This window comes from Roseomonas populi (genome assembly GCF_024594815.1).
GTDB lineage: Bacteria > Pseudomonadota > Alphaproteobacteria > Acetobacterales > Acetobacteraceae > Roseomonas > Roseomonas populi.
This window is the reverse complement of sequence record NZ_JANJOU010000010.1, coordinates 170,359-256,452: the sequence shown is the minus strand read 5'-3', so window position 1 is coordinate 256,452 and position 86,094 is coordinate 170,359. Positions and strand designations below refer to the sequence as shown.

The window sequence follows — 86,094 nt, the reverse complement described above, 5'->3', positions numbered from 1 at the left end:
GCAGTCGCTCAACGACTTCGCGGTGTTCGGGACCATGGCCTTCGGGTCCTTCCTCTCCGGCGGCCTGTTGACCGCCTACGGGTGGAACACAGTCCTCTGGCTCTCCTTCGCGCCACTGGCCCTGGCCAGCATCGCCCTCGCCAGCACCTCCGCCTCTCGCCAGGATCGCACGGCCGCCTAGCATCCCAGGTCCGGGCCGCCCGGCCCGGACCACGCCACGACGGGATTGGGGGAGGGGCGAGCGGGCGGGGATCTACGCCCCGGCCGGGAATTGCCGCCCCAGGCCCGCAGCGACGCGCCCATCCCGTGCGTTACAGGCCTGGGGATGGCCCGCGGGCCATGGAGGAAGTGATGGTGGACGGCGGAACGGATGTGCTGGAGAGGATGATCAGGCGGCTTCTTGAGGAGTGCCGGCGGTCCATGCGGGAGGGGCGTACCGGGCAAGCCAGGCGGGAGCTGGACGGGGTTGCGGCCCTCCGCCGGATCGTGGAGCGGGTGGGGATCCTAGGGGCACCCCGGTAGCCAGCGCCAAGCTGGTCTGGGCACGCCAGGAGACCTGCCAAAAAAAGAAGGCGGCGCCCGAGGGCACCGCCGAGTTTAGGGAGGAAACGTCCAAGAATGGCGGGCAAATCGTGCCCGCCGAGGACAAGCATACGCCCTTGAGCGTTGACTGCAAGTAAAATGGTGCAACGCAACATCACGAGGGATGGCCGGCCGCGCCTTCCTGCCCGAGGCAGCGGCGCCGGAGCCTGTCAGCGGCCCCGGAACCAGCCGAGCCCGTCCAGCGTCTTTCCGGCCGGGCGGTACTCGCATCCGACGAAGCCGCCGTAGCCCTGCCGGTCCAGCTCCGCGAAGAGGAAGGGGTAGTTGAGCTCCTCCCTGTCGGGCTCGTGGCGGGAGGGGACGGAGGCGACCTGCACGTGCCCGATGAGCGGCATCAGCGCGCGCAGCCGCGTCGTCACGTCGCCGTGGATGATCTGGCAATGGTACATGTCAAATTGCAGGCGCAGGTTCGGCAGCGCGAGATCCCGGATGAGGCGGGCCGCGGCATCCACGTCGTTCAGGAAGTAGCCGGGCATGTCGCGGCCGTTGATCGGCTCGATGACCAGTTCAACGCCGTGCGGGGCCAGGAAGGCAGCGGCCTGCCGGACGGCGGACCGGTATGCCTCGGCGCTCGCCGCGGCTGCCGGGTCCGCCAGCCCGGCCATGAGATGGACCCGGCGGAGGCCCGTGGCCTGGATGTAGGGCAGGGCCTTGTCGAGGGAGGCCTCGAACTCTCGGCGGCGCTCCGGAAGGGCGGCCAGGCCCCTGTCGCCCGCCGTCCAGTCTCCCGGCGGCAGGTTGAAGAGGGCGAGGTCGAGCAGGTTCCGGCGGAGGCGCTCCGCAACCGCCTCCGGCTCATGGTCGTAGGGGAACAGGAACTCGACCGCGGTGAAGCCTGCCTCCGCGGCCGCGTCGAAGCGGTCCAGGAAGGCCCACTCGTTGAACATCATGGTCAGGTTGGCGGCGAAGCGGGGCATGATGTCTCCTGGTAGCGTGTCGCGAGGCGGGCGGGGGCCTTCGGGCCTCCCGCCCGGGGCGATCAGTTCGGCTGGATCTTCCGCTCCTCGATGAGCCTACCCCAGCGGGCCGTCTCGTGGCGCACGAACTCGGTGAACTCGGCCGGGCTGGTGCTGACGGCCGTCGCGCCGAGCTCCTCGAAGCGGGACACCGTGCCGGGCTGCCTCATGAAGTCGATGATGGTGGCCGAGAGGCGGTTCGCGATCTCCGGCGAGGTGCCCTTCGGCAGGAAGAAGCCGTGCCAGGCGACCGCCTCGAAGCCCGGCAGGAACTCGGCGATGGCGGGCAGGTTGGCGTCGAAGGCCGGGCGGTCCTTCGTCGCGCTGCCGAGCAGGACGAGCTTCTTGTCCGCGACATAGGGAATGAGCAGCGGGATGTTGTCGAAGGACAGGTCCACGGCGCCGCTCAGCAGGTCCACCACCATCTGGCCGGAGCCGCGATAGGGGACATGCACCATGGAGGTGCCGGTCATGGCCTGGAACAGCTCGGCCGCGAGGTGCTGGCTCGTGCCGACGCCGGGCGTGCCGTAGGTCACCTTGCCCGGGTTCGCCTTCAGATGGGCGATGAGGTCCGGCACGCTGCGGGCCCTGATCGTGTTGGGGTTCACCGCCAGCACGTTGGGGATGGCCGTGACCTGACCGAGCAGCATCAGCTCATCGACCTTGTAGGTGATGGGGATGTTCCCGAAGGCGGGGATGATGGACAGGCCGGAGATGGAGCCGAAGCCGATGGTCTGGCCGTCCGGGTTGGCGCGGGCCGCCTGGCCGATGCCGAGCGTGCTGCCGGCGCCGCCGACATTCTCGCAGACGAAGGGCTTGCCGAAGGTCTTACCCAGGTGCTCGGCAATCAGGCGGCCGAAGACGTCGGCCGATCCGCCGGGCGAGAAGGGGATGACGATGCGGACGGGGCCGTTCGGATAGGATGCCTGGCCAAGGGCCGGCGTGGCGGCAAGGCCCAGGGCAGCGGCGGCCAGGCCGCGGCGCGATATCATCATCTTCTTGTCTTCCTTCCCCAAGTTGTGGCCCGCTCGGGCCGGGTACGCGTTCAGCCCGGGGGCTCGCCCGGCAGGATCTTCCGGGGCTCATCGGGCCGCGCGGATGCGGGGCCGCCTTGAGGCGGCGCGCGGGCTCCCCGCGCACCGGCCGGGCGCCCCGAACACCCCCGGCGCGGTGGCGGGCCTGGCTAGTAGCCGGAGGCGGGCTGCGGGGCGCCGGGCTTGCGCCCCATCGCCTCCATCAGCATCCCGGCGCCGAAGCCGAACAGGCGGTTGTCGTTCGGCGCGGTGACCATGTCGAAGCCGCGGTCCCACATGCGCACGCAGTAGTCGATGGCGGAGCTGTGCATCGCCGCGTACTTGCCGTGGCGGCGCGCGGCATCGCGGATCGCGTCGATCCGGGCCAGCATCTCCGGGTGATCAGGGCCCGTCACCGGGTCGTGCCCATGGGTGAAGCTGAGGTCGGACGGGCCGATGTAGACGCCGTCCAGGCCGGGGACCGCGAGGATCTCATCCAGGTTCCGCAGCCCGTCCGCCGTCTCGATCATGGCGAAGGCCAGGATCGTGTCGTTGGCCTCGGCCATGTAGCCTGCGCCGGCGTAGAGCTGCGCGCGGGTGGGGCCGAAGGAGCGCCCCCCGGCGGGCGGGTAGCGGCAGGCCGAGACGAGCGCGGCCGCCTGGGCGGCGTTGTCGATCAGCGGGCAGATGATACCCATCGCGCCGGCGTCGAGCACCTTCATGATGGCGGCCGGATCGAGCGACGCCGTGCGCACCAGCGGCGTGACATCCGTCGTGGAGATGGCCTGCAGCATGGCCAGCGCGCTGTCGTAGGAGATCAGCCCGTGCTGCATGTCCAGGGTGATGGCGTCGAAGCCCTGGTGGGCCATGGCCTCGGCCAGGAAAGGGCTCGGGATCGCCGACCAACCGTTCAGGGCGCGCTCCGACGCGCGCAGCATCCGACGCAGCCGAGTTCCACGCATTACCGTCACCTCCCGATCGGAATATGGTTATCATAAGAATTCTGAACCTGACAATCGGGAGCCGAGCGGGACGTGACGGGGCGGATATGCTAGGCTTGGGGCAGGTGGCCCATACCGAGGGAGGCGTAATCTGAATGGCTGAAACCATTACGAGGCCCAGCCTTACCGATCACGTGGTTGGGGCGCTCACGCGCAACATCACCGAGGGGCGGCTTGCCCCCGGCACCAGGCTGCCGACAGGCCAGCAGCTTGCAGAGCAATACGGGGTCAGCCTCGCCGTGATCCGGGAAGCCATCTCGAGCCTGCGGGCCGAGGGGCTGATCGAGACGCGCCAGGGCGCGGGTGCCTTCGTGGCGGCGCCGAGCGCAAACCAGCCGTTCAGGATCCAACCCGTCCTGAGCGCCGGACCGGATGCGGCGCGCAAGATCTTCGAGCTACGGATGGGCGCGGAGATCTCGGCGGCCGGGCTTGCCGCGGCACGTGGCACGCGTGGCCAGGTGGCGGAGCTGCGGCGGGCCCACCAGGCGATGGAGGCGGCCATCGCGGCGGGCGGCAATGGGGTGGAGGAGGACCTGCAGTTCCACCGCGGGATCGCCCAGGCGACGAACAACGAGCTGTTCGTGAAGTTCTTCGCCTTCCTCGGGCACCACATCCGGGACAGCGTCCTGTTGTCGCGCCCGGAGGGCAGCAAGTGGGAAGCGGAGCAGGTCCTGGCCGAGCACGCGGCGATCCTGAAGGCGATCCGCGACGGCGACCCGAATGCGGCGCGTGAGGCGGCCGAGGCGCATATGGATGCCTGCCTGGGCCGCTGCGCGGCGAAGTAGCGCCAGGAGACAGACTTCCGTCTCGGGTTTTTTATGCTTATCAGATGAATCCTCGCGGCACTTGGGGGCAGTTCGGCCCGTCCTGTGCTGCCCGGCGCTCAAGGAGTTCGCCCGTGCCATTGCTCGGTTGCATCGCCGACGACTTCACCGGCGCGACAGACCTCGCCAATACCCTCGTGAAGGGCGGCATGACGGCCGTGCAGGTGATCGGCGTTCCCCAGGGCGCCCTTCCGGAAGCCGATGCCGTCATCATCGCCCTGAAGTCCCGGACGGCGCCCGTTGCGGAGGCTGTCGCCGAGAGCATGGCGGCCTGCGAGGCCTTGCTGGCCGCCGGCTGCCGGCAGATCTTCTTCAAGTACTGCTCCACCTTCGACTCAACGCCGGAGGGCAATATCGGCCCCGTGGCGGACGCGCTCGTGCGGCGCCTGGACGCCGGCTTCGCGCTTGCCTGCCCGGCCTTTCCGACCAATGGCCGCACGGTCTTTCAGGGCCACCTTTTCGTGGGCGGGGCGCTCCTTAGCGAGAGCGGGATGGAGAACCATCCGCTGACGCCGATGCGTGACCCGAACCTGCTGCGTGTGCTGGGGGCCCAGACCGACGGCGCCGTGGGGCTGGTGCCCTTCGCGGTGGTGGAGCAGGGGCCGGCCGCCATTCGCCGCGCCATGACCGGGCTGAAGGAAAGCGGGCGCCGCTACGCTGTCGTGGATGCCGTCACCGATGCGCAGCTGATGGCCATCGGCGAGGCCGCGGCCGGGCATCCGCTGATCACGGGCGGCTCGGGGGTCGCGCTCGGCCTGCCCGCGAACTTCCGGGCCGCGGGGCTGCTGCCCGAACGCGCGGATGCGGCGGCCCTGCCGGAGGTGGATGGCCATGCCGCGGTGCTGGCCGGTTCCTGCTCGCGCGCCACGCTCGGCCAGATCGGCTTCGCGCGCGACCGGATGCCGACGCTGGAGCTGGATCCGCTGGGCACCCCGGACGCCGCGGCGCTGACGGCGCAGGCGCTGGACTGGGCGCAGGGCAGGCTCGGTGGGGAGCCGATCCTCATCGCCGCCTCCTCCACGCCCGAGCGCGTTTCCGCGCTGCAGGCGCGCATCGGGCGCGAGGCCGCGGGGGCCTTGGTGGAGACCGTGCTGGCGGAGGTTGCCTTCGCGCTGGTCGGCCTGGGCGCGAGGCGGCTGGTGGTGGCCGGCGGGGAGACCTCCGGCGCGGTGGTCTCCCGGCTCGGGGTGCGGCAGCTTCGCATCGGCGCCGAGATCGATCCCGGCGTTCCCTGGACCTACGCCGAAGGGGCGGGGCTGAGGCTGGCGCTGAAGTCCGGCAACTTCGGCGCGCGCGACTTCTTCCTGAAAGCCTTCGAAGCATGAACGAGAACGCGCTGCGCGAGGCCATCTGCGCCCATGGCCGCCTGCTCTTCGGGCGCGGCTACTCCGTTGGATCGGCCGGGAACATCTCGGTGCGCCTGCCCGACGGCTTCCTGATGACGCCCACCAATTCCTGCCTGGGCAGGCTGGAGCCGGACCGGATCAGCAAGCTCGATCGGGACTATCGCCATGTCTCCGGCGACAAGCCGTCCAAGGAGGTTTTCATGCACCGCGCCTTCCTGGAGGCGCGGCCCAAGGCCGGGGCGGTGGTCCACCTGCACTCCACCCATGCGACGGCCATCGCATGCCTCGCGGAGCCGGGCGACACGGCGCCCATCCCGCCGCTCACGCCCTACTTCGTCATGCGGATCGGCCGTAGCCTGCCGGTCGTGCCCTATTACCGGCCCGGGGATGCGGCGATGGAGCCCGCCATCGCCGAGGCGGCGCGGGGCAGCCGTGCGGCCCTGCTGGCCAACCATGGGCCGGTGGTCAGCGGCAAGTCGCTGGACGATGCCGTCTATGCCGCCGAGGAGTTGGAGGAGGCGGCGCGCCTGGCGCTGATGCTGCGCGGCCAGCAGGCTCGCCTGCTGACGCCCACTCAGATCGATGATCTGCTGGAGACCTTCGGGTAATCGGGCCGCGATGAGCGGGTGGGGGCGGCCGGGCGCCGCCCCGGTTCCTTCAGGCCATAGCGCCCTTCTCGGCCTGGATGTCCTCCGGCCGGATGTTGTCCACCTGGCCGTAGATGCAGGCGGCGTCGATGAAGCCGCCCTCTCCGTACTCGAAGACGTGCCACTCCAACTCGTCGAAGTGCAGGATGGTGCCCTTCTGGACCGGCACCTTCTCGTTGAGGTTGTCCTTGCTCGGGCCCTTGCGGATCCAGCCGTCCTTGGCATCGATGATGTAGACGGTTTCCTCCGCGTGGTGGTGCGGCTCCATCGGGCCGCTCTCCTGGGAGTAGTGGCAGAAGGACACGGTCATCTTGCCGCTGGCCGAGGCGGAGTTCTTGCCGATCGCCCGTTGCAGGACCCGGCCGGGCAGAGGCTCCTGCGGAAGCTCGTCCCGCTGCAGGACTCTCATGGATGGTCGCTCCTTCGCGTGCAGTGCGGTGGTGGGCCGGCGGCGAGAAGGGCGGGTCCGGGTTCGGACCGCAGGCCCCGGCCATTCGCGCGGCTGAAAGTTAGATGCTTATCATAAGACTTGCTGCCCGGAGCTGTCCAGCGCACGGCCCCTATTCGGGCTGATAGTTGGCGACCCGCAGCAGCTCGGCGCCTCGGCTGACCTCGGCGGCGATGGCCTGCCGTATCTCGTCGATCGACTCCTGCAAGGGCTCGAGCCCGGTGCTGTTCAGCCGCTGCCGCGTCGCCTCGTCGCCCATCGCCTCGTTCAGCGCGGCGTTCATCCGGGCCGCGATCTCCGGCGGTGTGCCCTTGGGCGCCATCACGGCGTACCAGGAGTAGAACTCGAAGCCGGGATGGCCGGCCTCCGCGACCGTGGGCAGTTCCGGGGCCAGCTGGCTTCGCTCGGCGGTGGCGATCGCCACGCCCTGGACTTGGTTCGCGCGGCTCTGCGGCAGCAGGGCGAAGGCCGAGTCGAACAGGAGCTGGACATTGCCCGCGGAGATGTCGGTCAGCGCCGGGGCGGTGCCGCGGTAGGGCACGATCTGGATCTCCGTACCCGCCCTGCGGCAGAGGTCGATCGTCGCCAGGTGCCCCGCGGAGCCGAAGGAGGAGGTCGCGAAGCTCCATGCCGCCGGCTTCGCGCGCGCCGCGGCCAGGATCTCCGCAACCGTCCTCTCGTGCCGCCCGGGGTTCGTGACCAGGACCATCGGGCCGCGCGCGGTCCGGGCCAGCGGGATGAAATCGGCCTGCGGATCGAAGGGGACGTTCCGCAGCACCTGCCGCATCAGCGCGTGGGTGGAGGCCGTGCCCATGATGGTGTAGCCGTCGGCCGGCGCCTGGAGCACGGCCTGGGTGCCGGGTATGCCGTTCCCGCCCGTCCGGTTCTCCACGACCACCGAGACGCCGAGCTTCTCGCCGAGCTTCTGGGCTCCGAGGCGCGCCATCGAGTCCGTTGCGGCCCCCGGGGCGAATGGCACGATCATGCGGATCGGCCGGTTGGGCCAGGGCTCCTGCGCCCGAACGGATGGCGCGCACAGCCCGCCCGCCGCTCCGGACAGCACCGCTGCTTTCAGAAACTGTCGCCTTTGCACGATCCCCTCCACAGTTTCGGCCTGACGATCCAGGCAAGCCGGATCACCGGGACTATTCTTCTGAAAAGCAGCTTAGGTGGAAAATCTCGGCAGTGTCGAGCGACCGATGGAAGGGGCGGCTGGTGCAAGCCGGACGGGAGGGCCCGCCAGCGGGAGGATTCTGCGGGATGTTCTGGCTAACGATGAGCCAGGAGGGCGCGAGCCCTCGCGGGCCCGTGCCCGTCGTGGGGTAAAGCGGCGAGGAGCGCTGGGGCCATGCGGGCGCCCACAGGCGGTGGAGGAGCGTGCAGCTCCTCCCCGCCTGGGCTGCCGGCCTATTCCGGCTGGATCCCTGCCACCTGAGCGATCCGGGAGTTGCGCTCGGATTCCGTGTCGATGAAGCGGGCGAAGGCGGCGCGGTCCTCGGCCACCGGCTCGGCGCCCTGGTCGGCGATGCGGGCGCGGATGTCCGGGTCGCGGGAGAGGGTCTGGATCGCGGCGTTGAGGCGGTCCGCCTCCGCGGCGGGCAGGCCCTTGGGGCCCCAGACGGCGTACCAGAGGGTGAAGTCCAGGCCGGGCATGCCCTGCTCGGCGGTGGTGGGGATGTTCGGGGCGCGGTCGGAGCGCTTCGCGCCCATGATGGCGAAGGCGCGCAGGCGGCCGGCCTCGATATGGGGCAGGGCGGAGCCGAGCGGGGCGACCATGAGCGCGGTGTTGCCCGAGAGGACATCGGTCAGGGCCGGGGCGGTGCCGCGGTAGGAGACGATGAGGGCTTCGGTGCCGGATTCCCGTTTGAAGCTCTCCGTCGCCAGGTGGCCCATGGAGCCGAGGGCGGAGTTGGCGAAGGGGAACTTGTCCGGCTGGGCCTTCATGGCGGCGACGAGGGCAGCCACGCCGCCTTCCGGCGTGGTGCGGGGATTGCCGACGAGCACCATGGGCGCGGTGGCCAGGCGGGCAACGGGGGTGAAGTCCGCAATGGGGTCGTAGGGCACGGCGCGCATGACGCGGCGGGCCATGATGTGGATGTCGGCGTTGACGAGAAGGGTGGTGCCGTCGGGCGCGGAGCGGGCGACCTCGGCGGCGCCGAGGGTGTTGTTGGCGCCCGAGCGGTTCTCCACCACCCAGGTCTGGTCCAGCACGTCGCCGAGGCGGGTGGCGTAGATGCGGCCGATCACGTCGATGGCGCCGCCTGGGGCGGCGGGGACGACGAGGCGTACGGTGCGGCGCTGCGCGCGCGCGACAACCGGGAGAAGCGGAAGGAGGGCGGCGGCGCCGAGAGCGCGGCGGGGTAGGCGCATGGACGTTCTCCGGTGAGGAGTTGGGCGCGGGGCCTTTCCGGCTTCTCGCGCCGGTGCGGTTAAATTCCGCCGAATCCGGCGCGGGCGCGGTAGTAGGACCAGGCGCGGTCCAGCGGGCGCTCGCCCATCAGCATCTCCGCCGTCAGCCTGATCTCGCCTTCCGTCAGGAAGCGCGGTGTTCCCATGGCGGTGGTGCGGGCCTGAAGCTCCGCATTGTCCTTCATGCGGACGCTGATGAAGACGACGGCGGGGAGGGAGTGCGCGGCGACGGCGGCGCCGTGGTTCTTCAGCAGCACGCAGGTGCCGCCGCCAAGGGCCTTGGCGAGGCTGTCGGCGCGGGGGACGTCGTCGATCAGCATGTTGGTGTCGCCGAACTCGTCGCGGCTGTCCCAGACCGGCACCTCGCCGCCGAGGACGGAGGCCATGTGCATGATCGGCTTCAACGGCACGTCCACGATCGTGTAGGGCATCACGGCCGGGGCGTGGTGGTGGACGGTGGCGTTCACGTCCGGGCGCGCGGCGAAGATGCGGGCGTGGAGGACGCTTTCCAGGTAGGGGCGCAGGCCCTTGGGATCGACCGGCACGCCGTCCAGCGTGAACTCCAGCAGGTCGTCGCGCGTGACGATCTCCGGCGAACGGGAGCGGGAGATGAAGAAGCGGTCGGGGCGGCCGGGGTGGCGGACGGCGACGTGGCCGAAATCGTCGAGGACACCCTCGTTCGCGAGGATGCGGTTGGCGACCACGAGATCACCGAGCAGCGCGTGCAGGTCCTGGCTCAAGCCGCAGACTCCCCCGGGGGAATGGTGGGCACGGCCCACTCCATCCCGCTCCCTTGGACTTGTTTCGTTGAAAGGCAGTATGCGTTCTTTCAGTATGCCGTCAATATAGCGCCGTGACCGCCAGGGAGGCCTGAGGCTTGAGGGACAGCGAGGATGACGGGCCGATGCAGGAGATCTACGGGATGCCCGGGCACCTGATCCGGCGCGCCCAGCAGATCTCGGGCGCCATCTTCGCGGAGGAGGTGGGGGAGTTCGACCTGACCTCCGTGCAGTTCAGCGCGCTCTTCGCCATCCGCGCCTATCCCGGGGTGGATGCGACGCGGCTCTCGGCGCTGATCGCCTTCGACCGCTCGACGCTGGGCGGGGTGCTGGAGCGGCTGGAGGCGAAGGGCTGGATCGCCCGGGAGCCCGCGCCGGAGGATCGGCGGGCGAAGCGGCTGCGGCTGACGCGGGCGGGCATGGATTTGCTGCGGAAGGTGGAGGCGCCGGTGCGGCGGGTGCAGGAGAGGCTGCTCGCCCCGCTCTCCCCGGCGGACCGGGCCACCTTCCTGCGGCTGGTCGCGCAACTGGCGGACCTGCACAACGAGGTGACGCCGGCGCCGATCCGGCGGGCAATGGCGGGTTAGCCGGCCTCCGCCGGATCGTGAGTTAGCCTGCCTCCGCCGGCAGGGGCGGGTTCCCCGTGCCCTCCGGCCCGCGCATGCCGATGCGGCCGAGGCCGGGCAGCTTGATCGCGGGGCGGCGCAGGTCCAGGCCCGCGACGCCGCCGAGGATGTTCACCTCAATTCCTTCCACCCAGGCGAGGGTCAGGCCGGCATAGCCGCCGAGCGAGAGGCGGAAGCCTGTGCGCGAGGGGGTAAGGCGCAGCCAGCGGCCATCATGGGGGTAGTCCTTGCCGATGGCATTGGGCGGCAGGGTGAGGCCGATGGAGGGCACAGCCTCCATGATCGCCGCGACGAAGGTGTTGGAGTTGGGGCCGGGCCAGGCGCGGTAGTCGCCGCGGTTGCTCCAGGCATAATCCGCGATGGCCTGCTGGATGGGCGGGATCAGGGCGGATGCGGCCGGGCCATCGGCGGCGAAGACGGTTTCCGGGGCCTGGCCGAACCAGCGGCCATCGGGCGCGAAGCCGTTCATGCGAATGGGGTCGCCCCAGGCGGTGTAGTCGTAGCGGGTGTAGGAGGCCGCGCCCTCCGGCTTGAAGACGATCCAGCAGTGTACGGCGAAGATGCCGCGCCAGCGCACCGTTGGGGCGGCATAGACGCGCACCACCGCGCCGGGATTGCGGGCGGCGGGCGGCAGGAGGCCGGCGCTGGAGCGGTCCGCCGCCCACCAGTCCGTGCCCGCCGCCCTGGCCTTGTAGAGGGCGGCGGAGACTCCGAGCGGGACGAGGTAGAGGAGGATGAAGAGAAAGAGCGCGGCTTTGAGGATGGTCATGATCCGTCCTCATGTTTGTTGCGGTGCAGCGAGGCGCAAGGTTCGTGCTGGTTCTGTGGGGGACGGTCTGTGGCCAGGGAGAGGAAGAAGGAATTCTTCCTCTCCCCGGACCCCTCTCCATCATCCTTTTCTAGGAGTTGGTCTGCGTTTCGCTGACGGTGCGCCTCGGCTCGTGGAGCCGAGGCGACTGCAAGGGCAGGATCGGGTCCTGATCGTCAGGCGCCGCGCTTCAAGTCAGTCCCCGCGGCAGCCCGATGCAGGTCCAGGAGGCTGAGCCTCCTGGCGGGGATCCAAGGGGCGGAGCCCCTTGGGGCCGGACAGGTCAGAAAAGGTCGTCCAGTTCCCGATATTCCGGAAGTTCGGCGGGGATGGGGCGGCCGTTGCGGAGGACGATGCGCGGGCCACGGCGGCGGGAGAGCAACTCGTCCATGCTGCGGCCGCGGAAGAGGACGAGGTCGGCGGCGGTGCCGGGGCGGATGCGGCCGTGGTCGGGCAGGCCCATCCAGCCGGCGGGGCGGGCGGTGACGGCGGCGGGCCAGTCGCCGATGGGCTTGTCCAGGTGGCCGATGCGGACGGAGTCCGTGAAGGTCTCGATCGGGTCGTGGTCGCCGTAGCCGTAGAAGGGGTCGCGGCAGTTGTCGCCGCCGATGAGCACGTTGATGCCGCGGGCGCGGAGCTCGTGGAGGAGCGTCACGCCGCGCCACCGCGGCGTGCGGCCGGGCACGCGGTCCTGCAGGTACTGGTTCACGGGCGGCAGGGAGATGATCGTGATGCCGGCCTCTGCCACCAGGTCCATCACGCGGTCGGCGACGTCGGGCGGCTGCACGGCGAGGCTGCAGCAGTGGCCGCAGGTGAGGCGGCCGGGGAAGCGGTGGCGGAGGGCGGCGCGGGCGATGGGGCCGAGGGTGGCGGCATTCGGGTCGCCGCTCTCGTCCACGTGGAGGTCGATGTCGAGGCCGTGCTTGATGGCCTGGCGGAAGAGGCCGTCGAGGGAGGCTTCCAGCTTCTCGCCGTTGTCGTCGGGGATGCGGGTATTGCCGCCAAGGAGGCCGCCGGTGGCGGCGATGCGGGCGGCGAGGGCCTCGCCCTCCTCTCCCGCGTAGTCGGTGATGGAGACGAGGCCGGCGGCCTGGAGGGTGATGCGGCCGCGCCATTCCTCACGCAGTTCGGCGAAGACGGGCCAGGTGAGGGCGGCCTGCGGGCCGTGGCTGTCCAGGTGGGTGCGGATGGCGACCACGCCGTTCGCCTCGGCGCAGCGCAGGGCGAAGGTGAAGCGGCGGCGGACGTCCTCGGCGCTCCAATGCGCCGCGCGGTCCTCGGCCACGGCCTTTACGGCGCCGGGGTGGGTGCCGTCCGGGTTCACCGCGCGGGGGAAAATGTGCGCCTTGTCGAGATGGGCGTGGGGATCGACGAGGCCGGGCCAGACCTGACCGCGGTCGAGGTCCAGCGCGCCTTCCGGCGCCGTGGCGGCGGCGGGGGTGAGGGCGGCGATGCGACCGGCCTCGATGCGGATGTCGGCGAGGACGAGGCCGTCCGCGTCGGCGGGGCCGAGATCGGCTTCCAGCATTGCTGCGGGGACGGAGGCGCGGTGGAGGAGCATCCCGCTGCCATCGGCGGGGATCGGGGGGAAGCCGGGCACGGTCAGTGGTCCTTTCTCAGCGCGCTCTCGTGCCAGCGGCGGAGCATCAGGTGCGAGACGAGGGAGAGGGCGAGGAAGATGAGGACGCCCGAGAAGGAGATCAGCGCCAGCGCCGCGAACATGCGGGGGATCTGGAGCTGGTAGCCGGATTCGAGGATGCGGTAGGCGAGGCCCGACGATGCGCCGCCCGCGCCGGCCACGAATTCCGCGACAATGGCGCCGATGAGGGAGAGGCCGCCGGAGATGCGCAGCCCGGCCAGGAAGAAGGGCATGGCGGCGGGCAGGCGGAGGTGGACCAGGGTTTGCCAGCGCGTGGCGCCGTAGAGGCGGAACAGGTCCAGCAGGTTCCGGTCCGTGCTGTTGAGCCCGATGGTGGTGTTCGAGACGACGGGGAAGAAGGCGACGATCCAGGCGCAGATGAGGAGCGAGGCCTGGATGTTGTCCACCCAGATGATGATGAGCGGCGCGATGGCGACGACCGGCGTGACCTGCAGCATCACCGCATAGGGCAGGAAGGTCATCTCCACCCATTTGGACTGGCTGAACAGGATCGAGAGGGCGAGGCCTGCGGCTGTGGCCACCAGCAGGGCCAGCACGGTGATGCGGAGCGTGACGGCGAGCGAGCCGGAGAGGGTGGGCCAGTCCGCCACCAGCGTTCGCGCGATCGCCACGGGGCCGGGGAGGATGTAGGCGGGCACGGCGAAGTGGCGCACGGCCCATTCCCAGCCGCCGAGGAGGAGCAGACCCACTACCAGCGGCGCCAGGATGCGCGGCCAGGTGCCGGGCGGCAGGCCGAGGATGCGGCGTTCCCGGCCGGGCGCGTCGTCGGGTGGGGTCATGCTTTCATGGCCCTTTCCAGCGCCTCGGAGACGGTGCGGCAGAGGGCGGCGTAGTCGGGGGAGGTGCGGAAGGCCTCGTCCCGCCGGGCGGGGGCGGCGATGGGGAGGTCGGCGTGCAGGCGGCCGGGGTTTGCTGCCATGACCACCACGCGCTGCGAGAGATAGACGGATTCGAAGACGGAGTGGGTGACGAAGACGGCGGTGAAGCGCCGGCTCTCCCAGAGCCGCAGGAGGTCGTTGTTCAGGCGGAAGCGGGTGATCTCGTCCAGGGCTGCGAAGGGCTCGTCCAGCAGCAGGACCTCCGGTTCCGTGACCAGGGCACGGGCGATGGAGACGCGCATCCTCATGCCGCCGGAGAGCTCGCGCGGGTAGCTGTTCGCGAAGTCGGAAAGGCCGACGAGATCGAGCATCTCCCGCGCGCGGCGGTGGCGTTCGGCCTTCGCCACGCCTTCCAGGCGCAGGGGCAGGGCGACGTTGTCGATTGCGGTCTTCCAGGGCATCAGCGTGGGCTCCTGGAAGACGAAGCCGAGCTTCGGCGGGCGCCCGGCGGCGCGCGGCCAGGCGATGCCCCCGGCGGTGAGGGGGGAGAGGCCCGCCACCATCCGCAGCACCGTGCTCTTGCCGCAGCCTGATGGGCCGAGAAGGGAGACAAAGCTCCCTGTCGTGATGTCCAGGTCCAGCCCCTGCACCGCCAGCGTGCCGTTGCCGTAGCGCTTGGTGACGCCGCGGAGCGCGACGACGGGGGCGGGCCCCGTGCTGTCCTCCCGCGATGGGGCGGTGTGGCCGCTGGCCGCGATGGTGCCGTCCTCCTGCACGCCGGCCGTTTCGGCCGAGCCGGGGCGCCCGGTCAAGATGGGGAATCGGGCGGGCGGTCCGGAGGGGAAGGGCGCGGCGCGGGTTTTGCTTCCGGTGCGGGGCGGCTGTGAGAGAGGATCGGCAGCATGAGCGCGACGGTGATGGCGGCCCCGAAGCCGCGGGAGATGATGCACCTCAACACCCGCTCCGACGCGCGGGGCTGGGCGAGGCTGGGGGTCCATCTGGCGCTGATCCTGGCCACGGGCTGGCTGGTGGCGGTCTCGCCCCCGCTTCTGGTGGTGCCGGCGATGCTGCTGGCGGGGGTGGTGCAGGCGGCCCTTTTCGCGCCGATCCACGAGACCTGCCACTACACGGCCTTCAAGTCCCGCCGGGTGAACGCGGTGGTGGGCTGGCTGGTGGCGCTGCCGGCGCTGCGGAACTGGCACTTCTACCAAGCCTTCCACCTGGCCCATCACAAGCACACCCAGGATCCCGAGCACGACCCGGAGCTGTCCCCGCCGCCGCCGGGGGACCTGCCGGCCTATGTGGCGCGGGTGGTCGGCCTGCCCTACTGGCGCGCGCAGCTGACGGTCTGGGCGCGGGGGTGGAAAGGCGATCTCTCGGCCTATCCCTTCATCCACCCGGCCTCCGCGCCGCGGGTGGTGCGCAGTATCCGGGCGGGCTCGGCGCTGACGGTGGTGCTGGCGGTGGCCGTAGGCCTGGCCTTCGGTTGGGGGGCGGTGCTGCTGTTCTGGGTGGGGCCGCAACTGCTCGGCCAGCCCGTGCTGCGGCTGTACCTGCTGACGGAGCACACGGGCTGCACGGAGGATTCCAACGGCCTGACGAACACGCGCACCATGATGACGGTGGCGCCGGTGCGGCTGCTGATGTGGGAGATGCCGTATCACGCGGAGCACCACCTTTACCCCTTCATTCCCTTCCATCGCCTGAAGGACGCGCACGCGCTGCTGCGGGACCGGCTGGCGCATGTCGGGACGGGCTATGCGGCCTGGCACCGGGATCATATCCGGGCGCTGCGGAAGGTGGGGTGAGGGGAGGGGGCTGCTGCGTCCTCTCCCCCTCGTATTCCCGGTCCTTCCGGGGCACATGGCGTGCCATGACCTCCAGCAACCTGCGGCGCCGGGCACCGGCCGCCGCCCGCAACCGCGATCCCATCCTGGCCGTGCTGCGGGGCGTGCTGCCGCCGCAAGGGGTGGTGCTGGAGGTCGCGAGCGGCACCGGCGAGCACGCGCTGCACTTCGCCCAGGCATTCCCGGACCTGGTCTTCCAGCCCAGCGACCCCGATCCGGGGGCGCGGGGCAGCATTGATGCCTGGGCGGCCGGGCAGGGGAACATCCGCCCGGCCCTGGCGCTGGACGCGGCGGGGGAATGGCCCGCCGTCGCGGCGGATGCCGTGCTCTGCATCAACATGATCCATATCGCGCCCTGGGCGGCGACGCTGGGCCTGATGCGCGGCGCGGCGGCCCTGCTGCGGCCGGGGGCGCCGCTGGTGCTCTACGGCCCCTATCGGCGGAACGGCGTGCATACAGCACCGAGCAACGCCGATTTCGATGCCGACCTGCGGCGCCGGAATCCCGAATGGGGCGTGCGCGACCTGGAGACAGTGGCAGCGGAGGCTGCGGCGAGGGGGTTCGGGGCGCCGGAAGTGCATGAGATGCCGGCCAACAACCTTCTGCTCGTTTTCCGGCGTTAGGGGCCTCGGCCGCCCTGAGAACCCGAGCGGCGGTGGGGCGTTCGGGGTGCATGGAACATCCCATCCACGCCTTCCTGCGCGGCGCTGGCCGCGACGGCCGGGGGCGCCGCTTGGCCGATGTGCTGGCCTTCGACGACGGCCGGCTGGAGGCCGTGCACGACTTCATCCAGTGGCTTTTTCCGTTGCGGGAGCCGAGCCGCGCCGTGCCGGGATCGCCGGTGCTGGGGGAGGATGAGGCGGCGGCGATCCGGGCGGATCCGGCGGCGCGGGAGGGGCTGCGCGCGGCACTGGACCGGATGGCGCGCTTCTACGCGGATACGGACGACTGGCTGGTGCGCTTCGACCACAACCACCTTCGCATCACCCGCATCATCACCGCCGTGCGGGACCTTCTGGGGCGTGAGGAGGCAGCGCGGTTCCACGCCGCGCTGCTGGCCCGCAACGCGGCGGCGGGTGGGCCGGTGAACGCCGAGAGCCTGCGGCACTGGGAACGCGCCCTGGGGGCGGCGTAGAAGGGGGCATGCCGCCCGAGCAGCGATCTCTTTTTCCCAATCCCGGCTCCATGCTGGCGCGGCTGATCGACGGGCCCGTGGCGCCCGGGCGCATCGGCTGGATCGGGCTGCGCGCGGTGCGGCGTGAGCCGGTGCGGGTGGTGGATTCCGCCCTGGCCGTGACGGGGCAGGGACTGGAGGGAGATCGCTACGCCAGCCGCAACAACGGGGGGCGGCAGGTGACACTGGTGGCGGCGGAAGGGCTGCGCGCCATTACCAGCTATCTCGGGCGCGACGCGGTGCCGCCGGAGCGGTTGCGGCGGAACCTGCTGACGGAAGGGATCAACCTGACGGCCCTGCGGAACCGTCGCTTCCGGGTGGGCGAGGTGCTGCTGGAATGGTCGGGCGATTGCCACCCCTGTTCCCGCATGGACGAGGAGCTGGGCGAGGGCGGCTACAACGCCGTGCGCGGCCATGGCGGCATCACGGCGCGGGTGCTGGAGGGCGGGGTGATCCGGCTGGGGGATGCGGTGGTGCGGGTGATCGAACCTAGCCAGCCCGGATGATCCGCGCTCCGTCCTCGGCATAGGGGGCGCAGGCGGCGGGGGGCGCGTCCGTCACCAGGGTCCAGCTACCGGCCGCGGCGGCGGGCAGGGGGGCCCAGAAGGGCTGGCCGTGGCGGCCTAGCTTCGAGGCGTCGGCCAGCACCACCACCTCGCGCGCCTGGCGCATCATCAGGGATTTGAGGGAGACCTGCTCCAGCGTCGCCTCGCAGACGCCGCGGCCGGGCATCACGCCGTCCGCGCTCATGAAGACGCGGTCGGCTGTGAGGTGGCGCAGGGCCTGCTCGGCCAGGGGTCCGACGGTGCTCATGCTGATCGGGCGCACCGTGCCGGCCAGGACCACCAGCTCCATGCCCGGCGCGTCGGCGAGGACGGGGATCAGGGGCAGGTTGTTTGTGACGACGCGCAGGCTGCGGCCGCGCAGGAGGCGGCCCAGCGCCTCCACGGTGGAGCCGCCGTCGAGGATGATCGTCTCGCCTTCCCCGATCAGGTCCAGCGCGGCCTCGGCGATGGCGGATTTGGCGGCGCGGTGCTGGCCGGTGCGGGCGCGCAGGCTGGATTCGAGGTGCGGCGCTGCGAGGATGGCGCCGCCATAGGTGCGCGCCACCGCCCGCTGCTCGGAGAGGGCGTTGAGGTCGCGGCGGATGGTGGAGGCGGAGACGCCGAAACGGGCGGCCAGGGCGTCCACATCCGTGTCGCCGGTGGCCAGGGCGGCCAGGATCTCGTCGTGGCGCGTTCGTCGGCGTCGCATGGCCGGATTCTAGGAGAGGTGCTGGCCGAGGGCGATCCCCCCGGCCGGCACGGTTGCCGTTCAGGCCGCCTGCATCACCCGCTTCGGCGCCAGGCCCACGGCCTGCTTCAGGGCCTCCACCAGGGAGCCCTCGTCGGCGATGCCCTTGCCGGCGATGTCGAAGGCGGTGCCGTGGTCCACGCTGGTGCGGACCACCGGCAGGCCGATGGTGATGTTCACGCCGGCCTCCAGGCCCATCACCTTCACCGGGCCGTGGCCCTGGTCGTGGTACATGGCGACCACCAGGTCGAAGTCGCCGCGGGCGGCGCGGAAGAACAGCGTGTCGGCGGGCAGCGGGCCGTCAACGCTCCAGCCGTTGGCGTGGCACTTCTCGATGGCGGGGATGATCTTCTCCTCCTCCTCGCCCTGGCCGAAGAGGCCGTTCTCGCCGGCATGCGGGTTGATGGCGCAGACGCCGATGCGGGGCTGCTCGATGCCGGCCTTCACCAGCGTCGCGCGGCCGCGCTCAATCACGCGGAACACCAGGCCCGGCTCGATCTTCCGGATGGCGTCCATCAGGCCGATATGGGTCGTGACGTGGATGACGCGCAGCTTCGGCGCCACCAGCATCATGGAGACCTCCGGCGTGCCGGTCAGGTGCGCCAGCATCTCCGTATGGCCGGGGTACTTGTGGCCGGCGGCGTGCAGCGCCTCCTTGCTCAGCGGCGCCGTGCAGATGGCGTCGGCCTCGCCGGCCTCCACCAGCCGCGTCGCGCGCTCGATATAGCGGAAGGCGCCCTCGCCCGAGAGGGCGGAGAGCTGGCCGAAGGGGTGGCCGGCGGGGATGATGCCGAGGTCGATCACGTCCACCGTGCCGCGCTGGTACTTGGCGCCGGCGGGGGACTGCAGGGCGTTCACCTGCAGGCCGGTCTTGGTGATGGCGTCGGCCTCGCGCAGGCGCGTCGCGTCGCCCACCACGAAGGGGCGGCACATCGCGTAGACGTCCTCCCGCGCCAGGGCCTTCATGATGATCTCCGGGCCGATGCCGGAGGCGTCGCCCATGGTGATGGCGATGATCGGGCGGGTGTCAGACATCACGCGTTCTCCCGGGAGAGATTGTGCAGCCGGGACAGGCTGCGGAGGATCGTTCCGTCGTCGCCGAAGGCGCCGGCCTTCGTCATGACGGGGACTTGGATGGCACCCTGGGTGACGCCGAGGGGCACGCCGGCCTCGACCTCCTCCACCAGGCGGATGCCGTGGACTCCGAGATGGCTCAGCAGCGCGCAGGCCGTTTCCCCGCCCGTGGCGAAGAGGCCGCCCATGCTGCGGCCTGCGGGCTCCAGCAGGGTGCCGAGCGCCGTGGCGAGGGCGGCGCCCTGGGAGAGGTCGGCGGGGGAGGCGTCCGTGATCAGCACGAGCGTGTCGCGGCCGGCGGCGAGGGAAGCGGCGATCGCCTCAGCCATGGGTGCCCAGCCCGGGTCGGCGGGGCCGGCGCGGAGCAGGCCGACCGGCACCTCGATGAGGGCGGCCGCGCTCTCGGCGACAAGGCGGGCGGCGGCGCTGCGGGAAGCCTCGGCGATGCTCCCGACGACGACAAGGACGCCGCCGCGCGCGGCGGGCGGCGCGGCGGGCAGGGCGCCCATGAGCGGCAGGGCGGCAGCGAGGGCGGCGGCGATGCCGCCGGAGCCGACCCAGAAGACGTCACCGACGAGCGGCAGGCTGGCGCGGGCCAGGGCGTCCAGGTCGGTGGGAGCGGTGGCGTCGCAGACCACGGCCTCCACGCCCGCGGCCAGGGCATCGCGCAGGGCGGCTTCCAGCGCCGCGTCGCCGGCGCGGATCGTCTCCAGCGGCAGGTGGCGGGCCTTGAGGCCGACAGCTTCCAGCACCGTCGGCAGGTGCGCGCTCTCGTAGCTGTGGTCGCGCGCCCAGAGGGGGGTGGATTCCAGCGGCGCGCCGTTCAGGTGGACGCGCCCGCCCTCCGTGGTGCGGCCGGTGGCAGGGAAGGCGGGGGCGACGATCGCCATCGCCGGGCGGCCGGCCTCATGCAGGGCGCCAATGGTGGCGGCCAGCTCGGCGGCGGGCTGGCCGCGCAGGGTGGAGTCGATCTTCTTGATCAGGCCGGTGCCCGGAGCGTGGCGGGCGCGCAGCAGCGCGGCGTGGCGCCCGGCCGCATCCCCGGGGCTCAGGCGGCGGCTGTCGGCGTCGATCGCCAGCACCTCGGCGGCGGCGCCCTCCGCGCTGTGCCAGCCGACCGCCGCCTCCAGCCCGCGGCGGGCAAAGGCGATGCCGCAATCGGCGGCGCCGGTCAGGTCATCGGCGAGGATGAGCCAGCGGCGGGTCATGCGCCCCGTCCCTCAGCCACGGCGTCCCGGCCCGGGCCGACGCGGCGGGCAACCCAGGCGGTGACCGGCGGCACGAGGATGGCGGTGACGATGACGCAGGCGGAAACGAGGATGGTGGCCGCCGGCGCCGCATCCGCGTAGGCCGGGTTGTTGGCCGCCACGATCGCCGGCACAGCGGCCGCGTTGCCCGCGGTGGAGGCCGCCGCGACGCCCGCCACGCCCGAGCCGCCGATGGCGCGATCCGCGAGGAAGAGCGCGGTGCCGGTGATCACCACCACCGCGACGCCGAGGCCGAGGCCCAGCAGACCGGCCTGCCAGACCTTCGTCAGGTCCAGGCCGGCGCCGAGGGCGAAGGCGAAGAAGGGGATCATCACGGGAATGGCGCGGCTGAGGAAGTCGCGCATCTCGCGGTCCAGGTTGCCGATGATCATGCCGACGAGGAGCGGCAGGATGGCGCCCACCAGCACCGGCCACTCGAAGGCCGAGAGCCCGGCGACGCCGAGGGTGATCATGGTGAGGAAGGGGCCGGATTCCAGCGTCATCACCGTGTAGGCGCCGACATCGCGCGGCGCGCCGTACTGGCCCATCAGCGCCATGTAGAGGCCGCCATTGGTGTCGTTCATCGCGGCGACGATGGCGAGGGTGGAGAGGCCGGCGAAGATGCCGCTGGCCACCGGGGCCTCGCCCAGGAACTGGCCGACGATGATGCCCAGCAGCGCGGCGATGCCGACCTTCGTGGCCAGCAGCGTGCCGCCCTTCTTCAGGATGTAGGGGGTGGCCTTGAAGTCGATGCTGGCGCCCATGCAGACGTAGAACACCGCCAGGATCGGCAGGGATCCCGTGAAGAGCGCGCCGGTGAAGGAGCCGAAGAACTTCGGCGTGGCTGGGAAGAGGGTGGCGATGATCGCGCCGAGGGCGAGGGGCACGACCATCATGCCGCCGGGCACGCTCTCGATAGCGCGCTTGATGGGAATCTGCATGGGCATTCTCCGATGGCGCCCGAGGCTGGGTGCCCGGCCGCGCGGGACGCGGGACTACGGGGCTGATGTCGCGTCCGGTGGGGCGAAGTCAATGAATTTTTGCGCGAACTGCGCAGAATTGCCTGGTGGGTGCCGCACCGCGCCCCTTCGCGGGTGCAGCATGGTTTTCAGGCTGAAAGCAGCTCCGGATCACGCTTCTGCGCAGGGTTGATCGGCATCCGAAGTTTCCCCTCGACATTTCTGCTCAATACGCGCAGAAGCGCCCGCGCAATCTGGTCATGTAGAGGACTAGCGGGGGCGGCACCTGCCGCCACCCCGGCCGTGTGGACGCATCGCCCCGCGCGCTGCGGCCGCCCGGCCCCAAGCACGGAGCCGACCAACGCCATGAGCCTCGCCGTTTCCGATGCCGCTGCTGACGCCGCGCTGGTGGAGGCCCTGGCCGCGATCGTCGGCCGCCAGCACGTCGTCGCGCCCGGCGAGGACCAGGAACCCTATGTGGTGGACTGGCGCGGCCGCTATCACGGGCGCGCCGCCGCCGTGGTCAAGCCGGCCGACACGGCGCAGGTGGCCGCGGTGGTGCGGCTCTGCGCGGAGCGGGGCGTGACGATCGTGCCGCAGGGCGGGAACACCGGCATGTGCGGCGCGGCCACCCCGGACGCTTCCGGCCAGGCCGTGGTGGTGCGGCTGGACCGGCTGAACCGCGTGCGCGCCATCTCCGCCCTGGCCAACTCCATCACGGTGGAGGCGGGCTGCATCCTGCAGACCATTCAGGAGGAGGCGGAGAAGGTGGACCGCCTCTTCCCCCTCTCCCTCGGCGCGGAGGGGAGCTGCCAGATCGGCGGCAACATCGCCACCAACGCCGGCGGTACGGCCGTGCTGCGCTACGGCAACACGCGGGAGCTGGTGCTGGGGCTGGAGGTGGTGCTGCCGGACGGCACGGTGCTGGACCGCCTGCACGCGCTGCGGAAGAACTCCTCCGGCTACGACCTGAAGCAGCTCTTCATCGGGGCGGAGGGGACGCTGGGCATCGTAACCGCCGCCTCCCTCAAGCTCTTCCCGCGCCCGCGCGTCTCGGCGCTGGCCATGGTCGCGCTGCCGGAGATCGAGGCGGTGCTGACGCTGATGGGGCGGCTCCGCAGCGCGGTGGGCGACCGTCTGGCAAGCCTGGAGGCCATGTCGCGCGGCCAGATCGAGGTGATCGCGGAGCACGTGCCGGACGTGGCGATCCCCTTCGCGCTGGAGGCGCCCTGGTACCTGCTGATCGAGCTGACGGACACGCTGGCCGCGACCGACCTCCGCACCCCGCTGGAGGAGGCGCTCGGCGCCGCCTTCGAGGAGGGGCTGGTAACCGATGCCGTGATCGCGGAGAGCGGCGCGCAGGCCGAGGCGCTGTGGAAGATCCGCCACTCCGTCTCCGAAGGCAGCAAGCGTGCGGGCTATGTGGTGAGCCATGACAGCGTGGTGCCGCTGGAGAACCAGGCCCTGTTCGCGCGCAACGTGGAGCGCCGGATCGCCGAGGTGGCGCCGGAGGCGCGCATCGTGATGCACGGGCATATCGGCGACGGGAACATCCACGTCCTCGCGATCCTGGATGCGAAACAGTACCCGGATGCCGCGACCGCCGCGCCGATGGTCGCGAAGATCAACGCCGTGGTGGACGACGAGACCGCCGCGCTGGGCGGCGTGATCAGCGCCGAGCACGGCATCGGCATCAGCAACCGCGGCCGGCTGGGCCGCGTGACGAACCCGGCCGAGATCGCGCTGATGCGGCGCGTGAAGGCGCTGCTGGACCCCGCCGGGCTGATGAATCCCGGCAAGGTCCTGCCGCCCGAGGCCTGAACCACTTCCTGCCATTTCCCGGAGAGGAAACGCCGTGAACCGCCGCACCCTGCTCGGAACCGCCCTCGGTTCCGCCCTGCTTCCCTCTTTGGCCCACGCCCAGGGTGGCAACTGGCCGACGCGGGCGATCCGCATGATCGTGCCCTATCCGCCGGGCGGCGCCACGGACGTGATCGCGCGCGTCTATGCCGACCACATGGGCCAGACGCTCGGCCAGCCGGTGGTGATCGAGAACCGCCCGGGCGCCAGCGGCAACATCGGCACCGACGCGGTGGCGAAGGCGAACGACAACCATACGATCGGTTGCGTCACCGTCTCCAACTTCTCGATCAACCAGTACCTCTACAAGAACGTCCCCTACGACATCGAGAAGGACCTGAAGCCCGTCGCCCTGGGCTGGGAGTTCCCGAACATCGCGGTGGTGGCGCCGGGCAAGGTGCAGGCCAAGACGCTGCAGGAGTTCATCACCTGGGCGAAGAGCAAGCGCGGCGGCATCACCTATGGTTCCACCGGCGTCGGCACCACCACGCACCTCTCCTCCGCCATGCTGTTCTCCCGCCTCGGCATCGAGGCGGTGCACGTGCCCTATCGCGGTGCGGCGCAGATCCAGCCGGCGCTGCTGAGCGGTGACATCGACTTCGCGATCGACGGCGTTGCCTCCTACCAGGCCCTCGTCGAGGCCGGGCAGATCCGCGCGCTGGCGGTGACGAGCGCGGAGCGCTGGTCCACCCTGCCTTCCGTCCCGACCATGGCGGAGTCCGGGGTCAACGACTTCGTCGTGACGGTGTGGGGCGGCTTCGTGGTCCCTGCCTCCACGCCGGACGTGGTGGTGGAGCGGATCAACGCCGCGCTGAAGGCGACGGTGGAGGATGCCACGCAGCGGGAGCGCTTCGCCCGCGTGGGCGCCAAGCCGATCTGGACCACGGCGGCCGACGCCGCCGCGCGCGCGGCGCGGGAGCGCCCGATGTGGCGGGAGACGATCGAGAAGTCCGGCGCCTCGGCCGACTGATCGCCTCGGGCTCACTCGAGTAGGCCGGGCGATCGCCCCCGGCCGGGCAGGGCGCGCGCCCTTCGCGCGCCCTGGCCTGAGACGGCGATGACGGTAGGTGAGGAAACAAAGATGACGATGATGTCCCGGCGGGGCCTTGGCGGCCTTGCGCTCGGTGGCGCCTCGCTGCTCGCGCGCCCGGCCCTGGCGCGGTGGGAGGACGTGACCCGATACCCCGACCCGGCCTTCGAGATCCTCGATCCTTCCTTCGCGCGCTACCAGCTGGACGCGGCGGCGGTGGAGCGGCTCTGGACCGGGGCGCGCTGGAGCGAGGGGCCGGTGTGGCTGGGCGACCAGCGCGCCGTGATCTGGTCCGACATCCCGAACCAGCGCACCCTGCGCTGGAGCGAGACCACGGGCCAGGTGGACGAGTTCCGCAACCCCGACAACTTCGCCAATGGCCATGCCCGCGACCGCCAGGGGCGGCTGATCGCCTGCGAGCACGGCGCGCGCCGCGTGACGCGGACCGAGTATGACGGCCGCATCACCGTGATCGCCGACCGGTTCGAGGGCAAGCCGCTGAACTCGCCCAACGACGTGGTGGTGAAGTCCGACGGCTCCATCTGGTTCACCGACCCGCCCTTCGGCATCCTCGGCGACTACGAGGGCTACCGCGCGCAGCCGGAGCTGCCGACGAACATCTATCGCGTGGACGGGGCGACCGGCGCGATCACCGTCGTCTCGGCCGAGGTGGGGCGGCCCAACGGCCTCGCCTTCTCCCCGGACGAGAGCCTGCTCTACGTGGTGGAGGCGGCGGCCAACCCGCGCATCATCCGCGTCTTCGACGTGACGGAGAACGGCACGAAGCTGGCGAACAACCGCGTCTTCTTCCAGGCCAGGCCCGGCGAGCGCCCGGACGGGTTCCGGGTGGACGTGGAGGGCAACCTCTGGTGCGGCTGGGGGATGAGCGCCGAGTTCGACGGCGTGCGCGTGATCAACAAGGCGGGCCAGCCGATCGGCCATATCCACCTGCCGGAGCGCTGCGCCAACCTCTGCTTCGGCGGGCGTAACCGGAACCGGCTGTTCATGGCGGCCAGCAAGTCGCTCTACGCCGTCTATGTGAACACCCAGGGCGCCGCGCTGGTCTGAGGCGAATGACCCGCCCGGGCATTGTGGCCGGGCGGGCCGCGTGATTGGCTCCCGGCCATGCCGCGCGCGAGGAAAGCCGAGAGGAACGAGGAGACCGGGCCGCGGCTGAGCCTGCGGCTCGACCTCAGCAACGGGCTGCGGATCGGGCCGGGCAAGGTGCGGCTGCTGGAGGAGATCGGGCGCGCCGGCTCCATCTCCGGTGCCGGGCGGGCGCTGGGCATGTCCTATCGCCGGGCCTGGGAGCTGGTGGAGGCGTTGAACCGCGGCCTTGGCGAGCCCGTGGCGGAGACGGTGGCGGGCGGCGCCGGTGGGGGCGGAGCGAAGCTGACGGCGCGGGGGGAGGAGGTGGTGCAGACCTACCGCGCCATCGAGGCGGAGGCGAATACGGCCGCCGCGGCCCGGCTGGCGGCGCTGGCGCGGCGCGGGGCTGGCTGATCCGCCGGGGCGGGGTTGTTTCCGGGCCCCCGGCTTTCGATCTGCAGAACATGAGCACCACGGTCCTGGAAGGGCAGGCGGTCCGCTTCCCCTTCGACAACTCCTATGCCCGCCTGCCGGAGCGCTTCCGCGCGCGGTTGGACCCGACGCCCGTGGCGGCGCCGCGGCTGCTGCGGCTGAATGCGGCGCTGGCCCGGCGGCTGGGGCTGGACCCGGCGGAGCTTGCCTCGCCGGAGGGCGTGGCGGTGCTGGCGGGGAACCATGTTCCGGAAGGGGCGGAGCCGCTGGCGGCCGCCTATGCCGGCCATCAGTTCGGCAACTTCGTGCCGCAGCTCGGCGATGGCCGGGCCATCCTGCTGGGCGAGGTGGTGGCGCCGGACGGGGCGCGCTTCGACGTCCAGCTCAAGGGTTCCGGCCCCACCCCCTTCTCCCGCCGCGGGGACGGGCGGGCGGCGCTGGGGCCGGTGCTGCGCGAGTACCTTGTCAGCGAGGCGATGGCGGCGCTCGGCCTGCCCACCACCCGGGCGCTGGCCGCGGTGGCGACGGGGGAGGAGGTGTACCGCGAGACGGTGCTGCCCGGTGCCGTGCTGACCCGCGTGGCGAGCAGCCATATTCGCGTGGGGACCTTCGCCTACTTCGCGGCGCGCGGCGACGTGGAGGGGCTGAAGGTGCTGGCCGACCATGCCATCGCGCGGCACTACCCGGATCTGGTGGGGGTGCCCGACCCGTATCGCGCGCTGCTGGACGGCGTGATCGCGCGGCAGGCGGCGCTGGTCGCGCGCTGGATGCATATCGGCTTCATCCACGGCGTGATGAACACCGACAACACCTCCATCTCCGGCGAGACGATCGACTACGGGCCCTGCGCCTTCATGGACGCCTACGACCCCGCGACGGTCTTCAGCTCGATCGACCAGTTCGGCCGCTACGCCTACGGCAACCAGCCGCGCATTATGCAGTGGAACCTGGCACGGCTGGCGGAGGCCCTGCTGCCGCTGCTGGGCGAGACGGAGGAGGCGGCGCTGGCCTCGGCCAACGAGGCTCTGGCGGGCTTTGCCCCGGCCTTCGAGGGCGCCTACCTGGAGGGGCTGCGCGCCAAGATCGGGCTGCCCGGAGGCAGCGCGGGCGATGTGGCGCTGGCGGGCGAGCTGCTGAAGGCCATGGCGGAGAACCGGGCGGACTTCACCCTGACCTTCCGGCGCCTGTGCGGCGCGGTGGAGGGGGATGACTCCGCCCGCGGGCTGTTCGCCGACCCGGCGGCCTTCGACGCCTGGGCCGCGCGCTGGCGGGCCCGGCTCGGCGAGGCCGGTGGCGATCCCGCGGCGCGCGCGGCGGCGATGCGGGCGGTGAACCCTGCCGTGATCCCGCGCAACCATCTGGTGGAGGGCGCGCTGGCCGCGGCCTATGCCGGCGACATGGGGCCGTTCGAGGCGCTGCTGGAGAGCACGGCCCGGCCCTACGAGGACCAGCCGGGCGCGGACCTCCCGCCCGCGGCGGCGGAGGAGCCCTACGTCACCTTCTGCGGGACCTGAGGCGGGAACTCACCTCGCGCAACAGTTACATCCATCAGGCAAATACATCGTATTCGCCTGGTGGAGTGGAGCCCGGCTGATTCCCGGTCCATACCGCGCTCAACGACGACGACATGGTGCCGCCGCCATTCATGCTGGATATGGACTGATGTTTTCCAAGACGCTTCGCACCCTTGCTCTTGCCGCCGCGCTCGTGAGCCCCGTGGTGGCCGGTGCCGCGCGCGCCGAGACGGGCGCCCCGATGTTCGGCCCCTCCGCTTACAAGACGTGGAACTCGACCGATGCGGCCCGCACGCCGCTTGCCTCGCCGGCCGCGAACAACCCTGCCCAGGAGTTCCTGCTGGACAGCGGCGCGACGGGCGGTGGCGGCCAGCACGCCTGAGCAAAGCCGGGGCTTCGGCGCCCCGGTGCGATGAGCGAAGGGCTGCCGGGCATCCGGCGGCCCTTTTCCGTTCCTAGCCGTCCAGGCGGATGCCGAGATCCCGGATAAGGGGACGCCACGTCGCGTTCTCGGCCGCGACGTACTCCGCCATCTGCGCGGGGGTGCGGGGCACCAGCTCCGCGCCGATGTCCCTCATCTGCTTGGAGACTTCGGGGCTCCCGATGGCGGAGCGGAGAAGGGTGTTCAGCCGATCCACCACCGGCTGCGGCGTTCCGGCAGCGACGGCGATGCCCTGCCAGCCGTAGGACACCGCCTTGGGGTAGCCCAACTCCACCGCCATGGGCACGTTCGGGGCGGCGCTGGCGCGGCTGTCTCCCAGCATCACCAGCCCGCGGGCGCGGCCGGTGGAGAGGTAGGGCAGGGCGTTGGTGATGTCGGCGATGATGCAGTCCACCTGGCCGCCGACGAGGTCGTTCAGGACGGCCGGCATGCCGCGATAGGGCACGTGCGTCGCGTCCAGCCCGGAATGGCGCTTCAGCACCTCCATGGCGAGCTGGTGCGGGGAGGCGACGGCGGGGGTGCCGTAGGTGATCGTGCGGCGCTTCGATTCGGCGAGCAGCCCCGCGAAGTCCTGGAACGGGCTTTCCGGCCGCACCAGCAGCAGCATGGGGAAGCGGCCGATGAAGCCGACATTCACCAGGTCCTTGTCCGGGTCGAAGGGCAGCCTGGCGTAGAGGGCGGGGTTGTAGACGAGGATGCCGTTGTCCGTGTGCAGCAGCGTGTGGCCATCGGCGGGGGAGCGGACGACGTTCTCGGTGGCGACGATGGCGCCGCCGCCGGGGCGGTTCTCCACCACGATGGACTGGCCGATGGCCGGGCCCATCTGCCGGGCGATCATGCGCGCGAAGATGTCGCTGGCGCCGCCCGGGCCGTAGCCGACCACCCAGCGGAGGGAGTGGTCGGGCCACGCCCCCTGCGCGCGCACCGCCCGTGACAGCGCGAGCCCCGCCCCGGCGCCGAGCGCGAGGCGGGTGAGATCCCTTCGTCCGAACATGCAGCAGCCTCCTGTCTGTTGTGCCGCCGCGTGCCGCGCCTTCCTCTTCCCCGTCCGGTTCAGTCCGGCAGCACGGGCGGTTTGGCGAGCCCCTCGGCCCGCAATCTCTCCACCAGCGCCTGAAGGCGCCGGCGGCGATAGGATTCGAGATCCAGGCCGGAATAATCCATGAATCCCTGGCCGGTGCGAAGGCCGATCCGGCCCTGCTCCATGTTGCGCTCGATCACCTCGGGGGCGCGGTAGCGTTCGTGGCCGAGGGCGCCGGTGAGGTAGCGGCTGGCGTGGTAGAGGATGTCGCCGCCGCCCCAGTCGATGAACTCCAGCACGCCCAGCACGCCGAAACGGAAGCCGAAGCCGTACTTGACGGCCTTGTCGATCTCCTCGGCGCTGGCGACGCCTTCCTCCACCATGCGCGCGGCCTCGTTCATGGCGAGGGTTTGCAGGCGCGGCACGATGAAGCCGGGGGTGGCGGCGCAGTTCACCGGGACCTTGCCGACGGATTCGAGGATGGCGTGCAGGCGCGCGACCGTTTCCGGTGCGGTGTGGCGGCCGGGCGAGACCTCGACGAGGGGGATGATGTAGGCCGGGTTCAGCCAGTGCGCGTTGAGGAAGCGCGCGGGGTCCGCGACGGCGGGGGAGAGGTCGTCCACCAAGATGGTGGAGGTGGTGGAGGCCAGGATCGCCTCCGGGCCCATCAGGGCGGAGGCGCGGGCGAGGATGTCGCGCTTGAGGTCGAGGATCTCCGGCACGCCCTCGAAGACGAGGCCGGCGCGGGAGAGGACCTCCGGCGCGTCCTCGTCGCGCGCCACGCGCACGCGGGCGAGGAGGGTGTCGGCGTGCGCGGGATCGAAGAGGCCGAGCTCGGCCAGGGTGCGGAGGGCGGCGCCGATCTCGGCCAGCGCTTCCGATTCCAGCTTCGCGAAGGCGGCGGGATCGCGGGGCTTGGCGTCCAGCAGCACCACCTCGTGGCCTGCGTAGGCGAATTGCACGGCGATGCCCCGGCCCATGCGGCCGGCGCCGAGGCAGGCGACGAGCGCGCGATCAGAAGCCATGCTTCAGCACCCGGTCGATCCCGGCGCGGTCCAGCCCGCCCAGGCCGGCATCGGCGAGGGTGCGGCCGGAATGGTCCGGCGCGTCGCCCCGGATCGCGGCGCCGATGGAGGAGAAGGCGCGGGCCAGCGGGGTGGGCACGCCTGCCAGTTCGGCGGCGGAGATGATGAGGGAGAGGCCGAGGCGCAGGTCCTCCATCATGTAGCGATGCTTCGTGAGCATGATCTTCTCGCGCCAGTCACCGGATTCCGTCAGGCGATCGTGGCTGGCGCGGCCGTACATCCACTCCTCTCCCTCCTTCGCGTAGTGGTGGGCAAGGGGGAAGTGCGGGGCGTCGTAGCCCAGGGCCTCGCGCACTGCGATGCGCTCCGCATCCAGCGCGTCCGTGGTGCGGCGGATGGCGGGGACGGTGCCCTCGTTGTGGATGTCCCACTTCTCGAAGTGCTCAAGCGGGCCGGCATTCATTATGATCAGCGGCGGGTGGATGATGGCGCCGGCGTTCATCAGCGCGCCGGAGAGCGCGTCGCCGCAGGGCTCGATGGCGCCGGGGAAGGCCTGGGCGATCACGGCCAGGGCGTGGTCGGCGGCATCCAGCGGGAAGACGCCGGTGGGCAGGCGCGTGGCGCGGGTGGTGATGGCGACCTGGTGCGGGCCGTGCTTGCGGGCCAGCCAGGGCAGGGTGCCGGTTTCGGCGAAGGCGACGCGGGGCTTGCGGCCGGTCTCGTGCAGGGCGCGGGCCATCAGCACGGTGCCGAGGGTTCCGGGGGGCAGGAAGACGACCTGGCCGTCTTCCAGCACCGGGGCCAGGAGGCGCGCGATGTCCACCTGCGCGGTGGCGGGGGCGGGGCAGAGGATGAGGTCGGCGCCGCGCACGGCTTCCGCGATGTCGGTGGTGACGAGGGCGAGGCGGGCCTCGTGGGTCCCTTTCGCGTCCTTCACGGCGATGGTGCCGCCCCCGGCCTTGTGGGCGGCCACGGCTTCCGCGTCTCGCCGCCACAGGCGCACCTCGTGGCCGTTCAGGGCCATGTCGCCGGCGGCGGCGAAGGAGCCGTTGCCGCCCCCGAGGACGGCGATGCGGAGCGTCATGCTTGGGTTCCGACGAGAGGGCGCAGCTCGAAGTGCCGGACCTTGCCGAGGGCGGTCCGGGGCAGGGCATCGGTGAAGATCACGTCCCGCGGCACCTTGAAGCGGGCGAGGCGGGCGGCGACGTGGGCGCGCACCCCTTCGGCATCCGCGATGCAGCCGGCGCGGAGGACGAGGAAGGCCACCGGCACCTCCTGCCATTTCGGGTCGGGGGCGCCGAGCACGGCGGCCTCCGCGATGTCCGGGTGCTCCAGCAGCACGCGCTCCAGCTCGGCGGGGTAGATGTTTTCTCCGCCGGAGATGATCATGTTCTTCTTGCGGTCGTGCACAGTGAAGTAGCCGTCCGCGTCGCGCGTGGCGATGTCGCCGGTGCGGTACCAGCCGTCGATGGTGCAGGCTGCCGTTGCGGCCTCGTCGCGCCAGTAGCCGGAGAAGAGGTTGCGGCCGCGTAGCAGCACCTCGCCGGGGATGCCGTGGGGGAGTTCGCGGCCTGCATCGTCGGCCACCTTCGCCTCGCAGAGCAGGCCGGGGAGGCCCGTTGAGGTGCCGCGTGAGAGATCGCCGCCGAGGCGGGTGTAAACGGCGATGGGGCAGCTTTCCGTGGCGCCGTAGACCTGCAGCAGCGGCACGCCGCGGACGGTGACGGCATCGATCAGCGCCTGATGGACGGGTTCGGAGCCGGTGGAGATGGCGCGGAGGGAGGAGAGGTCGGCATCCGCCCAGCCCGGCGCGGCCAGCAGGGCGCGGATCACGGCGGGGACAGTGAGGAAAAGGGTGGGGCGGTCCCTCGCGATGCTTTCCAGCGCCGTGTCGGGCGCGAAGCGCGGGTGGATCGTGACCGTAGCGCCGGCCTGCAAGGCGGGCGTGGTCTGGATGTTCAGGCCGCCCACGTGAAAGAAGGGCAGGGCGGAGAGGATGTGGTCCTCCGCCGTCATGCCGTGCAGGTGGTGGCTCATCACCGCGTTGTGGAACAGCGCCTCCTGCCGTAGCAGCGCGCCCTTCGGGCGGCCGGTGGTGCCGGAGGTGTAGACGAGCAACAGGGGGTCTTCGAGCGTGCCGGGGCCTTCCGGATCCGCGCCGCCCGTGGGTATGTCCAGGGGAAGGGCAGGGAGGTCCGACGCGGCCTCGGTGAGCGTCGTGGCGAAGGCGGGCTCCAAGAAGCAGAGGCGCGCTTCCGCGTGTTCGAGGATGTAGCGCAGTTCCGGCGCGGCCAGGCGCCAGTTCAACGGCAGGAGGATCGCGCCGAGCCGGGCGCAGGCGTAGAGCAGGGCGAGATAGGCGGGATGGTTGGTGGCCAGCACCGCCACGCGGTCGCCGGGCCGCACGCCGTGGTCCACGCGCAGCGCGTGGGCGGCGCGGGTGATCATGCTTGAGAATTCGGCGTAGGAGATCGCCGCCCCCTCGAAGCGCAGGGCGGTCTTGGCGGGGGCGAAGGCGGCGTTGCGGTCGATGAGGGTGGCGAGGTTCGTCACGCCTCTATTCGTCCTTCTCACCGGGCTTGTAGAGGGTTTCGCGGCCCAGGCGATCGATGCAGATCTCGGCGGTCCAGGGCAGCATGAGGGAGCCGCAGCGGCTGTCGCGGTAGATGCGCTCCAGCGGCAGGGACTTCAGCATGGACTGCCCGCCGCAGGTGCGGATGGCCTTGGTGGCCAGGGCGTTGGCGTTCTCCATCACCGTGTGCTGGGCGGCGTAGGCGCGCATCACCTGCTCCCGCGTGGGATCGGGGCGGGCTTCCCGCACGGCCTGGAACCAGAGGGCCTTCGTCTGCTCCAGCATCACGCGCATCTCCGCGACGGCGATCTGCTTCGTGGGGAACATGCGGCGCTTCACGGGGGGCGTCCCCGGCACTTCGCCGCGCAGGTAGGAGACGGTGAAGTCGTAGGCCGCCTGGGCGAGGCCCATATAGGTGGGCGTCAGCGTCATGAACATATGCGGCCAGCGACCGGCGGCCTGGAAGTACACGCCCCGCGGCATCAGCATGGATTCCTCGGGGACGAAGACATCCTTCAACAGCAGCGTGCGGGAAACGGTGCCGCGCATGCCCAGCGGATCCCAGTCCCCCACCACGGAAACGCCGGGCGCGTTCGCGGGCACGGCGAGGTAGAGGGTGTCGCGGCGGCTGCCCCGCTCCTCGCCCGTCTTCTCCGTGCAGAGGATGCCGTAGTAGTCGGCGGCGCCGGAGAGGCTGGCGAAGATCTTCTTGCCGTTGACGATGTAGCCGCCCTCCACCGGCCGCGCCTCGGTCCCGAAGGCGACCGCGCCGGCGGCGGCCGCGCCGCCTTCCGAGAAGGGCTGGGAGTAAACGGCGCCGGCCTCGATGATGCGGCGGTAGTGGCCGGAGCGGCGCGCGCGGTGGGCGGCGCGGTCCGCCTCGCTCATCTCCAAGTCCTCGCTCAGCAACCCGGACCAGAGGGTGGAGCAGACATGCATGTTCCAGGACAGCGCCGTGGCGCCGCAGTAGCGGCCGAGCTCCGCGGCGGTGAGGCAGTAGGTGGCGAAGTCCGCGCCCTCGCCCCCATCCTCGCGCGGGACGCAGATGCCGAGCAGGCCTTCGCCGTGCATGTCGCGGAAGTTGTCGAGCGGGAAGCGCGCCTCGCGGTCCCAGACCGGAGCACGGGGGGCGAGCACGGCCTTGCCGAAGCGGCGGGCGCGGGCGGTCAGCTCGGCCTGCTGCGGCGTGAGGTTGAAGGCCTCCGGCGCGAAGATCGGCTCGTCCTGCGTGGTGTCGGCGGCGAGGGTGTCCATCACGCGCTCCCCTTCAGGTTGCGGTCGAGGAAATTGAGGATGATGGCGTCGAATTCCTCCGGCGCCTCGATATTCGGCAGGTGGCCGATGCCAGCCATGCAGCGGTACTCGGCGCCCGGGATCTTCCCGGCCATGCGCTCCATAACGGGGGCGGGGGCGTTGGTGTCCGCCTCCCCGGCCAGGAGGAGGGTTGGGATGCGGATGGCGCCGAGGGAAGCGCGCTCGTCGAAGGTGACGAGGCAGCGCACGGCGGCGCGGAAGGTCTCGGACGGGGTTTCACCGAGAACCGCGATGGCGTGTTCGCGCCAGGGGGTTGCCGCGCCGCGCGGGCCGATCAGAGCGGCGAAGGTCTCGGGCGCCATGTCGGCCATGCTGCGGCCCTCGTCCAGCGGCTTCATCCGGGCGGCGACGAACTTCTGCTGGAAATCGCCGGAAGGATTCCCGAAAGCCGGGCTGGTGGCGCAAAGGATTGCGGCCGCATAGGCGTCAGGCTGGCGGCGCAACAGGGTCTGCACGACCATGCCGCCCATGGAGTGGCCGAGAAGGACGGGGCGGTCCAGGCCGCGCTCGGTGATGGCGGCTTCCACGTCTGCGGCAAGCCACTCGAAGTCCATGGAATCCACGGGCGGGCGGGTGCCGTAGCCCGGGAAGTCCAGCGGCACCGGGTCCAGCCCGCGAGCGGCGAGAGAGGCGCGCTGCGGCTCGAAAAGCCGCGCGCCGGCGCCGATCCCGTGGAGCATCACGACCGCTGTCATGGGAGGATCATATGAAATGGAATATTTCTGTCCAGCGTCGATTTCCCTAGCCGAACAACTCCTGCATCACGCCCTTCACGACCACGGGGGTGCCGTCCAGCAGGATGTCCGTACCCATCACGGGGATGTCGAAGTGGCCGGGGGTGTAGCGGCCGGCGAACTCGTTGGCGCCGGTGGAGAAGAGGAAGTTGCCGGAGACGGCGCGCAGCTCCGTGCCGTTGGTGTCGCGCCCATCGTACATGGACAGCGCCTCGTACCGTGCGGCCGGGTTCATGCCGAAGCCGACATGCGAGACGGCATAGGCTTCCCGGTCGCCCCAGGCGGCGAAGGACTGGCGCATCATCTCCGCGTCCGGCCCTTCGCCCTCGATAGCCGTCACGTAGTCCGCCTCGATTGTCAGGCGGATCGGGGCGGCGAGGTAGCGCTTGAAGGTCAGGTTGATGTCGCCGGTATCCAACACCAGCACGCCGTTCACCGTGCCGGCGGCGGGGAAGCTGACGACGATGCCGCCGGGCCAGTGGGCCAGGGTGCCCGGCCGGTCCGTCCAGCCCCAGACGCCGACGGTGGAGGCGCCGGCCATGTCGATCTCCAGCGCCGTGCCGGCGGCAGAGCGCACGCTCATCCGCTTCGCGCCGCGCATCATCTTCGTGGCGGCCTTCACGCGGGTCATCAGCGCATCGTCCGGGCGCATCCGTTCCAGCGCCTCCGGGTGCTCGTTGGAGATGGAGAGGATACGGGAGCCGGCCTTGAGGATGGCGGCCGTCTCCTTCGCGTGCATCAGCCCCTGCACGGTCAGGTCCACCACCAGGGTGCTGGCGGAAAGGGCGCCGACCACCGGTTCCAACCCGCCGATCGCCTCGCTGGCGCCGGTAGAACGGACGGGGACGGGGTAGGGATTGCGCCCGGTGGGCAGAACCAGGTGGAACGGGCGGGCGCCCAGGCGCAGCAGGGCGAGTTCGGCCAGGTGCACGTTCAGGGCGCGGGATTGGGTCTCGGAGAGGATGGCGACCGCCTCGCCCGGCTTCACCGCGCATTTCGCCAGGATCTCGGCGAAGGACTCGATCCACTTGTGCTCGATGCGGTCCGCAAACATCCTTGGCCGATCCCCTGGGTTCGCGTTCATTCGGGCGCAGAATGGCCGGAGTGGTCAAGATATATGAAAAGGGATGGAAAGCCCCTGTGGCCTTCACCGAGAGCTACCTGCCCTATCTTCTCGCTCGGGCCAGCCATGAGGTGTCCTCCACTTTCCATGCTTCGCTGAAGGGGTGGGACCTTTCCGTGCCGGAGTGGCGGGTGCTGGCCTGCCTCTCCGATATCGATGGCTTGGGCGTGGGGCAGCTGGCCGCGATGGCCCTGATGAAGCAGCCCAGCATGACGAAGGTGCTGGACCGGATGGAGGCGGACGGGCTGGTGCGCCGCCGATCAACGCGGGAGGACCGGCGGCGCGTGCTGATCCACCTCACGCCCAAGGGACGCGCGCGGGTGAGGCCGGTGCTGGCGGCAGCGCGGGCGCACCAGGACTCGCTGCTGGCCCCGCTGGGCGGGGAGGAGCGGGCGCTGATCCTGCGCGCGCTGCGCCTGCTGATCGGGGAGGATGAGGGCGGGGCGCCGGAAGCCTAGTCCCACACCCCACCGCGCGGGGAAGAGTGCGGTGGAGCGCCAGCCATGCCAAAGGGGCGGCAGATCCCCTGATGGAGCCTGCGCCATGTCCGAGACCACCTCCCCCCGCCATGCCATCGTCACCGGCGTCTCCTCCGGCATCGGGGCCGCCATCGCGGCGCGGCTACTGCGGGAGGGCTGGCAGGTGACGGGGATCAGCCGCTCCGCCCCCGGCGTCACCGACCCCGGCTTCACCCACCGCGCCGCCGACCTGTCCGACCCGGCGGGTCTGGAAGCGGCGCTGGATGGGCTGGCGCCGCAGGCCCTGGTCCATGCGGCCGGGCTGCTGCGCACCAACCCGCTGGGCGCCCTGAAGCCGGAGGACGGGCAGGCCATGTGGCGCCTGCACGTGGAGGCGACGGAGCGCCTGGCGAACCGCCTTCTCCCGGCTATGCCCGATGGCGGGCGGATGGTGTTGATCGGCAGCCGCACGGCCACCGGCGCGCCAGGGCGCAGCCAGTACGCCGCCAGCAAGGCCGCCATGCTCGCACTGGCCCGCTCCTGGGCGGCGGAGCTGGCGCCGCGGGGCATCACCGTGAACGTGGTGGCGCCGGCCGCAACGGAGACGCCGATGCTGCGCGACCCCGCCCGCGCCGGGGTGCCGCCCCGCGTGCCGCCGATCGGGCGCTTCATCCGGCCGGAGGAGGTGGCGGCGCTGGTGGCCTTCCTTCTCTCCGAGGAGGCGGGGGCGATCACGGGGCAGGGGATCACGGTCTGCGGCGGCAGCTCCCTGTAGGGCGCGGCACCCCCGCTTCTGCTTGACGGCGGGGCGGGGGAGGTGCTGAAACTCCGCCCAACGCCACAACAAATGTTCGCATTCCGATCATCGGGCTGCCGGACGGGAGGAAAGGCATGGCCGGGACGGAAGAGGGAGAGGCTTCGCCCGCAGCGAACCCGAAGAACCTCGTCCAATCCGCCGCAAAGGTCTTCGCCGTGCTGCGCGCTTTCGGCGCCGACCTGCCGGAACTGACAGTATCCGAGGTGGCAACCCGGGCGGGGCTGGACCGCGGCACCGCCTTCCGCCTGATCCACACCCTCATCGCCCTGGGCTATCTGCGCGCCGTGCCGGGCACGCGGCGCTTCCGCCTGACCCTGCGCTGCCTGGAGCTCGGCTTCGCCGCCCTGTCCGCCAACGACCTGCCCGGCCATGCCGAGCCGCTGCTGCGTGAGATGGTGCCGGGCGTGGCCGATGCCGGCTCCCTCGGCGTGATCGAGGGGGGCGAGGTGATCTACCTGCAGCGCGTGCAGCACGGGCTGGAGCGCAGCGGGCTGGTGCGCCGCCCCGGCACGCGGGTTGGTGCCTATGCCACCGCGCTGGGCCACGCCATCCTCGCCTGGCTGCCGCGCCACCGTCAGATCGAGCACCTGGAGGGCGTGGAGCGCGTGATGCTCTCCGAGCGCACCGTGACCGACCTGGATGCGCTGCTCGGGCGGCTGGAGACCGTGCGGCGCCAGGGATACGCCGTGTCCGACGGCGAGAACGCCTACGGGCTGCGCACCGTGGCCGCCCCTGTGCTGGGCGCGGATGGAATGCCGCTGGCCGGCGTAAGCCTGACCATCGGCGCCGCGCGCCAGCCGATCGACGCCTTCGTCGAAACTGCCTTGCCCCATCTTCGCCGCCTAACCGACGAGCTGACGGAGGGCGTTCGCCTCTCCCTCGGCGCGATCGGTGTGCGGCGCGCCGGATAGAGACTGGAACCCCGCGATGCCTGAACTGCACAGCCCTATCGAGCTCCTCCGCCCCGCCCGCATTGAGTTCGGCTCGGGCACCCTCTCCGCCCTGGCCCCCTGGGTGGCGGAGCGCGGGCTGAAGCGCGTGCTGGTGGTGGCCGATGCCTTCAACGCCGGCCGCGTGGGCCTGCTGGGCCTGCCCGGCGAGGTGCCCTGCGAAGTCACAGTCTTCGGCGAGGTGAAGCCGGAGCCGGACCTGCCGAACCTGGAGAAGGTGCTGGCGATGGCGGAGGCGCTGAAGCCCGACCTCGTCATCGGCTATGGCGGCGGCAGCGCCATGGACCTGGCGAAGCTGGTGGCGGTGCTGCCGGGCAGCGGCCAGACGCTGCACGAGGTGGTGGGGCCGGAGAAGGTACGCGGCCGCAAGGCCGCCCTGGTGCAGATCCCCACCACGGCCGGCACGGGCAGCGAGGGCGGCACGCGCTCCCTCGTCACCGACCCCGCCACGCAGAACAAGCTGGCGGTGCAGAGCCGGCACATGCTGGCCGACTTCGCGGTGGTCGATCCCGACCTGACGATGACCGTGCCGCCGGCCGTGACGGCCGCGACGGGCGTGGACGCCATGGCGCACTGCACGGAAGCCTTTACCTCCAAGAAGGCGCACCCGATCATCGACCTCTACGCGCTGGAGGGCATCCGCCTCGTCGGACGGTATCTCGGCCGCGCGGTGAAGGACGGATCCGACAAGGAGGCGCGCGCCGGGCTGGCGCTGGCTTCCATGTATGGCGGCTTCTGCCTCGGCCCGGTGAACACCACGGCGGGGCACGCGGTGGCCTATCCGCTGGGCACGCGCCACCACATCCCGCACGGCCTGGCCTGCGCGCTGATCTTCCCGCACACCCTGGCGCACAACGCCCCCGCCGTGCCGGAGAAGACGGCGCTGGTGCTGGAAGCGCTGGGCCTGTCGGCTTCCACCGACCCGAAGGCGGTGCTGGAAGGCACCCACGCCTTCTGCGAGCGGCTGGGCGTGGAGATGAAGCTGTCCCGCCTCAACGTGCCGCGCGATGACCTCGGCACCATGGCGACGGAGGCGCACGCCATCCGCCGCCTGCTGGACAACAACCCCCGCGACCTGAGCCGGGACGAGATCCTGGCGATGTACGAGGAGGCCTACTGATGTCGGCAGCCGTCAGCCCCCCGCCGGATTTCAGCGGCAACGGGAAGCTTGCCCCGCATCCCGGCGACGCCGCGCGGGTTGAGACCTTCATCCCCCACGCCACCGTGCAGAGCCATGCGGCGAACCTGACCTACCTGCCGAACGGCGACATCGCCTGCGTGTGGTTCGGCGGCACGCAGGAGGGCGTGGCGGACATCTCCGTCCAGTTCTCCCGCCTCGCCAAGGGCAGCGACACCTGGACGCAGCCGGAGAAGCTCTCCGACGACCCGACGCGCTCCGAGCAGAACCCGCTGCTCTTCCCCGCGCCGGACGGCACGCTGTGGCTGATCTGGACCGCGCAGATCAGCGGCAACCAGGACACGGCCATCGTCCGCTGCCGCAAGTCGGGCGATAACGGCCATTCCTGGGGCCCGATCGAGACGCTGTTCGGCCCGCGCGAGGATGGCGGCACCTTCATGCGCCAGCCGATGGTGGTGCTGGAGAACGGCGACTGGCTGCTGCCGATCTGGGTCTGCCTGACCACCCCCGGGAAGAAGTGGGTGGGGGACAAGGACTACAGCGCGGTGAAGATCTCCTCCGACCAGGGCAGGACCTGGACCGAGGTGGCGGTGCCGGAGAGCGAGGGCTGCGTGCACATGTCCGTGCTGGACATGAAGGATGGAGGCCTTGTCGCCTTCTACCGCAGCCGCTGGGCGGACAACGTCTACGTCTCCCGCTCCACAGATCTGGGGCGGACATGGACGGCGCCGGAGCGGACGGAGCTGCCGAACAACAACTCCTCCGTCCAGGCCGTGCGGCTGGCCAATGGCCATATCGGCATGGTGTACAACGAGAGCAGCGCGGCGGATGCCAAGGAGCGCCGCACCTCGCTCTACGACGACATCGAGGGCGATGAGGGCGACGACCGCGCCGAGCCCGTGCCGGTGGAGGGCGTTCGCAGCACCTTCTGGGGCGTGCCCCGCGCGCCGATGACGCTGGCGATCTCGGCCGATGGCGGCCGCAGCTGGCCCTATCGCCGCAACCTGGAGACGGGCGACGGCTACTGCATGACGAACAACTCGCGCGACAAGGTGAACCGCGAGTTCTCCTACCCGACGATCATGCAGTCGCCGGATGGGGCGCTGCACATCGCCTACACCTACTATCGACAGGCCATCAAATACGTCCGCGTGGCCGAGAGCTGGACTGGAGCACCCGCATGAGCAGCCCGCATCCCGCCGGCGTCTATTCCGCCGCTCTGACGCCGCTGAAGGAGGACCTTTCGCCGGACCTTCCCGTCTTCGTGGAGCACGCGAAGCGCCTGATCGCGCAGGGCTGCGACGGCATCGCCCTGCTGGGCACCACCGGCGAGGCGAACTCCTTCTCCACCGATGAGCGCAAGGCCATCCTGGAGGCCGCGGTGCAGGGCGGCGTGGAAACAAAGCGCCTGCTGCCCGGCACGGGCGTGGTGGCGATCCCGGAAACGGTGGCGCTGACGAAGCACGCGCTTTCGCTGGGCGTGAACACCGTCGTGATGCTGCCGCCCTTCTACTACAAGGCGCCGAGTGAGGAGGGCGTGATCGCCGCCTATTCCGAGATCGTGGAGCGGATCGGCAGCAGCGACCTGCGCGTGATCCTCTACCACATCCCGCAGATGTCGGCCGTGCCGATCACCGCCCCGATCATCGAGGCGCTGCTGAAGCGCTACCCCGGCACCTTCACGGGCATCAAGGACAGCGCCGGCGACTTCGCCAACATGCAGATGCTGGTGAAGACCTTCCCCGGCTTCGCCGTGCTGGCGGGCGCCGACCCGCTGCTGCTGCCGCTGATGCGAGAGGGTGGGGCGGGCTGCATTACCGCCACCTCCAACCTCGTCGCGGCCGACCTGGCCTTCATCTACCGCAACGCCAACGACCCCTCGAAGGCGGCCGAGGTGGATGCGGCGCAGGCCCGGGTGGTGGCCAAGCGCACCCTGGCCTCCAGGTTCGCGCAGATGGCCTCGCTGAAGGTGCTGCTGGCGAAGGAGACGGGGCACCAGGGCTGGACGCGGCTGCGCCCGCCCCTGCTGCCGCTGACACAGGACGAGGCCGCGCAGCTTCTGGCGGCCTGAACGAAGGGGGCCGGCTCCGCAACAGGGGCCGGCCCATTTGCTACGAGAAGGGAGAGACAACCATGAACCGCCGCAGTCTTCTTCTGGCCGCCGCCGGCACCCTGGCCGCCCCCGCCATCCAGGCGCAGGAATCCTGGCCCCGGGCCAAGCCGATCCGCGTGATCATCCCCTGGCCGCCGGGCGCTGCGAACGACACGCTCGGCCGCCTCCTGGCGCAGCGCCTGTCCGAGAAGCTTGGCGCGACGGCCGTGGCGGAGAACCGCACGGGCGGCGCGGGTCTGGTCGGCACCAATGCCGTGCTGCAGGCCGCGCCGGACGGCTACACGATCCTCGCCTCTGCCTTCAACACGGCGGTGATGCCGCTGGTGCTGAAGGGCGCGAACTTCGACCCGCAGAAGGACCTGGAGGTGATGGCGCGCACCGCCCGCGCGCCGCTGGTGCTCGCTGCCTCCGGCCTGAAGCGCGAGAAGACCTATGCCGAGGTGGCGGCGGCCGCGAAGGCGAAGCCGCGCGAGTGGAACTTCGCCGTCTCCTCGCTCGGCTCCGCCGGGCACCTTGCCACCATCGAGTTCCTGCGCCGCACGGGGCTGGATCTGGATATGGTGACTTATCGCGGCACGCAGCCCGCGCTGACGGACATGATGGGCGGCAGCGTGCAACTGCTGATCGACCCCTGCTTCGCCATCCTGCCCGCGCGGGGCGACGGGAAGATCAGCGTGCTCGGCATCGCGGCGAAGGAGCGTTCCAACCTTGCCAAGGACGTGCCGACCATGGGCGAGGTCGGGCTGCCCGGCTACGAGTTCCAGTCCTGGTACGGCGTCTGGGGGCCGAAGGGCACCTCTGCCGAGATCTGCGGCCGCGTGAACGCGCTGATGCAGGAGACGATGCGCGAGCCCGCCATCGTGGAGCGGATGACAGGCCAGGTGCTTGAGCCGGTGACGGAGAGCATCGACGACTCCAAGCGCTTCATCGCGAGCGAGATCACCCGCGCGAGCGAGCTGCTGAAGAGCGTGAACTACCAGCCGGAGTAGGGGAGGGAGGCCGGGGTGAGCCTTCGCCCCGGCCTGCCGCCGCCCGCCAGGGGGTGAGATCGAGAGGCCGATGACTGAGGCTTACTTTCGTTGGCAGAGCGTCTGCGTCACCGGCGGATCCCGCGGGCTCGGCGCGGCCCTGTCCCGCCGCTTTGCCGGGGCTGGAGCGCATGTCCACTTGGCCGACATCCTCGATGAGGAAGGCGAGGCCCTGGCCGGCGCCTTGCGGGGGGAGGGGCTCTCCGCCTCCTACCACCACCTCGACGTGGCCGAGGAGGGCGACTGGCAGAAACTGGTTCAGGACATCGGGGCGCGCGGCGCGGGACTGAAGGCCTTGGTGAACAATGCCGGGCTGATCGTGCGCAAGCCGCTGGCACAGACGACCAAGGCGGAATGGGACCGCGCCATGAACGTGAACGTCGCGGGCGTCTTCCTGGGCATGAAGCACTGCCACGGGCTGCTGGCGCGTACGGCACCTTCGGCGATCGTGAACATCTCCTCCACGGCCGGGATCATCGCGCACGGTGATCCCTCCTACACGGCGAGCAAATGGGCCGTGCGTGGTCTGACCAAGTCGGCCGCGCTGGAGATGGTGAAGGACGGCATCCGCGTGAACTCCGTCCACCCCGCGATGATCGCGACGCCGCTGACCCATGCGGCGCCGGCCGGGCATATGGAGGCCAATCGCTTCGCCATCCCGATGGGGCGGGAGGCCAGCCCCGATGAGATCGCCAACATCGTCCTTTTCCTCGCCTCGGACGCCGCATCCTTCATGACGGGCAGCGAGGTGACGGCGGATGGCGGGCTGACGACGGCGGGCGTGGCCCATATGCGGGCCCAGGCCCAGCAAGGGAACGTCCGAGCATAAAAGAGAAAGGGCCGGGGAGGTGTCCTCCCCGGCCCTTCGGCTCACATCCCGCCGATGTAGTTGGGTCCCCCGCCGCCCTCGGGCGTGCGCCAGTCGATGTTCTGGCTGGGGTCCTTGATGTCGCAGGTCTTGCAGTGCACGCAGTTCTGCGCGTTGATCACGAGCTTCACGGCGGCGTCGCCCGCCTCCACCGCCGCGCCCTCTCCGGTGGCCTCGGCGTCCGGCGTGCCGCGCAGCTCGCGCTCCGCCTCCGGCCCCACCGCCTCGTACACGGCGGCCGGGCAGTAGCGGCTCTCCGGGCTGCGGAACTGGTCCCAGTTCACGCCCTTCCAGCGCTCCGGCTCCTTCAGGACGAGGTGGGCCGGCTGGTTCTCCTCGTGGTTGGTGTTGGAGAGGAACACGGAGGAGAGGCGGTCGAAGGTCAGCACGCCGTCGGGCTTGGGGTAGACGATCTTTTCCGCCTTGTCGGCGGGCTTCAGCGTCTCGTTGTCGGCGTGGTGGACCCAGGTCCAGGGCGCCTTGCCGCGGAAGACGTAGGTGTCCAGCGCCGCCGCGGCCATGCCGCCGAAGAAGCCGAACTTGGAGAAGCCCGGGCGAATATTGCGGACTGAATGCAGCTCCTCCCACACCCAGGACTTGCGGATGGCCTCGGGGTAGGTCTCCAGCACCTCCGGCCGGGTTTCCCCCTTCAGCGCCTCCGCGATGGCGTCGGCGGCGACCATGCCGCTCTTCATCGCGGTGTGCGTGCCCTTGATCTTCGGCACGTTGAGGAAGCCCGCCGTGTCGCCCACCAGCATCCCGCCGGGGAAGACCAGGCGCGGCACGGACTGCGCGCCGCCCTCGTTCAGCGCGCGGGCGCCGTAGGCGATGCGCTTCCCGCCCTCCAGGAACTTGCGGACCTCGGGATGGGTCTTGAAGCGCTGGAACTCGTCGAAGGGCGAGAGCCAGGGGTTGGGATAGTCCAGCCCGACCACGAAGCCGATGGAGACGAGGTTCTCGCCGAGCATGTAGAGCCAGGAGCCGCCATAGGTGTCGCTCTTCAGCGGCCAGCCCGTGGAGTGCCACACCAGCCCCGGCGTGTGCTTCTCCTTCGGGATCTCCCACAGTTCCTTGATGCCGAGGCCGAAGGTCTGCGGCTGGCAGTCCTTGCGGAGGTCGTACTTCTCGAAGAGGCGCTTGGTCAGCGATCCCCGGCAGCCCTCCGCGAACACCGTGTAGGTGGCGCGGAGCTCCATGCCGGGCTGGAAGTCCGGGCCTTCCTCACCCTCCCGCGTGATGCCCATCACGCCGGCCACCACGCCCTTCACCACGCCTTCCTCGATCACGAGGTCGGAGGCAGCGAAGCCCGGGTAGATCTCGACGCCCAGCTCCTCCGCCTTGGCGCCGAGCCAGCGGCACACATTGCCGAGAGAGACCACGTAGTTGCCGTGGTTGTTCATGGCCGGGGGCGTGGGGAGCTTAAAGGCCCGCTTCTCCGTCAGGTACATGAAGCGGTCGTCGCCGGCGGGCGTGGCAAGGGCCGGCGGGTCGTCGCGCCAGTCCGGGAACAGCTCGTCCAGCGCGCGCGGTTCCAGCACGGCGCCGGAGAGGGTGTGGGCGCCGATCTCAGAGCCCTTTTCCACGAGGCAGACGGTGGTGTCCGGCGATGCCTGCTTCAGCCGGATGGCCGTGGCCAGGCCGGCCGGGCCGCCGCCCACCACCAGCACGTCGAATTCCATGCTCTCGCGTTCGGACACGATCGCTCCTCCTGATCTAGGGGGGATGTAGCCCTGCCTTCTCCTCTGCGTAACCCTTGATCCGCACAGGGCTCGGCCCGTCGCGGTGCGCCGGCGGCATTGCAGGGATTTGCGTTGCAAGCGGCTCGCAACGGCTTGCGGCCATTGCGCGCGGGCGCGTGCAGGCGCGATATCACCGCCATGGATCTTGATGCGGCCGAGACAGCCGCCCTGCTCGCCGCGCTGGACCTGCAGATCGCCTGGGGCGCCGACGAGGCGCTGGACGAGGTGCCGCTGGACCGCACCCGGCCGCGCCCGGCCGCGGCGGCGCCTGCAACTCGCCCTGCCGCGCCTTCCGGCAGGCCTTCCGCCACGCCCCCTGGGGTGCCTGCCGCGCCGCGCGCGCCATCTCCGGCGGCCGCGATCGCCTTTGCGCCTGCCGCCGCCCGCGCGGGGGAGCTGGCAGCGGGCGCCGACAGTCTGGAGGCGCTGCGGGCGGCCCTGGCCGCCCTGGACCACCCGCTGCGGGAGACGGCGGGGAACCTCGTCCTCGCGGACGGAGTGGCGGAGTCTGGCCTTGTCCTGATCGGCGAGGCACCGGGGGCGGACGAGGACCGGCAGGGCAAGCCCTTCGTCGGCGTCTCCGGCCGGCTGCTGGACCGGATGCTCGCCAGCATCGGGGTGGAGCGGGCGCGCAACGCCTACCTGACCAATATCCTGCCCTGGCGCCCGCCGGGGAACCGCACGCCCACGGATGCGGAGATGACGGTCTTTACCCCCTTCGTGCTGCGCCACCTGGCCCTGGTGCGGCCGCGCCACGTGGTGCTGCTCGGCGGTACGGCCGCAAAGGCGCTGCTGCGGCGGAACGAGGGGATCACGCGCCTGCGCGGCCGCTGGCACAGCCTGGACGTGCCGGGGTTGGGCACGGTGCCGACGCTGGCGACGCTGCACCCCGCCTATCTCCTCCGCCAGCCCGCCGCGAAGCGGGAGGCCTGGACCGATCTGCGGCTGCTCCGGCGGGCCCTGGACGGGGCCGCGGCACCCAGCGACGCGTCCACATGAACGAAACGTGAAGGCCCGGCGGGGCCTAAGCCGCTGATTCGCATTCAGCGCAACCCGGGCTCGCGCTCCGGTTGCTTGCTCTGGCGGGACTACCCCCCTAACGCTGGGCGCCCATGCGAGCTTCCCCTCTCGGGCTCGGTCGCCGTCCCCCCCGGCGAGCGCGCGCGATGCGGGTGGCGCTGGCGCTTGCGCTCGTCTTCTGCGGGTGCATGGCCCAAGCCGCTCCGCACCGTGCAGAGACCCATTCCCGGCGCGAGCAGCCCTCGCTGCGCGAGACCGCGCGCGCCACAAGTCAGCGGAATTCCGCTTCTCCCCGCCCAGCCCTCCAGCGGGGCCTGCGAGCGGGCCTGTCCGTTAACGCGAGCGCCCCCGCGCGGGATGCGAAGAGCCAGCTCGGGCGCGACCTTGCGCGCGCCCTGCCGCGGGGCGCCGTGCGGGGCCTCTCGCGCGCGGCCGCGCGCCCGCCGGTGGCGCGCACCGCGCGGCTGAAGGGCCCCGCCGCTTCGCCGGCCCATGCGCCGGAACTGGTGGTGGCCCGGGTGCCCACGCGGCTGGCGGAGATGCAGACGCCGCAGGAGATCGCGCTCTCCTTCGCGCGCACGCCGCTGGCCGGGATCAGCCCCGCCGTGCCCGGGCTGCCGCAGCCGCTCGCGCCCTCCGACGCCGCCCGCCTGCGCCGGATCTTCGAGCTGCAGGCCCGCGGCGAGATGGCCCAGGCCATGCGGGAATCCGAGCGCCTGGACGACCGGCGGCTGATGGGCCACGTCCTGGCCGACCGCTGGCGCGCCGATGGCGCCGCCGGGGGCGGGGTGGAGCCGACGGTGGCCGAGCTGCGCGCCTGGCTGTCCGACAACTCGGACCACCCGGACGCGCCCCGGCTGCACGCGTTGCTGGTCTCCCGCCTGCCACGCGGCGCCGATGTGCCGCCCCTGGCGGGCGCCCCCGCGGCGGAGGAGGTTCCCGCCCCCGGGCAGGAGGTGCCGCCGGAGGAGCGCGAGCCGCCCGCCGCCGCGCGCCCCCTGGTCCGCAACCCCGCCCTGGACCGCACCGTGCGCGACATGGCCGCGCGAGGGGAGGTGCAGGACGCGCTGCGCTACATCGCCTCCACCCGGGGCATGACGCCGGCCTATGCCGCCGCGCTGCAGACGGATGTGGCGCAGGTCCTCTTCACCTCCGGGAAGGACCAGGAGGCCTTCCGCGCCGCCTCCCTCGCCGCGCGCACCGCCGGCGCGCCTGCCCAGGCGGGCTTCATCGCCGGGCTCTCCGCCTGGGGCCTGGGGCAGTACGAGACGGCGCTGCCGCTCTTCGAGGCGGCCGCCCGCAACGAGGCGGCCCCGGCCGTGCTGCGCGCCGCCGCCGCTTTCTGGACTGCCCGCGCCGCCGTGCGCGCCCGCCGGCCGCAGGGCTACGTGCCCTGGATGCTCCAGGCCGCGCAGGAGCCGCGCACCTTCTACGGGCTGGTGGCGCGCCGCGCGCTGGGCCTGCCTTTCGGCTTCGCCTGGGAAGGCGGCGAGGTGGCGGGCGAGGCCGAAGGCGCCGCCCTGGCCGAGACGGCCGGTGGCTGGCGCGCGCTTGCCCTGATTCAGATCGGCCAGAAGGCCCGGGCGGAGGCGGAGCTGCGCCGGCTCTGGTCCGTCGCGCGCGGCAACTCGAACCTCGCCCGCGCCATGCTCGCCGCCGCCACGGGGGCGGGGATGACGGAGTTGGCGACGATGCTCGCCTCCCAGGCCCAGGCCGCCGATGGCCGGCCGCGCGACTATGCCCGCTTCCCCGTGCCTCGGCTGGAGCCGCAGGGCGGCTGGCGCGCCGACCCCGCGCTGATCTACGGCCTTGCCCGGCAGGAATCGAACTTCGACCCCGACGCCGTCTCACCCGCCGGTGCCCGCGGGCTGATGCAGGTGATGCCGGCCACCGCCGCCTTCATAACCGGCGATGCCAGCCTGAAGGACGGCGGGCGGCGGCTGCACGACCCGGGTTTCAGCCTGGAATTGGGGCAACGCTACCTTCTGCACCTCTCCTCCCAGGAGAACGTGAAGGGCGACCTGATCCGGATGCTGGCCGCCTACAACGCCGGCCCGGGGAACCTGACGAAGTGGATGCCCACCAACGGCCACCGTGAGGACCCCTTCCTCTTCATCGAGAGCATCCCCTTCAACGAGACGCGGGCCTATGTGCAGCGCGTGCTGGCCTATTCCTGGATCTATGCCAGCCGCCTGGGCCTGCCCTCGCCGAGCCTGGACGCGCTGGCGGCCGGCAGCGCCCCACGCTTCCTGGGGGTGGAGGAACTGGCGAGGATCGTGGCCCGGAACCGCGGGGTACGCTGATCGGGTGCGCTTGTGGCCCCAAGGGGCTCCGCCCCTTGGACCTGCATCGGGCTGCCGCGGGACTGACTTGCGGCGTGGGGCTGACGATCAGGACCCTGTCCTGCCCTCACAATCGCCTCGGCTCCACGAGCCGAGGCGCACCGTCAGCGATGTTCGGACCAGCTGATAGAAGAAGATGATGGAGAGGGGTCCGGGGAGAGGAAGAATTCCTTCTTCCTCTCCCCGGGACAGACCGCCATCGCAGGATCAGTAAGCCCGCTCCGGCCTCTGCGCCGCCCGGATTTCCTCGGCGGTGGGTGCACGCTGCATGTGAAGCGCCTCACCCGCGCCGGGTGGCTCGATGAGGCCCATCCGGGCGAAGGCGTCCAGCCAGCCGTCCATCGGCCAGAAGCCGTGCCGCGCCCGGAAGCGGGTGGCGTTCGCCACGATGTCGGCGAAGTGCTGCAGCGGGGGTTCGTGCACCATGTGATGCTGGTGGAAGGCGGTGGTGGAGGCGGTGAAGAGCAGGGGCAACCCTGCCTCCCGGGCTCGGAAGGCAAAGTCCGTGTCCTCGCCTCCGTAGCCGGTGAAGCCCTCGTCGAAGCCGCCGAGGCGAAGGAAGCTCTCCCGCCGCATGGCGAAGGCGAGGGACCAGAACAGGCCGGTGTTGGCTTCCGGCAGCACGCCGGCTTCGGGGAAGCGGCGCTCCGCGTGGCGCTGGCCGGCGGCCATCAGGGATGATTCGGAGAAGTCCGTGACGCCTGGCGGCAGGTAGCGGATCTCGCAGCAGATCAGCGCGTCGTGGGCGCTGGCGTCGGCGGCCAGGGCTTCCACCAGGTTCGCCGCGGGGATGCAGTCCACGTCCAGGAAGGCCAGGAGCGGCGTCTCCGCCAGGGCGACGGCGGCGTTGCGGGCCCGGGCGAGGGGCAGGCCGGGGGAGGGGATGCGGTGGTGCAGCACCGGGAAAGGCGTGGGCGGCACCAGGGCCGGCGTCTCTCCCATATCCACCACGACGCAGCGGGAGGGCATCCGCGTGCCCCGCGCCAGCCCTGCCAGGAGGTTGGCCAGATGCCCGTCCCGCCCCTTCACCAGGGTCAGGACACTCACGTCGGGTGCGGCCATCGCTCACTTTCCAGCCAGGGCGGCGGGGGATAGCAGGGGGGCGGGTGTGCCGCCAGCCACGCGCATTTGTCTGGCGATGCGGCGTACCCAGCTTGGATGTGTGGCGTTTGGCCTTACAATTGTGAAGCGCGTTCTTGGACAGGGCATGGCGACCGGCACCGACACGACGCAGCCCCTGGCCACCCGCTTCACGGGCGTGGCGCAGGCGCTGCACTGGATCACCGCTGCACTCCTCTTCCTCCTCCTGCCCTTCGTATGGGTGGCGGAGAACTTTCCACCCGGGGAGGTGCGGGTCTTCTGGTACCTGCTGCACGAATCCTTCGGGATTTCTGTGTTCCTGCTCGTCCTGGCCCGGATTACCTGGCGCATCGGCCACCCGGTGCCGGCCGATCCCGATCCGCCCGCGCTGCAGGTCGTGGCGCGGCTCAATCACTGGGGCCTCTACGCCGTGCTGCTGATCATGCCGGTCACGGGCTACCTCATGGCCGGGAACGGGCAGCCCGTTCCTTTCTTCGGCCTCTTCTCCCTGCCCGGGCTGCCGAAGAACGACCCGCTGGGCGTCCTGGCCAACACGGTCCACGTGAACACCCAGTTTGCCGTCTATGCCCTCGTGCTGCTGCATCTTGCTGGGACGGTCTGGCACGTTGCGGTGCGGCGCGACGGCCTGCTGGACCGCATGCTGCCACCGCAGGATGGGAAGCGCTGATGGCTCCTGGCGTGACCATCTCGCCCAGGCTGCGCGGCGTGGCGGCCCAGGCCGAGGCGGAACTGCCGGACCGTGCCGACGCGCTCTGCGCGCAGGAGCCGATCCACATTCCCGGCTCCATCCAGCCGCACGGGGTGCTGCTGATGGCCGATCCCGAGCGTGGCATGGCGATCGTGGCGGCGAGCGAGAACGCGGGGATCCTCTCGGAGGGAAGTCCCTCCAACACCTTGCTGGGCTTGCAGGTCGGCGCCGTGCTGGGAGAGGATTTCGCCAGGACGCTGCGAGACCTGGCCGAGGCCGGCGAGCTGCCCGGCGAGGCGCCCTGGGAAACCGGGCTGACCCTGGCCGGCGGTGCCTTCGAGGTGGCCAGCCACACCCAGGACGGGAAGGTCCTGATCGAGCTGGAGCGGGTGGCGCCGCAGGACGAGGAGGAGGCGCTGGGCGCCACCCGGACCTTGCAGCGCGCCATCGCCCGGCTGCGCGCGGCGGGCGGGCGGCTGGAGGACCTGGCGCGCGTGACGGTGGAGGGGATCCGCCAGTTCACGGGCTACGAGCGCGTGCTGATCTACCGCTTCGACCGGGACTGGCACGGCGAGACCCTCGCCGAGGACATGGTGGACGACTGGGAGCAGTCCCTGGCCGGGCTGCACTTCCCGGCCTCCGACATTCCCGCCCAGGCGCGGGAGCTGTACCGGCGCAGCCTGATCCGCTGGGTGCCGAGCCGCGACGCCGAGCCGATGGCGCTGCTGCGGGACCCGATCTGGGACGTCTCGATGGCGCCGGAGCGGCCGATCGACATGTCCTTCTGCCGTCTGCGCAGCCTCTCGCCCGTCCATCTGCAGTACCACCGCAACATGGGGGTGGACGGCTCCATGTCCCTCTCCATCCTGCACGAGGGGCAGCTCTGGGGGCTGGTGGTGTGCCATCATCGGCGGCCGCACCGGCCCTCTCCCGGCCAGCGCGCCGCGGCATCGGCGCTGACGGACGCCTTCGCGCTCCGCATCGGCGGCGCCGAGCGGATGATGGCGGAGGAGGCGCGGCGGGCCGATAGCGGGCGCCTGTCCGAGCTGCTGGCGCACATGGCGGAGGCGGAGGACGTCTCCTCTGCCCTCACCGCCGGCTCCGTCACCATCGCCTCGCTCTTCGGCTGCACGGGGGCAGCGGTGGTCCGGCAGGGGCGGGTGGAGCTGCTGGGCGTCACGCCACCCGAGGCCGAGGTGCTGCGCCTCGCCGCCTGGCTGCGCGGCCGGGGCGGGGAGGAGATCTTCCACGCCGACCACCTGCCGGAGGATTTCCCGGACTGGGCGCCCCATGCCGCGACCGCCAGCGGGGTGCTGGCCGTGTTCCTCGGTGCCGAGCGCATGGACATGATCCTCTGGTTCCGGCCGGAGGAGCCGCACCTCGTCAGCTGGGGCGGCAACCCGCACAAGGCGGTGGAGCCGGAGGACGGCTCCGTCATGCCCCGCCAGTCCTTCGACCGCTGGGTGGAGGAGCGCCACGGCTACGCGCGCCCCTGGGCGGAGTGGGAGCTGGAGATCGCCGCCACGCTGCGGCACGCCATCACGGAGGTGGTGATCCGCAGCCTGTCCCGCATCGCGGAGCTGAACGAGCGGCTGCGGCAGAGCCAGAAGATGGAGGCGGTCGGGCAGCTCACGGGCGGGATCGCGCACGACTTCAACAATCTCCTCGCCGGGATCATCGGCAGCCTGGAGCTGATGCGCGGGCGCGTGGCGCAGGGGCGCTTCACGGAGCTGGACCGCTACCTCGGCGCCGCCACCACCTCTGCCAACCGCGCGGCGGCGCTGACGCACCGGCTGCTCGCCTTCTCCCGCCGGCAGACGCTGGATCCGCGGCCAACGGACGTGAACCGCCTCGTCACCTCCATGGAGGAACTGATCCGCCGCACGGTGGGGCCGGCCATCCACGTGGAAACCGTGATGTCCGGTGGGCTCTGGCCCGCGCTCTGCGACGCGAACCAGCTGGAGAACGCGCTACTCAACCTCTCCATCAACGCGCGGGACGCCATGCCCGACGGGGGGCGGCTGACGATCGAGGCGGTGAACGCCTGGCTGGACGATTCCTACGCCCGGCAGCACCATGACGTGGCGCCCGGACAGTACGTAGCCGTTTCCGTCACGGACACGGGCACGGGCATGCCGCCCGAGGTGATCGCGCGCGCCTTCGATCCCTTTTTCACCACCAAGCCGCTGGGGCAGGGCACGGGGCTCGGCCTCTCCATGGTCTATGGCTTCGCCAAGCAGTCCAACGGCTATGCCCGCATCTACTCCGAGGCGGGGCAGGGCACGACAGTCCGGCTCTACCTACCCCGCTCGACCGAGGGCGAGAGCGCGCCGGGCGGCCAGGCGGAAGCGCACGACGCGGCCGCCGGGCCCGATGGCGGCACGGTGCTGGTGGTGGACGACGAGCCGGTGGTGCGGATGCTGGTGGGCGAGGTGCTGCGCGAGCTTGGCTATGGCGTGGTGGAGGCGAATGACGGCGTGCAGGGGCTGAAGGCGGCGGAAGCCATGCCGCGCATCGATCTGCTGGTGACGGATGTCGGCCTGCCCAATGGCATGAACGGGCGCCAGCTGGCTGATGCGCTGCGCGCGCGCCGCGCCGGGCTGAAGGTGCTGTTCATCACGGGCTACGCCGAGAATGCCGCGCTGGGGAACGGCGTTCTGGAGCCCGGCATGCAGGTGATGACCAAGCCCTTCGCCATGGATGCCCTCACGTCCAAGATCCGTGCGATGATCTAGGCATGTCCATCGCTGCCGACATCTCCATCCGCGATCGGCTGCGCGCGGAGACCCGCCCCGACCATGACCGGCTGGAGAACGGCCTGCGCCTAGCCGATCCCGGGCTGACGCCCGCGCGCTACAGGGCCGTGCTGGAGCGGTTCTACGGCTTCTGGGCGGGGTGGGAGCCCCGCCTTGCCGCAGCGCTGGGGGACGACGCCTTTTTCGCCCCGCGCCGGCGGCTGTACCTGCTGCAGGATGACCTGCGCGCGTTGGGAATCCGGCCCGAGGGCCTGCCGGCCTGCCTCCCGCCGCCCCTGCGGGACCGGGGCGAGGCGATGGGCTCCCTCTATGTCATGGAGGGATCGACGCTGGGCGGGCGGGTGATCCTGAAGCGGCTGGACGAGATCGGGCTGGCCGAGGGCGCCCGTTCCTACTTCGCGGGCCATGGCGAGGCGACGGGCGCCATGTGGCGCAGCTTCCTCGCGCGGTTGGAGGCGGAACCGGACGCGGAGGCGGTTCTGCGCGGCGCGAAGGACACCTTCGCGACGCTGGCGGACTGGATGCTGGAGGGGTAGGGACGGCCCTCAGGCCGCCCCGCGGATCGGCGCGTCCGCCAGCACGAGGAGGTGGCCGAGGGAGCAGCGCTCCACCCGCGCCTCCACCTCGTAGACGCGGGCCAGGAGGTCGGGCGTCAGCGTCTCCTCCGGCGTGCCGTCCGCCTGGATCGCGCCGCTGCTCAGGGCCACAAGACGATCGGAGAAGCGGGCGGCCAGGGCCAGGTCGTGCAGCACCACCACGCCCACGAGGCCGGCGCGCAGCACCGTTTCCCGCACCAGGGCCATGACGGAGACCTGATGGCGGAGATCAAGGGCGCTGGTGGGCTCGTCCAGCAGCAGCACCTCGGGCTCCCGCGCCAGAGCCTGGGCGAGGCCGACGAGCTGGCGCTGGCCGCCGGAGAGCCGGTCCAGGGTGCGGAGGGCGAGGTGCTCGATGCCAAGCTGGCGCAGCACGGCGATGGCGTGGTTGGCCGCGCTCGCGCCGTCGGGCGCCAGGTCCGTCGGTACGGCGCGCAGGGCGCCCACCAGCGTCTCCATTACGGTCAGTGCCACGCCGCCGGGCAGGCCCTGCGGCATGTAGGCCAGGTGCCGCGCGCGCTCCGGGATGGACATGCCGAGGAGGTCGCGGTCGCCCAGCCGCACCGTGCCGCGCGTGCCGGAGACGAGGCCGGCGATGCCGCGCAGCAAGGTGGACTTGCCCGCGGCGTTCGGCCCCACCAGCGCGGTGAGGGTTCCAGGCTGCAGCGGGGCGAGGTTCAGCCCCTCCACGATCACGCGGCGGCCATAGGCGACGCGGAGGTTCGAGACGGTGAGCGGCGCGCCCTTCACGACACGCGGCCCCGGCCCATGACGAGCGCGAGGAAGACGGGGACGCCCACCAGCGCCGTGACGATGCCGATAGGCACCAGGAGCCCGGGCACGACGAGCTTGCCGGCGACAGAGGAGAGGGACAGGAGCAGGGCGCCGCAGAGGGCGGAGGCGGGCAGGAAGAAGCGGTGGTCCTCCCCCACCAGCAGCCGCGCCGCGTGCGGGCCGACGAGGCCGACGAAGCCAATGGTGCCGACGAAGGCGACGGAGACGCCGGCGAGGAGGGAGACGCGCAGCAGCGCCCCGCGCCTCGTCGCCTCCGTGTCCACGCCGAAGGAACGGGCGCGGTCCTCGCCCAGGCGCAGTGCCGTGAGCCGCCAGGCGGCGCGGGCGGAGAAGGGAATGCAGAGGGCGAGCGCCACCGCGAGGATGAGGATCTTGTCCCAGCTGGAGCGGGCGAGGCTGCCCATGGACCAGAAAACGAGCTGCTGCAGCGCCTGTTCCGTGGCGACGAACTGGATAAGCGCCACCAGCGCGTTGAAGGCGAACACCAGGGCGATGCCGAAGAGGACCAGCGCCTGCACCCCCGCCCCCCGCAGCCGCGCCAGGAACTGCAGCAGCAGCATAGCGGCGAGGGCGAAGACGAAGGCGTTGGCGGGAATCAGCCAGTCCATCGGCACGAAGGGCATGCCGGTGCCGAGCACGATGGCCAGCGCCGCGCCGAGCGAGGCGGCGGAGGAGACGCCGAGGGTGAAGGGGCTGGCCAGCGGGTTGTCCAGCACCGTCTGCATCTCGGCCCCCGCGAGCGCCAGGGAGGCGCCGACCAGAACGGCCATGATCGCGTAGGGCAGGCGCACGTCCCAGACGATGACGGACATGGGCCCGCCCGCGCCGCGCCCGGCCAGCAGGGCGTCAGTCACGGCGGAGAGCGGCAGCCGGGCCGGGCCCGTGGCCACATCCAGCAGGAAGGCGGCGAGGAGGCAGAGGACGAGCAGCGCCAGCAGCATCGCGCGGCGCAGGATCAGCTTGCGGTATCCGGCTGCGGCCTCGCCGGCCATCAGCGTGGCGGTGCTCAACGCGGCAGGACCTTGTGGCCAGTTCCCTGGAACAGGGGCAGGGCAGGAAACAGGGCGTCAAGGCGCAGCGGGCTGCGGCGGGTCATGAGGGCTCCGGCCGGGGAGGGATGCCGCACAGGATAATCATTCGCAGCCGGCTCCACAAATCCGGCGAGGTCCATGGGCGAGGAAGGGGCAATCGGGACTGCCTGTTCAGCCGCGCGGAACCGGGTGGTGCAATCCTGCCACGGTCATGGCGTGGGGAGTACAGGCGTATTGCGAATGAATTGCATCTGTGCGAGAGCCGGCCGGCTTTCCCGTGCGGACGATTTGCATGCCCTCCTTCTCCCTTCGCCATCTCCTGCTCACCGGTGTCGCGTTCGCCGCTCTCGCCGGCCACGCCGTTGCCCAGACGGACGCCGCGGCCGGCGCCATGGCCATTCCGGAGGTGGACGTGCAGGCCACCGCATGGCGCAGCTGGGAGCACACGCCGGGATATGTGGCCCCCGTTACCACCACCGGCTCCAAGACCGACACGCCGCTGATCGAGGCGCCCCAGTCCGTCGGCGTCGTCACGCGCGACCAGATCGATGACCAGGCGGCCCTCTCCGTCTCCCAGGCGCTGCGCTACACGGCCGGCGTGCTGCCGGAGGTGCGGCCCTCCGCACGCTATGACAGCGTCTTCGTCCGCGGCTTCGGCGGGCAGGGCACCTCCGCCGCCTTCGTGAACTTCCTGGACGGGCTGCGGCAGGGCCGCGGCGTCTTCTTCGGCGTGCCGAACACCGATCCCTGGCTGCTGGAGCGCATCGAGGTGCTGCGCGGCCCGGCCTCCGTGCTCTACGGGCAGACGGGCGCGGGCGGGCTGGTGAACCTCGTCAGCCGCCGGCCCTCGGCGGAGTCCTCCAACGAGGTGCGGCTGGAGGCGGGGTCCTACAAGCTGCTGCAGGCGGCCTTCGACTCCACCGGCCGGCTGACCAATGACGGCAAGTTCCTGTACCGCCTGACCGGGATCGGCCGGATTTCCGACACGCAGTACGACTTTGTCGGCGAGCAGCGCGTCGCCATTGCCCCGGCCGTGACCTGGCGGCCGAACGACAACACCACGCTGACGGTCCTCTCCTCCTACCAGCGCGACCCTGAGGGCGGGTTCTATAACTTCGTGCCGGCGGTGGGCACGGTGATCGCCAGCCCCTTCGGCCGCATCCCCCGCAACTTCTTCGGCGGTGACCCCGACTACAACAAGTTCGACCGCACCCAGGCCTCCATCGGCTACCAGCTGGAGCACCGGCTGAACGACACCTGGACCGTGCGCCAGAACTTCCGCTACTCGCACATCGACGCGGAGGTGAACGTCCTCTCTGTCTCCGCGCTTAACGGGCGCATCGGCACGCGCAACCAAACCTACGTCTCCGACCACGCCAACGCCTTCGCGCTGGACAATCAGGCGCAGGCCACCTTCAGCACGGGGATGGTGCGCCACACCGCGCTGTTCGGCATCGACTGGCAGCGCACCTCCGCCCGCGCCGTGCAGGCCCTCGGCACCAACGTGCCGACACTCGATGTCTTCGCGCCGACCTATTACATCGCGCCCGGCCGGGTGACGACGAACGCGACGCGGACGAACCAGGAGAACGACCAGATCGGGTTCTACGCGCAGGACCAGATCGCCATAGACCGGCTGCGCCTGAACTTCGGCCTGCGCTACGACCGCGCGACCCAGGGCACGGACACGCGGACCCTCGCGACCGATGCCGTCGTCCATCGCGCGCAGTTCGACGACGCGGTGACCTGGCGCGCCGGCGCCCTGTACCTTTTCGACAGCGGCATCGCGCCCTATTTCAGCTACTCCACCTCCTTCCTGCCGAACTCCGGCACGGGCGCGCCGCAGCGCGGGAGCCCTACCTTCGACGCCACCACGGGCGAGCAGTACGAGGTGGGCGTGAAGTACCAGCCGCCGGGGATGACGAGCTTCGTCCAGGCGGCCGCCTTCCAGATCACCCAGGACAACGTGCTGACGCGCGATCCCGTCTTCACCACCTTCAACGCGGCGCTCGGCACCGTGCGCTCCCGCGGCATCGAGGTGGATGCGCGCGCGACGATCAATGAGAACATCGACCTGATCGGCGCCTATTCCTACACGGACGCGATCATCAAGAGCTCCAACACCCCTGGCGAGACCGGCAGCCGCGTGCCGCAGGTTCCGCTGCACGCCGCGAGCGGCTGGGCGAACTACACCTTCCGCGAGGGGCCGCTGCGCGGCCTGCAGCTCGGCGGCGGCGTGCGCTATCTCAGCTCGACCTACGGGAACACGACGAACACCTTCAAGGTGGACGACGTTGCGCTGTTCGACGCCGCGATCCGCTACGACGTCGGCGCCCGCTTCGAAAGCTTCAAGGGGCTGGAGCTGGCGGTGAACGCGCAGAACATCGCGGACAAGGACTTCATCGCCAGCTGCTCCTCCATCACCGCCTGCTACTACGGCACGGGCCGGCTCGTGCTCGGCTCGGTGCGGGTCCGGTGGTGATCGGCGCGGCCCCGGTCGCGGGGCCGCTTCAGGACGAGCCGGTCGCGCTGCCCCGCAGCGCGTCCTGGATCATGCGCGCTGGAGAGCATCCGGCGCGCCTTCATCGCATCCTCCTCTCCTGGCCCGAGGCGCCCGTGCCCTCTGGCGGCTACCCCGTGCTGTTCCTCGCGGATGGCGGCGCGGCTTTCCCCACGGCCGCGGAGATTGCCCGCCTGCGGACAGGCCGCGGCGCGAAGGATGTCGGGCCCGGCTTGGTCGTCGGCCTCGGCCATGCGGGGGAGGGGCCCTATGACCGGGCTGCCCGAACCCGCGACTACACGCCCTCCTTCCCCGCCGCCCCGGCTGGCACGGGCGGCGCGGACGCCTTCCTCGATTTCATCCTCGGTGACCTCCTGCCCGAGCTGGAGCGGCGCTTCCCCGTGGACCGCGCCCGCCTCGCCCTGTTCGGCCACTCCTTCGGTGGCCTGCTGGCCCTCTACGCCTTCCTCTCCCGCCCCGGCCTGTTCCACCGGGTCGCGGCCGCGAGCCCGTCCCTCTGGTTCGCGGAGGGGGCGCCGATGGAGATGGCCCGCCGCTTCGCCGCTGCCCCGCCACCGGCCGGCGCGGGTTCCTCCCTGCTGCTGACCGTGGGCGGGCTGGAGGAGGCGGATGACGGCACGCCGCGCGGCCCGGTTCGCGTGGCCCGGCGCATGGTGACCCGGGCGCGGGACCTCGCCACGATCCTGCGGGGCGGGGGAGTTTCGGTGGACTTCACGGAGTTCCCCGGGGAGAACCACGGCTCCGTCCTGCCGGCCGCCCTCTCGCGCGCCGTGCCCTTCGCCCTGCCGCCAGCCCTGCCCGAAGCCGGAGCGCCCCAATGAAGCGCCGCCACCTCCTCGCCGCCCTACCAATCCTCGCGGCGCCGTCCGTCCTGCGGGCCCAAGGCGGGCCCATCCGCGTCACGGACGTTACCGGGCGGCAGGTGACACTGCCGCGCCTGCCGAAGCGGATCGTGCTGGTACAGGCGCGGCACGTTCTGGCCATGGCGCTGCTGCACCCCGATCCCGTCTCTCTGGTGGTGGGCTGGGGCGACGACCTGCGGCGGATGAACCCGCCGGACTACGCGACGGTGCGCGCCCGCTTCCCGGCCGCCGACGCTGTCCCGGTCGTCGGGCGCGCCCAGGGGGACGGGCTCTCGTTGGAGAACGTGCTGGCGGCGCGGCCGGACCTCGTCATCCTCAGCCGCGCCGGCGCCCGGGGCGGCACGAATGAGATGGCGGACCGGATCGCGGCGCTGGGCGTGCCCGCGATCACGATCGACTTCTTCGCGGACCCGATGCGGGACACGCGCCCCAGCATGGCCGTGCTCGGCCAGGTTCTCGGGCAGGAGGAGAAGGCCAAGGCCTTCGATGCGCTCTACGCCGGCCGGCTGGAGCGGATCTCGCAGCGGCTCGCGGGCCTGGGTGCGGCGGAGCGGCCGAAGGTGATGGTCCATGCCCATGCCGGCGGCACGCCATGCTGCTCCTCCCCCGGCCACGGCGCCTTCGACGGGATGGTGAGCTTCGCCGGCGGCCGCAATATCGGGGCGGAGATGATCCCCGGCAGCACCGGCCAGTTGGCGCTGGAATACGTGCTGACCCAGGCGCCGGACGTCTATGTCGCCACCGGCGGCCCCTATGGCGGGCGCGGGGGCATCCCCCTGGGCCCGGGCGTGGACGAGGCGGAGGCGCGCAAGGCGCTGGTGGAGGTGATCCGCCGGTCCCGGATGGAGAGCCTTGCCGCCGTGAGGGGCGGCCGTGCCCACGCCATCTGGCACGGCTTCAATGACACCCCGGCCCATGTGGTGATGCTGGAGGCCCTGGCCCGCTGGTTCCAGCCGGCGCGCTGCGGCGACCTTGATCCGGCCGCCACGGTTGCCGAACTGAACGCCCGCTTTCTCTCCATCCCCATGGAGGGGGCGCACTGGGTCAGCCTGCCGCCAGGCGCCCTGTAGACGAACCGAGGAAACCGGCCATGACCCTTCTCATCGCCGAGGCCCATGCCCGCGCCCGCGCGCCGGAACGGCTGATCGAGAGATTCCGGGAGCACATGGTCGGCCACGGGCTGGATGTGGCGGGCCCGGTCGCGGATTCCCGCGTGGCCTTCCCCGGCTGCGTCGCGCTGCTGCGGCTGGCGGAGGGCGGGGTGGCGCTGCGGATCGAGGCGGACACGCCGGACTGGCTGGCGGACGCGAAGAACATCGTGTCCGGCCACCTGGACGCCTTCTGCCCGGACGAGGTGCTGGGCATCGTCTGGCAGGGCCACGGGGTGACGGCGGGCGATGCGCGCCCGCACAACTTCCGCGCCCTGCGCGTTGCGGCGGTGGAGAATGTGACGCCCCGGATGCGCCGCCTGCGCCTGGAGGGGCAGGACATCGCCCGCTACGCCGGCGTGCAGCAGATGCACGTGAAGATCCTGATGCCCCCGAAGGGGGAGGAGCCGGTCTGGCCGAGGGTGAGCCCCAGCGGCCAGCCGCTGATGGATGCCAGCCTGCGGCGGCGCACCTACACCATCCGCCGGATCGACCCGGCCGCCGGTTGGCTGGAGATCGACTTCGTGGTGCACGGGGATGAGGGGCCCGGCTCCGCCTTTGCCCTGCGCGCCGAGCCCGGGGACTGGATGGGCATCATGGGCCCGGGCGGCGGCGGCATCCCCTGCGACGGCTGGGCGCTGATTGCCGGGGACGAGACGGCGCTGCCCGCCATCGCCCGTGCACTGGAGGCCATGCCGGCCGGGGCGCAGGGGCTGGCCCTGATCGAGGTGGCCGATGCCGGGGAGAGGCAGGCGCTCTCCCATCCCGCGAGGGTGGAGGTGTGCTGGCTGTACCGGGACGGTGCCCATTACGGCACCCGGTTGCTGGAGGCGGTCCGCACCGCCACCCCGCCTGCGGGTACGGCCGTGAGCTGCTGGGCGGCCTGCGAGAACACCGCCGCCCGGGCCATCCGCGACCACTGGGGCGAGGCCTGTGGCCTGCCGCGCAGCCGGTTCCGCGCCGTTTCCTATTGGCGGCACGGCGTGGGCGACGGGGAGGGCTGAAGCCCTTCCCGCCACCATCGGGCGTCAGCCGACGCCGAGCAGCTCCACGTCGAAGACGAGGGTCGCGTTGGGCGGGATCACCCCGCCGGCGCCGCGCGCGCCGTAGCCCATCTCCGGCGGCAGGGTGAGGGTGCGCTGGCCGCCCACCTTCATGCCCTTCACGCCCTCGTCCCAGCCGCGGATCACGTGGCCGGCGCCGAGGGGGAAGGAGAAGGGCTCGCCCCGGTCGCGGGAACTGTCGAACTTGCGGCCCTTGTTCTCGGGCTTGGACGGGTCGTGGAGCCAGCCGGTGTAGTGCACCGTGACCTCCTTGCCGGCCACGGCCTCGTCGCCCGTGCCGGGCTTGCGGTCCTCGATCATGCCTGTCGCTCCCTGGTGGTAAGCGGCGCTTCTAGCCGCCCCGCCGCCCGGGGCCAACGCTGGACAGCCAAGTGCCGTCTGATAGGTGAGCCTGAGGCAATCTCTCGGAAAGGAAGCCAGCCCATGTCCCTTATCCGACGCGCGCTCGCCGCGGCCTCGCTCGCCGCGGTGTCGATGATCGGCCCGGCCCAGGCCGGCGCAACGCTGGACGGGGTGCGGAGCCGCGGGACGCTCTCCTGCGGGGTGAATACGGGCGTCGCCGGCTTCTCCCAGCCGGACAGCCAGGGCGTCTGGCGCGGCCTGGACGCCGATCTCTGCCGGGCCATTGCCGCAGCAGCCCTGGGCGACGCGAGCAAGGTCCGCTTCCTGCCGCTCTCCGGCCAGCAGCGCTTCCCGGCCCTGCAATCGGGCGAGGTGGACGTGCTGGTGCGCCAGACCACGGCGACCATGGGGCGCGACACCGCCCTGGGCCTCCGCAGCGTGGGCATCAACTTCTACGACGGCCAGGGCTTCATGGTCCGCAAGGACGCGGGCGTGAGCCGCGCCGCGCAGCTGGACGGCGCCACGGTCTGCGTGCAGCAGGGCAGCACGACGGAGGGCAACCTCGCCGACTGGTACCGCGCCGCCAACATCCGCATCACCCCCGTGTTGTTCGAGCGGATCGACCAGGTCGCCACCGCCTTCTCCTCCGGCCGCTGCGACGCGCTGACGACGGATGCCTCCCAGATCGCGGCGGTGCGCTCCTCCTTCCCCAATCCCGGCGACTTCATCGTGCTGCCGGACCGCATCAGCAAGGAGCCGCTCGGCCCCATGGTGCGGCGGGACGACCAGGAGTGGTTCGACGTGGTGCGCTGGACCCTGAATGCCCTGATCGAGGCGGAGGAGCTGGGGATCACGTCCGCCAACGTGGAGGCGCGGCGGGCGCAGGACAGCTCGCCCACGGTCCGCCGGCTTCTCGGCGCTGATCCTTCGCTGGCGCAGGGCGCGAAGCTCTCGCCGAGCTGGGCCTATGATGCAATCCGCGCCGTGGGCAATTACGGCGAGCTCTTCGAGCGCAATGTCGGCAAGTCCACACCGCTGGGGATGGAGCGCGGGCCGAACGCGCTGTGGACGGCGGGCGGCCTGATGTACGCGTGGCCCCTGCGCTGAACTTTGGGCCAAGCAATTCGTAGGAGAAGAACGGGCCGGAGCTTTCCGGCCCGTTCGCGTTTCTAGGCCGCGACGGGCTGGGAGGCCGCCACCTCCGCCAGGATGGCGTAGGAGCGCTTGCGGGCCTCGAGATCATAGATGTGGCCGGTCAGCATCAGCTCGTCCGCGCCCGTCCGCTCGATGAGGTCATGCAGGCCGCGCCGCACGGCATCCGGGCCGCCGACGATGGTGCAGGACAGGCTGTTGTCCAGCATCCGCTGCGCATAGGGGTCCAGGCTCTCGTAGAACCCCTCCTTCGGCTTCGGCAGCTTGCCGGGCTGGCCCGTCCGCAGGTTCACGAAGGACTGCTGGTGGGAGGAGAAGATGAAGCGCGCCTCCTCGTCCGTCGGCGCCGCGTGCAGGTTGGCCCCGATCATCACGTGCGGCTTCTCCAGGAACTCGGAGGGCCGGAAGCGCTGGCGGTAGATCGCGATCGCGTCGTGCAGCGCGGCGGGCGCGAAGTGGGAGGCGAAGGCGTAGGGCAGGCCGAGCGCCGCCGCGAGCTGCGCGCCGTAGGTGGAGGAGCCAAGGATCCAGAAGGCCATCTCCAGCCCTGCCCCGGGCACGGCCTGCACGCGCTGGCCGGGCTGGACGGGGCGGAAGTAGGACATCAGCTCCATGACATCCTGCGGGAAGGAGTCCACGTCGCCCTGCAAGGTGCGGCGCAGCGCGTGGGCGGTGATCTGGTCCGTGCCCGGCGCGCGGCCGAGGCCGAGATCCACCCGGCCGGGATAGAGGGAGGCCAGGGTCCCGAACTGCTCCGCCACCGTCAGCGGCGCGTGGTTGGGCAGCATGATCCCGCCCGCCCCGAAGCGGATGCGGGTGGTGCCCTGCGCCACATGGGCCAGGGCCACGGCGGTGGCGGCGCTGGCGATGCCGGGCATGTTGTGGTGCTCGGCCATCCAGTAGCGGTTGTAGCCCAGCGCCTCCGCGTGGCGCGCAAGCTCGGCCGAGTTCCGCAACGCCTGGCCGGCGTCTTGTCCCTCGGGGATGGGGGAGAGGTCGAGGACGGAGAGCGGGATCATGCCGGACATATGGGGCGCCCCTCTCAGGAGAAGAACCGGTTGGCCGGGCGGGGCAGGCCGAGATTTTCCCGGAGCGTCCGGCCCTCGTACTCCGTGCGATGCAGGCCGCGGCGCTGCAGTTCCGGCACCACCTTGTTACAGAAGTCGTCCAGCCCCTCTGGCAGGTAGGGGAACATCATGTTGAAGCCGTCGCAGGCGCCGGTCTCCAGCCATTCCTGCATCTGGTCCGCGATCTGGCTGGGGGTGCCCACCATGGCGGCGCCGGCATAGCCGCCCAGGCGCTGGGCCAGCTGCCGGACGGTGAGGTTCTCCCGCCGCGCGATGCCGATGGCGCGCTCCCGCCCGCTTTTGCTCGCGTTCGTCTCCGGGATGTCCTCCGGGAGCGGCCCGTCCGGGTCGAAGCGGCTGGCATCCGTGCCCAGGGCGACGGAGAGGGAGGCGATGGCGCTGTCGTAGTGGACGCGGCTGTCCAGCAGGGCGCGCTTCTCCTTCGCCTCCGCCTCGCTCTCGCCGACCACCACGAAGCAGCCGGGCAGGACGAGAAGGTGGTCCGGGTTGCGCCCGGCCTTCTCCGTGCGGGCCTTCACGTCGGAGTAGAAGGCGCGGGCCTCCTCGATCGGGCCGCCAGCGGCGAAAATGACCTCGGCCGTCTCCGCCGCCAGCTGCCGCCCGTCATCGGAGGCGCCGGCCTGCACGATCACCGGCCAGCCCTGGACCGGGCGCGCCACGTTCAGCGGGCCACGGACGGAGAAGTGCTCCCCCTTGTGACCGAGGACGTGCATCTTCTCCGGATCGAAGTAGGTGCCGGCCTCCACGTCTCGGATGAAGGCGTCGTCGGCCCAGCTGTCCCAAAGGCCTTCCACCACATCGATGAACTCATGGGCGCGGCGGTAGCGGGCGGCGTGCTCCCAGTGCTCCTCCCGCCCGAAATTCTGCGCTTCCGTCGGGTTTCCCGAGGTGACGACGTTCCACCCGGCGCGGCCGTTGCTGATGTGGTCCAGTGAGGCGAACTTCCGGGCGATGTGCCAGGGCTCGTTATAGGTGGTGGAGGCAGTGGCAATGAGGCCGAGGTGCTCCGTCACCATCGCCAGGGCCGGCAGCAGCGTCATCGGGTCGAAGCTGGTGACCGTGGCGCTGCGCTTCAGGGCCTGGATCGGCATGTTCAGCACGGCTTGGTGGTCCGCCATGAAGAAGGCGTCGAAGCGCGCCGCTTCCAGCGTGCGGGCGAAGCGGACGAGGTGCTGGAGGTTGAAGTTGGCGTCCGGGAAGGCGCCGGGATAGCGCCAAGCGGCCGTGTGGATGCTGACCGGGCGCATGAAGGCGCCCAGGCGAAGGCGACGTCGGGACATCAGGGATCAATCCACGATTATTCTTTGTGTATTGATATGATGCCCGACATGCGGCGGTGCAAGGCGACCTCAGAACCGGTTCTGAAGCCGCACCAGCACCCGCGTCTCGTCGAAATCCGCCGCCCTGTCGTACCGCACCGTGCCGATGAGGTTGAGGTCAGGGGTGATGGACCAGTCCACCTCTGCCCGTACCCCGCCGACGAAGCCGGTCTGCGTCTGCCCGGGGTAGAAGGCGGAGACAGGGGTGCCAGTGCTCGCAGTCGATGTTGCCAGAGCCTCTGCCTGCGCCTGCAGCCCGGCATTTCCGGGGAAGAAGGGCGCCCGGTCCTCGCGGTAGCGCGCATAGCCCGCGGTGGCGCCGAGCCGGTAGGCCACGTTCCCCACTCGCCCCCGCCAGTCCACGGGCACGTTGAAGGCCATGTACTCCTGCGGGCTGAAGTAGCCGCCATGGCCGAGGGTGAAGTAGCGGAGGTTCTTGTCGTAGCTGAAGTAGACGAGATCCACGCCGCCCGTCAGCTCGCCCGCCGCGCTCTTGTAGAGGGGCAGAGCAACGCCGGCCCCTGCCTCGAAGCGCGTGTTGCTCTGCACGTTCTCGCCCTGGAAGGTGGCGTAGCCGCCGCCGGCATAGGCGTAGCCGCGCCCGATCGGGATCTCCAGCTGCGCTCGGCCGCCGGTGCGGACCACCGGGCCCATGGTGATGCCCGTGCGATCATCCACCGCGCCCGCCCAGGAGAGCAGGCTGTCCGTCACCGCCCGGCGCTCGCCGGCCACGCGGATGCGGAGATTGTCGGTGAGGGCGGGCGAGATCTCGATCCCGCCGACCACGTTCGTGCGCCGGAAGCCGAGCGGCGTGGTGCCGACGTCGAGCTTCAGCCAGTCCCGCCGCACGTAGTTCAGCGCCAGCGCCACGCCGGTGGCGCTGGTGTCCCGCGCCGCGGCGGTATTGGCCCCGAGATTGGTGTCCAGCACGTTGGTGCCATAGCGGCGCAGCGCCTGCACACTGGCGGAGGGGCTGCCGGAGTCGATGGTGACGGGCTGGACCGAGGCGGCGAGCCGCCCGCCCAGCGCGCCGGGCGAGACCTCGGCCTGGAATGTGGCGCCGAACTCCGTCAGCCGGTCCAGCCCCTGGTCGCCGGAGCGGGTCCGGACGGAGGCCGCGCCGGACAGCAGCGTGGCCGTCTCGTTCCGCAGCGCCGCGGCCTCGGTCTGGATCTGGCGCAGCACGGGGTCGGCCGGCCCGGCGGAGGCCACCATCGTGCCGCCGGCGCCGGAGCGGGCGAAGGGGTTCGCCAGGCCCTGCATCTGCACCGCGGCCGGCACCGGGGCGGCGGCGCGGGCGCTGCCGATCTCGGCGCTGCGAAGGGTGGCGGCGGTCTCCAGCGCGGCGCGGGCGCGCCCCTCGTCGCCTGCCGCGCGGGCCACGCGGGCCTCCAGCAGGGCCACGCGCGAATCCCGGGGGGTGGCCGATTGCGCCCCGGCCAGCAGTGCCTCGGCGCGCTCGCGGTCGTCTGCGGCCAGCGCCGCCTCGATGGCGCTGCGCCGGGCCTCGAGGTTGCGTGGGTCGCGCATCAGCACGGCCTCGGCCACGCGCAACGCCTCCTCCGGCCGCCGCGCCCCGAGGTAGAGGCGCGACAGGGCGAGGTTGGCATCCCCGCTCCCGGGATCGGCGGCGAGTGCCGGGCGCAGCCGCTCGAAGGCGTCGGCCTGGTCCCCGGCCTCGTTCAGCCGGTCCGATCCGCGAATGGCGGCCCCGGTGCGGATGGAGGCGATGTCGCGCCGCTGTTCCGCGGTGGCGGCGGCGGTGTCCGCCTCGGCCGCGAGGGCCGTCGCCTCGGCGTCCAGCCCGGCGCCGAGCAGCGCGCCCGCGACGGCGATGCGCGCGGTGATGCCGGAAGCCTCGCGGTTGGCGAGGGCGGTTCGCGCGGCCTCCACGGCACCGGCGCGGTCCTGCGCCTCGCCGAAGGCGCGGATCACGGCGGCGGCGGTGCTGCCCGTGGGATCGGGCCGCGCGGCGAGGGCGAGCAGGCGCGCCCGCCCCTCATAGGGGCTGAGCGGCAGCAGGGCGGCGGCCGCCTGCACCTCCCGCTGGCCACGAACGCGCGCGGCGAGGCGCGACATGTCCGGGCTGCGGCGGTTCGGCGGCACCCGGGCGAGCAGGGCGTCCGCGTCGGCGAAGCGGTTGTCCTCCTCCGCCAGCAGGGCGGCGGCGAAGGCGGCGTCCGGGTTCGTGCTGCGGGCGGCCAGCTCCTCCACCGTCGCGCGGGCCTCGGCGTTGCGGCCCTGGCGGCGAAGGGCGCGGGCGAGGTCGAGCCGCGTCCAGGGATCCTCCGGCGAGGCGGCGACGGCGTTGCGCAGGATGGCGGCAGCGGCGGCCGGGTCGGAGACGCGCGCGGCTTCCGCGCGGTAGGAGTTGCCCTCCGCCGTGGCGGTTTGCGGCACGGCTGGGGTGCGCGGGGCGCGTGGGCCGGCGGGCGCCGCCGGGCGCGGGGTGGCGAAGGCGGGTGCGCGGCCCTGGGCGCGCAGCGCGGCGTTCAGACCCTGCTGCGCCGGTTGGAAGCCCGGGCGGCGGCTGAGGGCGGCGCGGAAGCGCTGCTCCGCCCCCTGCGGATCGCCGCGGCGCAGTGCCAGCTCGCCCAGCACCACCTCGGCGTCGGAGCGGTCGTCCACCTCGCGCATCGCGGCGCGGCGGGCGGCGGCGTCGGCGCCTTCCAGGTCGTTCCGACGCAGCCGGGACTGCGCCTCCGCGAGGTCGGTGGAGTAGGAGGCGGCGTCCAGCGCGCGCTGCCAGTTCTGCGCCCGGTCCGGGGCGGCGGCCACGGCGCGCTCCAGCAGGCGCCGGGCCTCAGGCTGGTTGCCCTGACGCAGGCGGACGATGCCGAGGCCGCCCAGCGCGTCCGCGTCGTTCGGGTTGGTGGCCAGGATGGCCTCGAACCCTCTTGCGGCGTCGGTGTTGCCGGCACTGCCGCCGGCCTCCAGGCGGGAGAAGGCGGACTGGCGCGCGGCGGCGTTCGGATCAGCGGGCGCCGCGGCGGGCTGGCTCCGCAGCGTCTCCAGCCGGCGGCGGAGGTCCGCATCATCGGGGTAGCGCTGGAGGTAGGCCTCGATCTGCGGAGCAGCGGCCGGGTCGTTGCCCGCGAAGCCGATCGCGGCGCGCCAGGACTGCCGCGCCTCCTGCGCCACCTCCGGCCGGTCGGCCAGTTCTGCCAGGCGGCGGATGCCGTCCGCGCGGGTGTTGGCGGCGTAGGTGAGGGACTGGGCGTAGGCGAGGCGGGAGCGGTCCGTGGCGCCGGAGCGGCCGGCGAGCTGGGCGAGCCCACGCTGCCCCTCGGCACGGCCGGATTCCGTGCCGGACAGGGTCTGGTAGTACTCCAGCGCGTAGGCATCGGTCGGGGGCTGGCCGCCGAAGATCTGGCGGTAGCGCTGGGCTGCCGCCTCGGTGCGGCCATCGCGTGCCAGGCGGCGCGCCTCCTCGATCGCATCGCGGTCCACCGTGGCGCTGCGGACCGCTGTTTCAGCCTGGCTCTGCTGCTCGGGCGAAGCACCGGCGGCCCTGAGGCGGGCGAGGTAGGCATCGGCGGCGCTGCGGTTGCCGCGGGCCACCTCAAGCTTCGCCGCCACCGCGAGGACGGCGGGGTTGTTCGGCTCGGCGGCGAGCGCGCGCTCCACGGCCGGCCCGGCCAGCTCAGCCCGGTCCTGGGCCAGCCAGCGCTCGGCCTGCCGCACCAGCACGTCCACCGCGCCCGGCTGGCCGGAGGCGACGCTGGTGACCTGGGCCGGGGCCACGCCCGGCCAGGCGGAAAGGGCAAGGGCCATGCCCAGTGCGGCCGGGCTCGTGTTGCGCCGCATCCCCCTGATGCCCCTCTTCATGATCAATGTCCCCTCGGCGTGCGGGCCCGCAGCCGCATCGCGGCGCGGCGGCGAAGCAGCCAGTAGAAGGGCACGCCGAGCAGCAGGGCGCCCGCCAGCATCAGGCCGGCCACCCGCCAGGGGCTGCTTCCCAGCCAGATGTAGGGAAGAACCCAGATCGGCGGGTTGCCCACCGCATAGGTGGCCGCCGTGCGGTAGCCCGCGGCCTGGCCGCCGTTGATGACGACGAGATCGCCCTGCACCCGCGCAGAACCCTCTGGGTTGCGAAGGGTGGAGACCACGCCCGAGAGCGCGGCGGGCGTCGCGCCCAGCACGGCCACCACGGACTTGCCGGAGGCGAGCGGGCTCTCCGTGCCCACCAGCACCGCCGTGCCCTCGCCCAGCTCGGAGAGGGCGGTGGAGGCGCGGGTGATCTCGTCGGAGCCCGGGCGGTCCAGGAACAGGGCGCGGAAATCGGCCAGCGCATCGGGCGCTGCGATCGTCAGCCGGTCATTCTGCACGGACACGGCGCTGTCCCGCAGCAGGGTGGCGGCGGCGGGCTGGCGGCCCAGCGTCCCCACCAGCAGCAGGTCCTGCCCCGCCACCGTCTGCAGCGTGGCGGGGAAGACGACGTTCAGGCCCGTGGCGGGCAGCCCGACATTGGCCGCGAGCATCCCGATCAGGTCGAGGAAGGCGCCCGCCTCCAGCGTGTTTGGCCGCTCCGGCAGCACCGCCGCCGTGCCGGAGAGGTCGGCCATGCGGGTGAAGGGATAACCGGCCGAGGTGAAGAAGTTGAGGCTGGGCAGCCGCGCGTAGCGCCAGGCTTTGGAAACGTCGATCGTGCTGTCGGGATCGACGGCGGCGCGGATGTCGCCCGGCACCGCCGTGCACTCGCCGCGGTTCAGCGGGCGCATGTCGAAGCGCATCTGCAGCTCCTCCCGCCCGAAGAGGAGGTAGGTCGGGACCATTGCCCGGCCGTGGCGGACCGCCTCGTCGCCCAGGAGCCAGCCGTTGAGGAGGTTCAGCGGCCACATCCGCTCCCCGGAGCCGAGCGGGAAGGAGCGGAGGTAGTTCTCGGAGACGAGCACATCGAGGCGGGAGGCCGCCACGTCCACCGCCTGTCCGTTCGGCGCGCGGAAGTTAATGTTCGCGGGGATGCCCCGGTCGGCCCAGGTGTAGAGGTCCGGCGCGGTGCGGAGCGGCACGCGGATGGTGCCGGGGGCGTAGCCGTAGCCCTGCAGCTCCGCGCGATCGACGAGGGAGCCGAACTGCACGGGACGGTCCGGCGGCAGCCAGCGCGGCGCATCGTAGGGCGCGCGGGCCGGCAGGCTGGGGGCGGAGACGCGGGCCAGGTCGCCGCCGATCCCGCCGCGCCCGGCGGCCAGCGCCAGCGCGGCCTGCGCCACCTCCTGCTCTGACCGGCCGCCGAGGACGAGCAGCGTGCCGAAGGGATCGGTGGGGTTGGCGACCATGGCGAGGGTCGGGCCCTCGAAGCGCGGCAGGGGAAGGCCGGGCACGGCATCGGGCCCGGCCGCGATCACCACCGCGTTGCCCGTGGCGGGGGCGGCGCGATCCACGGGGAAGCTGGCGCCGCGGTAATCCGCCTGCACCGCGAACCAGGAGGCGGCGATGGCCGCCGCGCGAAGCCCCTGCGCGCCGGTCTCGGCCGGGATCACGAAGGGCAGGGTCAGCGCGCGGCGCAGCACGCGGCGATCGAAGAGCGGCTCCGGCAGGCGGGCGAGGTCGCGCTGCGGCGGCAGGCGCTCGATCGTCAGCTGCAGCGTCGAGAGGTCGGTGATGTTGGCGTAGAGAAGCCCGGAGAGCGGGTCGTTGCACTCGGTCGCGTAGCGGCCGGCGAAGCGGAAGTTCAGCCGGTTCAGCTCCGCGAAGTTCACGGGATCGATGTCGAAGGAGACGGGACCGAAGGCCTGGCGCGCGGGGTCGAGCGTGATGTTCCCGACGAACTGCTCGTTCAGGGTGATCGCGATCTGGCTGAGGGAGGGGAGGAGGGAGGCGGACGACCCGCCCTGCACGGTGAGGCGCGCGGCCGTCACAACCTCGTCCCGCGAGAGGCCGAAAAGGAGGCCTTGGAGCTCGGAGACGCCGCTGAAGCGCATCGGCCCGGTCAGGCCGAGGTCGCGGAAGGTCAGCCGGGCCTCGCGCCGCGAACCCGGCGGCGCGGGCGCGGCGGCGGGCGGGGCCGCGGGCGCCGGCTGCTGCGCCACAGGGGCGGCCGGGGGCGCGGCAGGGGCTGCCGCGGGGGCGGGGACCGGCGGCGGGGTAAAGCTCGGCGGCGTCACCTCGCCCGGGCGCGCCGGCGCGAGGAGCTGTGTCTGGGCGGTGCGGGAGGGGACGGGCTGGGCGCCCGCGACGGCGGGCAGGAGCAGTGCCAGCAGCCCGATCGCGGCCGCCGTCGTCTCGCGCACGCTCCCGGCCTGCTGCTTGGGCCGCAGCACGTCGGACTTGCGGATCTGTTCGACCGGCACGGGCTTGCTCACGCGGCTGGGCTCTTTCGTCATCTTGAAGCGGTACTTGCGGAACACGGCGTCCTTCGTGGCCATCACCACGTCCTTCAGGGCGCGCAGCGGCTGGTCCTTCGGCCAGTGGTCCCAATGCACCCAGGCATCCGGGCGGCCGAAGAAGACGCGGACCATCGCGGCCTCGTCGACCACGTTCTCGATGTGGAAGCGCAGGAAGGCCTGGCCCTCCTCCCAGTGCAGCAGGGTGGCGTGGACCGGCACCTTTTCGCTGCCGAGCTCGAAGCACACCTGGCACTGGTCGCCGTCCGCGATGCCCAGCGGGCGGTCCAGCAGCAGGCGTGCGCCGGACATGGAGATGTCGGAGGAGTGCGCGGTGACGCGGCGCCCGTCCGAGAGGACCAACTCGGCGGGCAGGTTCACGTCCACGCGGGCCCTGTCGCGCATCTGCTCGCGCTCCAGCCCCACGGCGACGGCCGCGGAGACCGGGACGAGGCAGAGCGTGGTCCAGAGCGTGTTTAGCAGATAGGCCTGGAAGTCCAGCGAGCCCGCCTCCGTCGTCAGCGTTCCGTAAAGGCCGATGCCGACGCCGATGATGAGGCAGGCGAGCAGGATCAGGTTGGGCAGCACCGCGCGCACGTCGAGATAGCCCACCTCCAGCCGGCCGCCCTTGTCCGTGACGTTGAACTTGCCCTTGCGCGGATCCCAGAGCGTGGCGAGCGTGACGAGGACGAGGGGGGCCGCCATGCAGGCCTCGTAGATCTCGGACCAGAAGGAGTGGCGGTTGTTCTGGTTGAGGCGCGAGGCCGTGCCGAAGGCATGGAACATATGGCTGCCCGCATAGGCGATGATGGCGAGCGGGGAGGCCGCGATGATGTTCTGCCCGAAGAAGAGGAAGGCGAGCGGCGAGGTGAGGAAGACGATGCGCGGAATGGCGAAGAGGAAGGAGAAGCCGGCGGTGAAGTAGCAGAGCCGCTGCGCCCAGGTGAGGCCGGGCGCGAAGGGCGTGTTCTCCTGCCGCAGGATCTGGATCATCCCGCGCGCCCAGCGCATGCGCTGGCCGATATGCAGGGTCAGGCGCTCCGTGGCCAGGCCGGCGGCGAGGGGCAGGCGGATGTAAGCGGTGTGCCAGCCCTTCTGCTGCATCCGGAGCGAGCAGTGGCAGTCCTCCGTCACCGTCTCGTGCGGGACGCCACCGACCTCCATCAGCGCCTCGCGCCGGATCAGGGCGCAGGAGCCGCAGAAGAAGGCGGCATTCCAGAGGTCGTTGCCGGGCTGGATGGCGCCGTAGAAGAGCAGGCCCTCATTCGGCACGGGGCGGCTGCGGGCGAGATTCCGCTCGAAAGGGTCGGGCGAGTAGAAGTAGTGCGGCGTCTGCACCATCGACAGCCGGCGGTCCCGCACCAGCCAGCCGGCCGTCATCTGCAGGAAGGCGCGGGTGGGGGCGTGGTCGCAATCGAAGATGGCGATGTACTCGCCATCCGTGTGGCGCAGCGCGTGGTTGATGTTGCCGGCCTTCGCGCCCTTGTTGTCCGGCCGGATGATGTAGCCGCAGCCCACCTCCTCGCAGAACTGGCGGAATTCCGTGCGGCGGCCGTCGTCCAGCACATAGACGTTCAGCTTGTCCCGCGGCCAGTCGATGTTCATGCAGGCGAGCACGGTCGGCCGCACGATCTCCAGGCTCTCGTTGTAGGAGGGGACGTAGACATCCACGCTTGGCCATTCCGCGGGGTCGGCGGGCAGGCGGGTGGGCTTGCGGTTCAGCGGGTAGGTGAGCTGCACGTAGGACAGGAACAGCAGCGAGCCCGCGTAGCACTCCGCCGCGAAGAGGCCGAGCGAGAGGAAGCCCTGGAAGAAGTTGTCGAACTCGATCGTCTCCGACACCCGCCACCACAGGTAGCGCGAGGTGATCGCGAAGGAGAGCAGCACCAGCAGAACCGTGGCGCGGCGCGACTTCCAGCGGTTGATCAGAAGAAAGGCCGCGATCCCCAGGAGGGTCAACACGGCCTGCTGCTCGCCGTTCAGCGGCACAGTAATGACGAAGAGGACGGCGAGCGCGCCGAGGACGATACTCGCGATCCGGAGTGCCCGCCCGGGCAGCGGCAGCCGGTCGGTTGTCGCGGTCATCCGCATCGCGGTCATCGACGCAGTCCCCAATGGGTCAGCACGGAGTGTCCGGCCGTGGGCGTTGCCGACGGCAGGGTCAGGCGGCCGAGGATCCCCTCGGCCAGGAGTGAGAGGTCCTCGGCGGCCCGGCTGCCCGGGACTTCCACGGGAAGCCGGCGATCGGCCAGCGCCTCCGCGACGCCCGGGTCGCGGGCGACAACGCCGAGCAGCCGCGCGCCCATCGTCGCCTCCGCGCAGTCCAGCACGGCAGTAGAGAGCGGCGCATGCAACTCCACTTGGTTCAGGACCAGCACCGCGCGCTCCGCCGCTCGCATGGCCAGCGTGCCGCGGCCAAGGAAGCGGCCATCGGCAATCTGGGGAATGAGGGAGGCGCTGCCGCCATCGGCGAGCAGCACCACGACCGAGAGGTCGATCAGCGGCATGATGGCCGAAAGGGCGGGGGAGGGGCCGGGCGGGCTATCCACGATCAACAGCCGGTGTGGGTCCGCCAGCATCTCCCGCACTGGGTCGGCCAGCGCCTCCGGCCGGTCCATCAGCAGGCGCGTCAGCTCCAGGGCGCGGCGCGGCTCCACCTCGCCGTGCGGCAGCAGGGCGACATTGTAGGGTGTGTGGCGTAGCGCGGCCGGCCAAGCCAGGCTGCTGTCCAACTCGGCCACGAAGCCTGCCTCCTCCCGCACGGGCATGCCGAGGTGGACGCGCAGCGCATTCTGAGGATCCAGGTCCAGGCCCAGCACCTCGTGGCCGCGCGCCGCGAGCAGGGCGGCGACATTGGCGGCGATGGTGGTCTTTCCCACGCCGCCCTTGGGCGAGACGAAGGCGATCAGGGGCACTAGGCGCCTCCTCCGGGCCTGGGACGCCGGCGAACCTGCAGGCGCGGCGGGGATGGTGGGGTGGGTGGTGGCGAGGGTGGCCCCGCAGGCCCGCCTCCGTCCTGCCCGGGGGCAGCATCCGACCCCGCGACCTGCCTTGTGATCTCGTCGAGCAGGGCGAAGCGGCGAACGGCGCGTGGTGCCGCGGCCTGGGGCGGGGCCGGCGCCTGCTCCGCCGCGCGGCGAAGCGGGGCGACGCGCGGTACCGGAGCGGGAGCGGGAGAAACGGCTGCCGGTGGTGGGAGTGGCGAGGCGGCCGCTTCAATCGCGGTCCGGGCCGCCGGACGGTCCGGGCGGAGCGGGCGGAGCGGGCGGAGCGGGCGGGAGAGGCGAAGGGCGGTCCGCGCCGGGGCCGGGGTGCGGCGAGGCGGCGGGACGTCCTCGACGGCGCGAGGGGGTGGAGCGACGGGCGGTGCGGGGGGCGGCGCCGGAGGCATGGCGGCCGGGGTCGTCGGCGGGAGCGGTGCGCTCTCGGCCGGTGCCGGGGCGGGCACAGCCTGGCGGTCCGGGCGGAGCGGACGGGCCATACGCAGGGTGGCACGCGCCGAAACCGGCGCGCGATCGGCGGGAGATGCGGCGAGCGCCGCCGGGGCGGGGGGCGCCGGCGGGGCGACGGGCGGCAACGCGGGAGTTGCACGCGGCGGCGGGGCGGGCGGTGTCTCCGGCAGTGCCTGTTCCTGCCGTTCCGGCAAGGCTAGGAGCGGCTGCCCTGCCTGCTTCTCGCCTATCTCGGGCAGTCTGGCCGCAGGCTCATCCGGGATGTGGGGCTCGATTCCGGGCGCCTCGGGGGACGATTCCGGGGCAGGCGGGGGCAGTTCGATCCGGACCGGTGCATATCGCACGTAGGGAAAGCTGCTCAGGCCGCAAGCGCGAAGGAGACGGTCGATGGGCTCGTCCACTCGCTCGGAAGCCTCCGCTACGTTTTGGTGCAGCGAAGATAGGGGTTGATCCTGATTCCGGGAAGAGTCCTCGAGATGTTCTACCATGACGAGTATTGGGCCGTTACGCTACCCTCGGGAGCACCTGGCCTGCCTTCAGCCGCGGGCCGAACCCGAAAGCTTATCGCGAAGAAACAATCGTGCGCGATAAAGTCATGGGGCAATTGGGAAAAGCGGATCGTCAGGCGTCGCATTTTGATGGGATTGGAACGTTCTCGTCCGGCTTTTCGCATGTTATGCGCTCTGATCTCCGGAGATGCCGTGAAACAGGATTTCAGCATGAACGAGGCCGCGCTGCGGATGAGCATGGCGGCTGCCATCCGCACCGTCCTCGAGGAAGGGCTCCGCAAAGCTGATAACCCCGTCCACTACCTCCGCTCGGCCGCGGAGGAGGTTCGGCAGCTTGTCGGACTCTTCGACCAGGACGGGCCGGCAAGCCGCACGGAGGGCGCGCTGATCCGCTCCATCCTGGCGGAGGAGGTAGAGGCCGCGGCCCAGGAGATGATCCGCCGCCTGCATCACTAGGCCCGGTCCGCAGCAACGCCCCATATGTCCGAGGCGTACTCGCGTATCGTCCGGTCGGACGAGAACCAGCCGACATTCGCCGTGTTCAGCACGGCCGAGCGCCACCAGACATCCGGCAGGGACCAGCGCGCCGCCACATCGCGCTGCCGGGTGTTGTAGGAGTCGAAGTCGGCCGTCACGAGATAGCGGTCGTCGTGCATGAGACCTTCCACGAGGCCGCGGTAACGATCCGGTTCCCCGGGCGAGAACACGCCGGAAGCGATGGCATCCAACGCGCCGCGCAGCTCGGGCGAGGCGGCCGCCGCCGCGCGCGCGTCGTAGCCGGCCCGCTTGCGCTCCATCACCTCCTCGGCAGTCAGGCCGAAGATGAAGATGTTGTCGCGCCCGACTCGCTCGTCGATCTCCACATTCGCGCCGTCCAGCGTGCCAATGGTCAGCGCGCCGTTGAGGGCCAGCTTCATGTTGCCGGTACCGGAGGCCTCCAGCCCCGCCGTCGAGATTTGCTCCGACAGGTCGGCGGCGGGGATGATCACCTCAGCCAGGCTGACATTATAGTTGGGGATGAAGGCGACCTTCAGCAGCCCGCGAAGCGTGGGGTCGTCGTTCACCACCGCCGCCACGTCGTTGGCCAGGCGGATGATGTGCTTCGCCACGTGATAGCTGGGCGCGGCCTTGCCGGCAAAGATCTTCACGCGCGGTACCCAGCTCGCGGTCGGGCGGGCGCGCATCGCGTTATAGAGCGCCACCGTCTGCACGATGTTGAGGAGCTGGCGCTTATACTCGTGGATGCGCTTGATCTGCACGTCGAACAGCGCGTCCGGGTCCACGCGCAGCCCGATCCGGGTGGCGATGAGGCCTGTCAGCCGCTCCTTCGCGGCGCGGCGCTGGGCCGCGAACTTCTGCTGGAAGCCGGCATCACCCGCCAGGGGCGCGAGGTCGGCCAGCCGGTCCGGGTCGTCCAGCACCGCCGGGCCGATCGCCTCCACCAGCAGATGCGTCAGGCCGGGATTGGCGCGGTGCAGCCAGCGGCGGAAGGTGATGCCGTTCGTCTTGTTCGTGATGCGGTCGCCGCAGACCTGGTTCAGGTCCGCGAAGACCGTGTCCCGCATCAGCTGCGAGTGAAGTGCCGAGACGCCATTGATCCTGTGCGAGCCGACGAAGGCGAGGTGGCCCATCCGCACCCGCCGCCCGTGGCGCTCGTCGATGAGGGATACGGCGGAGAGCAGGGAGTCGTCCGCCCCGCTCGTCCGCGCCCGGTCCAGGTGCCGGGCGTTGATGAGGTAGATGATCTGCATGTGCCGGGGCAGCACGCGCTCCATCATCGGCACGGCCCAGGTCTCCAGCGCCTCCGGCAGCAGCGTGTGGTTGGTGTAGGAGAAGACCCCCTGCGTGACCGTCCAGGCGGCGTCCCAGGACATGGCGTGAACGTCCACCAGCAGCCGCATGAGCTCCGCGACCCCGATCGCCGGATGCGTGTCGTTCAGCTGGACGGCGACGTGCTCCGCCAGGTTCGACAGGTCCGCGTGGTTGGAGAGGTGGCGGCGCAGGATGTCCTGCAGGGAGGCGGAAGCGAAGAAATACTCCTGGCGGAGCCGCAGCTCCTGCCCGGCCTCCGATTCGTCACCGGGGTAGAGCACGCGGGAGATCGCCTCGGCCCGCATGCGGGCGGCCTGCGAACCCACATGGTCGCCGCGGTTGAAGTCGCTGAGTTGCAGCGGGTCGGTCGCGCGTGCGGACCAGAGGCGCAGCGTGTTCACGCGCTTCCCACGCCAGCCCACCACAGGCGTATCGTAGGCCAGGGCGTTCACGATCTCCCCGGCGTGCCAGATCATGCGGGTGGAGCCATCCACCGAGACCTCGGACCGGACATGGCCGCCGAACCGCACCTCGTAGACGAGGCCGGACCGCTCGAATTCCCAGGGATTGCCGAGCGCCAGCCAGTCCTCCGGCACTTCGTGCTGGATGCCGCCCGCAATCAACTGCCGGAACAGCCCGTTCTCGTAGCGGATGCCGTAGCCGTAGGCGGGGATCTCGACGCTCGCCATGCTCTCCATAAAGCAGGCGGCGAGGCGGCCGAGGCCGCCATTCCCGAGCGCCGCGTCCGCTTCCTGCCCTGCCACGGTGTCGAGATCGACACCCAGCCCCTCCAGCGCGCGGCGCGCGGTCTCCGTCAGGCCGAGATTGCCCAGTGCATCCGAGAGGAGGCGGCCGATGAGGAACTCCATGGACAGGTAGCAGACGCCCTTCCGGTCCTCCGCCCGCGTCCGGTCATTCGAGCTGCGCCAATCGTCCACGATGTGGTCACGTGCGGCGAGGGCCGTGGCGATGAACCAGTCGCGCGGGCTGGCCCGCTCCGGGCGCCCGCCGACCTGGTAGACCAATTTGGACAGGATACTGTTCCGGAACGCCTTCACGGCGGCCTCGTCTGGGGCATCGATTCCGGCCGGCAGCGTGGGCGCGGGAAGGGGACTGTCGTTCATCGGCCGTCCTGCTTCAAAGGAACAACTTAAGTGTATCAGATTGAGATGAGAGAGGCGTAAAACCCGCAGAATTTTCGCGCTAAGCGCGAATGTTTTACCGGCTCAGCTCAACCCACGGTAAAGATCGGCGTACCTTGCGGCGGAACGTTCCCAGCCCACCGGGGCCCGCATCGCGTTCGTCTGAACCCTCTTCCAGGCCGGTCTATCGGCCCAGAGAGTGCTCAACCGGGCCAGGGCGCCCTCCAGCGCGGCGGCCGTGGTGGGGGCGAATTGCAGGCCAGTGGCGGCGCCGACCGCCAGGGCGGCCTCGTTCGCGTCAATAACCGTATCCGCGAGCCCGCCCACCCGAGCGACGACGGGGAGGGCGCCGTAGCGCAGTGCGCAGAGCTGGGTCAGCCCGCAGGGCTCGAAACGGGAGGGGACGAGCAGCGCGTCGCAGCCGGCCTGGATCAGGTGGGCCAAGCCCTCGTCGTAGCCTATTCGCACAGCTATCCGCCCGGGATGCGCCGCGGCTGCCTTGCGGAAGCCCGCTTCCAATGCCGGCTCGCCAGCGCCCAGGACCGCCAGGCGCATGCCGTGCCCCAGCAGGGCCGGCAGGCAGGCCAGGAGCAGGTCCATGCCCTTCTGGCCGGTCAGGCGGCTAACCACCCCAAGAACGGGGGCGTCCGGCTCGTCCTGCAGTCCCATCCGGGCGCGCAAGGCGGTCCGGCTGCTCTCCCGGCCCTCTGGATGAGCGGCGTCGAAGGGGGTGGGCAGGTGCGGATCGGCGGCGGGGTTCCAGGCGGCCTCGTCGATGCCGTTCAGGATGCCGTGCATCGCCCCCGCCCGGGTCCGGATCAGCCCGTCCAGGCCCATCCCCTCCTCCGGCGTCGCGATTTCCCGCGCATAGGTGGGAGAGACCGTGGTGATGCGGTCCGATAGGCGGAGCCCCGCCTTCAGGGCGCCGATCCCGCCAAAGAACTCCACTCCCTCGATGTTGAAGGCGGTGGATGGCAGGCGCAACTCGTTCAGCAGATAGGCCGGCGCCCAGCCCTGGAATGCCAGGTTGTGGACGGTGAAGACCGTGCCGGGCCTGGGCCCCCCCCCATAATGCAGGTAGGCGGCCGCCAGCCCGGCCTGCCAGTCATGCGCGTGGACCACCCGCGGCACCCAGCCCTGCAGGGCGCCGCGCCCGATCGCCGCCGCCGCCCAGGACAGGGCGGCGAAGCGCTGCGGGTTGTCCGGCCAGTCCCGCCCCCGCGGATCGGCGTAGGGGCCCCCGGCCCGGTCAAAGAGGTGGGGAGCATCAAGGACCAGCAGGTCCAGCCCGGCATGGCGCGCCGACAGCAGGCGGGCCGGGCCGCCGAAAAGGTCCTCGAACCCGTGCACGGGCTCTGCACCCTCCAGCCGGCCCAGCACCGCCGGATAGCCCGGAAGCAAAGTGCGTACCGCGACCGCCTCGGCCTCCAAGGCCAGCGGCAACGCGCCGACCACGTCGGCCAGGCCGCCGGTTTTGATGAGCGGGAAACACTCGGAAGCGACGGAGAGCACGGGAAAGGTCATGCCGTGCCTCCCCGTCGCGCGCGCCCTACCAGCGGACGGGCACGAGCATCCTCTCGCGACGGCCCGTGCTGCTCAGCAGCGTGACGGGCAGTGTCCAGTTCCGCGTGCCGGTATCGTAGCTCGGCGGGTCCTCGGCCGTGGCGCGGCAGCGCAACCGCTTCGCCAGCGCCTCGGCCACCGCGTCCCAGCGATCGGTTCCCTGGGGAACGACGTGCCGGTGCTCCACCCCATCGAGGGTATAGAAGACGGAGTTTTGCACGAAGGCTGTGCCAGCCAGCGGGTTTGCACTCTCGATCAGCAAGTCGGCCCTCCTGCGCCCGTTCAATGGAGGCCGATGCTGCCAGACCAGTCCTGAAGGATCGGTGAACGACGCGCATGACCTCAGCCCGGTAACGCGTCAATCATCGGCTGGGTTATCAGGCAAACCCCTCCTGCCGAACGGCGGAAGCGGCGCGCATCCTCCTCCGGATCCTCGCCCACGACCAGCCCGTCCGGCAGTGCCACGCCGCTGTCCACGACAACCTTCTTCAACCGGGCGTGCCGGCCCACAACCACGCCGGGTAGCAGGACGGCGCCTTCAACCTCGCTGTAGGAGCGTATGCGGGAGTTGGGGAAGAGAAGCGAACGGCGCACATGGGAGCCGGAGATGATGCAGCCGCCGGAGACGAGCGAGTCCACTGCCATGCCGCGACGCCCGTCGTCGTCCAGCACGAACTTCGCGGGCGGCGTCACCTCGGCATAGGTCCAGATCGGCCAGTCGCGGTCATAGAGGTCCAGGGCGGGGACCACGTCCGTCAGGTCGATATTTGCCTGCCAATAGGCGTCCACCGTGCCCACGTCGCGCCAGTAAGCCTCCGCCTGCTCGCTGCTGCGCACGCAGGAATCCTGGAAGCGGTGCGCGACGGCCGTGCCGCGCGCGACGAGCGCGGGGATGATGTCCTTGCCGAAGTCGCGGTCGGAGCCTGGCGTGGCGGCATCACGCCGCAACTCCGCCGCCAGCAGCTTCGTCTCGAACACGTAGATGCCCATGGAGGCGAGGGCCACCTCCGGCTGCCCGGGAATGGAGGGCGGGTCCTTCGGCTTTTCGAGGAAGGAGACGATCCGGTCTTCCTCGTCCACGTGCATCACGCCGAAGGCGCTGGCCTCCATGCGCGGCACCTCGATACAGGCCACGGTGACGTCGGCGCCGGACTCGCAGTGGCGCTGCAGCATCACCTCGTAGTCCATCTTGTACACGTGGTCCCCGGCCAGGATGACCATGTAGCGGGGGCCATAGCTCTCGATGATGTCGAGGTTCTGGTACACGGCATCCGCCGTTCCCGCGTACCACTCCGTCTCCGAGACGCGCTGGCTGGCCGGCAGGATGTCGAAGCTCTCGTTCCGCTCCGGGCGCAGGAAGTTCCAGCCGCGCTGCATATGGCGGATCAGGCTGTGCGCCTTGTACTGCGTGGCCACGCCGATGCGGCGGATGCCGGAGTTGATGGCGTTGGACAGCGCGAAGTCGATGATGCGCGACTTGGCGCCGAAGAAGACGGCGGGCTTGGCCCGCCGGTCCGTCAGCTCCATCAGGCGGGAGCCGCGCCCGCCGGCAAGGACGTAGGCCATGGCGTGACGCGCCAGGGGCCCGGAATGGACCGGCCTCGATGACATGCGCTTCCAGTCCTCCCGTGCGACTCCCCGGGAATATGGCAGCTTTCGGGCCTCCCGGAATGGGGGTGGACCGGGAAGGCGGACACGGACGCGCGATTCCCCGCGGAAGGTCGGGCGGAAGGTTCGGCGCAAGGTTGGAACGGCCCGCCCCGGCGTGCCCGCCGCTGCGCGCGGCGGGCGGCAGGCGTCAGATCGGCTCGCCCGCGCCGGTGCCGTTGCGCGGCGTGGGGAAGGTCCACTCCTCGCCGCGCGGGGTGGAAACGTATTCCGGCCAGCGCAGGTCCACCGGCGGGTCGAAATCCGCTGGCAGCAGCGGCCCCACCCACTCCGTGCCGCCCACGCCACCGCCCGTGCGCTCGCGGAACTCGGCCTGGCAGGCATCCAGCGCGCCGGGCTTCGTCGCCAGGTCCACCATGGTCAGCGCCATGGTGCGTGCGGCCACGAACATGCCGGGATCCACCGCCGCCGGCAGACCGCCGAGGGCGAGGTAGGCCCAGTTCGGATAGGCGTAGCCGGCGGAGGGCGCCCGCAGCCGGGGCCGCGCCGCCAGCAGGCGCACCGTCGGGCAGTGCCAGGAGTACTCGACGTAGTCGTCGGCGCTGAGATGCGTCTGCCAGCCGGCGAGGGTGCGGCGCAGGCCCTTGTCGTTCTCCTCGGGCGTGGTGAGCGTCGTCACCGTCGGGATGAAGGGGTTCTCCATCGGTTCCAGGCCGAGGTTCTTCTGGATCTCCCGCCCGAAGGCCAGCGCCTCCTCGGAGTAGCTCGGCGCACCGACGGCCTGCAGGTTCTCCCAGGTCAGCTCCGTCAGCGCCGTGTTCGGCAGGCCCACCCGCGTCTTCGTCACCCATCGCACATAGGCCTTGCAACCCGTCGCCATCGCGGCGGACTTCGCGTTGTTGGCCAGCACGCGCCAGATCTGCTCCTGGATGGAGAGCGAGGAGGAGCGCCAGGAGTACTGGATCTGGCTGAAGCGCGGCGCGAGGTTGTCCGAGGTCGCGCCGCCATCGCCGAGGACAAATTCGTTCAGCGTCCAGGAGCCGCTGTGCGGGAACATCGCCTCCTTCGTGTACTTCGTCGTCGTGTACATCAGGCACATCGCGTCCAGCGATCCCGGGCAGCGCGCCACGGCGTGCGCGGCCTGGGTGGGCATGAGCGAGGGATCAACCCAGCCCTCGGGATCGTCGCACTCGAAGGTGATCACGGCGCTCCAGTAGGCGCCGAAATGGATGTCGCCCGTCACCGTGTTGCTGGGCCAGGGGTGCCACACCACGGCGGCGTCCAGCCCGTCGAAATAGCCCTTGGCGGCGTGGATGGGCTTCGATCCGCAAACCTTCTCCGCCGGCTCGCCGAAGAGCTTCAGCGTGGCTTTCACCCCGTGCTGCTCGAAGGCGGCCTTCGTGGCGAGCATGGCGGTGAGGGAGGCGGTGCCGAGCACCGAGTGCGGGTCCGTGTGCCCGGCCGCGTAGGGATGCAGCCCCTCCCGCGGCGCGGCATAGGGCACGACCTGCTGCGAATTCCCGGGCACGGCGTCGTACTCGGAGAAGCCCGCGAGCACCGGCCCGGAATCGCCCCAGCGCGCGGCGAAGGCGGTCGGCATCTCACCGGATCCCTCCTCCACCGTGAAGCCCTCTTCCCGCAGGATCTCGGCATAGGCGGCCATGGAGCGGTACTCGCGCCAGGCGGGTTCGGCGAAGTTCCAGATCCGCTCGTTGAAGGCCGAGAGGCGGGCCTCGTTCCGCGTGATCCAGTCCAGCGCGGACTGGCGTATGGCGTTCGGGTCGGACATCGCGGCTCCTCTCGGCGCGCCGGGAATCCTGGCGCGGCGGGAGCCTAGTGCGCGATCGGGGGAGCGGGAAACCCGTCCTCAGCCGGCGCAGCGCGCCTCGGTCACGGTGCAGGTCAGCCCGCGGCCGCGCTGGGCGCAGGCGGACATGGCCTGGCGCTCCGCCTCCTCGCGCGTCGCGCCCGTGCCGCTGGTGGCGGCCATCACCGTGTAGGTGCTGGGATGCGCCGTCATCACCACCGCGTTGTTGGACCGGAGCGCGTGGGCCACGGCCGCGCAGCGCGCCGTGAAGTCGCCGGCCATGCGGCAATCGGCGCCCGTGCCGTTCTTGCAGGCGCCCTCCGCTTCCCGGTGCGCCACTGCGCGGTCACCGGCGCCGACGACGAGCCCGAAGCTGCGGGACGGCGCCGCGGCGAGGTAGACCGCCCCGTAGGAGCCGCGGCCCGCCCGGGCGCCCGGTGCGGAGAGGGCCGAGGCAGGCGACGAGGCCGGCACCATTCCCGGCTCGGCCGCCTGCGCCGCCATGAGGGAGCCGAAGAGGGAGGTGGAGGGGGCGGGCGCGGGCGGCGCGGCGGGGCGGGCAGGGGCCGCGGCCAAGGCCGCTCCCCCGGCCGTCCGCCGGCCCCGTGCGGCTTCCCGCTGCTGGCTTTTCCGGTCCTCCGGGCGCTGCGCCTGCGCCACCTGGGCTGCCTGTGCGCGTCCGGTATTGGGAAGCTGGGTCCAGGGCGACTGAGGCGTCGGCATGGCCATGGTGCCGTTGACGTTCGCCCTGCCCAACGCCGCGGAGCGGGCAGCGCAGCGAACGAGGCAGGCCTGGATGACCGTGGTGTTCTGCGCCCGCTCGGCGAAGGGCGCGGCGCACTCGGTGCGACAGAAGGCGCTGTCCTGGGCCGCTGCGATATGGGGGGACAGGGCCAGCGCGATGGCCAGCACCACGCCCGATGCGTTCCGCAGCACCGCCGACACCCCCTGCATCCTCGATCCCCTCGGCACAACCTCGGCCCGGGCGTGAGTGCAGCATTCCCAGGTTCGTGCTACGCGTCGTCTGCCATGCCGAGGGCTCCTGCCGCAACCATTCCGCGAAGCCCGCCGCCGCGCCCAAGCCGGGCGGGCGGGCGGGCGAAACCGGCGCCCGCAAAGCCGGCCTCCGCGCCCGCGAAGCCGACGGCCGCGCAGCTCCGGCGCCGCCTGGCCGGCCGGGTTCTCTCCTGGGCCGTGATGGTCGCCATCTGGGGCGGCCTGGCCCTCGGCGCGCTGCTGCTGGTCTTCGCCTGGGACCTGCCCCGCCCGGAGGACGCGCTGGAGACCACGCGCCGCCCCTCCGTGACGTTGGAGGCTGCCGATGGCCGCCTCCTCTCCACCAGTGGCGACCTCTACGGGGAGACGTTGCGGCTCCGGGACATGCCCGTGCACCTGCCCACGGCCCTGCTGGCCATCGAGGATCGGCGCTTCCGCGACCATTTCGGCCTGGACCCGGTCGGGCTGCTGCGCGCGGCCTGGGTGAACCTCACCAGCGGGCGGGTCTCGCAGGGCGGATCGACGCTGACGCAGCAGTTGGCGAAAAACCTGTTCCTCACGCCCGAGCGCTCCTTCCGCCGCAAGGTGCAGGAGGCGATGCTGGCCCTGTGGCTGGAGAGCCGCTTCACGAAGGACCAGCTGCTCGAGATCTACCTCAACCGCGTCTATCTCGGCGGCGGCGCCTACGGGGTGGATGCGGCGGCGCGCCTCTATTTCGGCGTGTCGGCCCGGCGGCTGGCCGTCTGGCAATCCGCGGTGCTGATGGGGCTGCCCAAGGCGCCCTCCCGCTACAACCCACGGGCCAATTCCCAGGCGGCGGCCGATCGCGGGGCAGAGGTGCTGCGCGCCATGGCCGCCACGGGCGCGCTGACCGAGGCGCAGGCGAATGCGGAGGCGGAGCGGATCGCCTTTCCGCCTCGTCCCTCCCGCGATGCCGGATGGTTCGCGGACTGGGTGAACGATGATCTCGCCGCCCGCTTCCCCGGCTCGGCCGACCTGACGCTGCGCACCACCCTGGACCTGCGCGTGCAGGCCCTGGTGGAGGCGAAGCTGGAGGCGCTGCTGGCCGGCCCCGGCGCCGCGGCCGATGTGGGGCAGGGGGCCGTGGTGGTGATGGATGCCGCCACCGGCGCCGTGCGGGCCATGGCGGGCGGGCGGGACTATCGCCGCAGCAGCTTCAACCGGGCCGTCTCCGCGCGCCGCCAGCCCGGCTCCGTCTTCAAGCCCTTCGTGTACCTCGCGGCTCTGGAGCATGGGCTTTCGCCGGACTCCACCGTATCCGACGGGCCGCTCACCCTCGGCCGCTGGTCCCCGGGCAATGGCGGCTGGCGCCCGCGCGGCGACCTGCCGCTGGAGGAGGCGCTGGCCCACAGCGTCAACACGGCCGCGGTACGGGTGCTGGTGCGGGGCGGCGGGCCGAAGGAGGCGGCGGCCGTCGCCCGCCGCCTGGGGCTGACAGGGCCCTTCCCGAACGACGCCACCATCGCCCTCGGAACGGGGGAGGCAAGTCTGCTGGAGCTGACCGCCGCTTATGCTTCCATCGCCAATGGCGGGGTGCGGGTGGTGCCGAACGGCGTTGCGGCAGCCCGCGCGGAGCGCCGCGCCCTTCCGCTCGGCGAGCCCGCGCCGATCCGGGTGCTGCAGGCGGACGACGCCGCGGCGATGCGGCGCATGATGGAGGCTGTGGTCAACCGTGGCTCCGGCCGGGCCGCCGCCGTGCCGGGCCGCGCCATTGCCGGCAAGACGGGCACCACGCAGGATTTCCGGGACGCCTGGTTCATCGGATTCGCCGGCGGCACGGTGATCGGCGTCTGGCTGGGCAACGACGACGCCACGCCCATGGACGACGTGCGTGGCGGCACCCTGCCGGCCCGCCTGTTCCACGACATCCTGGAGGGAATGCCGCGATGACCGGGCTGGGAGAGAAGGGGAAAGAGGCCGAGGCCACCTCGCCGGCCGGGCAGGCCATGGCGCTGCTGATGCGGCCGGTGCGGCACCTCGTGAACAACCTCTCGATGGTCCTGACCGCCAATCTCGATTCCGCCGTGCCACGGCTGCCGGAGGGCGAGGTGGTGACCCGCCAGGTCACCCGCGCCCGGGACGCGGCCCTGGAGTATGACCAGGTCACCCGCGGCTTTCTCGCGCTCGGGCGGGAGGAGGGGATCCGCCCGGCCCCGGCCGCCCGCGTGCTGCAGGACCTGCTGCCGCTGCTGACCCTGGCGGCCGGCGGGCCGGTGGAGCTGCAAGTCCTGGG

At 71.5% G+C, this 86,094-nt stretch carries 73 protein-coding genes and 1 pseudogene (1 of these 74 only partly in view); 36 read left to right on the top strand and 38 right to left on the bottom strand.

What is annotated here, in order from left to right; all coding sequences use genetic code 11:
• A pseudogene (locus tag NRP21_RS14575) lies at positions 1 to 181 on the top strand (hypothetical protein); the annotation flags it as partial.
• Positions 182 to 752: 571 nt separating this feature from the next.
• On the opposite strand, the gene otnI reads toward NRP21_RS14575, so the two are convergent.
• The 3 genes from otnI to NRP21_RS14560 all read right to left on the bottom strand — a co-directional run bounded on the left by otnI (position 753) and on the right by NRP21_RS14560 (position 3,510).
• Positions 753 to 1,520 (bottom strand): 2-oxo-tetronate isomerase, encoded by a 768-nt coding sequence (gene otnI, locus NRP21_RS14570; RefSeq protein WP_257716940.1) that lies wholly within the window; start codon positions 1,518 to 1,520, stop codon positions 753 to 755.
• Between the two features lie 62 nt (positions 1,521 to 1,582).
• Positions 1,583 to 2,554 (bottom strand): Bug family tripartite tricarboxylate transporter substrate binding protein, encoded by a 972-nt coding sequence (locus NRP21_RS14565; protein ID WP_257716939.1) that lies wholly within the window; start codon positions 2,552 to 2,554, stop codon positions 1,583 to 1,585.
• Positions 2,555 to 2,742: 188 nt separating this feature from the next.
• Positions 2,743 to 3,510, bottom strand: a complete 768-nt coding sequence (locus NRP21_RS14560; protein ID WP_257716938.1) for an HpcH/HpaI aldolase family protein — start codon at positions 3,508 to 3,510, stop codon at positions 2,743 to 2,745.
• Positions 3,511 to 3,668: 158 nt separating this feature from the next.
• Here NRP21_RS14560 and NRP21_RS14555 point away from each other — a divergent pair, with 158 nt between their 5' ends.
• From NRP21_RS14555 to otnC, 3 genes are all read left to right on the top strand, one after another.
• Positions 3,669 to 4,358 (top strand): FadR/GntR family transcriptional regulator, encoded by a 690-nt coding sequence (locus tag NRP21_RS14555; RefSeq protein WP_257716937.1) that lies wholly within the window; start codon positions 3,669 to 3,671, stop codon positions 4,356 to 4,358.
• 113 nt (positions 4,359 to 4,471) lie between these two features.
• Positions 4,472 to 5,722 (top strand): 3-oxo-tetronate kinase, encoded by a 1,251-nt coding sequence (otnK, locus tag NRP21_RS14550; RefSeq protein ID WP_257716936.1) that lies wholly within the window; start codon positions 4,472 to 4,474, stop codon positions 5,720 to 5,722.
• Positions 5,719 to 6,351 carry a 3-oxo-tetronate 4-phosphate decarboxylase gene (gene otnC, locus NRP21_RS14545; protein WP_257716935.1) on the top strand — a complete coding sequence of 211 codons (633 nt, stop codon included), beginning with the start codon at positions 5,719 to 5,721 and terminating at the stop codon, positions 6,349 to 6,351. The genes otnK and otnC overlap by 4 nt, the downstream gene beginning before the upstream one ends.
• A 49-nt stretch (positions 6,352 to 6,400) precedes the next feature.
• Here otnC and NRP21_RS14540 read toward each other — a convergent pair whose 3' ends face one another.
• The 4 genes from NRP21_RS14540 to NRP21_RS14525 form a co-directional block, all read right to left on the bottom strand.
• Positions 6,401 to 6,799: a hypothetical protein gene (locus NRP21_RS14540; RefSeq protein ID WP_257716934.1), complete on the bottom strand. Its 399-nt coding sequence runs from the start codon at positions 6,797 to 6,799 to the stop codon at positions 6,401 to 6,403.
• Between the two features lie 151 nt (positions 6,800 to 6,950).
• Positions 6,951 to 7,784, bottom strand: a complete 834-nt coding sequence (locus NRP21_RS14535) for a tripartite tricarboxylate transporter substrate-binding protein (RefSeq protein ID WP_257716933.1) — start codon at positions 7,782 to 7,784, stop codon at positions 6,951 to 6,953.
• A 461-nt stretch (positions 7,785 to 8,245) separates the two neighbouring features.
• Positions 8,246 to 9,208: a Bug family tripartite tricarboxylate transporter substrate binding protein gene (locus NRP21_RS14530; RefSeq protein ID WP_257716932.1), complete on the bottom strand. Its 963-nt coding sequence runs from the start codon at positions 9,206 to 9,208 to the stop codon at positions 8,246 to 8,248.
• A 59-nt stretch (positions 9,209 to 9,267) separates the two neighbouring features.
• Positions 9,268 to 9,987 carry a class II aldolase/adducin family protein gene (locus tag NRP21_RS14525; RefSeq protein WP_257716931.1) on the bottom strand — a complete coding sequence of 240 codons (720 nt, stop codon included), beginning with the start codon at positions 9,985 to 9,987 and terminating at the stop codon, positions 9,268 to 9,270.
• Between the two features lie 137 nt (positions 9,988 to 10,124).
• Here NRP21_RS14525 and NRP21_RS14520 point away from each other — a divergent pair, with 137 nt between their 5' ends.
• Entirely contained in the window at positions 10,125 to 10,613 is a 489-nt protein-coding gene (locus NRP21_RS14520; RefSeq protein ID WP_257716930.1) for a MarR family winged helix-turn-helix transcriptional regulator, read from the top strand.
• Between the two features lie 22 nt (positions 10,614 to 10,635).
• Here NRP21_RS14520 and NRP21_RS14515 read toward each other — a convergent pair whose 3' ends face one another.
• The 4 genes from NRP21_RS14515 to NRP21_RS14500 all read right to left on the bottom strand — a co-directional run bounded on the left by NRP21_RS14515 (position 10,636) and on the right by NRP21_RS14500 (position 14,750).
• Entirely contained in the window at positions 10,636 to 11,421 is a 786-nt protein-coding gene (locus NRP21_RS14515; RefSeq protein WP_257716929.1) for a DUF3750 domain-containing protein, read from the bottom strand.
• A 322-nt stretch (positions 11,422 to 11,743) separates the two neighbouring features.
• On the bottom strand, positions 11,744 to 13,060 hold the full coding sequence (locus tag NRP21_RS14510) for a cytosine deaminase (protein WP_257716928.1): 1,317 nt from the start codon (positions 13,058 to 13,060) through the stop codon (positions 11,744 to 11,746).
• 2 nt (positions 13,061 to 13,062) lie between these two features.
• On the bottom strand, positions 13,063 to 13,899 hold the full coding sequence (locus NRP21_RS14505) for an ABC transporter permease (RefSeq protein ID WP_257716927.1): 837 nt from the start codon (positions 13,897 to 13,899) through the stop codon (positions 13,063 to 13,065).
• Positions 13,896 to 14,750 carry an ABC transporter ATP-binding protein gene (locus NRP21_RS14500; protein WP_257716926.1) on the bottom strand — a complete coding sequence of 285 codons (855 nt, stop codon included), beginning with the start codon at positions 14,748 to 14,750 and terminating at the stop codon, positions 13,896 to 13,898. Before NRP21_RS14500 ends, NRP21_RS14505 begins: the two co-directional genes overlap by 4 nt.
• 90 nt (positions 14,751 to 14,840) lie before the next feature.
• On the opposite strand from NRP21_RS14500, the gene NRP21_RS14495 reads away from it, so the two are divergent.
• The 4 genes from NRP21_RS14495 to NRP21_RS14480 all read left to right on the top strand — a co-directional run bounded on the left by NRP21_RS14495 (position 14,841) and on the right by NRP21_RS14480 (position 17,465).
• Positions 14,841 to 15,746: a fatty acid desaturase gene (locus NRP21_RS14495; RefSeq protein ID WP_257716925.1), complete on the top strand. Its 906-nt coding sequence runs from the start codon at positions 14,841 to 14,843 to the stop codon at positions 15,744 to 15,746.
• Positions 15,747 to 15,811: 65 nt separating this feature from the next.
• Entirely contained in the window at positions 15,812 to 16,408 is a 597-nt protein-coding gene (locus NRP21_RS14490) for a class I SAM-dependent methyltransferase (RefSeq protein ID WP_257716924.1), read from the top strand.
• 50 nt (positions 16,409 to 16,458) lie between these two features.
• Positions 16,459 to 16,920, top strand: coding sequence for an opioid growth factor receptor-related protein (locus tag NRP21_RS14485; RefSeq protein ID WP_257716923.1), 462 nt, complete (start codon positions 16,459 to 16,461; stop codon positions 16,918 to 16,920).
• 8 nt (positions 16,921 to 16,928) lie between these two features.
• Positions 16,929 to 17,465, top strand: coding sequence for an MOSC domain-containing protein (locus NRP21_RS14480; RefSeq protein WP_257716922.1), 537 nt, complete (start codon positions 16,929 to 16,931; stop codon positions 17,463 to 17,465).
• On the opposite strand, the gene NRP21_RS14475 is transcribed toward NRP21_RS14480, so the two are convergent.
• The 4 genes from NRP21_RS14475 to NRP21_RS14460 are packed head-to-tail and all read right to left on the bottom strand — an operon-like array spanning position 17,449 to position 21,514.
• Entirely contained in the window at positions 17,449 to 18,213 is a 765-nt protein-coding gene (locus tag NRP21_RS14475; RefSeq protein WP_257716921.1) for a DeoR/GlpR family DNA-binding transcription regulator, read from the bottom strand. The genes NRP21_RS14480 and NRP21_RS14475 overlap by 17 nt on opposite strands.
• A gap of 60 nt (positions 18,214 to 18,273) precedes the next feature.
• On the bottom strand, positions 18,274 to 19,287 hold the full coding sequence (gene pdxA, locus NRP21_RS14470; protein WP_257716920.1) for a 4-hydroxythreonine-4-phosphate dehydrogenase PdxA: 1,014 nt from the start codon (positions 19,285 to 19,287) through the stop codon (positions 18,274 to 18,276).
• On the bottom strand, positions 19,287 to 20,534 hold the full coding sequence (locus NRP21_RS14465; RefSeq protein WP_257716919.1) for a four-carbon acid sugar kinase family protein: 1,248 nt from the start codon (positions 20,532 to 20,534) through the stop codon (positions 19,287 to 19,289). Before NRP21_RS14465 ends, pdxA begins: the two co-directional genes overlap by 1 nt.
• Entirely contained in the window at positions 20,531 to 21,514 is a 984-nt protein-coding gene (locus NRP21_RS14460; RefSeq protein ID WP_245214829.1) for a 2-keto-3-deoxygluconate permease, read from the bottom strand. Before NRP21_RS14460 ends, NRP21_RS14465 begins: the two co-directional genes overlap by 4 nt.
• A gap of 384 nt (positions 21,515 to 21,898) precedes the next feature.
• Here NRP21_RS14460 and NRP21_RS14455 point away from each other — a divergent pair, with 384 nt between their 5' ends.
• From NRP21_RS14455 to NRP21_RS14430, 6 genes are all read left to right on the top strand, one after another.
• Positions 21,899 to 23,353: an FAD-binding oxidoreductase gene (locus NRP21_RS14455; protein ID WP_257716918.1), complete on the top strand. Its 1,455-nt coding sequence runs from the start codon at positions 21,899 to 21,901 to the stop codon at positions 23,351 to 23,353.
• 34 nt (positions 23,354 to 23,387) lie between these two features.
• On the top strand, positions 23,388 to 24,362 hold the full coding sequence (locus tag NRP21_RS14450; RefSeq protein WP_257716917.1) for a Bug family tripartite tricarboxylate transporter substrate binding protein: 975 nt from the start codon (positions 23,388 to 23,390) through the stop codon (positions 24,360 to 24,362).
• 183 nt (positions 24,363 to 24,545) lie between these two features.
• Entirely contained in the window at positions 24,546 to 25,490 is a 945-nt protein-coding gene (locus tag NRP21_RS14445) for an SMP-30/gluconolactonase/LRE family protein (RefSeq protein WP_408639628.1), read from the top strand.
• A gap of 57 nt (positions 25,491 to 25,547) precedes the next feature.
• On the top strand, positions 25,548 to 25,925 hold the full coding sequence (locus tag NRP21_RS14440; protein ID WP_257716915.1) for a winged helix-turn-helix domain-containing protein: 378 nt from the start codon (positions 25,548 to 25,550) through the stop codon (positions 25,923 to 25,925).
• A gap of 50 nt (positions 25,926 to 25,975) precedes the next feature.
• Positions 25,976 to 27,457 carry a protein adenylyltransferase SelO gene (locus NRP21_RS14435; protein ID WP_257716914.1) on the top strand — a complete coding sequence of 494 codons (1,482 nt, stop codon included), beginning with the start codon at positions 25,976 to 25,978 and terminating at the stop codon, positions 27,455 to 27,457.
• A gap of 148 nt (positions 27,458 to 27,605) precedes the next feature.
• On the top strand, positions 27,606 to 27,839 hold the full coding sequence (locus tag NRP21_RS14430; protein ID WP_257716913.1) for a hypothetical protein: 234 nt from the start codon (positions 27,606 to 27,608) through the stop codon (positions 27,837 to 27,839).
• 73 nt (positions 27,840 to 27,912) lie between these two features.
• Here NRP21_RS14430 and NRP21_RS14425 read toward each other — a convergent pair whose 3' ends face one another.
• Genes NRP21_RS14425 through NRP21_RS14395 form a run of 7 tightly spaced genes read right to left on the bottom strand, consistent with a single transcriptional unit; the run spans position 27,913 to position 35,619 of the window.
• A complete protein-coding gene (locus NRP21_RS14425; protein WP_257716912.1) occupies positions 27,913 to 28,893 on the bottom strand; it encodes a Bug family tripartite tricarboxylate transporter substrate binding protein in 981 nt (326 codons plus the stop codon).
• Positions 28,894 to 28,952: 59 nt separating this feature from the next.
• Positions 28,953 to 29,945 (bottom strand): 3-hydroxybutyryl-CoA dehydrogenase, encoded by a 993-nt coding sequence (locus tag NRP21_RS14420; protein ID WP_257716911.1) that lies wholly within the window; start codon positions 29,943 to 29,945, stop codon positions 28,953 to 28,955.
• A complete protein-coding gene (locus NRP21_RS14415; RefSeq protein WP_257716910.1) occupies positions 29,935 to 31,029 on the bottom strand; it encodes an NAD/NADP-dependent octopine/nopaline dehydrogenase family protein in 1,095 nt (364 codons plus the stop codon). The genes NRP21_RS14420 and NRP21_RS14415 overlap by 11 nt, the downstream gene beginning before the upstream one ends.
• Entirely contained in the window at positions 31,026 to 32,498 is a 1,473-nt protein-coding gene (locus tag NRP21_RS14410) for a class I adenylate-forming enzyme family protein (protein WP_257716909.1), read from the bottom strand. Before NRP21_RS14410 ends, NRP21_RS14415 begins: the two co-directional genes overlap by 4 nt.
• Positions 32,499 to 32,502: 4 nt before the next feature.
• Positions 32,503 to 33,771 carry an acyl-CoA dehydrogenase family protein gene (locus tag NRP21_RS14405; protein ID WP_257716908.1) on the bottom strand — a complete coding sequence of 423 codons (1,269 nt, stop codon included), beginning with the start codon at positions 33,769 to 33,771 and terminating at the stop codon, positions 32,503 to 32,505.
• Positions 33,771 to 34,526 carry an alpha/beta fold hydrolase gene (locus NRP21_RS14400; RefSeq protein WP_257716907.1) on the bottom strand — a complete coding sequence of 252 codons (756 nt, stop codon included), beginning with the start codon at positions 34,524 to 34,526 and terminating at the stop codon, positions 33,771 to 33,773. Before NRP21_RS14400 ends, NRP21_RS14405 begins: the two co-directional genes overlap by 1 nt.
• Positions 34,527 to 34,572: 46 nt before the next feature.
• Positions 34,573 to 35,619, bottom strand: coding sequence for a M29 family metallopeptidase (locus NRP21_RS14395; RefSeq protein ID WP_257716906.1), 1,047 nt, complete (start codon positions 35,617 to 35,619; stop codon positions 34,573 to 34,575).
• Between the two features lie 86 nt (positions 35,620 to 35,705).
• Between NRP21_RS14395 and NRP21_RS14390 the strand changes: the two genes are divergently transcribed.
• The 8 genes from NRP21_RS14390 to NRP21_RS14355 all read left to right on the top strand — a co-directional run bounded on the left by NRP21_RS14390 (position 35,706) and on the right by NRP21_RS14355 (position 43,021).
• Positions 35,706 to 36,146 carry a MarR family winged helix-turn-helix transcriptional regulator gene (locus tag NRP21_RS14390; RefSeq protein ID WP_257716905.1) on the top strand — a complete coding sequence of 147 codons (441 nt, stop codon included), beginning with the start codon at positions 35,706 to 35,708 and terminating at the stop codon, positions 36,144 to 36,146.
• An 85-nt stretch (positions 36,147 to 36,231) separates the two neighbouring features.
• On the top strand, positions 36,232 to 36,921 hold the full coding sequence (locus NRP21_RS14385; RefSeq protein ID WP_257716904.1) for an SDR family NAD(P)-dependent oxidoreductase: 690 nt from the start codon (positions 36,232 to 36,234) through the stop codon (positions 36,919 to 36,921).
• Positions 36,922 to 37,037: 116 nt separating this feature from the next.
• Positions 37,038 to 37,874 carry an IclR family transcriptional regulator gene (locus tag NRP21_RS14380; protein WP_257716903.1) on the top strand — a complete coding sequence of 279 codons (837 nt, stop codon included), beginning with the start codon at positions 37,038 to 37,040 and terminating at the stop codon, positions 37,872 to 37,874.
• A 16-nt stretch (positions 37,875 to 37,890) separates the two neighbouring features.
• The gene (locus NRP21_RS14375; RefSeq protein WP_257716902.1) at positions 37,891 to 39,033 is read left to right on the top strand and encodes an iron-containing alcohol dehydrogenase; all 1,143 of its coding nucleotides are present in this window, start codon (positions 37,891 to 37,893) and stop codon (positions 39,031 to 39,033) included.
• Positions 39,033 to 40,235, top strand: coding sequence for a sialidase family protein (locus NRP21_RS14370; protein WP_257716901.1), 1,203 nt, complete (start codon positions 39,033 to 39,035; stop codon positions 40,233 to 40,235). Before NRP21_RS14375 ends, NRP21_RS14370 begins: the two co-directional genes overlap by 1 nt.
• A complete protein-coding gene (locus tag NRP21_RS14365; protein ID WP_257716900.1) occupies positions 40,232 to 41,122 on the top strand; it encodes a dihydrodipicolinate synthase family protein in 891 nt (296 codons plus the stop codon). Before NRP21_RS14370 ends, NRP21_RS14365 begins: the two co-directional genes overlap by 4 nt.
• A gap of 62 nt (positions 41,123 to 41,184) precedes the next feature.
• Positions 41,185 to 42,153, top strand: a complete 969-nt coding sequence (locus tag NRP21_RS14360; RefSeq protein WP_257716899.1) for a Bug family tripartite tricarboxylate transporter substrate binding protein — start codon at positions 41,185 to 41,187, stop codon at positions 42,151 to 42,153.
• Positions 42,154 to 42,223: 70 nt separating this feature from the next.
• Positions 42,224 to 43,021, top strand: coding sequence for an SDR family oxidoreductase (locus NRP21_RS14355; RefSeq protein WP_257716898.1), 798 nt, complete (start codon positions 42,224 to 42,226; stop codon positions 43,019 to 43,021).
• Between the two features lie 41 nt (positions 43,022 to 43,062).
• On the opposite strand, the gene NRP21_RS14350 is transcribed toward NRP21_RS14355, so the two are convergent.
• Complete coding sequence (locus NRP21_RS14350) at positions 43,063 to 44,757, bottom strand: electron transfer flavoprotein-ubiquinone oxidoreductase (RefSeq protein WP_257716897.1); 1,695 nt, start codon at positions 44,755 to 44,757, stop codon at positions 43,063 to 43,065.
• 180 nt (positions 44,758 to 44,937) lie between these two features.
• Between NRP21_RS14350 and NRP21_RS14345 the strand changes: the two genes are divergently transcribed.
• Entirely contained in the window at positions 44,938 to 45,798 is an 861-nt protein-coding gene (locus NRP21_RS14345; protein WP_257716896.1) for a uracil-DNA glycosylase, read from the top strand.
• Positions 45,799 to 46,007: 209 nt separating this feature from the next.
• The gene (locus NRP21_RS14340; protein ID WP_257716895.1) at positions 46,008 to 48,122 is read left to right on the top strand and encodes a lytic transglycosylase domain-containing protein; all 2,115 of its coding nucleotides are present in this window, start codon (positions 46,008 to 46,010) and stop codon (positions 48,120 to 48,122) included.
• A 246-nt stretch (positions 48,123 to 48,368) separates the two neighbouring features.
• Here NRP21_RS14340 and NRP21_RS14335 read toward each other — a convergent pair whose 3' ends face one another.
• Entirely contained in the window at positions 48,369 to 49,223 is an 855-nt protein-coding gene (locus NRP21_RS14335) for a glycosyltransferase family 2 protein (protein WP_257716894.1), read from the bottom strand.
• Positions 49,224 to 49,368: 145 nt separating this feature from the next.
• On the opposite strand from NRP21_RS14335, the gene NRP21_RS14330 reads away from it, so the two are divergent.
• Genes NRP21_RS14330 through NRP21_RS14320 form a run of 3 tightly spaced genes read left to right on the top strand, consistent with a single transcriptional unit; the run spans position 49,369 to position 53,242 of the window.
• Positions 49,369 to 49,929, top strand: a complete 561-nt coding sequence (locus NRP21_RS14330; RefSeq protein ID WP_257716893.1) for a cytochrome b — start codon at positions 49,369 to 49,371, stop codon at positions 49,927 to 49,929.
• Complete coding sequence (locus NRP21_RS14325; RefSeq protein ID WP_257716892.1) at positions 49,929 to 52,685, top strand: ATP-binding protein; 2,757 nt, start codon at positions 49,929 to 49,931, stop codon at positions 52,683 to 52,685. The genes NRP21_RS14330 and NRP21_RS14325 overlap by 1 nt, the downstream gene beginning before the upstream one ends.
• A gap of 2 nt (positions 52,686 to 52,687) precedes the next feature.
• Positions 52,688 to 53,242, top strand: a complete 555-nt coding sequence (locus NRP21_RS14320) for a biliverdin-producing heme oxygenase (protein WP_257716891.1) — start codon at positions 52,688 to 52,690, stop codon at positions 53,240 to 53,242.
• A 9-nt stretch (positions 53,243 to 53,251) separates the two neighbouring features.
• On the opposite strand, the gene NRP21_RS14315 is transcribed toward NRP21_RS14320, so the two are convergent.
• A complete protein-coding gene (locus NRP21_RS14315) occupies positions 53,252 to 54,052 on the bottom strand; it encodes an ABC transporter ATP-binding protein (RefSeq protein WP_257716890.1) in 801 nt (266 codons plus the stop codon).
• The gene (locus tag NRP21_RS14310; protein ID WP_408639627.1) at positions 54,049 to 55,089 is read right to left on the bottom strand and encodes a FecCD family ABC transporter permease; all 1,041 of its coding nucleotides are present in this window, start codon (positions 55,087 to 55,089) and stop codon (positions 54,049 to 54,051) included. Before NRP21_RS14310 ends, NRP21_RS14315 begins: the two co-directional genes overlap by 4 nt.
• 331 nt (positions 55,090 to 55,420) lie before the next feature.
• Between NRP21_RS14310 and NRP21_RS14305 the strand changes: the two genes are divergently transcribed.
• Genes NRP21_RS14305 through NRP21_RS14290 form a run of 4 tightly spaced genes read left to right on the top strand, consistent with a single transcriptional unit; the run spans position 55,421 to position 60,664 of the window.
• Positions 55,421 to 57,610: a TonB-dependent siderophore receptor gene (locus NRP21_RS14305; RefSeq protein WP_257716888.1), complete on the top strand. Its 2,190-nt coding sequence runs from the start codon at positions 55,421 to 55,423 to the stop codon at positions 57,608 to 57,610.
• The gene (locus NRP21_RS14300) at positions 57,607 to 58,470 is read left to right on the top strand and encodes an alpha/beta hydrolase (RefSeq protein ID WP_257716887.1); all 864 of its coding nucleotides are present in this window, start codon (positions 57,607 to 57,609) and stop codon (positions 58,468 to 58,470) included. Before NRP21_RS14305 ends, NRP21_RS14300 begins: the two co-directional genes overlap by 4 nt.
• Entirely contained in the window at positions 58,467 to 59,582 is a 1,116-nt protein-coding gene (locus NRP21_RS14295; protein ID WP_257716886.1) for an ABC transporter substrate-binding protein, read from the top strand. Before NRP21_RS14300 ends, NRP21_RS14295 begins: the two co-directional genes overlap by 4 nt.
• 20 nt (positions 59,583 to 59,602) lie before the next feature.
• Positions 59,603 to 60,664: a siderophore-interacting protein gene (locus NRP21_RS14290; protein ID WP_257716885.1), complete on the top strand. Its 1,062-nt coding sequence runs from the start codon at positions 59,603 to 59,605 to the stop codon at positions 60,662 to 60,664.
• 24 nt (positions 60,665 to 60,688) lie between these two features.
• Here NRP21_RS14290 and NRP21_RS14285 read toward each other — a convergent pair whose 3' ends face one another.
• The gene (locus NRP21_RS14285; protein WP_257716884.1) at positions 60,689 to 61,024 is read right to left on the bottom strand and encodes an FKBP-type peptidyl-prolyl cis-trans isomerase; all 336 of its coding nucleotides are present in this window, start codon (positions 61,022 to 61,024) and stop codon (positions 60,689 to 60,691) included.
• A 123-nt stretch (positions 61,025 to 61,147) separates the two neighbouring features.
• Between NRP21_RS14285 and NRP21_RS14280 the strand changes: the two genes are divergently transcribed.
• Positions 61,148 to 62,173: an amino acid ABC transporter substrate-binding protein gene (locus NRP21_RS14280; protein ID WP_257716883.1), complete on the top strand. Its 1,026-nt coding sequence runs from the start codon at positions 61,148 to 61,150 to the stop codon at positions 62,171 to 62,173.
• Between the two features lie 62 nt (positions 62,174 to 62,235).
• On the opposite strand, the gene NRP21_RS14275 is transcribed toward NRP21_RS14280, so the two are convergent.
• The 5 genes from NRP21_RS14275 to NRP21_RS14255 all read right to left on the bottom strand — a co-directional run bounded on the left by NRP21_RS14275 (position 62,236) and on the right by NRP21_RS14255 (position 73,866).
• Entirely contained in the window at positions 62,236 to 63,237 is a 1,002-nt protein-coding gene (locus NRP21_RS14275) for an LLM class flavin-dependent oxidoreductase (protein WP_257716947.1), read from the bottom strand.
• A gap of 23 nt (positions 63,238 to 63,260) precedes the next feature.
• Positions 63,261 to 64,586 carry an LLM class flavin-dependent oxidoreductase gene (locus tag NRP21_RS14270; RefSeq protein WP_257716882.1) on the bottom strand — a complete coding sequence of 442 codons (1,326 nt, stop codon included), beginning with the start codon at positions 64,584 to 64,586 and terminating at the stop codon, positions 63,261 to 63,263.
• A 69-nt stretch (positions 64,587 to 64,655) separates the two neighbouring features.
• A complete protein-coding gene (locus NRP21_RS14265) occupies positions 64,656 to 68,453 on the bottom strand; it encodes a cellulose biosynthesis protein BcsC (RefSeq protein ID WP_257716881.1) in 3,798 nt (1,265 codons plus the stop codon).
• A 2-nt stretch (positions 68,454 to 68,455) separates the two neighbouring features.
• Positions 68,456 to 73,036 carry a UDP-forming cellulose synthase catalytic subunit gene (gene bcsA / locus NRP21_RS14260; protein WP_257716880.1) on the bottom strand — a complete coding sequence of 1,527 codons (4,581 nt, stop codon included), beginning with the start codon at positions 73,034 to 73,036 and terminating at the stop codon, positions 68,456 to 68,458.
• A gap of 11 nt (positions 73,037 to 73,047) precedes the next feature.
• Positions 73,048 to 73,866 (bottom strand): cellulose synthase operon protein YhjQ/BcsQ, encoded by an 819-nt coding sequence (locus NRP21_RS14255; protein ID WP_257716879.1) that lies wholly within the window; start codon positions 73,864 to 73,866, stop codon positions 73,048 to 73,050.
• A 1,256-nt stretch (positions 73,867 to 75,122) separates the two neighbouring features.
• Between NRP21_RS14255 and NRP21_RS14250 the strand changes: the two genes are divergently transcribed.
• The gene (locus NRP21_RS14250) at positions 75,123 to 75,368 is read left to right on the top strand and encodes a hypothetical protein (protein WP_257716878.1); all 246 of its coding nucleotides are present in this window, start codon (positions 75,123 to 75,125) and stop codon (positions 75,366 to 75,368) included.
• On the opposite strand, the gene NRP21_RS14245 is transcribed toward NRP21_RS14250, so the two are convergent.
• The 6 genes from NRP21_RS14245 to NRP21_RS14220 all read right to left on the bottom strand — a co-directional run bounded on the left by NRP21_RS14245 (position 75,365) and on the right by NRP21_RS14220 (position 83,798).
• Positions 75,365 to 77,848 carry a glycogen/starch/alpha-glucan phosphorylase gene (locus tag NRP21_RS14245; protein WP_257716877.1) on the bottom strand — a complete coding sequence of 828 codons (2,484 nt, stop codon included), beginning with the start codon at positions 77,846 to 77,848 and terminating at the stop codon, positions 75,365 to 75,367. The genes NRP21_RS14250 and NRP21_RS14245 overlap by 4 nt on opposite strands.
• 102 nt (positions 77,849 to 77,950) lie before the next feature.
• Positions 77,951 to 79,390 carry a glycogen synthase GlgA gene (gene glgA, locus NRP21_RS14240; RefSeq protein WP_257716876.1) on the bottom strand — a complete coding sequence of 480 codons (1,440 nt, stop codon included), beginning with the start codon at positions 79,388 to 79,390 and terminating at the stop codon, positions 77,951 to 77,953.
• A gap of 25 nt (positions 79,391 to 79,415) precedes the next feature.
• On the bottom strand, positions 79,416 to 79,691 hold the full coding sequence (locus tag NRP21_RS14235; protein WP_257716875.1) for a hypothetical protein: 276 nt from the start codon (positions 79,689 to 79,691) through the stop codon (positions 79,416 to 79,418).
• Between the two features lie 80 nt (positions 79,692 to 79,771).
• The gene (gene glgC / locus NRP21_RS14230) at positions 79,772 to 81,040 is read right to left on the bottom strand and encodes a glucose-1-phosphate adenylyltransferase (RefSeq protein ID WP_257716874.1); all 1,269 of its coding nucleotides are present in this window, start codon (positions 81,038 to 81,040) and stop codon (positions 79,772 to 79,774) included.
• Positions 81,041 to 81,227: 187 nt separating this feature from the next.
• Positions 81,228 to 82,826 (bottom strand): M20/M25/M40 family metallo-hydrolase, encoded by a 1,599-nt coding sequence (locus tag NRP21_RS14225; RefSeq protein ID WP_257716873.1) that lies wholly within the window; start codon positions 82,824 to 82,826, stop codon positions 81,228 to 81,230.
• Between the two features lie 78 nt (positions 82,827 to 82,904).
• Positions 82,905 to 83,798, bottom strand: coding sequence for a DUF4189 domain-containing protein (locus tag NRP21_RS14220; protein WP_257716872.1), 894 nt, complete (start codon positions 83,796 to 83,798; stop codon positions 82,905 to 82,907).
• A gap of 243 nt (positions 83,799 to 84,041) precedes the next feature.
• Between NRP21_RS14220 and NRP21_RS14215 the strand changes: the two genes are divergently transcribed.
• Both NRP21_RS14215 and NRP21_RS14210 read left to right on the top strand, forming a co-directional pair.
• Positions 84,042 to 85,751, top strand: a complete 1,710-nt coding sequence (locus tag NRP21_RS14215) for a transglycosylase domain-containing protein (protein WP_257716946.1) — start codon at positions 84,042 to 84,044, stop codon at positions 85,749 to 85,751.
• Positions 85,748 to 86,094: the 5' portion of a hypothetical protein gene (locus tag NRP21_RS14210; protein ID WP_257716871.1), read on the top strand. The gene runs 229 nt beyond the window's last position; 347 of the gene's 576 nt are visible here — the first part of the coding sequence; it begins with the start codon at positions 85,748 to 85,750; its stop codon lies beyond the right edge, outside the window. Before NRP21_RS14215 ends, NRP21_RS14210 begins: the two co-directional genes overlap by 4 nt.

What these genes read in the sequence shown, in the direction of transcription:
- otnI (WP_257716940.1), bottom strand. Translation starts at nt 1,520, where the DNA reads ATGCCCCGCTTCGCCGCCAACCTGACCATGATGTTCAACGAGTGGGCC.
- NRP21_RS14565 (WP_257716939.1), bottom strand. Translation starts at nt 2,554, where the DNA reads ATGATGATATCGCGCCGCGGCCTGGCCGCCGCTGCCCTGGGCCTTGCC.
- NRP21_RS14560 (WP_257716938.1), bottom strand. Translation starts at nt 3,510, where the DNA reads ATGCTGCGCGCGTCGGAGCGCGCCCTGAACGGTTGGTCGGCGATCCCG.
- NRP21_RS14555 (WP_257716937.1), top strand. Translation starts at nt 3,669, where the DNA reads ATGGCTGAAACCATTACGAGGCCCAGCCTTACCGATCACGTGGTTGGG.
- otnC (WP_257716935.1), top strand. Translation starts at nt 5,719, where the DNA reads ATGAACGAGAACGCGCTGCGCGAGGCCATCTGCGCCCATGGCCGCCTG.
- NRP21_RS14540 (WP_257716934.1), bottom strand. Translation starts at nt 6,799, where the DNA reads ATGAGAGTCCTGCAGCGGGACGAGCTTCCGCAGGAGCCTCTGCCCGGC.
- NRP21_RS14535 (WP_257716933.1), bottom strand. Translation starts at nt 7,784, where the DNA reads ATGGCGCGCCTCGGAGCCCAGAAGCTCGGCGAGAAGCTCGGCGTCTCG.
- NRP21_RS14530 (WP_257716932.1), bottom strand. Translation starts at nt 9,208, where the DNA reads ATGCGCCTACCCCGCCGCGCTCTCGGCGCCGCCGCCCTCCTTCCGCTT.
- NRP21_RS14515 (WP_257716929.1), bottom strand. Translation starts at nt 11,421, where the DNA reads ATGACCATCCTCAAAGCCGCGCTCTTTCTCTTCATCCTCCTCTACCTC.
- NRP21_RS14505 (WP_257716927.1), bottom strand. Translation starts at nt 13,899, where the DNA reads ATGACCCCACCCGACGACGCGCCCGGCCGGGAACGCCGCATCCTCGGC.
- NRP21_RS14495 (WP_257716925.1), top strand. Translation starts at nt 14,841, where the DNA reads ATGAGCGCGACGGTGATGGCGGCCCCGAAGCCGCGGGAGATGATGCAC.
- NRP21_RS14490 (WP_257716924.1), top strand. Translation starts at nt 15,812, where the DNA reads ATGACCTCCAGCAACCTGCGGCGCCGGGCACCGGCCGCCGCCCGCAAC.
- NRP21_RS14485 (WP_257716923.1), top strand. Translation starts at nt 16,459, where the DNA reads ATGGAACATCCCATCCACGCCTTCCTGCGCGGCGCTGGCCGCGACGGC.
- NRP21_RS14480 (WP_257716922.1), top strand. Translation starts at nt 16,929, where the DNA reads ATGCCGCCCGAGCAGCGATCTCTTTTTCCCAATCCCGGCTCCATGCTG.
- NRP21_RS14475 (WP_257716921.1), bottom strand. Translation starts at nt 18,213, where the DNA reads ATGCGACGCCGACGAACGCGCCACGACGAGATCCTGGCCGCCCTGGCC.
- pdxA (WP_257716920.1), bottom strand. Translation starts at nt 19,287, where the DNA reads ATGTCTGACACCCGCCCGATCATCGCCATCACCATGGGCGACGCCTCC.
- NRP21_RS14465 (WP_257716919.1), bottom strand. Translation starts at nt 20,534, where the DNA reads ATGACCCGCCGCTGGCTCATCCTCGCCGATGACCTGACCGGCGCCGCC.
- NRP21_RS14460 (WP_245214829.1), bottom strand. Translation starts at nt 21,514, where the DNA reads ATGCAGATTCCCATCAAGCGCGCTATCGAGAGCGTGCCCGGCGGCATG.
- NRP21_RS14455 (WP_257716918.1), top strand. Translation starts at nt 21,899, where the DNA reads ATGAGCCTCGCCGTTTCCGATGCCGCTGCTGACGCCGCGCTGGTGGAG.
- NRP21_RS14440 (WP_257716915.1), top strand. Translation starts at nt 25,548, where the DNA reads ATGCCGCGCGCGAGGAAAGCCGAGAGGAACGAGGAGACCGGGCCGCGG.
- NRP21_RS14435 (WP_257716914.1), top strand. Translation starts at nt 25,976, where the DNA reads ATGAGCACCACGGTCCTGGAAGGGCAGGCGGTCCGCTTCCCCTTCGAC.
- NRP21_RS14430 (WP_257716913.1), top strand. Translation starts at nt 27,606, where the DNA reads ATGTTTTCCAAGACGCTTCGCACCCTTGCTCTTGCCGCCGCGCTCGTG.
- NRP21_RS14425 (WP_257716912.1), bottom strand. Translation starts at nt 28,893, where the DNA reads ATGTTCGGACGAAGGGATCTCACCCGCCTCGCGCTCGGCGCCGGGGCG.
- NRP21_RS14420 (WP_257716911.1), bottom strand. Translation starts at nt 29,945, where the DNA reads ATGGCTTCTGATCGCGCGCTCGTCGCCTGCCTCGGCGCCGGCCGCATG.
- NRP21_RS14415 (WP_257716910.1), bottom strand. Translation starts at nt 31,029, where the DNA reads ATGACGCTCCGCATCGCCGTCCTCGGGGGCGGCAACGGCTCCTTCGCC.
- NRP21_RS14405 (WP_257716908.1), bottom strand. Translation starts at nt 33,771, where the DNA reads ATGGACACCCTCGCCGCCGACACCACGCAGGACGAGCCGATCTTCGCG.
- NRP21_RS14400 (WP_257716907.1), bottom strand. Translation starts at nt 34,526, where the DNA reads ATGACAGCGGTCGTGATGCTCCACGGGATCGGCGCCGGCGCGCGGCTT.
- NRP21_RS14395 (WP_257716906.1), bottom strand. Translation starts at nt 35,619, where the DNA reads ATGTTTGCGGACCGCATCGAGCACAAGTGGATCGAGTCCTTCGCCGAG.
- NRP21_RS14385 (WP_257716904.1), top strand. Translation starts at nt 36,232, where the DNA reads ATGTCCGAGACCACCTCCCCCCGCCATGCCATCGTCACCGGCGTCTCC.
- NRP21_RS14380 (WP_257716903.1), top strand. Translation starts at nt 37,038, where the DNA reads ATGGCCGGGACGGAAGAGGGAGAGGCTTCGCCCGCAGCGAACCCGAAG.
- NRP21_RS14375 (WP_257716902.1), top strand. Translation starts at nt 37,891, where the DNA reads ATGCCTGAACTGCACAGCCCTATCGAGCTCCTCCGCCCCGCCCGCATT.
- NRP21_RS14370 (WP_257716901.1), top strand. Translation starts at nt 39,033, where the DNA reads ATGTCGGCAGCCGTCAGCCCCCCGCCGGATTTCAGCGGCAACGGGAAG.
- NRP21_RS14365 (WP_257716900.1), top strand. Translation starts at nt 40,232, where the DNA reads ATGAGCAGCCCGCATCCCGCCGGCGTCTATTCCGCCGCTCTGACGCCG.
- NRP21_RS14360 (WP_257716899.1), top strand. Translation starts at nt 41,185, where the DNA reads ATGAACCGCCGCAGTCTTCTTCTGGCCGCCGCCGGCACCCTGGCCGCC.
- NRP21_RS14355 (WP_257716898.1), top strand. Translation starts at nt 42,224, where the DNA reads ATGACTGAGGCTTACTTTCGTTGGCAGAGCGTCTGCGTCACCGGCGGA.
- NRP21_RS14345 (WP_257716896.1), top strand. Translation starts at nt 44,938, where the DNA reads ATGGATCTTGATGCGGCCGAGACAGCCGCCCTGCTCGCCGCGCTGGAC.
- NRP21_RS14340 (WP_257716895.1), top strand. Translation starts at nt 46,008, where the DNA reads ATGGCCCAAGCCGCTCCGCACCGTGCAGAGACCCATTCCCGGCGCGAG.
- NRP21_RS14335 (WP_257716894.1), bottom strand. Translation starts at nt 49,223, where the DNA reads ATGGCCGCACCCGACGTGAGTGTCCTGACCCTGGTGAAGGGGCGGGAC.
- NRP21_RS14330 (WP_257716893.1), top strand. Translation starts at nt 49,369, where the DNA reads ATGGCGACCGGCACCGACACGACGCAGCCCCTGGCCACCCGCTTCACG.
- NRP21_RS14325 (WP_257716892.1), top strand. Translation starts at nt 49,929, where the DNA reads ATGGCTCCTGGCGTGACCATCTCGCCCAGGCTGCGCGGCGTGGCGGCC.
- NRP21_RS14320 (WP_257716891.1), top strand. Translation starts at nt 52,688, where the DNA reads ATGTCCATCGCTGCCGACATCTCCATCCGCGATCGGCTGCGCGCGGAG.
- NRP21_RS14310 (WP_408639627.1), bottom strand. Translation starts at nt 55,089, where the DNA reads ATGGCCGGCGAGGCCGCAGCCGGATACCGCAAGCTGATCCTGCGCCGC.
- NRP21_RS14305 (WP_257716888.1), top strand. Translation starts at nt 55,421, where the DNA reads ATGCCCTCCTTCTCCCTTCGCCATCTCCTGCTCACCGGTGTCGCGTTC.
- NRP21_RS14295 (WP_257716886.1), top strand. Translation starts at nt 58,467, where the DNA reads ATGAAGCGCCGCCACCTCCTCGCCGCCCTACCAATCCTCGCGGCGCCG.
- NRP21_RS14290 (WP_257716885.1), top strand. Translation starts at nt 59,603, where the DNA reads ATGACCCTTCTCATCGCCGAGGCCCATGCCCGCGCCCGCGCGCCGGAA.
- NRP21_RS14285 (WP_257716884.1), bottom strand. Translation starts at nt 61,024, where the DNA reads ATGATCGAGGACCGCAAGCCCGGCACGGGCGACGAGGCCGTGGCCGGC.
- NRP21_RS14280 (WP_257716883.1), top strand. Translation starts at nt 61,148, where the DNA reads ATGTCCCTTATCCGACGCGCGCTCGCCGCGGCCTCGCTCGCCGCGGTG.
- NRP21_RS14275 (WP_257716947.1), bottom strand. Translation starts at nt 63,237, where the DNA reads ATGATCCCGCTCTCCGTCCTCGACCTCTCCCCCATCCCCGAGGGACAA.
- NRP21_RS14270 (WP_257716882.1), bottom strand. Translation starts at nt 64,586, where the DNA reads ATGTCCCGACGTCGCCTTCGCCTGGGCGCCTTCATGCGCCCGGTCAGC.
- NRP21_RS14265 (WP_257716881.1), bottom strand. Translation starts at nt 68,453, where the DNA reads ATGAAGAGGGGCATCAGGGGGATGCGGCGCAACACGAGCCCGGCCGCA.
- bcsA (WP_257716880.1), bottom strand. Translation starts at nt 73,036, where the DNA reads ATGACCGCGACAACCGACCGGCTGCCGCTGCCCGGGCGGGCACTCCGG.
- NRP21_RS14250 (WP_257716878.1), top strand. Translation starts at nt 75,123, where the DNA reads ATGAACGAGGCCGCGCTGCGGATGAGCATGGCGGCTGCCATCCGCACC.
- NRP21_RS14245 (WP_257716877.1), bottom strand. Translation starts at nt 77,848, where the DNA reads ATGAACGACAGTCCCCTTCCCGCGCCCACGCTGCCGGCCGGAATCGAT.
- glgA (WP_257716876.1), bottom strand. Translation starts at nt 79,390, where the DNA reads ATGACCTTTCCCGTGCTCTCCGTCGCTTCCGAGTGTTTCCCGCTCATC.
- glgC (WP_257716874.1), bottom strand. Translation starts at nt 81,040, where the DNA reads ATGTCATCGAGGCCGGTCCATTCCGGGCCCCTGGCGCGTCACGCCATG.
- NRP21_RS14225 (WP_257716873.1), bottom strand. Translation starts at nt 82,826, where the DNA reads ATGTCCGACCCGAACGCCATACGCCAGTCCGCGCTGGACTGGATCACG.
- NRP21_RS14220 (WP_257716872.1), bottom strand. Translation starts at nt 83,798, where the DNA reads ATGCAGGGGGTGTCGGCGGTGCTGCGGAACGCATCGGGCGTGGTGCTG.
- NRP21_RS14215 (WP_257716946.1), top strand. Translation starts at nt 84,042, where the DNA reads ATGGTCGCCATCTGGGGCGGCCTGGCCCTCGGCGCGCTGCTGCTGGTC.